This window comes from Ruegeria sp. SATB045 (genome assembly GCF_059613525.1).
This window is the reverse complement of the sequence record NZ_JBXWSR010000012.1, coordinates 346,030-461,372: the sequence shown is the minus strand read 5'-3', so window position 1 is coordinate 461,372 and position 115,343 is coordinate 346,030. Positions and strand designations below refer to the sequence as shown.

The 115,343-nt window shown below is 56.8% G+C and carries 96 protein-coding genes and 2 pseudogenes (2 of these 98 only partly in view); 47 read left to right on the top strand and 51 right to left on the bottom strand.

Annotated elements, in window-relative coordinates; translation table 11 throughout:
• The 3 genes in view from AC2FNR_RS03970 to AC2FNR_RS03960 are tightly spaced (at most 24 nt apart) and all read right to left on the bottom strand, a layout consistent with a single transcriptional unit that may run on beyond the window.
• Nucleotides 1–37, bottom strand: the start of a protein-coding gene (locus AC2FNR_RS03970; RefSeq protein ID WP_209197651.1) for a Dabb family protein. 275 nt of this gene lie to the left of the window's left edge; the window shows 37 of its 312 coding nt (coding positions 1–37); it begins with the start codon at nucleotides 35–37; its stop codon lies beyond the left edge, outside the window.
• Between the two features lie 24 nt (nucleotides 38–61).
• Nucleotides 62–826, bottom strand: a complete 765-nt coding sequence (locus AC2FNR_RS03965) for an enoyl-CoA hydratase/isomerase family protein (RefSeq protein ID WP_496848115.1) — start codon at nucleotides 824–826, stop codon at nucleotides 62–64.
• Complete coding sequence (locus tag AC2FNR_RS03960) at nucleotides 826–2,406, bottom strand: acyl CoA:acetate/3-ketoacid CoA transferase (protein WP_170756544.1); 1,581 nt, start codon at nucleotides 2,404–2,406, stop codon at nucleotides 826–828. The genes AC2FNR_RS03965 and AC2FNR_RS03960 overlap by 1 nt, the downstream gene beginning before the upstream one ends.
• A gap of 146 nt (nucleotides 2,407–2,552) precedes the next feature.
• On the opposite strand from AC2FNR_RS03960, the gene AC2FNR_RS03955 reads away from it, so the two are divergent.
• Nucleotides 2,553–3,371, top strand: a complete 819-nt coding sequence (locus tag AC2FNR_RS03955; protein ID WP_496848114.1) for an aldo/keto reductase — start codon at nucleotides 2,553–2,555, stop codon at nucleotides 3,369–3,371.
• 54 nt (nucleotides 3,372–3,425) lie between these two features.
• Here the strand turns inward: AC2FNR_RS03955 and AC2FNR_RS03950 are convergent, their stop codons facing one another.
• From AC2FNR_RS03950 to AC2FNR_RS03915, 8 genes are all read right to left on the bottom strand, one after another.
• Nucleotides 3,426–5,024 carry a GMC family oxidoreductase gene (locus AC2FNR_RS03950; protein ID WP_496848113.1) on the bottom strand — a complete coding sequence of 533 codons (1,599 nt, stop codon included), beginning with the start codon at nucleotides 5,022–5,024 and terminating at the stop codon, nucleotides 3,426–3,428.
• Nucleotides 5,024–6,526 (bottom strand): aldehyde dehydrogenase family protein, encoded by a 1,503-nt coding sequence (locus AC2FNR_RS03945; RefSeq protein ID WP_480869885.1) that lies wholly within the window; start codon nucleotides 6,524–6,526, stop codon nucleotides 5,024–5,026. Before AC2FNR_RS03945 ends, AC2FNR_RS03950 begins: the two co-directional genes overlap by 1 nt.
• A 23-nt stretch (nucleotides 6,527–6,549) precedes the next feature.
• Nucleotides 6,550–7,107, bottom strand: coding sequence for a hypothetical protein (locus AC2FNR_RS03940; RefSeq protein WP_170755804.1), 558 nt, complete (start codon nucleotides 7,105–7,107; stop codon nucleotides 6,550–6,552).
• A 24-nt stretch (nucleotides 7,108–7,131) separates the two neighbouring features.
• On the bottom strand, nucleotides 7,132–8,166 hold the full coding sequence (locus tag AC2FNR_RS03935; RefSeq protein WP_496848112.1) for a zinc-dependent alcohol dehydrogenase: 1,035 nt from the start codon (nucleotides 8,164–8,166) through the stop codon (nucleotides 7,132–7,134).
• Nucleotides 8,163–9,104 carry an ABC transporter permease gene (locus AC2FNR_RS03930; RefSeq protein ID WP_480482284.1) on the bottom strand — a complete coding sequence of 314 codons (942 nt, stop codon included), beginning with the start codon at nucleotides 9,102–9,104 and terminating at the stop codon, nucleotides 8,163–8,165. The genes AC2FNR_RS03935 and AC2FNR_RS03930 overlap by 4 nt, the downstream gene beginning before the upstream one ends.
• A 10-nt stretch (nucleotides 9,105–9,114) precedes the next feature.
• Entirely contained in the window at nucleotides 9,115–10,623 is a 1,509-nt protein-coding gene (locus AC2FNR_RS03925) for a sugar ABC transporter ATP-binding protein (RefSeq protein ID WP_496848111.1), read from the bottom strand.
• Between the two features lie 10 nt (nucleotides 10,624–10,633).
• Nucleotides 10,634–11,599 (bottom strand): ABC transporter permease, encoded by a 966-nt coding sequence (locus AC2FNR_RS03920; RefSeq protein WP_496848110.1) that lies wholly within the window; start codon nucleotides 11,597–11,599, stop codon nucleotides 10,634–10,636.
• Between the two features lie 88 nt (nucleotides 11,600–11,687).
• Nucleotides 11,688–12,794 (bottom strand): sugar ABC transporter substrate-binding protein, encoded by a 1,107-nt coding sequence (locus AC2FNR_RS03915; protein WP_170356329.1) that lies wholly within the window; start codon nucleotides 12,792–12,794, stop codon nucleotides 11,688–11,690.
• Nucleotides 12,795–12,933: 139 nt separating this feature from the next.
• On the opposite strand from AC2FNR_RS03915, the gene AC2FNR_RS03910 reads away from it, so the two are divergent.
• Nucleotides 12,934–13,686: a TetR/AcrR family transcriptional regulator gene (locus AC2FNR_RS03910; protein ID WP_496848109.1), complete on the top strand. Its 753-nt coding sequence runs from the start codon at nucleotides 12,934–12,936 to the stop codon at nucleotides 13,684–13,686.
• Between the two features lie 273 nt (nucleotides 13,687–13,959).
• Nucleotides 13,960–15,852 carry a DEAD/DEAH box helicase gene (locus AC2FNR_RS03905; protein WP_496848107.1) on the top strand — a complete coding sequence of 631 codons (1,893 nt, stop codon included), beginning with the start codon at nucleotides 13,960–13,962 and terminating at the stop codon, nucleotides 15,850–15,852.
• Between the two features lie 57 nt (nucleotides 15,853–15,909).
• Here the strand turns inward: AC2FNR_RS03905 and AC2FNR_RS03900 are convergent, their stop codons facing one another.
• From AC2FNR_RS03900 to AC2FNR_RS03875, 6 genes and pseudogenes are all read right to left on the bottom strand, one after another.
• Nucleotides 15,910–17,190, bottom strand: coding sequence for a TRAP transporter large permease (locus AC2FNR_RS03900; RefSeq protein WP_480482293.1), 1,281 nt, complete (start codon nucleotides 17,188–17,190; stop codon nucleotides 15,910–15,912).
• On the bottom strand, nucleotides 17,181–17,723 hold the full coding sequence (locus AC2FNR_RS03895) for a TRAP transporter small permease (protein WP_480482295.1): 543 nt from the start codon (nucleotides 17,721–17,723) through the stop codon (nucleotides 17,181–17,183). Before AC2FNR_RS03895 ends, AC2FNR_RS03900 begins: the two co-directional genes overlap by 10 nt.
• A 57-nt stretch (nucleotides 17,724–17,780) precedes the next feature.
• Nucleotides 17,781–18,755, bottom strand: coding sequence for a sialic acid TRAP transporter substrate-binding protein SiaP (locus AC2FNR_RS03890; protein ID WP_496848104.1), 975 nt, complete (start codon nucleotides 18,753–18,755; stop codon nucleotides 17,781–17,783).
• Nucleotides 18,756–18,822: 67 nt separating this feature from the next.
• Nucleotides 18,823–20,036, bottom strand: a pseudogene (locus tag AC2FNR_RS03885) (enolase C-terminal domain-like protein).
• A gap of 71 nt (nucleotides 20,037–20,107) precedes the next feature.
• Complete coding sequence (locus AC2FNR_RS03880) at nucleotides 20,108–20,953, bottom strand: fumarylacetoacetate hydrolase family protein (RefSeq protein WP_496848103.1); 846 nt, start codon at nucleotides 20,951–20,953, stop codon at nucleotides 20,108–20,110.
• A 16-nt stretch (nucleotides 20,954–20,969) separates the two neighbouring features.
• Nucleotides 20,970–21,719 (bottom strand): SDR family oxidoreductase, encoded by a 750-nt coding sequence (locus AC2FNR_RS03875; RefSeq protein ID WP_496848101.1) that lies wholly within the window; start codon nucleotides 21,717–21,719, stop codon nucleotides 20,970–20,972.
• Between the two features lie 273 nt (nucleotides 21,720–21,992).
• Between AC2FNR_RS03875 and AC2FNR_RS03870 the strand changes: the two genes are divergently transcribed.
• From AC2FNR_RS03870 to AC2FNR_RS03860, 3 genes are all read left to right on the top strand, one after another.
• Nucleotides 21,993–22,766 carry an IclR family transcriptional regulator gene (locus tag AC2FNR_RS03870; protein WP_496848100.1) on the top strand — a complete coding sequence of 258 codons (774 nt, stop codon included), beginning with the start codon at nucleotides 21,993–21,995 and terminating at the stop codon, nucleotides 22,764–22,766.
• Between the two features lie 205 nt (nucleotides 22,767–22,971).
• Nucleotides 22,972–26,052: a response regulator gene (locus AC2FNR_RS03865; RefSeq protein ID WP_496848099.1), complete on the top strand. Its 3,081-nt coding sequence runs from the start codon at nucleotides 22,972–22,974 to the stop codon at nucleotides 26,050–26,052.
• A complete protein-coding gene (locus tag AC2FNR_RS03860; RefSeq protein WP_496848098.1) occupies nucleotides 26,049–27,662 on the top strand; it encodes an adenylate/guanylate cyclase domain-containing protein in 1,614 nt (537 codons plus the stop codon). The genes AC2FNR_RS03865 and AC2FNR_RS03860 overlap by 4 nt, the downstream gene beginning before the upstream one ends.
• 11 nt (nucleotides 27,663–27,673) lie before the next feature.
• On the opposite strand, the gene AC2FNR_RS03855 is transcribed toward AC2FNR_RS03860, so the two are convergent.
• Entirely contained in the window at nucleotides 27,674–28,042 is a 369-nt protein-coding gene (locus AC2FNR_RS03855) for a response regulator (RefSeq protein WP_170355278.1), read from the bottom strand.
• 491 nt (nucleotides 28,043–28,533) lie between these two features.
• On the opposite strand from AC2FNR_RS03855, the gene AC2FNR_RS03850 reads away from it, so the two are divergent.
• Genes AC2FNR_RS03850 through AC2FNR_RS03840 form a run of 3 tightly spaced genes read left to right on the top strand, consistent with a single transcriptional unit; the run spans nucleotide 28,534 to nucleotide 36,503 of the window.
• Nucleotides 28,534–30,018: a hypothetical protein gene (locus AC2FNR_RS03850; protein WP_480870131.1), complete on the top strand. Its 1,485-nt coding sequence runs from the start codon at nucleotides 28,534–28,536 to the stop codon at nucleotides 30,016–30,018.
• Nucleotides 30,019–30,039: 21 nt separating this feature from the next.
• The gene (locus AC2FNR_RS03845; protein WP_496848096.1) at nucleotides 30,040–32,709 is read left to right on the top strand and encodes a hypothetical protein; all 2,670 of its coding nucleotides are present in this window, start codon (nucleotides 30,040–30,042) and stop codon (nucleotides 32,707–32,709) included.
• 14 nt (nucleotides 32,710–32,723) lie between these two features.
• Nucleotides 32,724–36,503 carry a hypothetical protein gene (locus tag AC2FNR_RS03840; RefSeq protein ID WP_496848094.1) on the top strand — a complete coding sequence of 1,260 codons (3,780 nt, stop codon included), beginning with the start codon at nucleotides 32,724–32,726 and terminating at the stop codon, nucleotides 36,501–36,503.
• A gap of 84 nt (nucleotides 36,504–36,587) precedes the next feature.
• On the opposite strand, the gene AC2FNR_RS03835 is transcribed toward AC2FNR_RS03840, so the two are convergent.
• Together AC2FNR_RS03835 and AC2FNR_RS03830 are read right to left on the bottom strand one after the other, a co-directional pair.
• Nucleotides 36,588–37,283 (bottom strand): superoxide dismutase, encoded by a 696-nt coding sequence (locus AC2FNR_RS03835; protein ID WP_480482311.1) that lies wholly within the window; start codon nucleotides 37,281–37,283, stop codon nucleotides 36,588–36,590.
• Nucleotides 37,284–37,444: 161 nt separating this feature from the next.
• A complete protein-coding gene (locus AC2FNR_RS03830; protein ID WP_496848092.1) occupies nucleotides 37,445–38,374 on the bottom strand; it encodes a LysR family transcriptional regulator in 930 nt (309 codons plus the stop codon).
• Nucleotides 38,375–38,622: 248 nt separating this feature from the next.
• On the opposite strand from AC2FNR_RS03830, the gene AC2FNR_RS03825 reads away from it, so the two are divergent.
• The 4 genes from AC2FNR_RS03825 (at nucleotide 38,623) to AC2FNR_RS03810 (ending at nucleotide 47,073) form a co-directional block, all read left to right on the top strand.
• Nucleotides 38,623–43,014, top strand: coding sequence for a CHRD domain-containing protein (locus AC2FNR_RS03825; RefSeq protein WP_496848091.1), 4,392 nt, complete (start codon nucleotides 38,623–38,625; stop codon nucleotides 43,012–43,014).
• A 67-nt stretch (nucleotides 43,015–43,081) separates the two neighbouring features.
• Nucleotides 43,082–44,833: a type I secretion system permease/ATPase gene (locus AC2FNR_RS03820; protein ID WP_496848089.1), complete on the top strand. Its 1,752-nt coding sequence runs from the start codon at nucleotides 43,082–43,084 to the stop codon at nucleotides 44,831–44,833.
• Complete coding sequence (locus tag AC2FNR_RS03815; protein WP_353391834.1) at nucleotides 44,826–46,124, top strand: HlyD family type I secretion periplasmic adaptor subunit; 1,299 nt, start codon at nucleotides 44,826–44,828, stop codon at nucleotides 46,122–46,124. Before AC2FNR_RS03820 ends, AC2FNR_RS03815 begins: the two co-directional genes overlap by 8 nt.
• A 49-nt stretch (nucleotides 46,125–46,173) precedes the next feature.
• Entirely contained in the window at nucleotides 46,174–47,073 is a 900-nt protein-coding gene (locus tag AC2FNR_RS03810; protein ID WP_496848087.1) for a LysR family transcriptional regulator, read from the top strand.
• Between the two features lie 400 nt (nucleotides 47,074–47,473).
• Here AC2FNR_RS03810 and cynS read toward each other — a convergent pair whose 3' ends face one another.
• The 4 genes from cynS to AC2FNR_RS03790 are packed head-to-tail and all read right to left on the bottom strand — an operon-like array spanning nucleotide 47,474 to nucleotide 51,124.
• Nucleotides 47,474–47,944 carry a cyanase gene (gene cynS / locus AC2FNR_RS03805; protein WP_234899485.1) on the bottom strand — a complete coding sequence of 157 codons (471 nt, stop codon included), beginning with the start codon at nucleotides 47,942–47,944 and terminating at the stop codon, nucleotides 47,474–47,476.
• Nucleotides 47,945–47,983: 39 nt separating this feature from the next.
• Complete coding sequence (locus tag AC2FNR_RS03800) at nucleotides 47,984–48,883, bottom strand: ABC transporter ATP-binding protein (protein ID WP_496848085.1); 900 nt, start codon at nucleotides 48,881–48,883, stop codon at nucleotides 47,984–47,986.
• Between the two features lie 12 nt (nucleotides 48,884–48,895).
• The gene (gene ntrB / locus AC2FNR_RS03795; protein WP_496848084.1) at nucleotides 48,896–49,732 is read right to left on the bottom strand and encodes a nitrate ABC transporter permease; all 837 of its coding nucleotides are present in this window, start codon (nucleotides 49,730–49,732) and stop codon (nucleotides 48,896–48,898) included.
• Nucleotides 49,733–51,124: a CmpA/NrtA family ABC transporter substrate-binding protein gene (locus AC2FNR_RS03790; protein ID WP_496848083.1), complete on the bottom strand. Its 1,392-nt coding sequence runs from the start codon at nucleotides 51,122–51,124 to the stop codon at nucleotides 49,733–49,735. It lies immediately after the preceding gene.
• A 214-nt stretch (nucleotides 51,125–51,338) separates the two neighbouring features.
• Here AC2FNR_RS03790 and AC2FNR_RS03785 point away from each other — a divergent pair, with 214 nt between their 5' ends.
• Nucleotides 51,339–53,174, top strand: a complete 1,836-nt coding sequence (locus tag AC2FNR_RS03785) for a sigma 54-interacting transcriptional regulator (protein WP_496848082.1) — start codon at nucleotides 51,339–51,341, stop codon at nucleotides 53,172–53,174.
• Nucleotides 53,175–53,245: 71 nt separating this feature from the next.
• On the opposite strand, the pseudogene AC2FNR_RS03780 reads toward AC2FNR_RS03785, so the two are convergent.
• The 12 genes and pseudogenes from AC2FNR_RS03780 to AC2FNR_RS03725 all read right to left on the bottom strand — a co-directional run.
• Nucleotides 53,246–53,541 (bottom strand): annotated as a pseudogene (locus tag AC2FNR_RS03780) (transposase family protein); the annotation flags it as partial.
• 33 nt (nucleotides 53,542–53,574) lie between these two features.
• Nucleotides 53,575–55,053, bottom strand: coding sequence for a class I adenylate-forming enzyme family protein (locus AC2FNR_RS03775; protein WP_496848080.1), 1,479 nt, complete (start codon nucleotides 55,051–55,053; stop codon nucleotides 53,575–53,577).
• Between the two features lie 116 nt (nucleotides 55,054–55,169).
• Nucleotides 55,170–55,865, bottom strand: a complete 696-nt coding sequence (locus AC2FNR_RS03770) for a CoA transferase (protein WP_496848078.1) — start codon at nucleotides 55,863–55,865, stop codon at nucleotides 55,170–55,172.
• Complete coding sequence (locus AC2FNR_RS03765) at nucleotides 55,834–56,082, bottom strand: CoA transferase (RefSeq protein ID WP_496848077.1); 249 nt, start codon at nucleotides 56,080–56,082, stop codon at nucleotides 55,834–55,836. Before AC2FNR_RS03765 ends, AC2FNR_RS03770 begins: the two co-directional genes overlap by 32 nt.
• The gene (locus AC2FNR_RS03760) at nucleotides 56,079–56,780 is read right to left on the bottom strand and encodes an SDR family NAD(P)-dependent oxidoreductase (RefSeq protein WP_496848075.1); all 702 of its coding nucleotides are present in this window, start codon (nucleotides 56,778–56,780) and stop codon (nucleotides 56,079–56,081) included. Before AC2FNR_RS03760 ends, AC2FNR_RS03765 begins: the two co-directional genes overlap by 4 nt.
• A 113-nt stretch (nucleotides 56,781–56,893) precedes the next feature.
• Nucleotides 56,894–57,898 (bottom strand): NAD(P)H-dependent flavin oxidoreductase, encoded by a 1,005-nt coding sequence (locus AC2FNR_RS03755; protein ID WP_496848074.1) that lies wholly within the window; start codon nucleotides 57,896–57,898, stop codon nucleotides 56,894–56,896.
• A gap of 2 nt (nucleotides 57,899–57,900) precedes the next feature.
• Nucleotides 57,901–58,689, bottom strand: coding sequence for an oxepin-CoA hydrolase, alternative type (locus AC2FNR_RS03750; RefSeq protein ID WP_170754374.1), 789 nt, complete (start codon nucleotides 58,687–58,689; stop codon nucleotides 57,901–57,903).
• Nucleotides 58,686–59,111, bottom strand: coding sequence for a PaaI family thioesterase (locus AC2FNR_RS03745; RefSeq protein WP_496848072.1), 426 nt, complete (start codon nucleotides 59,109–59,111; stop codon nucleotides 58,686–58,688). The genes AC2FNR_RS03750 and AC2FNR_RS03745 overlap by 4 nt, the downstream gene beginning before the upstream one ends.
• Nucleotides 59,112–59,113: 2 nt before the next feature.
• Nucleotides 59,114–60,235, bottom strand: coding sequence for an acyl-CoA dehydrogenase family protein (locus AC2FNR_RS03740; protein ID WP_496848070.1), 1,122 nt, complete (start codon nucleotides 60,233–60,235; stop codon nucleotides 59,114–59,116).
• A 13-nt stretch (nucleotides 60,236–60,248) separates the two neighbouring features.
• A complete protein-coding gene (locus AC2FNR_RS03735) occupies nucleotides 60,249–61,445 on the bottom strand; it encodes an acyl-CoA dehydrogenase family protein (protein WP_496848069.1) in 1,197 nt (398 codons plus the stop codon).
• Between the two features lie 13 nt (nucleotides 61,446–61,458).
• On the bottom strand, nucleotides 61,459–62,637 hold the full coding sequence (locus tag AC2FNR_RS03730; protein ID WP_496848067.1) for an acetyl-CoA C-acyltransferase: 1,179 nt from the start codon (nucleotides 62,635–62,637) through the stop codon (nucleotides 61,459–61,461).
• A 3-nt stretch (nucleotides 62,638–62,640) separates the two neighbouring features.
• The gene (locus tag AC2FNR_RS03725) at nucleotides 62,641–64,743 is read right to left on the bottom strand and encodes a 3-hydroxyacyl-CoA dehydrogenase NAD-binding domain-containing protein (protein WP_496848065.1); all 2,103 of its coding nucleotides are present in this window, start codon (nucleotides 64,741–64,743) and stop codon (nucleotides 62,641–62,643) included.
• A gap of 329 nt (nucleotides 64,744–65,072) precedes the next feature.
• On the opposite strand from AC2FNR_RS03725, the gene AC2FNR_RS03720 reads away from it, so the two are divergent.
• A complete protein-coding gene (locus tag AC2FNR_RS03720; RefSeq protein ID WP_496848064.1) occupies nucleotides 65,073–65,960 on the top strand; it encodes a LysR family transcriptional regulator in 888 nt (295 codons plus the stop codon).
• A gap of 7 nt (nucleotides 65,961–65,967) precedes the next feature.
• Here AC2FNR_RS03720 and AC2FNR_RS03715 read toward each other — a convergent pair whose 3' ends face one another.
• Complete coding sequence (locus AC2FNR_RS03715) at nucleotides 65,968–66,984, bottom strand: AraC family transcriptional regulator (protein ID WP_496848063.1); 1,017 nt, start codon at nucleotides 66,982–66,984, stop codon at nucleotides 65,968–65,970.
• A 95-nt stretch (nucleotides 66,985–67,079) separates the two neighbouring features.
• On the opposite strand from AC2FNR_RS03715, the gene AC2FNR_RS03710 reads away from it, so the two are divergent.
• The 6 genes from AC2FNR_RS03710 to AC2FNR_RS03685 all read left to right on the top strand — a co-directional run bounded on the left by AC2FNR_RS03710 (nucleotide 67,080) and on the right by AC2FNR_RS03685 (nucleotide 72,107).
• Entirely contained in the window at nucleotides 67,080–67,529 is a 450-nt protein-coding gene (locus AC2FNR_RS03710) for a hypothetical protein (protein ID WP_496848062.1), read from the top strand.
• 11 nt (nucleotides 67,530–67,540) lie between these two features.
• Nucleotides 67,541–67,960, top strand: coding sequence for a hypothetical protein (locus tag AC2FNR_RS03705; protein WP_496848061.1), 420 nt, complete (start codon nucleotides 67,541–67,543; stop codon nucleotides 67,958–67,960).
• 36 nt (nucleotides 67,961–67,996) lie between these two features.
• Nucleotides 67,997–69,457, top strand: coding sequence for a coniferyl aldehyde dehydrogenase (locus AC2FNR_RS03700; protein ID WP_496848060.1), 1,461 nt, complete (start codon nucleotides 67,997–67,999; stop codon nucleotides 69,455–69,457).
• 48 nt (nucleotides 69,458–69,505) lie between these two features.
• Nucleotides 69,506–71,440: an acyl-CoA synthetase gene (locus AC2FNR_RS03695; RefSeq protein WP_496848058.1), complete on the top strand. Its 1,935-nt coding sequence runs from the start codon at nucleotides 69,506–69,508 to the stop codon at nucleotides 71,438–71,440.
• Between the two features lie 225 nt (nucleotides 71,441–71,665).
• On the top strand, nucleotides 71,666–71,872 hold the full coding sequence (locus tag AC2FNR_RS03690; protein ID WP_170355252.1) for a hypothetical protein: 207 nt from the start codon (nucleotides 71,666–71,668) through the stop codon (nucleotides 71,870–71,872).
• Nucleotides 71,873–71,984: 112 nt separating this feature from the next.
• Nucleotides 71,985–72,107, top strand: coding sequence for a hypothetical protein (locus tag AC2FNR_RS03685; protein WP_496848057.1), 123 nt, complete (start codon nucleotides 71,985–71,987; stop codon nucleotides 72,105–72,107).
• Between the two features lie 607 nt (nucleotides 72,108–72,714).
• Here the strand turns inward: AC2FNR_RS03685 and AC2FNR_RS03680 are convergent.
• Both AC2FNR_RS03680 and AC2FNR_RS03675 read right to left on the bottom strand, forming a co-directional pair.
• Nucleotides 72,715–73,545: a ParB/RepB/Spo0J family partition protein gene (locus tag AC2FNR_RS03680; RefSeq protein WP_496848055.1), complete on the bottom strand. Its 831-nt coding sequence runs from the start codon at nucleotides 73,543–73,545 to the stop codon at nucleotides 72,715–72,717.
• A gap of 229 nt (nucleotides 73,546–73,774) precedes the next feature.
• Nucleotides 73,775–75,160 carry an AAA family ATPase gene (locus AC2FNR_RS03675; protein ID WP_170754356.1) on the bottom strand — a complete coding sequence of 462 codons (1,386 nt, stop codon included), beginning with the start codon at nucleotides 75,158–75,160 and terminating at the stop codon, nucleotides 73,775–73,777.
• 580 nt (nucleotides 75,161–75,740) lie between these two features.
• On the opposite strand from AC2FNR_RS03675, the gene AC2FNR_RS03670 reads away from it, so the two are divergent.
• The 7 genes from AC2FNR_RS03670 (at nucleotide 75,741) to AC2FNR_RS03640 (ending at nucleotide 85,407) form a co-directional block, all read left to right on the top strand.
• Nucleotides 75,741–77,018 (top strand): replication initiation protein, encoded by a 1,278-nt coding sequence (locus AC2FNR_RS03670; protein ID WP_496848053.1) that lies wholly within the window; start codon nucleotides 75,741–75,743, stop codon nucleotides 77,016–77,018.
• Between the two features lie 1,068 nt (nucleotides 77,019–78,086).
• On the top strand, nucleotides 78,087–79,241 hold the full coding sequence (locus AC2FNR_RS03665) for a LacI family DNA-binding transcriptional regulator (RefSeq protein WP_496848052.1): 1,155 nt from the start codon (nucleotides 78,087–78,089) through the stop codon (nucleotides 79,239–79,241).
• Nucleotides 79,238–80,593 (top strand): ABC transporter substrate-binding protein, encoded by a 1,356-nt coding sequence (locus AC2FNR_RS03660; RefSeq protein ID WP_480868507.1) that lies wholly within the window; start codon nucleotides 79,238–79,240, stop codon nucleotides 80,591–80,593. Before AC2FNR_RS03665 ends, AC2FNR_RS03660 begins: the two co-directional genes overlap by 4 nt.
• 65 nt (nucleotides 80,594–80,658) lie before the next feature.
• Nucleotides 80,659–81,891, top strand: a complete 1,233-nt coding sequence (locus tag AC2FNR_RS03655; protein ID WP_496848051.1) for a carbohydrate ABC transporter permease — start codon at nucleotides 80,659–80,661, stop codon at nucleotides 81,889–81,891.
• Complete coding sequence (locus AC2FNR_RS03650; protein WP_496848049.1) at nucleotides 81,891–83,099, top strand: carbohydrate ABC transporter permease; 1,209 nt, start codon at nucleotides 81,891–81,893, stop codon at nucleotides 83,097–83,099. The genes AC2FNR_RS03655 and AC2FNR_RS03650 overlap by 1 nt, the downstream gene beginning before the upstream one ends.
• Nucleotides 83,100–83,104: 5 nt before the next feature.
• Complete coding sequence (locus AC2FNR_RS03645) at nucleotides 83,105–84,352, top strand: MGH1-like glycoside hydrolase domain-containing protein (RefSeq protein ID WP_496848047.1); 1,248 nt, start codon at nucleotides 83,105–83,107, stop codon at nucleotides 84,350–84,352.
• Nucleotides 84,352–85,407 carry an ABC transporter ATP-binding protein gene (locus AC2FNR_RS03640; RefSeq protein WP_496848046.1) on the top strand — a complete coding sequence of 352 codons (1,056 nt, stop codon included), beginning with the start codon at nucleotides 84,352–84,354 and terminating at the stop codon, nucleotides 85,405–85,407. Before AC2FNR_RS03645 ends, AC2FNR_RS03640 begins: the two co-directional genes overlap by 1 nt.
• A gap of 193 nt (nucleotides 85,408–85,600) precedes the next feature.
• Here AC2FNR_RS03640 and AC2FNR_RS03635 read toward each other — a convergent pair whose 3' ends face one another.
• Genes AC2FNR_RS03635 through pobA form a run of 6 tightly spaced genes read right to left on the bottom strand, consistent with a single transcriptional unit; the run spans nucleotide 85,601 to nucleotide 90,434 of the window.
• Complete coding sequence (locus AC2FNR_RS03635) at nucleotides 85,601–86,662, bottom strand: 3-carboxy-cis,cis-muconate cycloisomerase (RefSeq protein WP_496848044.1); 1,062 nt, start codon at nucleotides 86,660–86,662, stop codon at nucleotides 85,601–85,603.
• Between the two features lie 36 nt (nucleotides 86,663–86,698).
• Nucleotides 86,699–87,550 carry a 3-oxoadipate:acetyl-CoA acetyltransferase gene (locus AC2FNR_RS03630; protein WP_496848043.1) on the bottom strand — a complete coding sequence of 284 codons (852 nt, stop codon included), beginning with the start codon at nucleotides 87,548–87,550 and terminating at the stop codon, nucleotides 86,699–86,701.
• A complete protein-coding gene (pcaG, locus tag AC2FNR_RS03625) occupies nucleotides 87,543–88,142 on the bottom strand; it encodes a protocatechuate 3,4-dioxygenase subunit alpha (RefSeq protein ID WP_496848041.1) in 600 nt (199 codons plus the stop codon). The genes AC2FNR_RS03630 and pcaG overlap by 8 nt, the downstream gene beginning before the upstream one ends.
• 2 nt (nucleotides 88,143–88,144) lie before the next feature.
• A complete protein-coding gene (gene pcaH, locus AC2FNR_RS03620; RefSeq protein WP_170754336.1) occupies nucleotides 88,145–88,861 on the bottom strand; it encodes a protocatechuate 3,4-dioxygenase subunit beta in 717 nt (238 codons plus the stop codon).
• Nucleotides 88,858–89,238 carry a 4-carboxymuconolactone decarboxylase gene (gene pcaC / locus AC2FNR_RS03615; RefSeq protein WP_408015514.1) on the bottom strand — a complete coding sequence of 127 codons (381 nt, stop codon included), beginning with the start codon at nucleotides 89,236–89,238 and terminating at the stop codon, nucleotides 88,858–88,860. Before pcaC ends, pcaH begins: the two co-directional genes overlap by 4 nt.
• Nucleotides 89,239–89,264: 26 nt before the next feature.
• The gene (gene pobA, locus AC2FNR_RS03610) at nucleotides 89,265–90,434 is read right to left on the bottom strand and encodes a 4-hydroxybenzoate 3-monooxygenase (RefSeq protein WP_496848038.1); all 1,170 of its coding nucleotides are present in this window, start codon (nucleotides 90,432–90,434) and stop codon (nucleotides 89,265–89,267) included.
• Between the two features lie 247 nt (nucleotides 90,435–90,681).
• On the opposite strand from pobA, the gene AC2FNR_RS03605 reads away from it, so the two are divergent.
• The 18 genes from AC2FNR_RS03605 (at nucleotide 90,682) to AC2FNR_RS03520 (ending at nucleotide 109,238) form a co-directional block, all read left to right on the top strand.
• Nucleotides 90,682–91,710, top strand: coding sequence for a TRAP transporter substrate-binding protein (locus AC2FNR_RS03605; protein WP_496848036.1), 1,029 nt, complete (start codon nucleotides 90,682–90,684; stop codon nucleotides 91,708–91,710).
• Nucleotides 91,711–91,792: 82 nt separating this feature from the next.
• Nucleotides 91,793–92,353: a TRAP transporter small permease gene (locus AC2FNR_RS03600; RefSeq protein WP_170771681.1), complete on the top strand. Its 561-nt coding sequence runs from the start codon at nucleotides 91,793–91,795 to the stop codon at nucleotides 92,351–92,353.
• Nucleotides 92,350–93,846 carry a TRAP transporter large permease gene (locus AC2FNR_RS03595; protein ID WP_496848035.1) on the top strand — a complete coding sequence of 499 codons (1,497 nt, stop codon included), beginning with the start codon at nucleotides 92,350–92,352 and terminating at the stop codon, nucleotides 93,844–93,846. Before AC2FNR_RS03600 ends, AC2FNR_RS03595 begins: the two co-directional genes overlap by 4 nt.
• A gap of 227 nt (nucleotides 93,847–94,073) precedes the next feature.
• Nucleotides 94,074–95,612 (top strand): benzoate-CoA ligase family protein, encoded by a 1,539-nt coding sequence (locus AC2FNR_RS03590; protein WP_496848034.1) that lies wholly within the window; start codon nucleotides 94,074–94,076, stop codon nucleotides 95,610–95,612.
• On the top strand, nucleotides 95,609–96,427 hold the full coding sequence (locus AC2FNR_RS03585) for an alpha/beta fold hydrolase (protein WP_496848033.1): 819 nt from the start codon (nucleotides 95,609–95,611) through the stop codon (nucleotides 96,425–96,427). Before AC2FNR_RS03590 ends, AC2FNR_RS03585 begins: the two co-directional genes overlap by 4 nt.
• Nucleotides 96,424–96,876, top strand: a complete 453-nt coding sequence (locus tag AC2FNR_RS03580) for a DUF309 domain-containing protein (RefSeq protein WP_496848032.1) — start codon at nucleotides 96,424–96,426, stop codon at nucleotides 96,874–96,876. Before AC2FNR_RS03585 ends, AC2FNR_RS03580 begins: the two co-directional genes overlap by 4 nt.
• Before the next feature lie 80 nt (nucleotides 96,877–96,956).
• Nucleotides 96,957–98,615: a 2,3-epoxybenzoyl-CoA dihydrolase gene (gene boxC / locus AC2FNR_RS03575; RefSeq protein WP_496848031.1), complete on the top strand. Its 1,659-nt coding sequence runs from the start codon at nucleotides 96,957–96,959 to the stop codon at nucleotides 98,613–98,615.
• A 33-nt stretch (nucleotides 98,616–98,648) separates the two neighbouring features.
• The gene (gene boxB, locus AC2FNR_RS03570) at nucleotides 98,649–100,100 is read left to right on the top strand and encodes a benzoyl-CoA 2,3-epoxidase subunit BoxB (protein WP_496848030.1); all 1,452 of its coding nucleotides are present in this window, start codon (nucleotides 98,649–98,651) and stop codon (nucleotides 100,098–100,100) included.
• An 80-nt stretch (nucleotides 100,101–100,180) separates the two neighbouring features.
• The gene (locus AC2FNR_RS03565) at nucleotides 100,181–100,348 is read left to right on the top strand and encodes a hypothetical protein (RefSeq protein WP_170783010.1); all 168 of its coding nucleotides are present in this window, start codon (nucleotides 100,181–100,183) and stop codon (nucleotides 100,346–100,348) included.
• Complete coding sequence (gene boxA / locus AC2FNR_RS03560; protein ID WP_496848029.1) at nucleotides 100,345–101,535, top strand: benzoyl-CoA 2,3-epoxidase subunit BoxA; 1,191 nt, start codon at nucleotides 100,345–100,347, stop codon at nucleotides 101,533–101,535. The genes AC2FNR_RS03565 and boxA overlap by 4 nt, the downstream gene beginning before the upstream one ends.
• Nucleotides 101,535–101,981 carry an acyl-CoA thioesterase gene (locus tag AC2FNR_RS03555; RefSeq protein WP_480868473.1) on the top strand — a complete coding sequence of 149 codons (447 nt, stop codon included), beginning with the start codon at nucleotides 101,535–101,537 and terminating at the stop codon, nucleotides 101,979–101,981. Before boxA ends, AC2FNR_RS03555 begins: the two co-directional genes overlap by 1 nt.
• A 64-nt stretch (nucleotides 101,982–102,045) precedes the next feature.
• Nucleotides 102,046–102,966 carry a helix-turn-helix transcriptional regulator gene (locus AC2FNR_RS03550; RefSeq protein WP_496848027.1) on the top strand — a complete coding sequence of 307 codons (921 nt, stop codon included), beginning with the start codon at nucleotides 102,046–102,048 and terminating at the stop codon, nucleotides 102,964–102,966.
• Between the two features lie 51 nt (nucleotides 102,967–103,017).
• Nucleotides 103,018–104,523 (top strand): enoyl-CoA hydratase-related protein, encoded by a 1,506-nt coding sequence (locus tag AC2FNR_RS03545; RefSeq protein WP_496848026.1) that lies wholly within the window; start codon nucleotides 103,018–103,020, stop codon nucleotides 104,521–104,523.
• Between the two features lie 403 nt (nucleotides 104,524–104,926).
• Nucleotides 104,927–105,832: a LysR substrate-binding domain-containing protein gene (locus AC2FNR_RS03540; RefSeq protein ID WP_496848025.1), complete on the top strand. Its 906-nt coding sequence runs from the start codon at nucleotides 104,927–104,929 to the stop codon at nucleotides 105,830–105,832.
• Nucleotides 105,833–105,920: 88 nt separating this feature from the next.
• Nucleotides 105,921–107,102, top strand: coding sequence for a CaiB/BaiF CoA transferase family protein (locus tag AC2FNR_RS03535; protein ID WP_496848023.1), 1,182 nt, complete (start codon nucleotides 105,921–105,923; stop codon nucleotides 107,100–107,102).
• Complete coding sequence (locus AC2FNR_RS03530; protein ID WP_170724620.1) at nucleotides 107,099–107,809, top strand: glutathione S-transferase family protein; 711 nt, start codon at nucleotides 107,099–107,101, stop codon at nucleotides 107,807–107,809. The genes AC2FNR_RS03535 and AC2FNR_RS03530 overlap by 4 nt, the downstream gene beginning before the upstream one ends.
• A gap of 28 nt (nucleotides 107,810–107,837) precedes the next feature.
• Nucleotides 107,838–108,251 (top strand): GFA family protein, encoded by a 414-nt coding sequence (locus tag AC2FNR_RS03525; RefSeq protein ID WP_170754302.1) that lies wholly within the window; start codon nucleotides 107,838–107,840, stop codon nucleotides 108,249–108,251.
• A gap of 78 nt (nucleotides 108,252–108,329) precedes the next feature.
• Complete coding sequence (locus AC2FNR_RS03520) at nucleotides 108,330–109,238, top strand: carbon-nitrogen hydrolase family protein (RefSeq protein WP_170754300.1); 909 nt, start codon at nucleotides 108,330–108,332, stop codon at nucleotides 109,236–109,238.
• Between the two features lie 9 nt (nucleotides 109,239–109,247).
• Here the strand turns inward: AC2FNR_RS03520 and AC2FNR_RS03515 are convergent, their stop codons facing one another.
• Together AC2FNR_RS03515 and AC2FNR_RS03510 are read right to left on the bottom strand one after the other, a co-directional pair.
• Nucleotides 109,248–110,876, bottom strand: coding sequence for an FAD-binding oxidoreductase (locus AC2FNR_RS03515; RefSeq protein WP_496848020.1), 1,629 nt, complete (start codon nucleotides 110,874–110,876; stop codon nucleotides 109,248–109,250).
• 80 nt (nucleotides 110,877–110,956) lie between these two features.
• Complete coding sequence (locus AC2FNR_RS03510; protein WP_496848018.1) at nucleotides 110,957–111,577, bottom strand: glutathione S-transferase family protein; 621 nt, start codon at nucleotides 111,575–111,577, stop codon at nucleotides 110,957–110,959.
• A 112-nt stretch (nucleotides 111,578–111,689) separates the two neighbouring features.
• Between AC2FNR_RS03510 and AC2FNR_RS03505 the strand changes: the two genes are divergently transcribed.
• Complete coding sequence (locus AC2FNR_RS03505; protein ID WP_496848017.1) at nucleotides 111,690–112,589, top strand: LysR family transcriptional regulator; 900 nt, start codon at nucleotides 111,690–111,692, stop codon at nucleotides 112,587–112,589.
• 30 nt (nucleotides 112,590–112,619) lie between these two features.
• Here the strand turns inward: AC2FNR_RS03505 and AC2FNR_RS03500 are convergent, their stop codons facing one another.
• The 4 genes in view from AC2FNR_RS03500 to AC2FNR_RS03485 are tightly spaced (at most 36 nt apart) and all read right to left on the bottom strand, a layout consistent with a single transcriptional unit that may run on beyond the window.
• Nucleotides 112,620–113,441 (bottom strand): inositol monophosphatase family protein, encoded by an 822-nt coding sequence (locus tag AC2FNR_RS03500; protein ID WP_496848015.1) that lies wholly within the window; start codon nucleotides 113,439–113,441, stop codon nucleotides 112,620–112,622.
• Nucleotides 113,438–114,418 (bottom strand): zinc-dependent alcohol dehydrogenase, encoded by a 981-nt coding sequence (locus AC2FNR_RS03495; protein ID WP_496848014.1) that lies wholly within the window; start codon nucleotides 114,416–114,418, stop codon nucleotides 113,438–113,440. The genes AC2FNR_RS03500 and AC2FNR_RS03495 overlap by 4 nt, the downstream gene beginning before the upstream one ends.
• 24 nt (nucleotides 114,419–114,442) lie before the next feature.
• The gene (locus AC2FNR_RS03490) at nucleotides 114,443–115,264 is read right to left on the bottom strand and encodes a RibD family protein (protein WP_496848013.1); all 822 of its coding nucleotides are present in this window, start codon (nucleotides 115,262–115,264) and stop codon (nucleotides 114,443–114,445) included.
• A gap of 36 nt (nucleotides 115,265–115,300) precedes the next feature.
• On the bottom strand, nucleotides 115,301–115,343 hold the 3' end of the coding sequence (locus AC2FNR_RS03485; RefSeq protein ID WP_496848012.1) for a class I SAM-dependent methyltransferase. It continues 737 nt past the right edge of the window; the window shows 43 of its 780 coding nt (coding positions 738–780); its start codon lies off the right edge, out of view; its stop codon occupies nucleotides 115,301–115,303.

Genomic DNA, 115,343 nt, shown 5'->3' with positions numbered 1-115,343 from the left:
CGTCCTTAAAGCGCAGGTGAACAAGGTGACGTATCATATTTAGGCCCTCATGATTTGATGCTTACCAGAAATCAGGTTTTTTGCGATCCTTGAACGCGGCCAAACCGGTTTTCAACTCGGGTTGGACGGCGGCGATCCGACCTGCCAGCGCTTCGAAAACACGCTCACGTTCCTCGCCCTCAGCGGCGTTGATCAGCATTTTGACAAGCTCTGTCGCCACCGGCCCACGATGGCGCATCCGGTTGGCCAGCTCATCCGCAGCGGAAAGGCCCTGCCCTTTTTCGACGACCTGATCCACAATCCCCGCAGTCAACGCATCATGGGCCGAGAACTGCTCGCCGAACAGCGCCATGCGCCGGACAAGCTGGGCACCGAACCGCCGGACCGCCCGCTGAGTGCCAGACCAGCCGGGAATGATCCCCAGCCCCGGCTCGGGCTGTCCGATCCGAATGTGATCCTCGGCAATGCGGTAATCGGCGCACGCCGCAAGTTCCAGACCACCGCCCAAAACATGCCCGTTCAACACCGCAATCACAGGCTGTCGCAGCCGCGTCAGGGCATCCAGCGCCTGATGCCCATCGCGGAGCCAATGGCGGCCGAATGCGTCTGCCGATTGACTGGACCACGCGTCGATATCGCCCCCTGCGCAAAACGCCTTTCCCGCACCGGTCAGGATCACAACATGCGCGTCCTGGGTGTGTTCGATCTGACGGCACAGCGCCATGAGCGCATCCATCATCGCCTCATCCATGGCGTTCAGGCGCTCGGGGCGGTTAAGGGTCAACCGCGCGATGCCGTCCCGAATATCCAGAAGGAAATGCTCCATTAGCCCGCCGCGAGTTGCAGCCCCATCAGGGCCGGGTCAAACAGGGCCGCGTCCATCCGGACAAGGTCATCTGAAACTAACAAGGGCGTCGCCGCCTGATCCAGAATATCGCGTTGCAGGTCCAGCCCGGGCGCGATCTCGGTCACCATAAGGCCCTTTTCGGTCAGTTTGATCACGCAGCGCTCGGTCACGTATGTCACGTCCTGCCCCTGCATCTGTGCCCGCTTACCTGAAAATGAGATTTGATCGACCTCATCCACAAACTTGGCCACTTTCCCCTCTTTCAGAATTTTCAGCTGACCATCCTCAATGGTCATCTTGGCTCCTGCGTTGAAGTTGCCAGAAAAAACGATCTTGCGCGCCCGCGCTGTGATATCCACGAACCCTCCTGCTCCGGCGGTCCGGTGCGGAATGGCTGACAGACGCGAGACGTTGACCGAGCCGTGTTTGTCCACCTCGAGGAAAGACAGCAGCGAGGCATCAAACCCGCCCGCCTGGAAATAACAGAACTGATGTGGCGACGGCACGAAGGCCTCGGCATTGGCGGAACAGCCAAATTTGAAATCCAACAATGGAACCCCGCCAACCGCGCCTTGCTCGATCATCCACGTGACCGAGCCATGCAAACCCTCTTCGACCAGAATACGCGGAACGTTGGCCGAGATGCCGAACCCGATATTTACAGCCCAACCATCCTTCAACTCTTTCGCCACACGGCGCGCTATGACTTTCCCGACGTTGAAGTCGGCCGTTCGAAAGCTTTCGATCGGGCGGGTCAATTCGCCCGAAATTGCCGGGTCATATTCCGTAGCCGTGGTCTGTAACTGGTCGGGCGCTTCGACAATCGCGTCGATCAAAATACCGGGTACGTGCACGTCATGTGGTCGGATACTTCCTGCCGCCGCGATGCGTTTGGCCTGAGCAATCACCACGCCACCGTTGTTGCGCGCCGCCAAGGCCATCTCCATCGCGCCCAGATAGGCCCCCTCGTGTTCGAAACTCAGGTTGCCTTTTTCATCGGCTGTGGTTGCCCGAATAATCGCCACATTCGGCGCCATTGATTTGAAATACAGCCAGTCTTCACCTTCGAACTCCATCCGTTTCACGATGGGCTCGGCACGGGCAGCGGCATTCATTGCGCAGCCTTCGATCTCGGGGTCGACAAAGGTTTCCATACCAACTTTGGTCAGGACACCCGGACGTTTGGCGGCAGCCTCGCGCAGCATATCAAAGATAATACCCGACGGTACGTTATACGCGCGCACCTGTTCGCCCGTGATCATCTGCCAGACAAGCGGCGGTTCCGCATTGCTCGGCCCCGATGGGTAAGACCCGCCAATTATCCGACTTAGCAGACCCGGTTTGGCAATATGATCTACCCCCTTCGTGCCAAAAAAGTCACCTGCAGCTATGGGATGAATGGTCGTCAGATTTGTTGGCGCACCCTCTTCATCAAAGCGCTCGCCAAGGCCTTTCAGAACTGCATCCGGACAACACAAACCACTTGAAGAATTCACCGCGACTGTCGCACCATCGGGTACAAGATTTGCCGCTTCGCGTGCCGTCATCTGCTTGCTCATGCGATCCTCACGAAAGTAACTAATTGGTTATAAGTTATGCCTTCAGGTGCACCGAAAAGCAACAAAAATAACCAAAACAAGGGAATTGACCGAACCTCAAGTAACTAATAAGTTACTTATTGAGTTTGTTCTTTGGGAGGATCACCGTGAACATCTATTTTCAAAACACTTATCAGCGTACCTTCGGCACATTCCCCCTGACCGGAGCAGAACTTCGCGACTCGATGGCGATTGCAGCCGAGATCGGGTATCGGTCCTTTGACACCGCTCAAATGTATGAAAATGAGAAGGAAACCGGTGACGCGCTGGCCGAAATTGGCCTGAAACGAGATGAAATGTGCGTCACGACCAAAGTGCATCCGGACAATTTCAGTGACGACGCGTTCCTGCCATCCGTGGAAGAAAGCCTTAAGAAGCTTCGCCTTGATTACGTGGACGTCCTGTTGTTGCACTGGCCACCTATAGGGGGGGATATCGCGCCATCTTTGAAATTGCTTGAACAGGCTCATGCAAAGGGTCTGGCAAAGAACATCGGCGTCTCAAACTATACCGCGCAAATGATGCGAGACGCAGTCAAGATCATCGAAACACCGATCGTGTCCAATCAGGTCGAGTTTCACCCGCTGCTGAACCAAGATGTGCTTCTGGCAGCCGCCTCTGAAACAGGCATCCCTTTGTCGTCCTACTGCTCGGTGGCGCGCGGAGAGGTGTTCAAGCACCCGATTTTTGCCGAGATCGGTCTAGGCTACGGAAAAACCGCCGGACAGGTCGTGTTGCGTTGGATTTTGCAAAAAGGTGTTCCGATCAACACCATGTCTACAAAACGCGCTAACATTCAGGCCAATTTTGACGTGATGGATTTCATCTTGTCCAACGTTGATATGGATCGGATCGACGCCATGACCCAGGCAGGTTATCGGATCGTCACCGAAGACTTGGTGCCTTGGGCCCCCGATTGGGACTAAAGAAAAAAGCGGCGCCCATTCAAGGCGCCGCCAGTTCGGGGAGGTAAATCGATTTCAGTGATTGCCCCGGATCATGTCCGCCGCTTTTTCGGCCATCATGATCGTCGGTGCGTTCGTGTTAGACCCAATCAGGCTGGGCATGGCTGAACTGTCGCAGATCCGCATGCCGTCAATCCCGCGCACCCGCATTTGCGGGTCAACGACAGCCATCTCATCCACACCCATTTTACAGGTACATGTCGGGTGATAAGATGTCCGTCCATATTGGCGGGCATAGGCCTCGTATTCGGCCTGTGTTTTCACGTTGTCACCGGGGAAGTGAATTTTGCGGATGTAGTTTTGCAGACTTTTCTGCCGGAAAATCTCGACACTGTATTTCACCCCTTCGACCGAGATTTTCAGATCATCCGGGTGACCCAGGAAATTGGGATCGACCAGCGGCATATCCTCGACCTTGTTTGACCGCAGGCGCACTGTACCACGGGCCTTGGGACGCACAGTGTATGAGTTCAGCGTAATACCCGAGCTGCCTTTGGGCACGCTGGGCACCCCGGCCTCGGCACCGGCACCTGCAAGGAAATGAAATTGCAAATCCGGCACGGGGGCCGTGTCGTCGCCATACCAGAACGCCCCGCCTTCAACCACGTTCGAGGTCACAGGCCCCGAGCCGAACAAGTAATACTGTATTCCGGCCCAGGCCGCCCAATGAGGTTTGTTGTACTTGTCCAGACTATAGTGCCCGTTCAGTTCGGCCACGATATCGATGCCGAAATGGTCGTTCAGGTTCTCACCCACACCGGGCAAGTCTTGCTTCACCTCGATCCCGTGCTCGCGCAGATGCGCGGCGGGGCCGACACCCGACAGCAACATCAGCTTGGGTGTTCCGATCGCGCCCGAAGTGACCAGCACCTCCTGATCCGCCGATGCGGTTTCAACCTGTCCACCCTGATCAAATTCCACTCCGGTCGCCCGGCCATTTTCGATGACAATCCGATGCACCTGACACCCAGTTTTGACCGTCAGGTTCCCGCGCGACATCGCCGGTTTCAGATATCCCACAGCAGCCGAGCAGCGTTTCGCGTTCCAGGTGGTCGTCTGGTAAACGCCTGCACCTTCCTGAACCGCCCCGTTGAAGTCGGGGTTATACGGGATGCCCGCCTCTTGGCACGAGCGCACAAAGGCGCGGGTCATCTCTTGCGGGTCCGGGATGTTGGACACACCCAAAAGCCCTTCGGTCCCGTGCCAGTCTCCGGACAGGATTGCATTGCGTTCGGACCGAATGAAGTACTTCTGGATGTCCTTGAAGGCCCAGCCTTCGCACCCTTCCTCATTAGCCCAACGGTCATAATCGACCGGGTTGCCGCGCGTGAACACCTCGGCATTGATCGAGCTTCCACCACCGATCACCCGGCCCTGAGCATAGGGGATCTCACGGTTATTGGCGTTGACTTGCGGGACGGTGTTAAAACCCCACGTATGCGGCCCGTCCGTCATCTTGGCAAAGCCCACAGGCATGTGGATCAACGGGTGATTGTCCTTTCCGCCCGCCTCAAGCAGCAGCACCCTGACGGCGCCGTCTTCGGTCAGGCGATTGGCCAAAACACAGCCCGCTGATCCGCCACCAACGATGATATAGTCAAATCCGTTTGCCATTACTCTACCCAATGCGACCGTTTGCCGATCTCGACATGGATCGACTTGATCTGCGTATATTCCTCGACGCCGTGCATCCCGGCCTCGCGGCCCCAACCGGACGCCTTGAACCCGCCAATCGGCAGTTCAGGCCCCCCAGCTAAAGTTGTGTTGACCCAGAACCGTCCGGCCTGAACGCGGCGAGAGATGGTCAGCGCCTTGTCGATATTCTTGGTCCAAACACTTGCCGCCAGACCGTATTCAGTATCGTTGGCAATCGAGATCGCTTCGTCAATCGTATCAAACGGGATCACAACCAGAACCGGGCCGAAAATCTCTTCGCGCGCTATGGCCATGTCGTTGGTCACATCAGTGAATACCACCGGGTCGATATATTGCCCGCCCGAGATTTCGGGCGTTCCGCCCCCGATCAGCAGGGTCGCGCCCTCTTCCTGACCCTTGGCGATGTAGGACAGGATGGTGCGGTTCTGCGCGTTTGTCGTGATCGCGCCCGCCTGGGTGCGTTCGTCCAACGGATCGCCCACGCGGACCTTGCGCAGCTTGTCCGCGACCATGCCTGCAAACTTTTCTGCAATCGAGCGTTCGACCAAAAGGCGCGCACCGGAAACGCAACACTGGCCGGTGTTGAACGCGATGCCGAAGGCCACACCATCGGCTGCATCTTCAAGGTCCGCATCAGCAAAGACAATCTGCGGATTCTTACCGCCCAGTTCCAACCCCAGCTTTTTGAAATTGCTCTGCCCCGCCGCCGCAACGACCGAGCGGCCAACAGCGGTCGAGCCGGTAAAGGACAGCATATCCACATCCATGTGTTCCGCCAGCTTCTGGCCGATCACGCTGCCTGATCCGGTGACCACATTGAACACACCATCCGGCAATCCTGCTTCCGACAGGATCTCGGCCAGCAATAAAGTCGTGGCACTGGTCACCTCGGAAGGTTTGGCAACAATCGTGCAGCCCGAAGCGAGGATATAAGGCACCCGCTCGCACAGGATCAGGAAAGGGAAGTTCCAAGGCGTGATCAGGCCGACAACGCCAACCGGCTCACGGGTGACAATCCCCAACGCGCCATCGCCGCTGTTGTTGAAACTCTCCCCATGCAAAGCTAGCGCCAGACCGGCAGCGAATTCGAACATACCAACGCAACCGCCAATCTCGCCCCGCGCCTGCGCGATGGGCTTGCCGTTCTCCAACGTTTCCCAATAGGCGATCTTATCGGTGCGCTGGCGGATCAGATCGGCCGCTTTCAATAAAACAGCCGCGCGGTTAGACCCGGACAACCCGCACCAGCGGCGATCATCGAACGCCGTGCGCGCCGATGCGACGATCTCGTTCAGATCATCCTCGGTACAGCGCGGGATGCGCGTGACCGGCACGCCATGACCCGGCGAGGACCGCTCGAACACGTCGCGATCACCGGCGGGAACCCATTTGCCGTCCATGAAGAACCCAAATTCACGGGGCTCGGAAGGCGGTGTAAGTATCTGTGCGTTTTGGTCCATAGTCGGGGCTCCGAGAAAAAGCGTCAGGCTGAGGCGTCCAGGCCATCGCGGAAATCGTTCCACCCACCATCCACCGAGGACGGCGCATCATGCCATTGGTGCAGAATTTCACCGGTCGCAGGGTCTTTATCCGGAATCGGCAGCATCATGATCCGTTTGGCGGCCGCCTGGAACATTTCCGGAGTCAAAAAAGCCTCTTGAATATTGTCCCAGTCGCGGCCCCCGGCGTAACCGCCACACATCATGATGTCGTCGGATCGGCCGACCATCTCATGACTGACACCCGCAGGCATGACGATAACATCGCCAGCCTCGATCCGTACCCGAGTCCAACCTTCGACAGATAGGTTAAACTCCATCCAGCCCCGCGCGCATCCCAGACATTCATGAGATGTCGAATGGAAATGCGGGTACTCGTAAACGCCCGGATATTCCCAGTTGTTGCCCCAGCCATTTGCGCGGAACCGGGCCTTGACGGCATCCACGCCGCCACCTGGGATCGCTCCTCGATGGATCAGCAGGGGAAAACGGCTGTTTGGGATCATGCCTTCTGGTTTGGATGTATAGACTTCGACGGTCATGCTGAGCTCCTCCCTCTCTGGCGTTTACGTCATCGTTATTTGGGTTTTCAGATCAGTCGGACGATCCTGGAAACTGTCAAATGCTTCCTGAATGCAATCCAGCGGATAAATCGCTTGGGTAAAGCGTTCAGTTTTTATCCGACCGTGGGTCAACAGGGTCAGCGCGTCATGCATATCCTGCCCCATCCCAGCGACAGAACCTTTGATCGAATTCTCTTGCAGGATGGTTTGCAGGATATCGACAGGCAGGGTCTCTCCTGCACCAGTCAGTCCAAAGGCCGCGATATGACCCCCTTTTCGAGCCAGTTTGGTGGCCTGTTGATAAAGAGCAGGCAGGCCAACGCTTTCGATCACCACATCAGCACCGCGACCATCCGTATGATCCCTGACCACCTGTTCCAGTTGGTCTGGATCGGTGACACCAACATCCGCCCCGACCTCGAGCGCCATGTTCACACGCGCCTTGGACAAATCCGCAACGATGATCGGCGCCGCCCCGATCGTGCGCAAGAGTTGTACGTGCAGGTTACCGATGGGGCCCGCGCCCAGTACCACGACCGACTGGCCAAATGTGATGTTGGCTTTACGCGCACAGCGCACAACACAGGCCAAAGGTTCGGTCAACGCCAACACTTCGGCAGCTGTGTCCTGCGGAGCTGGAATAACAAGGCGCGCGGGGACGCAGATGTATTCGGCAAAGGCGCCATCCATGGTGATACCCATCTGCTGCATCTCGGGGCAGTTCAGGATTTCATTACGGCGGCACCAATAGCAGGTGCCGCAACCGATATTCATATCGACCACAACCGGCGCACCAACCGTCAGGCCGGCTACGCCTTCGCCCAACTCGGCGATTGTGCCCGTAAATTCATGACCGGGTATCAGGGGCAGGCTGTCGGCCGCGTAGTGGCCGTTAAAGATATGCATGTCGGTCCCGCAAATCCCGACCCGTATGATGCGAACCAGAACTTCACCCCGGCCTGGGTTGGGGCGTGCGACGTCAGTGACCTCGAACCGACCGGGTTCGGTCAGCACCGCCGCTCGCATGGTCGGGGTCATTTCACAACCCTCAGCTTGGTTCGGTCGATGGTCAGTGCGATGGCCACAATCAGAATAAGGCCAAACACCATCTGCTGTTGTGTCGCGTCGACCTCAAAATATAGCATCGAGGACCGGATCACAGCCACAATCAGAGTGCCAATCAGGGTATTGATCACTCCGCCCACACCACCGGTCAGCGGTGTCCCACCCACCAAAACCGCGACGATGGCAGGCAGCAGGAACCCGTTTGCCAGAGTGGGAGAGCCTCCGGACAATTTCACTGCAAACAGCAAGCCCGCAATCGCCGCCAGTCCACCGGACAGAGCGAACGCCATGATCTTGATGCGATTTACATTCAGGCCCGAGGCCACGGCGGCAGGTTCCCCCGCCCCCACAGCCTTGAGCGCACGGCCAAAGGTGGTGCGTGATTGCAGGAACCATGCACCCAGAACCAACGCGGCGGCGATGAACAATTCGCTGGGGATGCCCGCCAGCGATCCGGTCATCCAACCAAAGGTCGAATCCCGAAGTGTGGCGTCCATGAACAGCGCGCGCTGCCCTGACATGTATTGTGCGGCGGAAAAGGCGATGCCGCCAACCGCAAGGGTCGAGATAAAGGACGGCACAAACAAGCGCGTCGTGACAAAGCCCGAAACCCCGCCCAGCACAACACCGGCTAGAATGCAGATCAACGCGGCACCAATGCCAAAGGTTGGCAGGGCAATCGTGGCCACGACTGTGGTCATGTTGGCAACCGACTGCGCAGACAAATCTATCCCGCCGATATAGATTGCGAACGTCATGCCAAGCGCCATGATGAACAGCGGCACGATATCCGCCGCCATCGAAATCAAGTTGGAAGGGCGCAAAAAGTTGGAATCTGCAGCCCCGACGACCAGAACCAGAACCAACAGAGTGATCCAGGGCAAATGCGGTTTGATGCGTTCAAAACTCATGTGTTCGCCCTCAGATCATGTGATGGACAAGGTCATACAGCGACGGTTTGTCCCCTGGGCTGCAATCGAAACGTTTCTGGGCGATACCGTCCTTCAGGACGATAATCGTGTGGCTGAGGCCAATGGCCTCTTCCAAAGTGTCAGCGACCAGAATGATGCCGACGCCGTCATCCGACATCTCGCGTACCATGTCATAGACATCTTCTTTGGCGCCGATATCCAGACCGCGCGTCGGGTGATCCAGCAGGATGATATCGGACCCGGCCGAGCGCCACTTGGCCAGCACAACCTTTTGCTGGTTGCCGCCCGACAACCCGCCACAATCCTTGTAGACATCTGGTGTCTTGATCGCCAAACGATCGATCCATTGTCGAGCCAGCGTTTTTTCCTCACCAATCCGCAACACGCCCGAATTGGCATAGTTTCCCATCTGGCTGAGCGTCATGTTTTCGTAAACGCTCATGCCTGCGACGATCCCTTCAACCTTGCGTTCGCGAGGGATGTAACCAACGCCGTTGGCGACCCCGACTTGCGCGTTGAATTTGCTGACGGGAACGCCCTTGATGCTTACGGCACCGGTAGATGGAGTTTCGAGCCCAAAGATCGTGCGCAAGATCGCCTCGCGTCCCGAGCCTTCGGTACCGACCAGACACAAAACCTCGCCGGGGCGCAGATCGAATGAAATGTCCGAGTACTTTCCCGTTGCAGTCACGTTCTGGAAGGCAACCAGCGGCTGTGCCTCAACCTGATAAGGTTTTTGCTTCTGCTCGCGGTAATATTCCTTGTCGACATCGCGCCCGACCATCTTGTGTTGGATCGCATCAACATTCGCATCGTCGTGGGCGACGACGTCTACAACTTCGCCGTCTTTCATCACATAGATACGGTCGGACAGGTCCAGAACCTCGTCCATTCGGTGGCTGACAAAGATGAACGACGCCCGTTTTGTCAGCTCACGCACAAGCGAAAACAACAACTCGACCTCTTCCTTTGCCAAAACTGAGGTTGGTTCATCCAGCAGGATGACCAGATCGCCGTCGATCCGTTCTTCAAGGGTCAGCACCTTGGCCAGTTCCACCAGCTGGCGCTGCGCAAAGGATAGTTTCGACGTTGTCATCGCCGGATCGATGTCCAGTTTGACCTTAGACAGTTGCTTGCGCGCGGCCTCGGCCATGGCTTTCCAGTTGATAACGCCGTAGCTCACGAATTGCTGCTCGAACCCCAGAAAGATGTTCTCCATCACGGTCAGGTTGGTTATCAGCGATTGTTCCTGAAACACCATGCCGATACCGTGATCCATCGCCTGACGCGGGTTCTGGAACCGAACCTTAGTGCCGTCGATGGTGATGTCGCCGCCGTCGGGTTGGTATGCCCCATAGATGACCTTCATCAGGGTGGATTTGCCCGCACCGTTTTCGCCAACGAGGCCCACGATCTCGCCGCGCCCGATCTTGAAGTCCACGGATTTCAGAGCGTGGACGCCGGGGAATTTCTTGTCGACATTGATCAGTTCGTACATCTGCCCGCCCCTATTTCACGAAGGTTACGGATTTGCGGTCGGTCGATAGAACCACCGCGGCGATGACCAATATGCCCAGAACACCGTCTTGCACGTAGCCGGGCAATCCGATCACAACCATGCCGTTGTTAATGACATTCACGATCAACACACCGATCAGCGTATTCCAGACACCGCCGATCCCGCCCCACAGAGCAGTACCACCCACCACAACCGAGGTGATCGACACGAACATGAAATTCGACCCTGTCGCTGTCTCGGCAATACCGATCCGCCCCACGGCCAACAACGCGCCGACCGCATAAAAGACACCGGCCAGTGCAAACCCCATGATCCGCACGCGGTTGACGTTTAGACCTGAAGCATGAGCCAGTTCCTCGCCCCCGCCAACAGCATAGAAGTTACGGCCCAGTGTCGTACGGGACTGGATGAACCAAGCGATCAGTAGAAACAGAAGTGCGACATAGCACATGATGGGAAATCCGAACCAACGCTCGGTCAGCAGCGAACGGAACAGGTCGTCCTCCACTCGGATGCGGTCGCCCCCTGTCAGCAGCAGCGCGAAACCAGTGCCGACGAAACCCATTGCCAGAGACGCCATAAACGACGGTATCTTCAGCAAGACATGCACAAGTCCGTTCACCAACCCGATTACCCCGCCGACAAGCAAGGCCAGAGGGATGGCAAGCCACGCCCAGGACGCCAACGAGCCACCCAAAGCAATGAAAGCAAAAGCAAACACCACGGCACAAACCGAAACCGTGCCTTCCATCGACAAGTCGATCGATCCCATGATGATGATGAATGTCACGCCAATAGCAACCATCAGCGCCGGCGCCGAAGAAATTCCGATCCGCGCAAAGTTGCGCAGTGAAAAAAAGCGCGGCTCCATCGCCGTAAAGAACAGGACCAAAACCAAAAGGACGATCAGGGGCGCCCATTTGATCAGAACATCCCGTGTCAGCACATTGCTCACGTGCTTCCTCCCACTGAGTGAACTGGTGGTGGTCGATCAAGTCGGACCCGAATGTACGAGCCGGCTCTGAGACCGGCTCGCAATCACATTATTTGTATTGAATTTGGCCGTTCGACGTGGACCAGAAGTCTTTCCAGTCATAGGTCGGGACACTGTCCAGATACTCGGCCTTGAACGCTTGGGCGTCTTCTGGGCGGACCATGATGGTCGGGCCATAGAATTCGCGGTGTTCGTTTGGTTCGTCAGAGGGCTTGAAGTGACCCGTGGCCGCGTAATACGCCAATGCCGCCGTGATACCGCCACCCCAGTGCGGGTTGGTGAAGACGGTGGCCAGGATCTTGCCCTCGCCCACCAGCTCAACCGCCTGCGGGTTACCATCATATGATACGATGGGCATATCTTCGATGCCTTCCGCGCGCAGGGCCTCGAGCACACCGTAAGCAATGGTGTCATTGGCGCAGTGAACACCCTTGATGTCATCCCCATACCGGGTGAGGAACGCGCTCATGACCTGATTGGCTTTCTGCGTATCCCAGTCGGCGGGCTCTGCCGCCAGCAACTCGGCATTCGGGTAGTCTTTCAACGCGTTCTTCAGACCGGCCAGCCGCTCGATCGCTGGGTTATTCGAGGCGATACCGCCCAGATGAACAACGCCACCGGAACCGCCCATGGCATCCAATAGAATGCGCGCGGTTTGCTCGGCTGGGCCTTCGTCGGACCAGCTCATGTGGCTGACATAGTTGTCGCCGAAATCCCAGGGGTGCAGGTCGTCGGTCTTGTTCCACAGGGTCGAAACATAGGCCCCTGCTTCGACACAGGATTCCACAACCGGACGCGCATTCGGAGCATCGTTGGTGTCGATGGCCAACGCGAGTTCGCCATTTGTCTTGGACAAAAGCGCTTTTACATCCGCCAGCGATTTCTCAGATGAGCCTTCGTTGATCAGGTGCGTCAGGAAATCCTTGGGTTTACCCAGACTTTCGACAAAAGCCTCGCCGCCGGACACGATCTCATTCCAATATGGGTTCGTGCGATTGCGATAAGACCAAGCAACAGTTGGGTCCGTGATGGCAGCACGCGCCATTCCACCCAACATGCTAGAGATTGCTGCACCGCCAACACCATACGCTGATGCCAGCAACAGGTTACGACGGGTTATCGTCTCCTGCGCGATATAGTTTTTGATGAACGACATATTTTCCTCCCATTACGATCTGCACCTTGGGTCCGCGATTGATGACCCGGTTCGGACGCGCGGCATTGATCGCGGCTATGCACGCCTTTAATGCACTAACTAGTTACTTCTTTACGAAATGATGTGTCAAGCGTTAAGAATGATGGAAAACAGGGGGCAATCGCTCATTCAAAACAGATGTGGCTACACCTCTGCGGCTCATCAGAGTAATAGAAAGGTTCATCAGAAGGGTTTAGCCGTGGCCGAAATACCGAAAACAAAAAAGAAAAGAGACGCCGAGGCGACCAAGTCCAGAATCCTAATGGCCGCAAAGAGTGAGTTTGCCAAACGGGGTCTGGGTGGCGCACGCGTTGATGAAATCGCTGAACTGGCCGAAGCCAACAAACGCATGCTGTACCACTACTTTGGCAGTAAGGAAGACCTGTTTCGAACCGTACTGGAGGAAGCCTATCTGGATATCCGCAAGGCCGAGCGGGAATTGAACCTCGAAGATTTGTCCCCGACTGATGCACTGGAAACCCTGGTGCGGTTCACTTGGCAGTATTATCTTGATAATCCTGAATTTATTACACTGGTTAACAGCGAAAACCTGCATGGCGCGCGACACATAAAGTCGCTTGATAACCTGCCAGAAACCATGCGCGGTCTGGTTGGAATGGTGGACGAAATCCTGGTCAAGGGACAGGCTACAGGTGAATTCAGAAGCGGCATCGACGCTGCTCAGTTGAATATCACGATCGCCGCGATCGGCTATTATTACCTGACAAACCGGCATACGGGCTCGTTTCTGTTCGGGCGCGATCTTATGGAAGAAAAGGCGCTGGACGAACGTTTGGCCTTCAACATTGAAACTGTTTTAAGATTGGTCCGAGCTGACTCACAGGAGAATTGAGAACCGCTTTTGACTAGTCGCTTTCGGCCTTAAATCTTTTGCAGTGCGGCCTTGAAGAAACAGGTTCTTGCCAATCACTTTGAAGGGTAACCAACCTTCTGTGACTGCGAAAACCCACCTGTTGCGCAAACAGGCTCCGAGGTTCGCAAGCGGTCGGGCCGCACGTTTTCCGCTCTATACATCCTCAGCTTCTGTCGGTATGAGCAGCGCTTCGATTATGATCCGTGTGTTGGACGCTCTGAGGGTGACAGCATCACCCAGGAAAGCTGAACCATGAAACAAACGCTCGAAACTGCGCTGAAGCGCAAGGGATACGACACTCTGACCCCCGTCCAACAGGCCGTCACCGCGCCCGAACTGCAGATGCGGGATATGTTGGTATCGGCACAGACCGGATCGGGTAAAACCATCGGATTCGGTTTGGCGATTGCCCCAACCATTCTGGGCGATGCACAGGCGTTTGACACAGCGGATACGCCCCTGGCATTGGTCATCGCACCGACCCGAGAACTTGCAATGCAGGTTAAGCGAGAGCTGGGGTGGCTTTACGCAGATGCCGGTGCCTACATCACATCCTGCGTTGGCGGCATGGATATGCGGGATGAACGCCGGGCCCTGTCTCGAGGCGCGCATATCGTTGTGGCGACACCGGGGCGCTTGCGGGACCACATCATGCGCGGCTCGATAGATCTAACGAACGTCCGCGCCGTAGTTCTGGACGAAGCCGACGAGATGCTGGACCTCGGGTTCCGTGAAGATCTGGAGTTCATTCTCGAGCAAACCCCAATCGACCGTCAGACCCTTTTGTTCTCCGCGACCGTGCCGCGCGCCATCGTTAGCCTGGCAACACGATACCAACAAGACGCTCAGCGTGTCAGCACCGTCAGCGAGCGTACACAACACGCCGATATCGAATACAAAGCCATGAGCGTCGCCCCACGCGACGGCGAAAACGCCATCATTAACGTGCTGCGGTATCACGAAGCCCCCAACGCAATCGTCTTTTGCAACACGCGTGCCATGGTCAGCCGTCTGACCGCCAGATTGTCGAACCGCGGATTCCCCGTAGTCGCGCTGTCAGGCGAGTTGACACAGAGTGAGCGGTCCAATGCCCTGCAAGCCATGCGGGACGGACGCGCCCGTGTTTGTGTCGCCACAGATGTTGCCGCGCGCGGGATTGATCTGCCGAACTTGGATCTGGTGATCCATGCTGAACTGCCAAACAGTCATGAAACCCTATTGCATCGCTCTGGCCGGACCGGGCGCGCGGGCCGCAAAGGCGTCAGCGCACTGATCGTGCCCCCGGCTTCATTTAAAAAGGCTCAGCGTCTGCTCAAATTCGCCAAGCTGACGGCTGAATGGGGCGCCGCACCCTCCGCCGAAGAGGTGAATGCACAAGACCTGCAGAGAATGTTCAACTCAGATGACTGGCAATTGGACATCTCCGACTCTGAACGTAACTCCGTGGATGAATTGCTGTCGAAGTTCTCACCAGAACAACTTGCCGCGGCTTATGTCCGTCAATACGCGCGACAACATTCTGCGCCCGAGGAACTAAACGAAGTCAAAGAACCTGGACCCAAACCAAGTGCTCCGTTCGGCCCGAGCGTCTGGTTTGCAGTGTCCGAGGGACGCAACGAAAACGCGTCTCCAAGATACCTGCTGCCGATGATCTGCAAAGCGGGCAACATTACCAAATCGGACGTCGGAGCGATCCGCATCGCTGAGACCGAGACATATATCGAAATCCGCGAAAGCAGCGTTGCGGGTTTTCTGGAGGCCATCGGTCCCGAGATGACGATTGAGAGTACAAAGGCAATCGTTCAACTGGACGCCGCCCCCGATTTCCACGCAGCAGGCAAACCCAGCTTCAAGCGAGGCGAAAAGAGCAAGAAGGAATTTGCCAAAACCGGCAAAAAGCCCCCGCGCAGTGTCGAGCCTAAACCAGCCAAGGCGTGGAAGAAGCCCGAGCGAAAGTCCCCTGACACGCCGAAAACCGACGCTAAACCCAAGCGCGACTCTGGCAAGGCTGGCGATCAGGCGGCCAAACCTCCGCGTCGCCCAAAAGGCCCGCCGCCACCAAAGGGCAAACCGAGCAGCAAGAAAAATCGCGCGCGCTCTGCAGCGGAAAAAGGCGGCAATGCGATGCCAAGGCGGTCCAAGTAAAGTTCGAGCCGGCGATCAACGGCCGGCTCGAAACTTGCTCAAACGCCTGAACGCTCCTTACGAGCCGTACAAAAGGTTCGGTAACCACAGAACCAGCGAAGGTACGAAGGTCAGTAACAGCAAGACCGCCAACAACGGCACCAGAAACGGTAACGTGGCGCGGACGCATTGTTCGAATGGCACCTTCGAGACGCGCGACAGCACGAACAACACCATGCCCACCGGCGGGGTCAGCAGACCCAGCATCAGGTTCAAGATTACGATGATGCCCAGATGCACCGGATCAATCCCGAACTGTGCCGCCACCGGCATCAGCACCGGCACGAGGATGGAAATCGCCGCGATGGTCTCCATGAACAGGCCCACGACCAGCACAACCGCCATGATCAACAGCAGCACAACGGCCTTGCTGTCGGTAAATGACAGCACAAATTCTGCGAAATGCGCGGCGACCTGATTGGCGGTCAGGATCCATGCGAACACCGAGGCCGCGCCAACGATCATCATGATCGCAGCCGTCGTCTCAATGGTTTCAAGCGAGATCACCGCCAGCTTACGCGGAGTCAGGGTGCGATAGACGATGGTGCCCAGAAACAGCGCATAGGCGGCAGCCCCGATAGCGGCCTCTGTCGGAGTGAACGCCCCCGAGACGATGCCGCCCACAATGATGACCGGGGTCATCAGCGGCAGGAACGCGGCCCGAAACCGGGTGGCGATGACCGAGGGGCTAAAGCTGACATCACGCGGGTAGTTGCGTGTGCGTGACATCCACCAGATCATCGCCGATAACGCCGCTGCCATCAACAACCCCGGAACAATCCCGGCCACAAACAGCTTGCCAATCGACACCGACGCCATGACGCCAAAGATCACCAGCGGCAAGGACGGCGGGATGATCGGCCCGATAGTCGACGAAGCGGCAGTGACCCCGACGCTGAAATCATCATCATAGCCTGCCTCACGCATGGCCTTGATCTCGATCGCACCCAGTCCGCCAGCGTCGGCCACGGCAGCGCCAGACATGCCCGCAAAGATGATGCTGGCGCCCACATTCACGTGGCCCAGACCGCCATGCATCCAGCCGACGATGGCGCGCGCAAATCCGAAGATCCGCGCGGTGATCCCGGCCGAGTTCATCAATGCGCCCGCGAGGATAAAGAAAGGAATGGCAAGCAGCGGGAAGCTGTCCATGCCATTGACCATGTTATGCATCAACAGAACCGGTGGCAGGCCAGAATACAGAATGTAAGCAAACGAGGACAGCGCGAGCGAGAAAGCGATCGGCACCCGCAGCAGCATCAGGCCGAACAGCGATACGAACAGAATAGTCAGACCCATTTGTCTTCGCCTTTTGCAATCTGCTTCAAACGCGAGACAATCTGCCAACCGACGACGCACAGGTTTGCCCCGGCTAAGGCCATGACGCATGCGTGCAGGTAGTATTTCGGGAAAGGCAATGAGACCATTTGCTGGAACGATGTCCTTTGGATCAGCTCCCACGCGGACCACATGATCACGGCAAACAAAACGAAGGTTGCCGCCAGCGCAAAGATATGGACCCAACGCAGGCGGAACCCATAGTATTTGTCGACAAATTCCAAAACGATGTGGCTGCCGACAACCTGACACCGGATCGCCCCGGCAAAGCCCAGAAGGATCAGCAGATATCGCGCGGCCTCTTCCGTCCACGCGACTGAATCGTTCAGCACATAGCGCGTGAAAAACTGCAAAAAGACCACGCCAAACAGCAACCCGAACAGGGCCAGTAGACCGTAGTCTCCGATTGTGATGCGGAAATTCTGGAAATGAGCGTCGTCTTCGGCGGCCAGTGCGTCAAAGTCGATCTCGGGCGGGGTTTCGGTCTGGGTCATTCGGGGCCACCTTGTGCGGTCAGAATGCGCCCGGCGCGAGGCCGGGCATAGTCTAGATTAGTCCTGGATTGCCTGAAGACGTTCGAACGTCTCAGCATCCCAAGGCACGTCATTGCCCGTCAACAGCGGCGCGACGGCGGCCATGAAAGGTGCGCGATCCACCTCGTTCACGGTAACACCCTGTTCACGGAACCAATCAGCCAGTTCAGCCTCTGACTGAACAATTTCATCCGATGTGCTCGAGGCCGCTTCGGCCAATGCGTCAAGCAGCGCCTGCCCGTCATCGCCCATCTTGCCCAGCGTCACAGGTGACACCACAACCGCAAGCGAGTTGGTGATATGTCCGGTCAGGTTGATGTTCGACTGCACCTCGTAGAACTTTTTGAACTGGATGGTGGGCAGCGGGTTTTCCTGTGCGTCTACAACACCTTGCTGTAGGGCCAGATAAACTTCGGCAAAGGCCATGGGTGTCGGGTTTGCGCCGGTGGCTTTGGGGAACATCTGATAGGCAGGGGCATTCGGAGTACGGATTTTCAACCCGTCCATATCTGCGGGTGCCAGGATCGGCTTGTTCGAGGTCACGTGACGCGCGCCGTAATAGGTCATCGCCGCAACGGTATTGCCCGAAATGTTTTTGTATTCTGCCGCCATTTCATTGAACAGATCCGAGTTCACATAGGCTTTCCAGTGATCATAGGACCGCATGGTGAACGGATAGTCCGAGATGCTGATCGGGCCATAGGACTGACCCAGAAAAGCCACGCCGGTATAGATCGCGTCAACCGTACCCAGCGAAAGCGCCTCGTTCAGCGCGGTCTCTTTGCCCAATTGCGAAGCCGGGAAGACCTCCATCTTGTAGCGCCCGTCGGTCTTTTCTTCCAACAGCTCGGCCGCACGTACAGCTGCTGCGTGATAAGGCGTCGAAGCCTCATAGACGTGGCCAAACCGCAGGGTCTCTTGTGCCAGGCCAGCCGTTGCGCAAAGCGCAAAAATACAGGCGGCCCCAAAGGCCGTTTTTCCAAAGTTAAACATTTAGGGTAGTTCCTCCAGGTTGATTTAAGATGCCCGCCGGTTTCTTCAGCCCGGTCAGGCGGTTGTTTCATTCCGCCGCCAGTTCCTCTGAAAAGCGGAAGTCTTCGATGGTTTCGGGTTTTATTTCGATCGAGAACCCTGGCTTTTCCGGCGCCATATAGGCCCCGTTCCTCACCACACAGGGATCGACGAAATGCTCGTGCAGGTGATCGACATATTCGATCCGCTTGCTGTCTTTCTCACCCGAGATCGCGATGTAGTCGATCATGGACATATGCTGGACGTATTCACACAGACCCACGCCCCCGGCATGGGGCCAGACGGGCAAGTTGTATTTCTCGGCCATCAGCATGACGGCTAGAACCTCGTTCAGCCCGCCCATCCGGCAGCTGTCGATCTGAACAATGTCGACGCGCCTTCCTTGATGAACTGTTTGAAGATGATGCGGTTCTGGCACATCTCGCCCGTCGCCACCTTGACCGGCGCGACCCCTTCGCGGATCGCCTTGTGGCCAGATACATCATCGGGGCTGGTGGGTTCTTCGATGAAGTACGGGCGCGCAAAGGACAGGGCCTTGACCCAGTCGATGGCCTGATCCACTTCCCATACCTGATTGGCATCGATCATGATGTTCATGTCTTCGCCCAGAACCTCTCGCGCGATGGTCAGGCGGCGGATATCGTCGTCAAGGTCGCGGCCCACCTTGAATTTGGTGTGAGTAAAACCTGCGTCCTTGGCCTCCTGACACAGGCGGCGCAGCTTGTCGTCAGGATAGCCCAGCCAACCAGCCGAAGTCGTGTAGCAGGGATAGCCTTCAGCTTTCAACTTGGCGATGCGGTCGGCCTTGCCCGGCGCGGCAGCGCGCAGCATGGCCAGCGCTTCGTCCGAGGTGATCGCATCGGTCAGATAGCGAAAATCGATCAGGCGCACGATCTCTTCGGGGGACATGTCGCCCACCAATTGCCACACGGGTTTCCCGGCCTCTTTCCCCCACAAATCCCACGCGGCATTCACCACCGCGCCAGTCGCCAGATGGATCGCACCCTTGTCCGGCCCGATCCAGCGCAGCTGACTGTCCCCGGTGATATGACGCCAGAAGCGGCCCATATCTTCGGTGATCCAATCCAATTCCAAACCCTTGACCAACGCGCCAAGCGCTTTTATCGCGGCCACGCAGATCTCATTGCCGCGCCCAATGGTGAACGTGAGGCCGTGGCCCTCATGCGCACCATCCGTTTCCAGCACCACATACGCGGTGGAATAGTCGGGATCGGGGTTCATCGCATCCGATCCGTCCAGACTGTCCGAGGTCGGAAAGCGCAAGTCTTCAGTTCGGATGCCGGTGATGCGGGTCATGCGCTGGCCTTTACATCCTGCCGCTGCACGCCCAGTCCCTCGATCCCCAGCTCCATCTTGTCGCCGGGTTTCAGATAGGTCTGCGGGTCTTGCCCCATGCCCACGCCCGGAGGCGTCCCGGTCGAGATCACATCCCCCGGCTGCAGCGACATGAATTGCGACAGATGCGAGATCACCGTGGCAACGCCGAAATGCATCGTCTTGGTCGAGCCGTCCTGATAGCGATGCCCGTTGACCTCAAGATACATCGGCAGGTTTTGCGGGTCCGCGACCTCATCGCGGGTCACCAGCCAGGGTCCAATGGGGCCAAACGTGTCCGCCGACTTGCCCTTGACCCATTGCCCCGAGCGGTGCAGCTGAAAGTCACGCTCGGACAGATCGTTGACCACGCAATAGCCCGCCACATGGTCCAGCGCGTCCTCTTCCGAGACGTATTTGGCCTCTTTTCCGATCACCACGCCCAGCTCAACCTCCCAATCGGTCTTGACCGAGTTGCGGGGGATCTCGACCGTGTCATTGGGGCCGATAATGGCAGATGTGGCCTTGAAGAAAATCACCGGCTCGGCGGGCAAGTCCATGCCCGATTCCGCCGCGTGATCGGCATAGTTGAGGCCAATGCAAATGAACTTGCCAACCTGGCCCACACACGCGCCGATGCGCGGGTCGCCCTCGACCAGCGGCAGGGTTGCAGGGTCAATCGCGCGCAGATGCGCGAGGCTGTCATCACTCAGCGCGGCGCCTGCGATGTCACCGACTTCGCCCGACAAATCACGGATCGCGCCGTTTCCGTCCAGCAGCCCCGGCTTTTCTTGACCCATGGGTCCGTAGCGCAGCAGTTTCATCTAAGTTTCTCCTTGCTCACACAGTCCAGCCGCCGTCGATGGCGAAAGTCTGCCCTGTAGTAAATCCGCTTTCATCGCTGGCCAGATAGGTCGCCAGTGCTGCAATCTCGTCTGCATGGCCAATCCGGCCCATAGGTTGCCGCGCGACGAAATCCTTCAACGCCTGATCGTAATCACCCATCGCGCGCAGGCGATCGTGCAAGCTGGGGCTGTCTACGGTGCCGGGGCAAATCGCGTTGCAACGAATGCCGTCTGTAATGAAGTCCGCCGCGATTGATTTGGTCAGCCCGATCACTGCGGCTTTGGACGCACAGTAGGAAAACCTGTTTGGCACCCCTTTGATCGAAGACGCCACCGACGACATGTTGACGATTGAACCACCGCCCCTGGCAACCATTCCGGGGATAACCAGCTTGGCCAACCGGAACATCGCCTTGACGTTCAGATCAAAACTGAAATCCCATTGCGCGTCGTCGCATTCCAGAATGTTTCCGGAGCCCACAAATCCAGCACAGTTGAACAGAATATCCACTTCACCCGCAGATGCGATTGCTTCGGCCACCGCGACAGCATCCGTTACATCCAGATTGACCACCGAGACGCGTTCGACAGCCGCAAGTTCGGCCAGCGTATCCTCATTTATGTCGCAAGCAATAACTTCAGCGCCTTCGGCCACGTATTGTTCAACACTTGCGCGGCCGATCCCCTGCCCCGCCGCAGTAACAAGCGCTTTTTTTCCGGCCAGGCGGCCTTTTCTTGGCTTCATTTTCCTCGGTCCCAAAATTTTAGTCATGCAACAAGGCACATTCCCCAAAACGCGCAATTGCTTAGCCAACTCTTAGCCATATGGCTTCTAACCTCATTGGGTCAGCAATATTTCGCAATCTCAGGCTTGGCAGGCGCCGGGCCTCCTAAAACTCCGACGCGCTTGATTCCTCCACCTCTGTTCATATTTAAATCAGGTATTTACTAATAAATCAACATTGACATTTTGCAGTCGGCAAAACGATGCTTTATGCATTCGCCCTAGGAGGAAGACGTGGTGGAACAAACCGAAAAGTATCGTGCGCCAGCACTCGAAAAAGGCATTGATATTATTGAGCTTTTGTCGCTCCACGGGGATGGACTGACACAAGGTGATATCGCCCGCGCTCTAGATCGGTCGCAAAGCGAAATCTACCGAATGCTGTCCACCCTGGTCCGGCGCGGTTACGTCATTCGTTCCAAAGACGACGACCTGTATTCGTTGAGCCTAAAGATGTTTGCGCTGTCGCAACGCCACCCACCGGTCGAGCGGTTGTTGGAAGTTGCCACACCCAAAATGCGCGTGACGACACGACGCGCCTGGCAGTCCTGCCACCTGAGTATGGAAAGCAATGGTGACATCGTTGTGGTGGCCTCGGTTGCGGCACCAGGTGACTGGGTGTTTTCGTTGCGCGTGGGTACCGTTATGGGGTTGGGCAACACCGGGACAGGTCGGGTCATGGCCGCCTTTCGCACCGATCAACAGATTGAGGCTCTTCTGGACATCCACCGGCTGGCGCGAGGCGAACCACAAATTGACCGGGGCGAGTTCATGGAACATGTCGCCCGCATCAGAGAAGTTGGCTACGAAAGGATGCCATCCGCAACTGCAGTCGGTGTTACCAATCTAGCCTATCCTGTTTTCGATCATGAAGGCACCGCTATTTGCGCCATTAACTGCCCGTATGTCGAACGCATCGATCAGTTGGACGTACCTTCGATAGACGAGGTGCATCAGCAATTCCTCGACTTGTCTAAAGAGCTTTCGACCTATTACTCGGGCCGTTGAATAGTAACGCATACCGCCAAATTCCCCTGCCGCCGGTCCTACGCCGCCAAGCCACAGCGACAGCCTCGGACGTTCCGCCCGCATCAGAACAAAACGAAATCAACCTTGTTTTGCTTTCCGACTTCCGTTCAACTGTTTTCGAGTTTGGAAACCTGAAGAACAGTGTTTCGGTGATGCGCTGATCTCGCCAAATGGAGAGCGCGACATGAATCAGTCCAAAAGCCGTCATGAACATCAATCAGACGCTGCCAGACAAGCCATGTTGGAAGAGATTGCGTCCATAGTTGAAAGAACACCTGATCCCGATCAACTTCTTTTTCAAGTCGCACTCAAGCTGAAGACCTTGTTGGTCATGGACGAATGCGCGTTCGCTTTGCTCAGTCCGGGTGGGGATTTCTATTTGGAAGGCACTACCGAACAAGCCAACAAGGATTGGGTTGTCTGGAGCTCTGAGCAAATCCCAATCGCCGAAGACTTTATCGGCAACGCGCTGACTTCCGGCAACCGACAAGTACACTTTGCTTCACCAGAGCGAGATAGCGCACATGACAGCAAGACCTCCGTCGCCACGATGGTGTTACCTGTCAAATCTCTTGGACGAGTTATTGGCGCCATCATGCTTCAAGGCGAGCGGGCGACCGAATTCAGTGAGACCGACACGAACGTCGCACACAGCGCCGCGATCCTTTGTGCAACGGCGTTTCTTGACCGACAATTACGTGTTTCGCCACCAGATCAACAACTGGACGGACTCGTCGATGCCATAAACACAATTCCAGAAGGTTTCGCTCTGTACGATTCCGAAGACCGGTTGGTGCTTGCGAACAAGACCTATCGAAAGATGCTGTATCCAGGGCATGAAGATCTGGTCAAACCAGGTATGAGCTTTGAACAGGTTGTTCGAAAAGCTCTTTCGCTCAACGTGATTGCTGATGCGGTCGGGCGCGAAGAAGAATGGCTGGTGCAACGCTTGAAACGCCACGCCAATCCCGAAGGCACCCAGATGCAAAGCCGAACATCCGGGGGGTGGATAAAAATAAGCGAACGCAAAACCCGCGACAACGCCACAGTCGCGATTTACAGCGACGTGTCCGATCTGAAAAAAGTCGAAGCACGCAACGCCGAGCTGGCACAGATACCCGAGGAAAACCCCAACCCGGTGATGTGCATCGGTAGCGATGGTACTTTGATATACGCCAACAGAGCCAGCAAGCCGATGTTGGACGCGCTGAGCTTGAAAGTGGGAACGAAGGTTGGCTCGGATTGGATGCAGCGTGTTGAAATGGGCCTGCGAGAAAATGAACGGCAGGACTTTGAATACCAAGCAGGCGGCATGGTCTATACCTTGCTGCTCTGGCCGGTTCCCGACGCTGAACACGTCAATCTGTATGGCCGGGATGTCACGCAACTGAAGCAAGCCGAAAACCGGATGCGAGAATTGGCGCGTATCCCGGAAGAAAATCCAAATCCTGTACTGCGCATCAGCAGTCAGGGTCAGTTAATCTATGCAAACAAAGCAAGCGCCCCTTTGATCAACGCATTGCAACTAAAAGTCGGGGATCGCGTAGGGACCGGCTGGCGCAAACGCGTCAGCAAGGGTTTGCAATATGATGAACGACAAGATTTCGAGTATGAAGCGGGCGGCCTCATCTATTCCCTTCTGCTGTGGCCCATTGCGGAAGGCGGGTACGCAAACATTTATGGCCGTGACATAACCACCCAAAAGCAAGCGGAACGTGAGTTGCGTGTGGCCCGAGACATCGCGGAAACTGCCAACAAGACCAAAAGCACCTTTCTTGCAAATATGAGCCACGAGCTTCGCACGCCGCTGAACGCGATTATCGGCTATAGCGAATTGATGCTGGAAGAAGCCATAGACCAGAATGACGAAGCAAACCTGAGCGATCTTCGTAAGATTCAGTCGGCTGGCAAACACTTGCTCGCATTGATCAACGACATCCTTGATTTGTCCAAAATCGAAGCTGGGAAGATGGAATTCAATCTCGAATCCTTCGACGTCGCCCAGATGGTCAATGATGTCGGCACAACTATGCAACCGCTGGCCGAAAAAAACCGAAATACGCTGAAAATTCAATGCTCCGAAGGCATAGGTGACATGGTTTGCGACCTGACCAAGATACGTCAGGCGCTTCTCAATCTGTTGTCCAATGCCTGCAAATTCACCGAGAACGGAGACGTCGTGCTGTCGGTTACACCGTCGAGCGAGGCTGATTTAATTGAGTTTTCAGTTATTGACCACGGGATCGGAATAACGCCCGAGCAAGTCGACCGGGTTTTTGAGGCATTCACCCAAGCGGACTCTTCTACGACACGAAACTATGGCGGGACTGGTTTGGGCTTGTCGATTACCAAGGTGTTCTGTGAACAGTTGGGGGGCGACGTTCATTGCACTAGCGCTTTGGGCGAAGGCTCCACTTTTACAATTAGACTGCCGCGCATCTGCCAAGATCCGTCAGTTGATCGGCTAAAGGTCTCGGACTTCTCCCAAAACGATCCGAACATTGATCCGAACGCTCCGCTTATCTTGCTGGTGGATGATGACCCTACTGTACATGACCTATTAGGTCGGCGACTGCATCGGGAAGGATACCGGGTTTTGGCTTCGACTAGGGGTGAGGATGCTCTGGAGCTCGCTCGGACAGTGCGGCCAGATGCGATAACCCTGGATGTGTTCATGCCTGAGGTCGACGGCTGGGCGGTTCTTTCCAAACTGAAGGATGATCCCGAACTGGCTAATATCCCGGTCATCATGCTTACCTTTGCAGAAGACCGTCAACGGGGCTTGTCTTTGGGTGCCAGTGAATACCTCGCCAAGCCGATTGATACCATCGAACTTCTGAGCGCCCTAAAGGACCATTGCCCCAGTCAGCCGACGCCGAGCGTTCTGGTTGTCGAGGACGAAGCAGCGACCCGCGAATTCATCTCCCGCGTTCTTGAGAAGGAAGGCTGGAAGATAGATCAGGCTGTCAACGGGCTGGATGCGTTACATCAGCTTTCGAAAGCAGTGCCCGATGTAATATTGCTTGACCTCATGATGCCCGAAATGGACGGTTTCGAATTCCTTGCGAGGATGAGGAAGAATGATCAGTGGAAAGAGATACCCGTTGTTATCGTGACGGCTAAGACTCTGTCGAACGAAGATCGGAAACGTTTGAATGGTTCCGTTCAGACGCTGATCCGCAAGGACGGGGATGAAATCGAAACAATCTTGAATCAGTTGAATGAAATTCTGCCAAGCTCAGATTCACGGAAACATCGGCCGTGACCGACCTACCGGACACCAAAGCCCAACAAGCGCAAGCATTGTGGTTAGCGAATTTACGTCAGACGCTGATATCTCCGGTCAGCGTGATTGTCGGGCTTTGCGATATACTTGAGAACGAAGCTAGACGGATGGTCCCCGAGGATGCCGTATCCGACCTGAGCCGTATTTCCAGAGCGGCAACCGAATTGAACGCATTTGTCGATCAGCTGCTTCGTCCCGAAATGGCGATAAAGCTGACAATCAGCGGTGATGAAGGAATAAAACGACTGCGTCACGACTTGCGAACACCCATGAACGCAATCAAGGGCTATAGCGAAATGCTTCTGGAGGATTTGGAAGCACTGAACGCAGGTCAATTGAAACCCGACATTCTGGGCCTGCTTCAGCACACCGACGCTTTGCTGCAACATATCGACAGGCTGTCGGCTTTGTCCGACCATCAACCGAACGGGGGGTTTGGCCTTCCGGAAGCGTCCGACGACGCCGCCGAAATGTTCACAAAACTCACCCAGAGCATGCAGTCTACCCAACAAATTGCGGATACCGCCGGGCTGATCGGGCGCATCCTCGTTGTGGATGATCTTGAGGCAAACAGAAATCTTTTGGCTCGTCGGTTGGAACGGGACGGCCATGAAGTCAAAACCGCGGACGGAGGGCGAACAGCCCTGAAGATGATGGCGCAACACGCGTTCGATCTGGTTTTGCTTGATCTAATGATGCCCGATATTGACGGCTTCAATGTCTTGGCCCGATTAAAGGATGATGACGCTTACCGCGAGATTCCGGTCATAATGATCTCGGCCCTGGACCAACTCGAAAGCGTCGCGCGCTGCATCGAGGCCGGAGCCGAGGACTATTTGCCCAAACCGTTCAACCCCGTCCTACTGAAAGCCCGGATCAGCGCCGCCCTCGAAAAACGGCGTTGGAGGGACCGCGAACGCGAGTACCTTCGGCAAGTGGAATCGGAAAAACAAAAATATATGGAACTTCTCCACAGCATCCTGCCGCAGAAAATCGTGGCACGCATGAATGACGGTGAAACAATGATCGCCGATCGCCACAGTGAAGCAACTGTTCTGTTTTCGGACTTTGTTGGATTCACCGAGTTGTCGTCCAAACTGCCGCCTGCCCATGTGGTTCACAACCTCAACCGCGTTTTCTCAGACTTTGACGAAATCGCGTCAGAACTCGGCGTAGAGAAGATCAAAACAATCGGGGATGCGTATATGGCGGCCGCTGGCGTTCCGGATCATCGGGGTGACCATGCCGAAGTGGTCGTAGAAATGGCACTTCGCATGTTGGCAGTGGTCGAATTTCTGAACCATGAATTGGATCACCCCATGGATGTCAGAATTGGCATCCACAGCGGACCCGTGGTCGCTGGCATAATTGGATCACACCGATTTCTCTACGACGTTTGGGGCGACACAGTGAATATGGCTAGCCGTATGGAATCAACCGGTGCGCCAAACCGGGTTCAAGTTTCCGAAACAACAGCCAAACAGATCGAACACCGATTTGACCTTTCCGAACCTGCCGATATTCGTGTCAAAGGCAAAGGTCAGGTTCGTACGTTTTTCGTTATGCGGCGCAAACCTGCAGCGGGATAATTGTGCAGCCACTAGGACGCGGGCAACAGGTTTTCCATCTTTTCCAGTAAGCGGCTAAGTTCAACGGGCTTAGTATCGAAATCATCACAACCCGCGTCCAACGCTTTTTCCCTGTCGCTGGCCATTGCGTGAGCAGTCAACGCGACAACCGGGATCGAAGCTGTGTCTGAGTTGGCCTTGATGCGCCGTGTTGCCTCCCAGCCATCAATCTCAGGTAAGCTCATATCCATCAATATGATGTCCGGAGACTGGCTGCCCGCCATGGCAACGCCCTCTAACCCGTCTTTTGCAACCACGACCGCAAACCCTTTACGGGTCAATCTGCGCGATAGCATATCGCGGTTCATTTCATTGTCTTCCACCAGCAGAACTTTAACCAAAATCCACCCCCCAATGCGCATCCGCGCGTTTTACATTTCAATCGGCTTAAATCGGGACAAAACGATGGTCGCAGCCCACCCTACCTCCGGCACAGCGTTCCCCGAAACGATCAGCTTATAATCTCGACAATATAGATGCATGCAACGACAATCTGGCCCGAATAGCCGTCATTGGGTCCGGTGCGATGGTTATTCGAAAAATCAAATAGCAACAGCTTGGAACAAGTATTGCGGTAGCCCGCGACCCCGTACGACACGGGCAACCCAAATTGATCACCTAGTCGCCACACCGAAAAATTATAAGCATACAAGCCAGATAGGTTTTTTGTCCTGCTGTTTGGAAACAACGTAAATCTCGTCGACGTAGGGGTGCGACGACAGATTCAGTCCGGATGCTTTGGGATTTTCGTGAACTGAAGGGCGCTGATGAAATCAGCAATTAAGTTGAATTTTGAAGTGATCTTTTGTCAAATCGTTACGTGGGGGAAGCCATGGCGATTGACAAGAAGAAAACAAAAGAACTCAAGGGGCATTTTGCGGCTGCTCGAAAGCGGGAACTGAACTTTGCGATCTGTCTGGGCAAGACGACTGAAAACCTAGTCTTCCTGGTCGATCGCATTTTGGCGCCCGACGCATTGACCAAACGCGCAAAAAGCGAAGGTGAAACACAAAAACTTTCCTCTGGCACAATGTGGTGCGACGGAAACACGCTTAACCTCCATTGCCAAAGTGACGTGGTCGCGCAACTGGCCAAGAAAACCAAAGAGTTCCTTAAACTGGCCGAGGCTCCGATGCGGGTTGAAGTCTTCGGTCCAGAAGACAAACCTGAAAAACCAGTGTTCAATACCGAGCCTGCTGCAGATGACGCCGACGATGATACTGCGCCGGACCCTGACGCAATTGAATGGAAGACGTTAAAGGACAATCTGGCCCCTGACGTAGCCGCGTTTCTGAAAGCCGGTGAAGGAGACGTGTCCAAAATTCGCACGGCCTGGGGTTATGCCCTGAGGATAGGCGATGAGGAAAATGACTATCCAGGGGCAATCAAGGTCGCAAAAAGGCTCAGGACCGCGCTGCAGGCCCCGGTTACCTCGGATGATGGACAAGACGCAAAACCTGTCGATCTCAACAAGAAGCGCTGGCAAATCGGATCCGAAAAATTCGCACCTGTTTTCAAGTCCGCTTTAAATGCGGGCCTTCTTGATCCCGACAAGGCCAACCCAATCTGGGACAAGGCCGAAGCAGCGGCGAAGGCAGGCAAATATTCCGATGCACTCAAGATCCTAAAAATCCTTTCCGATAAGATCACTGCCGCCAAAAAGGCAGGCATAAACACTGCCAAGCCGGAAACAACGAATGGGCCCGATCCAACATCCGAATTGCAGCGGGTTGCCAAATTATTGAAGTCGGCACTGGACGAAGGCACTCAAGGGCTTGAGAAAGCACTGCACACATTCGCGGCCTCCAAGGCCATGGTCGCGGGTGGCGATACAGCGGCGGCTCTTATCCAGCTTGAACAGGTCGAAAACGCCATCGCACAGGCAAAACGACCGGATGAACCTTCTGCAAAGCTGGCGCCTGAAACAGAAGGTAAAAAGGTCGCGGCCCGCATTCGCAACATCTGGGACGAAGCGCACCGGGATGTATCTGGCCAGATCGATAAATTGAGGCAAGAACTGTCTGCCTTTGACGACCCAAATTGCCAGACCCTGTCGGAAAGCGGTCTGACCGGTTTTTCTGAAAATCTGTTCGTGCAATTGAACGCAGCCTTCATCGAACTGGACCGCGCAAACGAAACGCGCCTGCCAGATGCGTTGGATACAGCAGAAAAAGCCTTTGACGACATGGCCAGCTTTTTGTCGAGCAATCCGGCAATCAAGTTGATCGACACGAATGATCTTGGGGTCTCCATGTCTTTGGGCGCGGTTCTGGGTGATGCGGTTACTAAGATGAAACACGTCCTGAGGGCAGGTTGATTTTCAAAACGGGGGGCGCGCATGCGCGGCGAAAAAGACGAAGATTGGCATGAGGCCAGAGCAAAGGATTTCGCGGCCAAACTGATGGCGGCATTGCGGCTGAAAGCCGTTGTAGTTCCAAACGCCGCCAATGTTGAGGAGCAAATCGCCGCGGCCTCGGAGGCGCTTTATTCCCTTGCGGATGACGGAACCGATTTCGAAAAATTCAAACGCGGGAATTTCACTTTCACAGACAAAGAGATTGACACATTCGACTTGACGACGAATGAGGTCAAACTGCTGAAAGCCTGGCGTCACCCAATAGATTTTCGCGCACGTCAACAAGACGAAAAACAGCTCAAGAAGAAAATCAAGGCGCTCAATACTTCTATTGATCTTAAACTGAAAACCATCAGCGCGGATCTTGCGGAAGAAGACGATCGGTTCAAAAGACGAGGCCAGCGGGTACTGAAACGTTCGGCGAAATTGGCAAAAAAATTGTCAGAAGCGGGTCGGTATAGCGATGCACAGGCCGTGTTGAATGGGCTTCTGTATCTTGAGACCTTGGAAAAGCTGGCATTGTCCAACGAAAAACCCGCAGCCGCTCCAGACGGAGAGCTTCAGGGCAATTCAGATGTGAAAGTCAATGTCGCCCAAGCCGTTGACGAGCGAAAATCAACCGAGGAATTGGCTGAAGAGGCGAAGGAAGATCAGCTTCAACACACAGCGCGCGACGCGCTGGCGACACTGAACTATCTCAAGGACATGCGCGCTGCCGCAGGACAGCTGAGCCGCAGGTATGCAAACGACAAGGCGCAAACCAAAACCAAGGCTTATAAAGCCCTGGTCGATTTTCAGAGCGCAACGAAGAGCTACAATCTGAAATGGAAAGACTCTGATGATGTCCTGAGCCACTTCGGCAACGATCCGTCGAAACTTAAACCCTGGCAAGATAAGGCGGCCAAGCATATCCACACCGGAGAAATCATCCTGAAAGCCGTTTTCCGAAAAAGCGCAGAATCGCATGAAAGCGCTGTCGGAAATTACCTCAGAGTGAAAGATCACGAGGTTCAGCAAAAAGAGGCCGACGCAACCGGACACGGCAATATCAAAACAGCGCGCGGGGTCTCGGGCTTGCCTCAGGATATCATGAAACCGTTGGCCGCCAAGCTCGAGGTGTTACAGATGCTGGCTGCTTCAGAGGAATTGGGTCAGGCCGACTTCCTTCTACTTCGAGATTTTGAAAACCAAATCTCCGAGGATCTTGATGTTCTGAAGAAGCATTCCGATAACTACAAGGCTTACGAGAAATGCGCAAAACGCTACGAAGCCCTTCTCGAACATCGGGTGATTAAGTATTCAGATTTTCATAAAGAATATTTCCAGGATGAACTGGACCTGCAAAACCGTAACATCAAGGATCCGGAAAAGCTGGCTGAAGCCTTGAAACGATTGCAGGAGCACGAAGATTTGCTGAAGGCTCGTATCAAATCCCTCGAATCCTATCGAACAGACTACAAAGACTTCAAAGATAAGTTCGACAAAGCCAAGAAGGATAAGACCAAGGCGTTCATCGCTCAGTTCAAGAAGACCCTCAAAGTGTTTTGCGAGAAGCTTTCGCAAAAGAACGGCGAAAACACCATCCGCGGCTTAAAGATTGACTCCGAGACGCAAAAATCCCTGGAACAGGCCGCCGACCGCGAAGACTATGCAGGTTTGTACGACAGGTTGTTCGACGGAATTTGGGGAGAAGTCGACATCGGCAAAAACAGCTCTGTTAAGAAAGCTGACCGCAAGTTGGATAAACTGACCAACCGTATGGACTGGAAGATCGACAGTCTGGCTCGAACCGAAAAAGCACTTTCCGGGCTGCCATCTGGGGAGCTGAGCGTGGCAGAGCTGAAGAGCAAATTGAATCGCCAAGACGCCAGCGCTCTGGCTAGAACTATCTTGGACGTAAACAACTCAGGCGACCTTAACGACAGGCTCAACAAGTCAGAAGCAAACTTTAAAGAAGCACAAAAGACCCTGAAAAACTTCGTCAGCAAGGAAAAGAAAAAGCTGAAAGGGGCTGCACGCGACAGTTTCGAAAGCAATGAGGTCCTACTCAAGGCGTTGAAAACGCGTGCTAAAACCGCCGCGACCCCTGAAGATTTCGATGAATTAACGATTGAGGCTGAACGTCTGTTATCAGAAGCACGTGATTTCGCAGAAGCAAATGTGCCATTGAAGATGTCAAAAGATCAGAGCTCGAATGAAAAGTTCGCTTTGATTTTGCAACGTCTCCGTGACAGCCTTTCTCCATTTTACGACGGGCTTGAGGCTTTTCACACAGAACATGTCCCGGCGGTCGCGAAGAAAGCCCGGAAGGTCAAAGATGAAGACCCGACCGCCAAAGCCTTTGTCAGTCTTTACGACGCTAATAAAAAGAATATTGGCACCGTGGCCGAGCAGATCGAAGAACGGATGGACCTCGATGACAAATGTGGCGACCTGATAAAACGGTCCATGGGTCTGGGCATGCCTGAACTGATCGCCCTGCGCGAAGAAGCGTTTACCGTGATCCGAAGAAATCGACGGTTCCTGGAAGAAACAATGATCGGCGGTCTGATCAAGACAAACCCGTTCGACAACGGCCGCCCTGTGCGCCGCCTGCTACATTTTCTGGAAAAGACCGAAGCCGACTTACTCGCCGAAGTTAAACAGACCTAAGCCAGGAGAGCGAAATGTCATTTGAAGCAGAACGTGTCTGGATGACGAAGGTCTTTGGCGACGGCGGCCAGTTGACTCAGAATCTTCAAGACGAAATCGACAATCTCATCGCGCGTGAAAAGGCCATTGATGCGCTCAATTCCAGTGAGGATTTCGGAGAAACAAAACAGGCGCTGCGCGACGGTCTGCGTGAGTTGGGTCTTGTCGTCGAAAAAAAGAACCACAACCTTAACGAGGCGATGGCTCTTTCCAATCCAGTGTTGGGGGCTGCCTGGAACGCGGCAGACGTAAAATTCCCGAAGACCATTAAAGTACTGGCGCAAGTGGACGGAGACAAAATCCCTGTCGAAATCGAGGACAGCGAATGGGACAGTTTTGCGGATCGCGCGGGCGAGTTTGTAGGCCTAAAGAAAGGTGAGGAGACATTCGAATTCAGGTCCGAAGCGGCGGCCACCGCGATCCGCGAAATCTTTGACATGTTGCGGCCGCTGGTTGAAAAGTCGAACGAATTGGCGGCGATGGTCGACAAAAAAGGTGAACGCCTGTTCAGCGACCGAGATATCGAAAAAGAATTGTGGACACCGTTGGTTCGTGAAGGGGTTATTCCGTCAAACCTTGTGCCTGACAGTTTCTCGGAAGGTATGCAGGTGTTCAAGAATGCGGCCGCCGTCTACACCGAATTGATGGCCCGCGAAGAAGGTAAGGAGATGAAGGTGGCGGGGGTCGACAAGGCGCTCCGCCGTGGCAAGCTGCTGATGACGGCCGCCAATCTTGGGGCCAGTCAGGCGCTTCACTACGCCAATATCTCGATCACCGAAGCCAGTCGCGAGGATTTGGCGAAGTTCATCAACTTCAAGGAAGAAAACATTGCGCTGGATGAAGACCTCGACGTCGACGAGATGCCCGACGAGTACAATGACCTCGTGATAGAAGGTAAAACCGTCGCCGAGATCAAAGCATTGCCGAAAGCGGACAGACCCGAGATCACCGAAGCCGACCTGACCAAGGCCAAATACCTCAAGGACAATCCAAACGAGGAACTTTCCTATAAGGACTGGTTGGATAAGGAAGAAGCTTCGCTGTCCGAGCAAATCGAAGAAGAAGAAGACCCCGAAAAAATCGAACAGCTTCGCAATGAAAAGGACGGGGTTCGATACGAGAAAAACCGCCTCAAGTTCGGTGGTTTAACAATTAACGACGAGAAAACTCTGGATGAACTCGCTGCAGACGACAAGAAAGTCACCCAATTACAACTGACGCGCGCCGAATTCGAAGCGCAAAAGAAAGATGGTGTTAAGGACTACGACAAATGGCTGGACGCGCAGATCAAAAGTGCGGAAGGCGAGGAAAAAGAGAAATACGAAGCCGCGAAGCTGACACAGCAATACGGAAAGTTCGTCGCTCAGGACGCCGCACGCAAATGCGGAGCCGCAGCAGCCATTGGAGCGGTTGAGGCCGCTCAGGCCTATAGGGCGAAACAGGAAAAACGGCGCGATATTGGTATTCAACTGGCAGGTGCCTTTGCTGACTCGGTCGCGGCAGGCATCACTAGCGCAACCGAAGCAGAAGACCTGACCACGAACGCAGATACCCAGAACCGTCAACACAAAACCAAATTCGGGATATTGGCAGGCAAAGCGGGTTTGAAAGCGGTGTCCAAACTCACTCAGGTCGCCGAGGGCAGGAAAACCCTGAAAGACCCCCGCGAGCTTGTGGTCGGAGCCATCGCCGATATCTGCGACGCTGCGGGCGAGTCGATGTCAGCATCGGGAACCAAGGGCGACGACGGTGGCTGGGGCGACACCGGAAATGACAGCCGGGATGAGGCATCCTCCTGGGGCATGCTGGCCAAGGGAATGGGTCTTTCGGTTACAATGATCGACAAGATGGTAGCCGCCGCGCAGAAAGGCGACTGGGACGATTTCGCCAAGCAAGTGCTTCTATTCACGACCTCTGGCCCGTTTACCGGAACAGCCGGGTTGATCGGTGACGCGGTCCGTGAAGACAAGGATGCCGATGACATCGAGGCCGGCTGGGGTGGCCACGGCAGCGATGCAGATTTTGCCGTCACCGCCAGAATTGAAGAAGAACATGCTGAAGGCCAATCCGAATTCGGGATGAGCAAATACATGGCCACAGTCAACGACCAGCGCGACATTATGGAGGAAACAAGAGAACTTTCGAAACAGATGGCCGATGAGAGCTTTCGCAAGGACAAGGTCAAAGTTCAGAAGGCGTATCAAAAAATTAGGGACACGGCCAAAAGGCTGAACATCCCCGAGGATCAAAAGGACCTCAAGCTGTTCATGTCACTGGATCCGGGCAAGCTTGACCCCGAAACGGTCGCAGTCGAGGTTTACAAAATGCTGACTGTTTGCGAACGCGCTACACATAATGATGTCCGCGCCGTCGCAGATATGAACTTGTCGAAAGAAGATGAAAATAAAATATTGGGTCAGATGGAGCTTTTGGGCGATCGTGTCGATAAGCTGCAGGATGATCCGGACGGGGACAACCCAGAAACCGAGGACGAAATCCGCGGTCTCTATGACGACATTTCGAAAACTCTACTCAAGGACCCGGGGTTCCGCGCCGTTATCGAAGCCGACATGGAGGAAGAAGACGCCTGGCTTGAAGACCTCAAAAAGCAGGCCGATTTGAAGCGTTTGGATAAATTTAATGCGGACCCCAAACTCTATCAGGAAGAGTATGAAAAGGCGATGTCAGCGGTCGAACAGCTGACACTTGAGGTGAAAAAGACCGAACAACGCATCAAGATTGCCGATCAGGCCAGTAAAGGGGCGACAGGTATTATGCTGGCTGCGGTACCCGCGGCCGGATTGATTGGTAAAATTCGAACTCTGGTCATGGATAGCGTTAAGCTGCACCGACGACGCAAATCCCTGTCTAAGTGGTCCCGCGAAATGAACGCGATCGCCGGAAGCTACAGCCCCTATGAACCTGCTGTGGTTGGGGAACGCGATGCGCTGATCAAAGGCACCATACACGACGCTGCCGAAGTTGCTGCTGATATTGCTGGTGTCGGTGCAGAGGCTGCGCGTCTGGCCGATCAAACTCACGTCGGCGCGGCAGCTATGACCAGCATCGAAAAGATCGGAAAATTCCTGAACAAATTCTGGTTCGAGAAATACTCGCGGGATCGGATCAAAGAGGGATGGGAGTTGTTCCTGCTGGCCAGGGCAGAACCCAAAAACCGGAGGCTGGCCCGCCAGGCGATCAAGGTTAACACGACGCTGGGCAAGTGTGTGCTGGCTTATGGTGCTTGTATAGACGGTGACGCACAGGCGCGCCGGGCGTTGCAAAGCTGCGGGCTGACCCCCGAGGTGTTCGAGGATTCCGATGACGTATGTCAGGGTGTCGTCGAATATCTTCGCGCGGCATTGCAGGACAAGGAATTTGAGACCATCGGCTCAAACGCGGATGTTAGCTGGTTACCATGCGATATCGAAATGAATATCGAGTCCTGGTCAATGATCAAAGCCAGCGCGGTCAAATTGAAACCAGGATTAGACCCGAAATATTTCAAGACTGCCGAGATCAACGCGCTTTTGTTGGACTTCGAGATTCCAAAAAAAGGCGCATCGAAACAGGAACTGCGCGACGCGGCACGGATTGGAAGCAACCTGTCCAAGGCACTGGACAAATTCCGGCCGCTGGATACGCAAAAAAACCTTCACTCGCCGATGATCGTAGTCACACAGGAACTGAAACATAACGTAGATGTGGCGAACGATCGCATCATCGCGCGCGTTGCCAGAATCCCTGACGATTGACAGACAGCGGGAGATGCAGAACGCTGAAACAGACCGTTCGACTGTTTCAGCGTTTGAACTTCTGGGCTTTTAATATGATGACAATCAGGCGTTTGACAAACGCGCGTCCACATATTCCCAATTGACAATGCCATCGACCACAGCTGCAACGTATTCTTTGCGGCGGTTGCGATAGTCAACGTAATAAGCGTGTTCCCAGACATCGACGCCCAAAAGAGGGAACATGTCGTGCACCAGCGGGTTCTCACCATTCGGTGTCGAAAGGACAACCAATTTTCCCGACGTGTCGACAGCCAGCCAACCCCAGCCGGACCCGAATTGTTTACTGGATACGTTGATGAACTGCTCGCGGAAGGCTTCGAAACTGCCGAAGTCACCTTCGATCTTCTTCTTCAGAGCTCCGGGTACTCCGGTGCCGCCGGGAACCAGCATTTTCCAGAACTCCGAGTGGTTCCAATGCTGACCGGCATTGTTCAAAACAGTCTGGTACTTGCCACGATCCGCTGCTGCAGTCTTGATGATGCTTTCAAGAGATTGACCTTCAAGGCTTGTCCCCGGGATCAGCTTGTTCAGGTTGCGCGCATAACCAGCAGCGTGTTTGCTGTGGTGCAACTCCATGGTTTCCGCACCAATAACAGGCTCCAGAGCGTAGTAGCTGTAGTCAAGGGACGGCAGCGAATAGGCTTCACCAGCGCTTACCGATTTTGCCAAGGCAGGCGTTGCTGCAACAAGCAAGCCCGAGCCAGCGGACGCAAGAAAACCACGACGAGAGAGAGTCATTTTTCATTCCTTTCCATTGTCTGTCGATGGACCCGACAGATGACCCTAAAACACCTACGCGGGGGTTTTATTCGGAAAAGTGGATGTACAAATCGCCGCAGTGCCCGACGGCAAACAGGGTCGCATTTAGAAAGGACATTCGTTCGGATCTACCTGTCTGATTATTCCAACTCGACAATATCTTTGCAGACTTGAGTCAGAAATTCGGTTGTGGTTTGCACATACGGATAAGGCGCGATGTCACTATGGGTTAGTATCCATAAATCCAATGATTGTGTCAGAAAGCCTGGCAGGGCCTCGATCAGATCCGAATGACCCGCCGCCATGAATTTAGGCAGCGCGGCAAATCCCAACCCACTTCTCACGGCCATCAGTTGGGCATTCACATTGTCTGTTCTGGCAGCAACATTGCACTTACCAATGATTTTACGAAACTCGGTTTCCTGTACAGTTTGACTTAGCGCACCCGTGGCCACGATGACGTTGTGACCCAGAAAATCCTCTAGTGACCTGATCGGTTCCAAATCGCACAAATATTCCCGCGATGCGTATATGCCGAATTTTACAACACCCAACTTCTCGCTGTTGACACGGTACGCTTCGGGTTCACCCAACCGCACGGCAATATCAGCCTCGCGGTTATGCAAGTTGGTTTTTTTGTTCGACAACAAAAGGTCGATCTTGATGTGCGGGTTCAGCGAATGGAATTCAATGAGTTTAGGCGCTAGCACCGAGGCCCCGAACCCCTCTGGTGCGGTGACGGAAACACGGCTGCCCTTAAAGCCAAGATGACCACGGGCCACCTCACCCATATGGCAAAGCTCAGTTTCGATCCGTTGCGCGATTTGCAGGATATCATCACCGATGGGAGTTAGCGTAACACCGCTGGACCCGCGCTCGAACAATGGCAAAGAAAGCGACTTTTCCAGCTCACGTAACTTACGCCCCACTGTGGCCGGGCTTTCCGAAAGTTGCGTCGAGGCCGTAGCGATGCTGCCCGAGCGCGCAACACACACCAGAAACCGCAACAAATCCCAATCCTGGACAGGAATTTTCTGGAAAGCATCTGATAGCTGGCCGTTGTCGCTCATGGGGTCATACCTTTGGTCATTCCCTATTTTTTCACATTTCCACAGGAAAAAAACCGTCTTCAACTTTACTTGTGACTTCGTGAGGGGAAAAAATTATTCTATTGAAAGCAGTGAGTTAATAAATAGTTCAGGATCACAACCCAATTGATGATCCCCCCTTCATTTTTGAACAGTTGAGACGGTTTCTTCCAAGCGCAGGTTACCCGGCGTGAGCGCAACAGCGTTTACTTATTAGCTTGGAGTGCAAAATGAACCCCGAAGAAATAATGAACCCGATTATCGAAGGCGACGATAACGACAATCAACTGATGGGAACACCCGAAGACGATATTATCAACGGCCTGGGTGGTGATGATCAGATTGAAGGTCTCGGCGGCAACGATACGCTGATCGGCGGTCTTGGCAATGACATGCTGGACGGCGGCGAAGGTATCGACACTGCAGCCTTTAATGACATCGACGTCCCAGTCGAAGTTGATCTGCCCGCAGGTGAGGCAACACGCGAGACCGGTTTCTCGGTCACGGTCGATGAAGCACCTTTCGTTAACTTTGCCGATCCCGAAGACAGCCTGGTTGACGAAGCGCTGGCCGGAAACCTGTACTATAACATCCACACCGCCGACTTCCCAGCTGGTGAGATCCGTGGTCAGTTGCTGGTCGACGAAAACAACCTGGATCAGGATGGCAACGGTACGCTGACTCTGACCGCGGTACTGGATGCGGCGCAAGAACCTGGCCCGCTGTCCGACTCTCTGGCAACCGGCACGGCGACTGTCACAGTAACCGTCGTTGACGGCGTTGCGACCTATTCGTCGGAACTGTCGGTAACTGGTCTGGCCGTATCTGACCTGCTGACTCCGATCCCAGGCGTCGTATCTGCCATCCACCTGCACAACGCTCCCGCTGGCCAGAATGGTCCGGTCGTGCGTGACACGCTGGTTGATGCTGGCGCCGAGCTGGCAAGCGCGGAAGAAGTTTCGGAAAACCCGTCGGGCGTTCTGTCTGTTGAAGACGTAACCGATGCCGTGACCGAAACCGACACTCTGACCAGCATCGAAAACATCATCGGTTCCGACGATCCTGACAACCTGATCGGTGACGAGAATGACAACGTTCTGACCGGTGGTCTGGGCGACGACATTCTGGATGGTGGCGAAGGTATCGACACTGCTGCGTTTAACGACATCGACGTTCCTGTCAGTGTTGACCTGCTTGAAGGAACAGCGACACGCGAAACCGGCTTCTCGGTCTCGATTGAAGACGCACCTTTCGTGAACTTTGCTGATCCGAACGACAGCCTGGTTGACGAAGCGCTTGCCGAAGAGCTGTACTACAACATCCACACCGAGGACTTCCCCGGTGGTGAGATCCGTGGTCAGTTGCTGGTTGCTCAAAACAACCTGGACGAAGACGGCAACGGTACAGTCGTTCTGACCGCGCGGTTGGACGCAGCACAAGAACCCGGCCCACTGTCGGATTCCGAAGCAACCGGACTGGCGACCGTGACCGTCACTGTTATTGACGGCGTGGCAACCTACTCGTCCGAACTTTCGGTAACCGGCCTGGCCGTATCCGACCTGCTGACCCCGATCCCAGGCGTGGTTTCCGCGATCCACCTGCACAACGCACCTGCCGGTCAGAATGGCCCGGTTGTGCGTGACTCGCTGGTTGACGCAGGTGGCTTCCTGGCAAGCGCCGACGAAGTCTCCTTTAACCCCTCGGGTGTGACCAACATCGAAGAAGTGACCGAAGCGGTCTCTGAAACCGATACCCTGACCAGCATCGAAAACGTCATCGGTTCGAATGACGGTGACGAGATCATTGGCGACGAAAATGACAACGTTCTTGATGGTCTGGACGGTGACGACATCCTGCGGGGTGGTGCCGGAAACGACACTCTGAACGGTGGGCTTGGCGATGACCTTCTGGACGGCGGCGCAGGAAACGACATCCTGAACGGCGGCGAAGGTGACGACACCCTGCTGGGTGGCGGCGGAACCGACGTCATCGACGGCGGCGAAGGCTTCGACACCAACGACTTCTCCAACATCAACCTGGGTGCCGAAGATCCGACGATCGCAGGTGTTCGTGTCACGTTGGCAGCAGATGGCAGCGGTACGGCCGAATACAACGGCGGTGGTGGAAATGGCCCTCTGATCCAGGAAACCTTCACCAACATCGAGAACATCACCGGTTCGTCCAACGATGACGAGATTGTTGCGACAGGTGCTGCACCGAACACGATCGACGGTGGTGCGGGTGATGACTTCATCGCTGGCGGCGGCGGTCTGGATGATCTGAGCGGTGGTGAAGGTATCGACACCAACAGCTTCCAGGGTATCGGAGCCGAAGTGATTGCAGACCTGGCAACAGGAAGCGCATCTTACGCGCCGAATGAAAACGTCACGATCTTCGAAAACTTCGACGGGTTCGAAAACCTGGATGGGTCTGCCAATGACGACCAGCTGTTTGGTGACAGTGGCGCCAACACCCTGACCGGCAACGACGGCAACGACCTTTTGGTTGGCCGTGGTGGCAACGACATCCTGGAAGGCGGCGAAGGCAATGACGTCCTGCAAGGCGGCGGCGGTAACGACATCACCGATGGTGGTGAAGGTATCGACACTGCAGATTTCCAGGACATCGGATCTTCGGTCACAGCCAACCTGGCGAACGGTACTGCAACCTACGCAGCACCCAACGGCAGTGCGGTTGCGGACCAGCTGATCAGCATCGAAAACCTGACAGGCTCTGAAAATGACGACTTCCTGACTGGTGACGATGGTGACAACCTGTTGGCAGGCGCTGCTGGTGACGACGTCATCAATGGTGGTGCAGGCAACGATGTCATCCGTGGTGACGCGGTTGGTGACGGCGAAGCGATTACCGTTACGGTAACCAACACTCTGGGCGAAGGCGGAACCTTCCTGACCCCCGTGTGGTTCGGTTTCCACAATGGCGAGAGCTTTGACCTGTTTACCGAAGGTGAAGCGGCCAGCCAGGGTCTGGAACGTCTGGCAGAAGATGGCAGCGTCGAAGGCATTGCGGCTGAATTCAACCAGCAGGTTGGTGACAACGGTGTGGATGCGACCATTCTGGGTGGCCTCGGTGCGCCGGGACCGGTTGATCCGGGTGAAACGGCCAGCTTCACGCTGAACGTCAACACGGCTCAGGTTGGGCAGGGCTTCTTTACCTGGGCAACCATGGTTATCCCGTCAAACGACGCCTTCCTGGCCGTGCCGGATGACGCCTTGGCTGATCCGATCTTCGACGAAGAGGGCAACTTCCTGGGGCCGCTTGTCATTGAACGCTTCGGCAACGACGTTCTGGACGCTGGCACCGAGGTCAACAATGAAGAAGGCGCCGCCTTCCTCAACCAGACCGCGCGTGATCAGGGTATCGTCGAGAACGGTGTCGTGGGTCAGCACCCGGGCTTCAACGGCTCGGAAGGCAACCCCGATGGCGAGCCTGTCAACATTCTGGGTGGCACAACTGCTGCCAATACGATTGTTGACCCGATCGAAGGTGACTTCACCCGCAACAACGGCCAAGAGCAGCTGCTGCGCATCGTGATCGACATTGCCGAAGGTGGCGATGACGAACTGTTCGGTGGCGCAGGTGACGACATCATCGACGGTGGTCGTGGCGACGACATCCTGGATGGCGGTGCCGACAACGACACCCTGATCGGTGGGTCCGGTCGCGACACGTTCACGTTCCGTCGCGGAACGGGCTTCGACGTCGTGGCTGACTTCTCGACCAGTGTTGAAGACGGTGACTTCCTGGACGTGTCGGACTTCGGTGTCACGCAGCTCGAAGAGCTCAACATCACGGCCGATGGTGAAAACACCATTATCGACCTTGGCAATGGTGATCAGGTCACGCTCGAAGGGGTTGCCCCGAACGAGCTGGTCGCTGAGAACTTTGTCTTCGCCGAAGAAGTGGTTGTTGCACCCACCAACGGAGACGACGATCTGGTTGGCGGCGTCGGTGACGACGAAATCGAAGCCGGTAACGGTGACGATGTTGTCGAAGCCGGTGCAGGCAACGATGTTGTCGACGGTGGCAATGGCGATGACGATCTGGACGGCGAAGCCGGAAACGATCAGCTTATCGGCAGCAACGGTGACGACGATCTAGTCGGTGGTCTGGGTGACGACAACCTGGATGGCGGCAACGGTGATGACCTTCTGGAAGGCGGCGATGGCGCCGACATTCTGGACGGTGGTCGCGGTGACGACATCCTGGACGGTGGTCTGGGCAACGACATGATCGAAGGCGGCCGCGGCAACGACATCATTGATGGCGGTGCGGGCGACGACGAGATCTGCGGCGGTACCGGTGATGACATCATCAACGGCGGCACCGGCAACGACCGTCTGGAAGGCAACCGCGGTGCGGATACCTTCGTCTTCGAAGCCGGACTGGGTGACGATGTCATTGCTGACTTCGAAGCCTTTGCCAACGGCGACACTCTGGACCTGACCTCGGCAGCGTTCGATTTCGATGAATTCGCGGATCTGGCCGCGGTTGCGTCGCAGGACGGTGATGACGTTGTCATCGACCTGGGTGCCGAAGGCAGCATCACGCTGCTTGGCGTCCAGCTGGCCGATCTGAACGAAGACAACGTTCTGGTCTAACCCAAACTCGGCGGCGGCCTAGACGGTCGCCGCCGTTCCATTCCTTTATGTCAGAAAGAGGGCCACCATGTCCCATAGTCCCCTCAAACATACCGAGCTTGAGCAAGCGTTTCGTGCTGCTCGCCCGGGCCTTTTTGCCACCGGCGCCATCAGTATGGTGATCAACCTGACGATGTTGACCGGTCCTTTGTTTATGATCCTGGTCTACGACCGGGCACTGCCCAGCCAAAGCTACCAGACCCTGTTCGGTCTGAGCGTGCTGATGTTGGGGCTGTATCTTGTGTTCGGCGTGTTGTCCCTGGTCCGGTCGCGTATCCTGATCCGCATCGGCAACCGGCTGGGCAACACTCTGGAGAAGCGCGTTTTCCAGGCGCAGATCGAGCGGTCAGTCAAAGAAGGTGGTGCCAAAGGGCGCGATGCCGTAGGTGACCTTGGTACGTTGCGTGATTTCATGGGCGGTTCGACCCCGGCCGTTATATTCGACGCGCCGTGGACACCGATCTACCTTGGATTTGCCTATCTTCTGCATCCCTGGCTGGGCTATGCCGGTTTGGCTGGCGTCGCGTTCCTGCTGGTTGTCGCCATGGTGAACAACGTTCTGACTCAGCGCGGTGTTGCACGGGCAAATCAATTCCTTACCCGCAGCAACCGCGTGCTGAATGACGTGTCACGTAACCATGAAGTGGCACATGCCATGCGGATGCGCGATGATCTTTATGACCACTGGAACGGCCTGAACGGCCAGGCTCAAGTCAAACAAAGCCAGATCAGCGACATGGCGGCAACCTTGTCTTCGATCTCTCGTACTGTTCGTCTGGTCCTTCAGTCCGCAGTTCTGGGTCTGGGTGCGTATCTGGCGATTTCGGGTGATCTAAGTGCCGGTTCGATCATTGCCGCATCCGTTCTGGTCGGTCGCGCATTGGCCCCGGCCGAACAAGCGATCGGGAGCTGGCGTCAATATGTGCTGGCCACTGCCGCGCGCAAGCGACTGAATTCTCTTCTCGAGGATTACCCGCCGTCCCAGCCTTCGGTTCAATTGCCTCAACCCCGCGGTGTTCTGGAACTGAAAAACGTCTTTGCTACAACCCCTGACGGTGCGTCTACCGTGTTGCGGAACGTATCGCTTGCGCTGGACCCGGGTGAAGTTCTGGCCGTCATCGGCCCCAGCGGATCAGGTAAGTCCACCCTCGCTCGCGTGATTGTCGGTACTTTGGAACCGAACCGAGGCAGCGTGCGGCTGGACGGCGCGGACATGAGCTATTGGAACGCGCTTCAACTGCGGGACTCGGTCGGTTACATGCCTCAAACTGTGGAACTGTTTGATGGAACGGTACGCGAGAATATCGCCCGTTTTCAGGCAGACGCATCTGACGAAGATGTCGTTGCAGCAGCGCAGGCGGCCAACGCTCACGACCTGATCCTGAAACTGCCCAATGCGTATGACACACCACTGGGTGAAAGCGGCAGCGCATTGTCCGGAGGCGAGCGTCAGCGGATCGGATTGGCCCGGGTTCTGTATAAGAACCCATCGCTGATCGTGCTGGATGAGCCGAATTCCAATTTGGACGCGGCAGGTTCTGCGGCCTTGGCCATGACAATCGATCGCCTCAAAAGTGAGGGCCGTACCGTTGTCATGATTGCTCATCGTTTGGGCGCCCTGAATCAGGCTGACAAGGTACTTGTCATGGATAACGGCATGGTTTCGGCCTACGGCCCGCGGGATGAAATCCTTCGGACGTACTCCGAAAACCGCAACAAGAAATCAACCGAAAGCGCCGAGAATGCGGCACCAAAACGTGAGGGCAAGACCAATGCGTAACGCAAAGACAGCTCCGGCAGACAAGATTGGCAACTGGGTTCTTTTGGGTGTGGCAACCATGAGCCTGATGTTGGGCGGGTTGGGCTACTGGTCGATGGCAACCCGGATCGACGGCGCCATTGTCGCCCCTGGCATGGTCGCGCTGGAGACAGATCGCCAAACGGTGCAGCATCTGGAAGGTGGCATCATTTACGAAATCCACGTGTCAGAAGACGACGCAGTCAAGCAAGGTCAGGTTCTTGTCAGCCTCGATACTACGCGTGAACAGGCGGAACTGAATGCGCTCAGCAGCCAGATCGCGTCCCTGACTGTCCGCAAAGCGCGTTTGCAGGCCGAGTTGAACGCGCAGGACTTCATGTCTTCCGCTGCAGAGTTCGCCCAAACCGCAGACTACAAGGAGATTTTTGAAAGCGAAGCACAGCTGTTCGAAAGCCGCTCGATGGCTAAGCACGCGAACATAGCCCAGCTGGAGACACAAAAAGAGGCCCTTTTGGCGCAGGTCGCGGGTTTGCGTAGCCAGATTAAGTCTCAAGAAGCCAACAAATCGCTGACCCAGGAAGAACTCGAGACTGTTTCGGTTTTGAACGAAAAAGGCCTGGCGAACGTAACTCGTCTGCTTCAGGTCCGCAGGGCGGCATTGGATATCGAGGCCAGCCTGTCCACGAACACGGCTCAGATCGACAGTGTCATGGCACAGATAGCCGAGGTGGAAAGTGCTTTGGTCAGTAACGCAGCAACCTCGCGAGAAGAAGTGTCGACTGAATTGTCCGATGTCTCGCAGCGGTTGCGTGAAGCGTTGGAGCGTAAAACAACGGCTGAGGATCGTATTGCCCGCAGCCAGATTCTTGCTCCGCTGGATGGCCGGGTTCTCAACCTTGGTTTTCACACAAAAGGTGGGGTTGTCGCTCCGGGTCAGGCGCTTATGGATATTGTACCTGTGGCCGAGCAGCCCATCCTGATGGCCAACATTCCCGTAACAGAAATTGACCGCGTCGTGCCAGGTCAAGAAGCCCGCGTTCGGCTGACCGCCTTCAACTTCAACCAAACTCCGGAATTAAATGGATCGGTAAAGTGGGTCTCGGCTGATACGCTTTCGGATCCCGCGACGGGCGCGGTCTACTACAGCGCTGAAGTGGAAATTCAGGAAGACGAGTTTTCCAAGATTCAAAACAAGGATCTGGTTCCCGGCATGCCCGTTGAAGTACTGGTTTCAACCGGAGAACGCCTGGTCATCTCATACCTGTCACGGCCCATTCGTGACGCTATGACCAAGACATTCCGCGACGAATAAAAGCCCTGCCCTGCCCGTTTGTGGCGGGGCATGTTTACAGGCCAAAACAATGCGTATTTCACTAGAGGCTCTTGAGTCCTTTGCGATCTTGTGTCGGGTTAAATCCTATTCAAAAACCGCAAAAGAATTAGGGCGGTCCCAGCCAGCAATAAGCAATAGAATACGCTCGCTGGAAGCGTTGGTCGGGTTTGACCTGTTCGAAAACGGAGACGCCAGCTTAACCCTGACAGACAACGGTCGCGAATTGTTGGATTGCAGCCAAGAGATCCTCCGAAATGTCCATCGCATTCGCCGTATCTGCGATCCAGCGCGTATTCAGCCGGTTCAAATTTCCTTCGTGTCGACCGTCGAATCTTTCTTGAACCCTTACAAGATATTCAACTCAGGAACAGATGGCAGCCTGTCGTCCTTGTTTATCGAATTGCTGAATTCCGAAGACATCGAAGGCAAAATCAGGAATTTGAAGGGAAACATCGCGTATACGGTGATTCAGGAGGACAATGCACCGCTTCTCAAGAAGAGCTGGCCGTTTACCATGCGGTGGATTTCAAACAAGGATTTTTCACTGAAAGAAAATATGAAGGGCTTTCAACTGCCGATAGTCGAGCTTTCGGATAACGCAAGATTTTCCAAGGTCTTCTATTCCAAACTCGAATCTTTGGGTGTTGAGTATAAGCCAGTGTTTCGGGCAGAAGGGATCAGTACATATTTGAATGCCATTTCGGCCGGTGTCGGGATCGGATGTATTGGTGACTTATTTGTGGTTCATAAAATGAAGTCACGAAACCTGAGCTTTCTGGACGCACAGATCGGACATCTTGGGACATTTTACTTGAGCAGATTCAACGATGACGGCCTGTCCGCCGACGCGTTAAGAGCAGTGGGCATTTTCGACAAAGCTGTAAGCAACCAAAAATCCATACGAGATGAGTACTATTCGACGGCTTAAATGGCGCAAGTATCACGGGTTCCCGACACAATCCTGGTTTCACCGAACGGCGAAACCGACGGCAGGCAGAATTCATTTCGACTTGATCGCTGGCTCTGTTGCTATCTGACAGATCGAGCGTAACTCTTGTGCCGCGTGTTCGCAAAAGTCAGGTGCGGCAGACTGCGGCGTTCCAATCCTAAAATGTGCGTTCCCGAAATAGGTTGTCGTGAACACGGTGCTCTCTTACTTGAACCAAGGTGCTTTATATCAGGACTGGGAAAAGAGCGCTCCTCAGATCGCTCTTTTCATCGCGCCGATTTCTGACTCGAGATACGTTCAGCCTAACGGACGTAACACATCCGTATCCTAAGTCGTTAAGGCAGACCCCGAGCCAGCTTGTCCAAAAAGCTCATCCCTATTACCAGGAATTATAGGATAGATATTTGCCGGACATCTCGACCTTGACGCGATCACCTTTTTCATTCGGCACGCGCGTCACCTGCATGTCGAAATCAATTGCCGACATGATGCCAGTTCCGAATTTTTCTTCGATCAACGCTTTCAGTGTTGGGCCATAAACGCCGACTATTTCGTAAAAGCGATAGATGCACGGATCAGTTGGCACGCTTTGTTCCCAGACCTTGGTTGGCGGCTCAGTCAAAACGCTGGCGGCCTCTTGCGGCAGGGCCATAAGCGCGACCAACGCATCGGCCTTGTCGGCGGGGAAGGCGTTCATGCCCATGCAGGCAGAATGGGTCCAGACCGGCGACATGTCGATTTTCTCAGCGATACCTTCCCAGGTCAGCCCAGCCTGCTTCTTGGCCGACAGGATCATCATGGTGACATCTTCTTTGGTCATCATAGTGGGGATTTCGATTGTGTCTTTCATTGGGTTTCCTCCTGTTTGGAATGTCTGTTCCTGGCGCTTTCAATCATTGACCGCGCGCAGTTGCGGATTGCTCTGGTCCTCGGTCTTTTCGGTCAGGTCGATAGTCACTGTTTCGGGTCGCTGCGCGGCGCCATCGCTGGCCTGACCGGCCAATTCCTTGGAACGTTGTCCGAGGAACTGAACCAGATGGTTGCGGATCGCATAATAGTTGGGGTGATCGACAATCTCAGTCCGAGTACGAGGCCGGGGAATGGTGATCTCAACTGACTCCGCCACCCGAGCGAAGGGGCCATTGGTCATCAGCAGGATGCGGTCAGCCAGCAGGATTGCCTCATCTATGTCATGAGTGATCATGAACACGGTCTGCTCGGTCTCGCTCCAGACCTTCAGCAATTCGTCCTGAATGGTGCCGCGGGTCAGCGCATCCAGCGCGCCGAATGGCTCATCCAACAACAACAGCTTGGGCTGATTTGCAAAGGCCCGCGCGATCGACACGCGCTGACGCATCCCACCCGAAAGCTGACTGGGTTTACGATGAACCACATCGCCTTCAAGTCCGACCTTGGCCAGAAAAGCACAGGCGTGTTCCTCGACCTTGGCAGCAGGCCAGTCGGGATAGCGCGCCTTCACGCCAAAAGTCACGTTTTTCAACGCCGACAACCATGGCAGCAGAGAGTAGTTCTGGAACACCACGCCGCGATCCAGCGAGGGGCCCGACACCTCGAACCCATCCATCTTGACCACGCCCGAGCTGGGTTCGGCCAGCCCGGCAAGGATGTTCATGATCGTAGACTTGCCGCAGCCGGAATGGCCCAGAATACAGACGAACTCTCCTTTTTCGATGCCAAAGCTGGCGTTTTCGAACACGGTCAGGGTGCCCCCCTGACCGTCGGGGAATTGCTGGGTCAGCAATTCAATACTGAGAAACGGTTGGCTCATTTGAAACGCTCCTTACTCGGCATAGGCCACAGCGCGCTGCAGGTAGGCAAAGGCCGAATCCAGTAGCATGCCAACGACGCCGATCATGAGGATGGAAAAGATCACCGAGGTGAGGTCGAGATTGTTCCACTCGTTCCACACATAGTAGCCAATGCCGGTTCCCCCCACGAGCATCTCGGCCGCGACGATCACCAGCCATGCAATGCCGATGGATATGCGCATCCCGGTGATGATCGTGGGCGCAGCTGCGGGCAGGATGACCGTAAATGCAGTGCGAAACGGCCCAAGTTCGTGCGTGCGTGCGACATTGACCCAGTCCTGACGGACCCCGGCCACACCAAAGGCGGTGTTGATCAGCATCGGCCAGATCGAGCAGATGAAGATCACGAAAATCGCGCTTGCCTCACTGTCCTGAATGATGAACAGCGCCAAGGGCATCCAAGCCAGCGGCGAGATAGGCCGCAACACCTGAATGAACGGGTTGAATGCCTTGTAGGCGACCTGACTCATCCCGATCAGGAACCCTAAGGGGATCGCCACGAGTGCAGCCATCAGGTAGCCGGTCAACACGCGATAGATCGAATAGCCGATCTGAATGCCGATCCCCTTGTCGTTTGGACCTGCGTCATAGAACGGGTTCGACAGCTGTTCCCACGCCTTGGCGATAACTTGACTCGGGGGCGGTACACCCGCCTTGGGGGCACCGCCGCCAGTCAGCCGCTCGTATTCCGTGAGCTCTCCGGCGGCTTTTTGAGCAGGGATGGCGGCCTCCCAAATCAAAAGGCCGACCACCAGCATCAGCACCGACAGCAGCGCCGCGCGCTGGTTCAGGGTTAGATTGTCCAACATTTACGAGGCTTTCCCGATTGCAAAGCTTTTGACATAGCCTTCGGGGTCTTTCGGATCGAAGGTCTTGCCCATGATGGTGTGGGATTTGTAGGTCACGTCCGGCGCGTCGTACCCCAGATCGGTCATGATCTTCTTGGCGTCGGCCGCCAGATAAACCTGCTCGGCCACGCCCTTATAGTCGACGTCGCCTTCAATATAACCCCAGCGTTTCATCTGGGTCAGGATCCACACACCCATCGAATGCCAGGGGAACGGGTCAAAGTCGATCCGGTCAGGTACGCGCTGCACTTCACCCAAACCGTCCGCATAGGTGCCGGTCAGAACCTGCTCGATCACGGGAACTGGTTGGTTCAGGTAGTTGGTCGGCGCGATGGCTTCCGAGATGTCCTTGCGGTTGTCCGGGTTCGACGCGAACTGAGTGGCGTCGATGATCGACTTGAGCAAGGCGCCATAGGTGTTGGGCAATTCGGTGGCAAAGCTTTGCGGCGCGGCAAAGGCGCAGCACGGGTGACCTTCCCAGATGTCCTTGGTCAGAGTGTGGATGAAACCAATCCCTTCCCAAACAGCGCGCTGGTTGAACGGGTCGGGCGAGAGATAGCCGTCGAGGTTCCCTGCGCGCAGGTTGGCAACCATCTCTGGCGGCGGCACCACGCGGATTTGGATATCGACATCGGGGTCCAGCCCGAACTCGGCCACGTAATAGCGCAGCAGGAAGTTGTGCATCGAGTATTCGAACGGCACACCGAAGGTGAACCCCTTCCACTGGGCCGGGTCGCGCTTGTCCAGATGCTCGTTCGACAGCACGATGGCCTGCCCATTGATGTTTTCAACGGCGGGCATGATGTAAGGCGTCGCGACCGATCCCGCGCCCATGGTCATCGCCAGCGGCATCGGGGTCAGCATGTGACTGGCGTCATATTCGCCTGACAGGGACTTATCACGCGCCACGGCCCAGCCAGCCGTCTTGATAACCTGCGCGTTCAGACCGTAGCGTTCGTAGAATCCCATCGGCTGCGCCATGATGATCGGTGTCGCGCAGGTGATAGGGACAAACCCAATATTCAGGTCGGTCTTTTCGGGTGTTCCCAGATTGTCCAGAATGGCTGCTTTGGCCTGATCCAGCGGAAAGACCGAAGCCAGCGCCGCAGCCGCCGTACCGCCCCCCAACATTCCCATAAATGACCGGCGATTGATGTCACTTTGACCAAAGATCGACCGCACAATTGCACTTTCGACCACACGCTCGGTGATCTGCTCAGCAGACATGAGTTCGGGTTCGGCGTGATCTTTGTCATGTCCGTGACCGGATAGGCATCCATCGCAGCCACAATCCGCACCATGGCGCAAATCGGTCTTTTCTGAGAACGGGTTTCCGAGGCTCTTGATCGTCATGATTTTCCCCTGTTTCGCTAGATTTGCGGCCATGGTGGCAGGGGTTCCGATCGCGAAACAGAGGGCGCTCAAAATTTGTGCGCCCTGAAAAATATATATTTGTCAGTTGGTTAATATGGCTTCCCCCAGATGAAAATTACGAGATTTCGTAAATTACGAAATCTCGTATTCTCGGACCGCACTGCGGCATTACTTTGGTAGCATGACGCTCGATTTGCTTTCCTCCGATTCCCTGCTGCAAGCCTTGCCCGAAGCAGCTTTGGTTCTGGACACGTCGGCTGACCGAATTGTCGACTGGAATCGTCACGCCACCGATTTGCTGGGCGGCACAGTTCCGCTGCCATTTTCCTACTACTTGGGCGATGCGCTGCCTCAGTTTATCGTCTTCATGGAAGAGGTCGACCACCGGACCGAGGGCTGGACACGCGATGTGCCGCTGACAACAGCGTTTAAGGAGCCATTGCGCTGCGAATTGCGCGCCCGAATGATGCCAGGAAAACCGGGTTGGGTGATGATGACGATTTCCAATTTGGACATGCTGGATCGCAGGGCCGAACAAGCGGCCACGGCAGAGACCTTTCGAGGCGGCCTTGTCGAATGGCAGCGCACCCAAGGCTTCTTTGCCGAACTTGAACGTCAGAACCAACTTATCCTGAACGCTGCCGGTGAAGGGATCTATGGTGTCAATGCCGAGGGCAAAACCACATTCGTCAATCGCGCCGCGCAGGAAATGTTGGGATGGACGACCGAAGACCTGCTGGGAAAAGACATCCATTCCATGATTCACCATCACCACCTGAACGGTGAAATCTATCCCGCACGACAGTGTCCGATTTACCGTTCGTTCCGGTTTGAACAAGTGCACCGCATAGAGGACGAGGTGTTCTGGCGCAAGGACGGCAAGCCAATCCGGGTCGAATATGTTTCGACCCCTATTTATGATCAACAAGTTTTGGCGGGGGCTGTGGTCATCTTTCGTGACATTACTGAACGAAAAGAAAACGAACGAAAGCTGCGCGAAGCGTTAGACGAGGTTGCCGCCCTGCGCGACCGGCTGGAACAAGAGAACGCGTATCTGCAAGAAGCCATCACGTCCGAGCGTGCCCATCACGATATCATCGGAATATCTCCGGCGATCCGGCAAATCGTGACTCGCATTGATCTGGTAGCCGGAACAGACGCAACCGTTTTGATCTCGGGCGAAACGGGAACCGGCAAATCTTTAGTCGCGACCGAAATTCACAAGGCCAGCGCACGCGCCCGACGTCCGCTGATCCATTTCAAGTGCAGCTCTGTCGCGCCGGAGCAGGTCGAAGCGGAACTGTTCGGCCAAGTTCGCGGCGCCCCCAACGGGGCCACTCGGGACAAGCCCGGCAAGCTGGAGCTGGCCCATGGAGGGACCCTGTTTTTAGACGATGTCGAGGAACTACCACTCGAAATACAGGGAAAATTCCTGGCAGCGCTGCAAAATGGAAAAGTTCAGCGTCTAGGCGACACCCGGGAAAAGCCCATCGATATCCGGGTTATCGCCGCGACGGCATTGACCGAAGCACAGGCGCGTCGGGCGGACCGCATCCGCGAAGACCTATTTCTATTTCTCAGTGTTTTTCCAATCACCTGCCCACCACTGCGCGACCGTCCCGAGGATATAGCTCCACTATCGCTGCACTTGTTGAAAATTGCCTGCCGAAGACTGAACCGCCCGGTCCCGAAACTGACCGAACACGGTGTGCAAAAACTGTTAGGCTATAACTGGCCAGGAAATGTAAGGGAGCTCCACAACGTGATGGAGCGTGCCGCCATCGTATCGCAGGATGCAAAAATGGTGATCGAACTTGCCGGCCAGACCTTCGAAACCGCGTTGAACCCCACTGTACGTACCGAAGCGCAGATGCAGGACCTGATCCGCGAAAATCTAGTTTCTGCACTACGCGAAACTCGTGGACAGGTTTCCGGAGCAAACGGAGCAGCCGCACTTTTGGGAATGAAGCCAACTACTCTGACTTCGCGCTTAAAAACCATGAGCATTACAGACAACGAATGGGAGTAACTAACTAGTGTCAGGACGGCGTTGCCAACTTTTTTGCGCGTGATTGAGAGGAGTGGGGCCGGTTCCTGCCAGACGTTCATTTCGGCAATATAACCTCCCAGAGGCCGAAAGCTTCGGTTCTGGCGTGACGGAATGAGACGATGGAGAGTTGATAGCGGCGAGGTCTAAAATTGGTGTTGGACTGGTCGTGGGTGGCAAGAAACCTTGGCGCCTGTTTTGGCGACTTGAAGCGCCCCCTGAGCTTTTCACACTTTCGAGTGGGTCTGTGTGATCCTTCGATCCGGTTGTCCAACCCTTTGTGTGCTCGGTGAGCCCCGCCCGGTGCAAGATCGCGGATCGGCTTGAAATAGCTTCGCAACTTGTCCCCAGTCTGAGCTACCGGTACGCCCGGGAAGCAGGATCAGTCCAGCGCATAGGCCGGGTCGGTCAGCAGTTTGTTCTTCTGAATCTTGCCGGTTGCGGCCTGCGGCAAAGCCGCGACAATCCCAATCCGCGAGGGCACCTTGTAGGCCGCCATACGGTCGCGCACCCAGGCGCGTAGTTCCTGTTCGGTCACGGGCGCGCGGGCGACGACAAAGGCCAGAACCTCTTCGTTGCGGTCCACTTTGCGCCCCACCACCGCGCTGAGCGTGACGGCGGGATGGGCGGTCAGCACCGCCTCGACCTCGGGTGGGTAGACGTTGAACCCCGAACGGATGATCAGCTCTTTCGACCGTCCCGCGATATGCAACGCCCCATCGGCATCCTGCCGCGCCAGATCGCCCGACCGCAGGAACCCATCCGCCGTCATCGCCTGTTCGGTGGCTTTGGGATTGCGGAAATAACCCTTCATCACGTTTGGGCCGCGCAGCTGCAATTCGCCAACTCCCTGATCGTCGGGTGCATGAATGCGGACCTCGACCCCCGGAACAGGCAGACCGATGGAACTGTCGTTGCGCACATAATCCAGTCGGGTCGCGGCAACGCCGGGCGAGGCTTCGGTCAGCCCATAGCCATTGTGCAGCGGCTGGCCGAACAGGGCCTCGACCTCATGCTTGAGGCTCAGGTCCAGCGGCGCACCTCCGGCATAGATAAAGCGCAGCCTGTTGGGGGTAATCCGGGCCGGATCATGCCCCAGCTCAGCCATCAGGGCGGCGAAAATCTGTGGCACAGCGGGCAGGATGGTCACACCCGACCGGATCGCATCCAACACCGGCGCGACTTCAAACCGCGGCATTGCAATCAGGCCCGAGCCCTTGGCCAGTGCCGCCAGAAAGACCGAGGTCAGACCAAAGATATGGGTTCCGGGCACCACCGCCAGCGTCACGTCCTGCGGCGTGATCCGCCGCATATCGCCCGAGACCTGAGACATGAAACACAGGTTGCCATGGGTCAGCATCACGCCCTTGGGCTCACCCACCGTGCCGCTGGTATAAATCAGAACCGCCGTCTGATCCGAACCCGCCTGCACCGGCTCGATTGGCACCTCGCGCAGAGGCGACAACATGAACGCGCCGCAATCCAGCGTGGCCACCTGAGTGGCCCCCATTCGCCGGGCATGGCCCGCCGAGGCCGGAGAGGCTTCGGGTGTGAACACCGTGCAGCGTGCCTCGGACAGGTCGATCAAGCGATCAACCTCGGCCGCGGTCAGCCGCGCGTTGACCAGAACCGTCCACGCGTCCAGCCGGCTCAGCGCCATAACGGCGACCAGAAAGGTCACGCTGTTTTCGGCCAGCACCAGGACCCGATCGCCGCCCCGCACCCCATGCCGGGTCAAACCCGCAGCGGCGTCCTTGATCATCGCCTGCAACGCGCCATAGGTAAACGCAGTGCCGTCATGATCGACAATCGCAACCGCGTCCGGTGCGCCGTTCAACAGGATGTCATGAATGCGCTTCACGAGGCTTTCCTTTTTGCCGCAATGTTCCGTGCAGGTTATTCAGCCTTTGCACGTTCCGCCATGCTAAAACCCAACTCTTGCAGGACCGCTTCGGTATGTTCGCCCAGGGCCGGAGCCTACGTGATCGGACGCGGCACATGGTTGGAGAACTTTGCCCCATCACGCGCCTGACGGACGGGGCCAAGACCTTGCTGATCGACCACTTCGACCACCTCATTGTGCAACACCTGAGGATCGTCGAACAGCTGATGTCGGCGCAACACGGGCGCGCAGGGCACATCATGCCATTCGAGCGAGGCAAGCAGTTCGGCCGTCGCACAGGTCGAAACGACCTCTTCGATCAGTTCCAGCCGTTCCTGACGGATGATTTCGCGCTGGCTGGGGGTGGCAAATCGTGGGTCTTTGATCAGGTCAGGGCGGTCCATCGCCTTGCACAGACCCACCCATTCCTTGTCCGAGATTGCCCCGACCGTGACAAAGCCGTCCGAGATGGGAAAGATCATGTCATGGGGGGTGTTGGAAGCGTCCTCTTCCTTGCCGACAACGGCCACAGGCGCCATGCCGTCGACCCAGTTGAAATTCAGCATCGCATCCAGCATCGAGACTTCCACATGCTGCCCCTGCCCCGTCACCGACCGGCTGTAGAGCGCCGCCGAAACAGCCTGCGCTGCACAAACAGCGGTGATCTTGTCCACCACGACTGAACGGATCATCTTGGGCCGACCGGTCAAAGGATCAGATTGCATATCGGCCAGCCCCGACAGGGCCTGCACCACCGGATCATAGACCCGCTTTTTGTAGTCCCAGCGCAACCGACCGCTTACCCCGATTGCACGATACAAAGGCCGGGGTGAACCCCGCCACCTTGCCCCGGGCGCGCATGATATCGCCTGTGGGGGGTTCCACCTTGATCACATCCGCCTCCTGATCGCCAAGGATACCGATTGAACACGGCCCCGAGATCACAGTGGTCACGTCGACAATCTTGATACCGGCAAAGGGGCCGGTCTTCTGCATCTCATCGGTCATGTGTGGTTCGCTTTCATAGCTGCCTGAAAGGCGGGTCTGCCTGTCAGTCTTTGGAAATAGTCGTCGAATTCGGCCGGACGCTCGACCCCCATGCGATCGGCAAGCCGCAGGCAGGTGACAAGCAAGATATCGGCCAGAGTGAATGTCTCACCCAGCAGATAAGGCGCGCCGGTCATGACCTGTCGCGCGGCTTTCTGCGCCATCCGCAGAAAATATGCGCGCGCCACATCGACTGCGACCGGGGCCTGACCGTAGATCTCGTGCAGATCCTGATGGCGGCGGATCGTCCCCTTGCCGCGCGGCACCATGCGAGAGGCGGCCTCGCGCATGGTCAGGAAACCGCCGAAACAGGCCAGTTCCCAAATTTTGCGGAACATGGTGGATTTGGTTTCCAGAAACGGAAAGGGCGAGTTCGATCCGGCATTGTAAAGTGCCACCTCGATCGGGCCCATCTCGGCCTCGACCTTGTCGAAAAAGCCCACAACCTGATCTTCGTCTCGCGCATCCAGCGAAAAGGCGTGCAACTCATGCCCTTCGGCGGCCAGCTCGGCCACCAGCGCGGCGGATTTCTCTGCATCCCGTCGCGCGATGACCACGCGATACCCGGCCCGGGCAAACCGGCGCGCAAACGCCGCCCCGATCCCGTCCCCCGCCCCGATTGCCAAGGCGACCGGCTTTTGATTTTCCGCTGAAGGCATCGCCTTCCTCCGTGAGTCCTGTCTTGAACTTGACTATAGTTAAATTCAAAATCAGGTAGTAACGCCCAAATTCATATTCTTACTATTCACATGTGAATGCTGGATGCGCGTGCTCAGGCAACCGCACCCAGATGCGACAACGCGCCAAGGGCTTCGGCCTCAAGCCGGTCAACGATGGCTGCAAAAGGCTCGACCCGGTCGACAAATCCCAACGCATGGCCCGCCGACAAAATCCCACGCGACACGTCCCCCGTTTCATAGGCCTTCCGACCGATCTTGCCCGCGACATGTTCCATCAGGCCGCCGATACCGATGTCGGGATTGTCACGCTCCAGCTGCGACACGATAGCGGTGGTTTCGTTACGCAGACTGCGCACGGTGTTGCGCACCGATTGCATGGTCAGGGCCGTATCCAGTTCGGACGCGTCGATCAGCGCCTGCTTGTAACCGGGATGGGCCTGCAACTCTTCGGCCACCAGAAAACGCGTGCCCATGACCACACCCGAGGCGCCCATCGCCAGCGCCGCAGTCACCTGTTTGCCGTGGCCGAACCCACCGCCCACCAGCCACGGGATCGTCAGGCGTTCGCCCGCCAGACCGGCATTGACCATGCTGCCGACCATATCCAGGCCCGGATGCCCGCCGCATTCCGCCCCCACGATCGAGACCATGTCGACGCCCACCTGTTCCGCCTTAACCGCATAGCGCAGCGACGGCACCTTGTGCAGGGTGACAATCCCCGCATCCTTGAGGATCGGCATGAATGCCTCGGGGCTGCGCCCGGATGTTTCGACAAACCGCACGCCTTCGTCGGCGATCAGGCGAAAGATGTCTTCGGTCTTTTCACCTGGCACCAGCTTCGGGATCATCGAAACGTTGACCCCAAACGGCGCGCCTTCGCACATGTCGAGGCATCGGCGGATCTCCGAGCGCAGATCGCCGGTCTCGGGGAACGAGGCGGCTGTGATGAACGAGAGGATCCCCGCCTTGCCCGCCGCAGAGACATAGTCGGCATTGGCCAGCCATTGCAGGCCACCGGCGACCACGGGCAGTCTGGTGCCGTAGGTGCGGGTCACTGGGGTATCAAACATTTTTGGTCGGGTGGCAGTCTGGGCCAATTTCAATCTCCTTCGCGGAAAATCGGGGCTTTTTTGTTCAGAAACGCGGTGATGCCGGTCAGGGCCTCATCCCCGCCAAGAGCCTGCGCCATGGCGTCCCGCTCGCGTGTCAGGTGGCTTTCGAAATCCGAGGACTCGGCGGCATTCAGCAACTGCTTGATCTCGGCCAGTGCCTGCGGGGGAAACTGATACAAGCGATCGGCCAGCGCGCAGGCGCGCGCCAGCGCTTCGCCCGCGGGGGTGGTTTCGGTGATCACGCCCAGATCCAACAGTCGGCTGGCCCCGAGCGGCTCGGCCATCATCGCCATACGCGCCAGCGTGGCACGGGGCAGAGCCCGGCTGAGCGCATAGGTGACGGCCCCGTCGGGCACCAGCCCGGCGCGAACATAAGCCAGTGTGAACTTCGCCTGCTCAGCCGCCACGATCATGTCGCAGGCCATTGCAATGGAAACACCCGCCCCCGCTGCGCCGCCTTCAACCGCGGCGACAACGGGCTTTGGACTGGTACGCAGGCTGCGAATAACATCGCCTAGCTTGTCGATCTTGTCCTGCCGTTGTTCATAGGTCAGGGCGCGACGTTCCTGCAGCGCGTTCAGGTCACCCCCGGCGCAAAAGAAATCACCCTCACCGGCCAGAACGATTGCCGCGACGCCATCATCAGCGGCGGCCTCCTGCACCCCGGAAATCACCCCGTCATAATAGGCAGGCGTCAGCGCGTTGCGCATAGCGGCGTTACAGTTCCAGATGATCAGCGCATGGCCCCGCCGCTCGGTTTTGACATTATCAGTCATTTGCCTCCTCCGGCCCGCTGGTCGGGCAATAGTTTGAACACACCGGTCGAAGTCGCGATCAGCGCGTCCGCCTCGTCGCGCAATTCGCAATCGACGAACTTGCTCTTACGGCCGCCACCCGTCACCCGCCCCACAGCGCGCAACCGCCCCGAGGCCACTGCGGACACGTAGTTGATCGTCAGCGTCATGGTCAGAGCAGGCATCACCGAGTCTGGGTCTTCGGACAGGCTGGCCGTTAACCCTCCAACCGTGTCCAGCATCGTTGCCATTATGCCCCCATGAATGGTCCCGCGTGGGTTCCGGTGCAGATCACCCATCTCCAACCCGCAAAAGGCCTGTTGGGTTTCGCGGTTAAACCCCACTGAATACCCCAGCGTTTGCGCCAGTTTCAGCGGCCAGCGTTTCAATTCGGTATCCGCCATGATTATTCCGCGCCGAACGCGGTGAACCGCATCAGGTGATGGTCCACGTCGCCGAACTGATGGTCGATCATGGTCAGCCGACGCGCATAGTGTGACAGAGCATATTCGTCCGTCATCCCGATCCCTCCATGCATCTGAATACACTCTTCCGCGACCAGGGCTGCCACCCGTCCCGCCAGGTTCTTGGAGGCGCTGACATGGCGCTCCCGCTCGGGGCGGGGCCCGTCCAGATGACCGGCGGCCAGAATGACGCCCGAGCGGACCTGCTCGATCTCGATCAGCATATCGGCCATTCGGTGCTGGAGGGCCTGAAACTTGCCAATCGGAACACCGAATTGCTTGCGCTCTTTCAGATAAGCAACCGTCAGATCGCGGGCGGCCTCCATCGCACCAAGCGCCTCGGCGCTCAGCGCGGTCAGGGCGCGGGCCACCGCAGCTTCGATTGCCGCAAAACCCGCACCTGCTTGCCCCAGACGCGCGGCGGGGTCCAAACGCACCTGCTGCAGCGTCACGGTCGCGCCCGAAGTGCCGTCCAGATTGGGATGATCGACCACTGTTAGACCCTCAGCGTCAATCGGGACCAGAAACAGGGATGTCCCGGCCTCGTCCCAGACATCGCCGCTTTCGCGGGCGCTGACGATCAGATGTCCGGCCTGCGCGCCAAACAGCACATTGGTCTTGGTCCCGGTCAGCACCCGTTCGTCGCCCTGCGCCTGCGCGGTGGTCGCGACATGGTTCAGGTCGTAGCGCGCGTCCGTCTCACCATGGGCCAGAGCGATGATCTGCTCGCCCGTGATGATCTCTGCCACCAGTTCGTCACGGCCCATCCCCGCCAATATGCTGCCCGACAGAAGGGCGGACAGCAGCGGCTCGATCACACCTGCGCGGCCCAGTTCCTCGAACACCACGGACAGGTCAAACCCGTGGCCCCCAAAACCGCCCTGCTCTTCAGTGAACAAGGCCCCCAGAACGCCCAGTTCGGCCAGTGCGCTGAAAACCGTTTCATCATAGGCCCGCTCCAAGGCGATCACCGCGCGACGATGGTCGTGCGTATAGCTGTCCCCCAGAAACCGCTGCAGCGTGTCGCGCAGCATGACCCGTTCTTCGGTATGATTGAAATCCATCTGACGGGCTCCGTTACAGTTCCAGGATCGACTTGGTGATGATCGTGCGCTGCACCTCGTTCGAGCCACCAAAGATCGACAATTTGCGCATGTTCAGATAGTTCGGCCCCGCCCCGGCGGCGTGTTCCGGGCCAAGTTCTTCGGCGTTGTGGCCGCCGTTCAGGAAATCGCTCTGAAATGGCTGCGCGTCAGGTCCGATGGCGCGGCGCAGCAACGAGGTCAGCTCTTGCCGGATCACCGTCCCCTTGATCTTGAGCATCGAGCTTTCGGCCCCCGGTGCCTTGCCGCTGGCCGCCTCTGACACCATCCGCAGATTGGTCATGGCCATCGCCATCAGGTCGATTTCAACCTGCGCCATACGCGCCGCGAACAACGGCGTCTCGGCCAGCGGCCGCCCGCCTGACTGCACCTGACCGGCCACTTTTTTCAACGTCGCCAGCGCGGCATTCGAAAACCCGACGCCTGCGATATTGGTGCGTTCATGGGTCAGCAGGTATTTGGCATAGGTCCAGCCCTTGTTTTCCTCGCCCACAAGGTTCTCGACGGGCACGCGGACATCGTCGAAGAACACCTCATTCACCTCGGCCTCGCCGTCGATCAGAACAATCGGACGGACAGTGACGCCCGGCGTGTTCATGTCGATCAGCAGAAAGGAAATCCCTTCTTGCTTTATGGCATCGGGGTCGGTGCGCACCAGACAGAAAATCCAGTTGGCGTGCTGGCCCAGCGTGGTCCAGGTCTTTTGTCCGTTGACCACATAGTGATCGTCCTCCCGCACAGCCCGTGTCTTGACCGCCGCCAGATCCGACCCCGCTCCCGGTTCGGAATAGCCCTGGCACCACCAATCCTGACCATCCAGAATACGCGACAAGAAACGCTGACGCTGCGCCTCGGACCCAAAGGCCAGCAGCACCGGGGCCAGCATACTCAGACCAAAAGGCAGGTTGCGCGGCGCATGGGCCAGACAACATTCCTCTTCAAAGATATGCCGCTGCACGGCGTTCCATTCACATCCGCCACAGGCACGTGGCCAGTTTGGCGCCAGCCACCCCCGCGCGTTCAACAAGCTGTGCCACAGTTCAATGTCAGCTTTGCTAAGGCGTTTGCCCAGACGTACCTTTTCGGACAGGTCTTTGGGCAGGGTATCTTTCAGCCAGGCGCGGATTTCGGCGCGAAAAGCCTCGTCTTTGGTGCTGTAAGTCAGATCCATTGCAGCGCCTTTGTTAGAAGATCTCGAACAGGCCCGCGGCACCCATGCCGCCGCCGATGCACATGGTCACAATGCCCAGCTTTGCGCCACGGCGCTTGCCCTCGATCAGCAGGTGGCCCGTCATGCGCGCCCCGGTCATGCCAAAGGGGTGCCCGATCGAGATCGAACCACCATTGACGTTGCAGATCGCCGGATCAATCTCCAACCGGTCCCGGCAATACAGTGCCTGGCTTGCGAAGGCTTCGTTCAACTCCCAAAGGTCGATATCCGAGACCTTGAGCCCATGACGCTCCAGCAGGCGCGGTACCGCAAAGACCGGGCCGATGCCCATCTCGTCTGGCTCACATCCCGCAACCACAAACCCCTTGAACGCGCCCAGAGGCTCCACCCCTTCGCGGGCTGCAACATCGCTGTCCATCAGGACCAGCGCCGCCGCCCCATCCGACAGCTGGCTTGCATTGCCTGCGGTGACAAACTGCCCGTCGCCGCGCACCGGGGCCAGGCTGGACAGGCCCTCAAGCGTGGTGTTGGGGCGGTTGCAGTCATCCATCGCAAAGGTCACATCTTTGCGGGTCACCTCGCCGGTTTCCTTGTCCTTGAACGCCTGCGTGACGGTGATCGGAACGATCTCGTCATCCAGCTTGCCGGCGGCCTGCGCCGCAGCTGTGCGTTTCTGACTTTCTAGCGCCAGTTCGTCCTGCGCCTCGCGGCTGATACCATAGCGTTTGGCGACCACATCCGCCGTTTCGATCATCGCCATGTAGACGTCGGGCTTATGCGCCTCCAGCCACGCCTCGCGCGATTGCGGCGGGCGGGTCGGAGGCATCTGGCTGATGCTTTCAACACCGGCACCAATCGCGGCCGGGGCCCCCTCCATCAGGATGGCATGAGCGGCCATGGCCACCGTTTGCAGGCCCGAGGAACAGAACCTGTTCACGGTGCTGGCCGAGGTCGTCACTGGCAACCCTGCGCGCAGCACGGACTGTCGCCCGATATTGGCCCCGGTCCAGCCTTCGGGATAGCCACAGCCCATGAATACGTCTTCAACCATGGCCCCGTCGATACCGGCGCGTTTGACCGCATGTTCGATGACATGGCCGCCCATGGTCGCGCCGTGCGTTTCGTTGAACGCCCCGCGATAAGACTTGGCAAGCCCGGTGCGGGCGGTGGATACGATGACAGCTTGTTTCATCGGCTACTCTCCTTGGGTGTTCAGGCTAGCGAAGGAACGATCCTCTTGCGCCAGACGTTCCAGTAATGGGGCCGCCTGCCAGAACTGCGGGTCGTCTTCGGCAAAGCGGTTAATATCAGACAGGATTTTGGAAATACCAACGGTGTCGGCATACTGCATTGGCCCACCGCGCCAGCGTGGAAAGCCGTAGCCGTTTAGCAAGGTCACATCCACGTCCAGCGGCCGCAGCGTGATGCCTTCTTCGACAATCCGCGCGGCCTCATTCACCATCGCTGCCATATAGCGGTCCACGATCTCTGACGCGTCGATCGCACGTGGATCAATGCCCTTTTCCGCGCGCTCTTCGGCGATGATCTCCTCGACCTCGGGGTCGGGGCGGCCATTGGGCGCTGCATCGTCATAGATGTAAAACCCCCGGCCCGTCTTGCGGCCAAAGCGGCCCATCTCGCACGGGCGGTCGGCGAATTCGGGATAGACCTCTCCGGGGTTGCGCGTGGGGGCCAGACGTTTGCGGTTGGCCCAGCCGATATCCAGCCCGGCCAAATCGCCCACGGCAAAAGGCCCCATCGCCAGACCAAACCCGGTCAGCGCCGCGTCGACGTCAAACGGGCTGGCCCCGGCCAGAACCGTCGGGTTGTTCGCCTTTTGATGCTGCGACAGAATACGGTTGCCGATGAACCCGTCACAGACCCCCGCGCGCACCGCGATCTTGCCCAGCTTTTTGGCCAGCGCAAAGCCCGTCGCCGTCACATCCGGGGCCGTGGCATCACCCACCACAACTTCGAGCAATCGCATCACATGGGCGGGTGAGAAGAAATGCAACCCGATCACATCAGCAGGCCGGCCTGTCATCTGCGCAATCGCGTTCAGATCCAGATATGAGGTGTTCGATGCCAAAATCGCGCCCTGACGGCAGACCTGATCTAGCGTGCCAAAAATCTCTTTCTTGACCTCCATGCTTTCAAACACGGCTTCGACCACCAGATCAGCCTGCGCCAGATCCGTATAGTCGGTCGAGGCGCGGAAGCTGCCTGACAGGATCGCGTCATAGGCCTGCTGGCTGAGCTTGCCACGCTTCACGGCCCCCATCAGCAGCTTTAAAACGGTTGAGGTTGCCCGATCAACGGACTCGGCGTCGCGTTCGATCAGTGTCACGTCAAGGCCGGACAAAAGAGAGCATACAGTGATGCCCGCCCCCATCGTGCCGCCACCAACAACCCCGACAGTGGCAATGTCCCTGGGGCTGACCCCTTTGATTTCCGGTAGCTTGCCCACCTGCCGTTCGGCAAAGAATGCATGGGTCAAGGCCGCGCGCTGATCGCTTTGCACAAGATCCAGAAACAGCGCCCGTTCTTTCGCCAGACCTTCATCGAAGGGCAACAGCACGGCGGCCTCAAGCGCCTCAAGGCATTTTAATGGCGCAACCGATCCGCGCGCCGATTTTCGCACCTTGTCGGACAGGGCCACAAACCGGTTCGCATTCATCTGATCGCAGTCATTTGCGCTGGTGGGTCTGGGGCTTTTCCCGTCGCGGATCAAAGCCTGCGCAAAAGCCAGCACCTCAGCCCGCAAATCGGCCAGGGGCACCACCTTGTCGACCAGCCCGATCTCAATCGCCTTTTGCGCCCTGATCGGCCGACCACCGGTAATCATGCCAGCCGCCTCATCCATCGGCACCAAACGCGGCAGGCGTTGCGTGCCGCCCGCGCCCGGCAAAAGCCCCAGATTAACCTCGGGCAAACCCAACTGGCCCGAGTCGGCCGTCACGCGGTAATGTGTGCCCATCGCCACTTCGAGGCCGCCACCAAGGGCAGTGCCGTGAATCGCCGACACAACAGGGATCGGACAGGACTCAATCTGATTGATCAGATCTGGCAAAACCGGCTCTAGCATCGGGCCGCCGAATTCCCGGATATCGGCGCCGGCAAAGAAACTGCGGCCCTCGCAGATCAGAACAATCGCCCGGGCCTTACCCTCTGAAATCACTTGTAAAAAGGCGTCCTGCAGCCCGGACCGAACCGCATGCGACAAGGCATTCACGGGCGGATTGTCGGATTGAATGACGGCAACCTCGCCGTTGTATTCCAGGCTAATGGGGCGCGTCATACTGTCATGATTCCTTGCTGTGCTCGTTTCGCTTGCGCGATCATTTGGGAGGAATTGGTCGTCCGCCACAACCCGGCCTGTGTAGCGTCGGGTGTCGGCTGCATCCGCAATACCATTGGTGGTCCTCCCGTTTCCACCTATGGTTGCTCAACCCGCTGACGGATCATCTACACCATGATGCATATTCTTTTTTGACGGGAAATTGCCGCTTAAGTATAGCATTCATTCAAAAATGAATAGTGTATTGAGCTGTTGCGCCCCTGCACTCTCTGACATCTTGCAGTGGTTTTTTGCAGTTTCAAACGGGCGCAATAGCGATCGGAGCACCGATGAATGAACCGCTGGACTGGAACGGCGTCCGCGATTTTCTGGCAACTGTCGAGGTCGGCAGTCTGACACAGGCCGCAATCGGTCTGCGGATCAGTCAGCCTACGCTCAGTCGCCGCATCGCAGCGCTGGAAGAACAGCTGGGCGCACAGCTTCTGGTGCGCGGCCCGCGGCATTTCAAAGTGACCGAGGCGGGCAAGCGCCTGCAGGCTATCGCTCAGCAGATGCAGTTGACCTCCAAGAAAATCGAAAGCAACGCCTGGGAAGGCAAAGACACTCTGGGGGGCACCGTGCGGATTTCCGCAACCGAGGCCGTCACAAATGCATGGCTTATCGATCAACTGCCCGAGTTTGTTACAGCCTACCCCGAAATTTCCATTGAAATGGTCACTGACAATCGTTTGACCGACCTTCTCAACCGGAATTCGGATGTGGCGATCCGGCTTGTACGCCCGACCCAGAAAGAACTGATAGCCAAGAAAGTCGGCGTGATGAAAGTCGGCTATTACGCGTCGGTGACCTATGTCGAAAAGTTCGGTGCCCCACAGACCATTGCCGATCTGTCCGATCATCGCACCATCGCAATCGAAGGGTCGCGCAGGTTCGCTTCCGAAGTCGACGCCGTCACCCGCCATGGCAATACGGCGCTGCGTCTGCGCAATGTTCTGGGGGTGATGCGGGCCGTTCGCGCCCATTTGGGCATTGGCCCGATCTACAGCCTTCACGCCGCGCGCCATCATGACCTTGTGCACGTTCTAGAGAAAGAACCTCTGATCGAAATGGAGATCTGGCTGACCGCGCACCCCGAATTGCACGAAAACCCCAGTATTCGCGCAGTGTATGACTATCTGGCACTGTGCTTCGCCAACCAGAAGGCACAGTTCAGCTGACACCCACTCAAATATTCCGCCCTGCTTTGCCCGGCGTGTATCCGTACTCCTTTGTGAACGCGCGCACGAAACTTGACGGTTCGGCATAGCCCGCGCGCCAAGCGACCTTGGATACGCTCAGGTTGGTGGTCGTCAGCAACTCATGCGCGATAGCCAGCCGGACCCGGACAAGAATGGTACGAAAACTTGACCCTTCCTCGGCCAGCCGCCTGGCGAGCGTCCGGTCGCTGGTCTTTAGGGTCTGAGCCACCGATTTGATCGTCGGCGCGTTCGAGATATCCGACAGAATCGCATCCTGAACCTGCGCCGTCCAGGTGTTCTGCGTGCCGCTGCCCTGAAGCGCCTCGCATTGCTTGAGGCACATGGCCAGCTTCTCGGGGTCATGTTGCGGCAGGGGCAAATCCAGCAGCGACCGAGGGATCACCACCGCATTCATTCGGTTGCTGCATTCGACAACCAGCCCAAGTTCCCGGTTCAATACGGTGGCAAAACCTGCGTCATATTCCATGGTGCGAAACGTCGTCGCCGCCCCAAGACTTTCAGGCAATAAGACAGAGGCAAAGTTGAACAGAACGGTCAGGTGCCGCTCCAGTAGGAATTTTCGCAGGTTTTGCGGCAACGGCGATGTATCGAAGGTGATCAGCGCCTCGTCGCCCTGCTCGACCAGGTCCATCCGTGCGATCATGAATGACAGGCGCGCATAGTCCATCGCAGTGGCGAGGCTGGCACGGAACGTCGGGCTGGACAACAGGGCATAACCCCAGATCCCCAGTGTTTCGGGTCGGATGCGGCGGCCAATTCCGATGCCAAGACCGGGCTCGTAGGGTTTGTGACGCAGGAAATTCCGGATCGCCGTCAATTCCTGCCCGATCGTCACCTTTGTCGCGGAATCGTACAATTCGAACAGGGTCAGACCCGTTTCCTCCAGGCAATTTTCGGCACAAACGCCGAACCCGGGCGCGGCCTCACACAAAATACGGATACTGCCCGGCAATCGTGTCTGGTCAGGTTTAATCATCCTCATTGGCTACTGCGTTTGGCGGAAAATGTCAAAAAACTGGCAGGACGTGACATCGACATATCCCCCGCCCACTGGTCGTTTTAGGGTGGGAGGACATCATGAGATCACTTATCGCCATTCAGGACGGTCAAATATCGCTTAAGCAGATCAAACAGCTTGAGGCGTCGTTGCGGGATCTCTACCGGCAACATGTTGGCGCCCACAAGCTGACCGTGATCTGGAACGTGGCCGATGCCCAGCACACGATCACGGATCGGAAATGGTCACGATCATCATCCTGTTCCATTGCGGTGCCAGACGGATTTTCGAATGACAAGCGCGAAACCTTTCTGCTTGAACTGGATCGCAACTGGCGCACGATCACCGGGCAGCACCCGGATCAGACCTCGTTCGTGGCGTTTGACGAGACGCGGTTCCAAGAAGTGCTGAGCGGCAATCTTGAAAGGCTCTCGCCCTTGGGACGGTTTCTGTTTCTGACCAGGATGACCTTTCGGCTGATGCGCTCGAAACAGCGCTACGGGGTGCTGATCACCCGTTTCAACCAGTAAGGAGCGCACTGATGCCGCTATATACCATCGCTACCCGCAAGCCCTTGCCCGAACAGATGCGCTTTGACATCGCCCAGACCATCACCGATGTGCATTGCGGGCTGACCGGCGCACCCCCGGAATTTGTGAATGTCATCTTCATGACAGGTTACCGCATGCGCCGGGGGGCGTTTCTGGGCCTGAACGGCAATGTACGGATTGGCGGAAATCGCGGCGATGATCTCTATGAACAATTGAACCGAAATCTGCACACGCAGGTCGCGCAGGTTGCCAAGCTGGACCCAGCAACGGTGCTGGTCAAGCTGATCGGGGTGGAATTCAATTGGGTCGTCGAAGGTGCCATGACCATGCCTGCCCCCGGCGAAGAAGGCGACTGGCTGGAACGCAAGAAAGCCATCCATGCCGCCATGGGCATAACTGACGCCGCCTGACGCCCTGCCCCCCATTTGACCGAAAGGATACACAAAATGTCCGCACCTCATCTGACCCCCTTTCGTGCCGAAGCCCCGGATCTTGAGAGCCTGCTGCTGGCGCAAAAACAGGCCGCGCTGGCAGATCCGTTGCCGGACCGCGCCACACGTGTCCGGTGGCTGGACAAGCTGCACAACGCCTTGCTGGACAACCGCGCGCGGATCATCGCAGCGGCGAACAAGGATTTCTCGAACCGGGCGGCGGCGGAAACGCAACTGGCCGAGATCATGCCCTTGCTGGACGGGATCGCCTATTACCGCAAACGACTGCGCAAGCTGATGCGCCCGCAAAAGCGGCATGCGCCCATGACCATCCGGCCCGGACGGGTCGAGGTACGCTACCAGCCCGTTGGTGTTGTTGGCATCGTGGTGCCCTGGAACTTTCCGTTTTTCCTTGGGGTCTCACCGTTGATTGGGGCGCTGGCGGCGGGCAACCGGGCGATGATCAAAGCGTCTGAATTTGCCCCGGCCTCGGGCGATCTGCTGCGCCAGATAATAGCCGAGACATTTGGCACAACCGAAGTCACCGTGATCACCGGCGATGCCCAGGTCGCCACCGCCTTTACCCAATTGCCGTTCGATCATCTGGTGTTCACCGGATCAACCCAGGTCGGCAAGATCGTCATGCGCGCGGCGGCCGAAAACCTGACCCCGGTCACGCTGGAGCTGGGGGGCAAATCCCCGGCCATCATCCATCAGGATTTTCCAATGGATGAGGCCGCGCGGCGGATCGGGTTCGGCAAAGGGTTCAATGCGGGGCAAATCTGCGTCTCTCCCGATTATGCCCTGTGCCCGCGTGACAAGGTCAACGCCTTTGCCAGCGCCTTTTCCGACGCGATGACCAAAGCCTATCCAAAGCTGCGCGACAACAAGGACTATACCGCCATCATTTCGGACCGGCAGAAGGTCCGGCTTGAGGGGTATCTGAAGGACGCCGCCGACAAAGGGGCCGAGATCATCGAGATCAACCCCAAAGCCGAGAGCTTTGACGACACCCGCAAGATGCCGGTGACGCTGGTTCTGAACGCCTCGGATGACATGCTGGTCATGCAGGAGGAGATCTTTGGCCCGATCCTGCCCGTCATCCCCTATAACCAGCTTGACGACGCAATCGCCTATGTCAACGCCCGCCCGCGCCCGCTGGCGCTGTATTACTTTGACTGGGACACGGCCCGCGCCGATCAGGTTCTGGACCGCACCCATTCGGGCGGCGCCTGTATCAATGACACCGTCTCGCATGTGGGGGTCGATGACATTCCGTTTGGCGGTATCGGGCCATCGGGCATGGGGCACTATCACGGAGAGGAAGGGTTCAGAACCTTTTCCAAAGCCAAGGGCATCGTGCGCAAGTGCAAGTTCAACTCTACCTCATTGGTGGGGCCGCCCTGGGGCAACCCGAATTTCCGGGGCCTGATGAAGATGCAGTCCTGGCGGTTCCGCAGACGCAAGATCGACTGAGCCGCCACACTTCGCCTTTTCCCAGGATCACCACACCAGATGAACGTCATGACCCACCTCAAAGACGGTATCACCGCCCATACGGATATCCAAGCGTTCGAGGCCACCCCGCTTGCCGACCGGGATATCCCGGGCACAACCTACGAGGCGCTGCGGCAGGGAACGTCGCTCAACCCCGACTATCCCGCGCTCAGCTTTTTCGTGACGGTGAAGGCCTATGACCGGCCCCGCACGCTCAGCCATCGAGAGTTGTTTGCCAAAGTGACCCAGACCGCCAACGCGCTGCGACGGCTGGGGATCGGGCGCGAGAATGTGGTGGCCTATGTGCTGCCCAACCTGCCCGAGACCCATTTCACCATCTGGGGTGGATCGGCAGCGGGGCAGGTTCTGGCCATCAACCCGCTGCTTGAGGCCGACCAAATTGCCGACTTGCTGCGTGCGGCAAATGCCAAGATTTTGGTGACGCTTGAGAAAACGCCAAAGACGGACATCTGGCAAAAATGTCAGGCGGCGGCAGCATCGGTGCCCAGCCTGCGCCAGATCGTGACCTGCTCCGTCTTTGACTGGATGGATGGCGCAGTGGGCACGGCGTTGCGGCTGGTCAGCAAAACCCGCAAATCGTCGCTGAATGTCGGTGGACGCACGCTTCCGGTGACGCGGTTTGCCACCATGATCCGGGGCGCGCGGGCCGATGCGCTGGAGTTCGATCCGCCCAAACCGTCGGATATATCGACTATGCTGTGTACCGGCGGCACCACCGGCCTGCCCAAGATCGCGCGGCGCAGCCATGCCTCCGAGGTGTTTGACGTCTGGTCCATCAGCCAGTTCAACCCAAACACGTTCGAACCGGGGTCAGCCGCGCTGTGCGGGCTGCCGCTGTTTCATTCCAACGCCATTCTGGTGACCGGCCTGCTGGTTCTGCTGAAAGGCGGCCATATCGTTCTGGCCACCCCGCATGGCTATCGCGGCCAGGGCGTGATCCCAAATTTCTGGAAGATCGCCGAGCGATACAAAATCGTGACCTTCTCGGGTGTGCCGACAGTCTATTCCGCATTGCTGGATGTGCCGATTGACGGGGCCGATCTGTCTTCGATCAAATTCGCCGCCTGCGGCGCAGCACCCATGCCCGTTGAGCTGTTCAACCGCTTCGTCAGCACCACCGGCATTCCCATTGTCGAAGGGTACGGCATGACCGAAGGCGCGGTGGCCTCTTCTCTGAACCCCCGCGACCCCGATGGCGGCACCCGGATCGGGTCCATCGGCCTGCGCCTGCCCTATCAAAAGATGCGCTGTGCCGTGCTGAACGCCAATGACGAATTTGACCGCTGGGCTGATACGGACGAGGTCGGCGTGATCATGATCGCGGGGCGCAACGTGTTCGAAGGCTACATGATCGACAGTCAGAACCGGGGCATCTTTTTCGATATCGACGGCGAGCGCTGGTTCAACTCGGGTGATCTGGCGCGGCAGGATGCGGATGGCTATTTCTGGATGACCGGCCGCAAGAAAGAGCTGATCATTCGCGGTGGCCACAACATCGACCCTAAGATGATCGAAGAGGCGATGCACGCCCATCCCGATATCGTTCTGGCGGCTGCCATCGGCCGCCCCGACGAAAAGGCCGGCGAGCTGCCCGTGCTGTATTATCAATCCAAAACGGGCCGCGACGTACCTCCGCAGGATCTGGCCGCATACGCGCAGGATAATATCCCGGAACGGGCCGCGCTGCCCAAGGCGTTCGTCCGTCTGGATGAACTGCCGCTGACGGCCATCGGAAAAATCCACAAACCCACGCTCAACATGCTCGAGATCGAGCTCACCATCCGCGCCGAGGCCGAGGCGGTGGAGGCCACGATCGACAGCCTTGAAGTCGCACCCGACAGCCAGCGCGGGATCGTCGCGCGGCTAAAAGCGGGCACCAGTCAGGATGACCTGGCCCGTAGGCTGGGCAATTACGCATTCAAGGTCGAATTCATAGCCTGACGGGCGGGGAGGCCCGGAACAACAGGCGCCATCGGGAGGGAAAAACGTAACTAGCGATTCAGATGATCTTGTCGCTTGCGCAGGCCTTTATCATGTTTTGATTGATCCTGAGTCTGACAATCGTCGATTTTGCCCGAGTGTTTCTTGCCGGCAGAACGCTAATGACCAGCGTGTTCTGTTAAGTCACCGGGCAGTTCATCAAGGCTTTTTTTGTCACGCTGACCTTTGACCTGCACCCATACTGGCCGCAGGGACCATGCTGCTGGCAATTCACCCGGGCGGGTCAGCTCGCGCGTCATCTCGGAACTGACCCGTGAGGAACTGGCGCTGGCGGTGTCGCTGACCATGCATCCGATCGCCCGGCCTGCCGTCATCCTGTTCCGCCGTATCGACACGTTGGACCTGAGCCCAATCGCGCAGACCGCCAAGTAAAGCGGCCTTGATGAAACATTGCACTCAACGTTAGCCCACATTGTCGTGACCGCATGGAAGGCGGATGCCAGTCCGGCCAGCACTCATACCAAAGCTGCCAATGCTGCCGCCTATGAACAGCTGGATCAGCAATCGTCATTCTTTCGAGGACGTTTCCGACGGGTTCATCGGCGCCACTAAGCTTCCGATCACCTATGATGCCGAAGGCAATGTGGTGTGGGTTCTGCAAAGCTAAGCGTTTCTGGAGATTTGTTGCAAATCATGTCGCTGACGTTAGTCCTCAAAGAAGTCTTCGACACATTTTTTTAACAGAGCATTGCCTTTAATGCCCATTTTTTAAAGTTTTTGCGCACTGCTTTGAGGTCATATTACAAGTGTATGGCGATGTTAGGCTCTTTAACCCTAGCTGTCTTTTGGTTCACCACAATTAGCAACCTTGTCTTGTTAACTTTTTCTGTCTTCTGAAATGCGCGCAGTAATCAATAGCTCTGCTTTCTACCTCGGCAGGTACACTTCATGGTCCGTAGTACGGCTGTTGCTTGTGACTCAGACAACAGACATGGATCGTAGAATTCCGAGCAACTCCGATCAAACCGCAGGACCATTTAGCTTCCGGTCTTGGTATTTCCGGCATTGCTATTCGAAAACTTTTTTCTCGGAAGACGGCCAGCGTACCTGCAAATCTCTTCGCCACTTAAACGTTGACACTTCACGCCCAGCTTTGCAGAGCAGCTAAGATCTGATCATTTCATACCAGTTGAAGTAGCTGCGCTCTTTTCTCTCTCAACGAAGACAGAGCACAGCCAACCTTCGAACCCGAGGCTTACAGAATGGAACGTGACCTAGGTCAGACTGCTAGCAATCTTTTCAAGCAACGCCTGAGCTTCCTCGACTGAAACGTCTTCAATCTGAATACGGATACGCACTTCGTTGGCCGACAATTCGCCGACCACGTTGCCTCCACCGGACAACGCGACAGAAGTCAGTTTTTGCACTTGCTGAGGTCTACCTCCCCGAGACTTGTTTTTGCCGGGTTGGTTCAATGATTTTAGTGCTGCGGTTAGAACAGCCCATTCTGACTTCGCATCACTCGGCTCAGAAGCGACTAGGGCATTCCGAAGCTCCAGCTGAGCACCCGAACGCAAAGCAGCCGCAAGAGATAATCCTATTTTCTCTGTTAAATCAATGGGATATCTCAAAACGTCCCCCAATGCCTCATGCACGAGCGCAAAACTTCTGACTTTCGAGCGCTTGGCCTTAGAAGCTGCTGCAAACAAAACATCCACCGCCTCCTCGGTCGAGGAAAAAACCCCCTGCCCCGCAGCTAATACGGCAATGCGACCTCGTTCGTATGGGCTAAGATTTGCTCTCAGTTCATTCTCTTCGACCATCGAAACGTAGGCTCCCTGCCCAGTTCCAGCTTGGCGCACAAATGCCGGGATTTTGGCAAACCGCTGATCCGTTTGAGATAGACGACGGAAGGCCACCAGTCGTCGAAAGCCGGAAATCAGCCCATAGCCTTCGCCGCTTTGCGTCACCTCAATTGGCGTTCTCAATCCGTTTTCCCGAAGCGATTCTAGCAACTCGGCCATCGCCTCTTCGTCCTCGACCATACGGTCGCGACGAATGAAGTCAGGATCAATCGCTTCGATGGGCAGCTTTTCAGCGACCAATCCGGCGTCCTGTGCTGCGCGCCATTTGGACGCGTCGCCTTGATCTTTCGCCAAAGCAGCCCGATCAGTGACGGACGTCATACCGTTTAGCATGGCAGCTTCTGCAGCAACTTGCGCTATTGGGGGCGTGACGCCCGAACCCTCAAATGGGTTCAACGATGGTTTCGCGGCGAAACCTTCCTCGATCTCCTTGAGCTCCTTAGTGTCCGGCACCGAAAGTCTTCTGCGTTTAGCCATTGCTCTCACCTCCCATATTTGCGTCGCGCCACCAGCAACCGATCAGGACTTCTTTGAATTCTGCGTATGTGCGATCAAACGTTTCCCGCCCTCTGACGTAGGTTTCCCGGTTGAAGTCTCTGTAATCCGCTTCATAGATGCCGTTAACTTGCTCGCCCGCCTGCCCGACAAGCGCAGTAAAATCCTGCCGGTAAGCATTCATAAAGTCACCAAAATAAGCTTGGATGACATTCGCCATGTCTGTTTGCTGGCTGGCGTCAAACCTGGTTATGATGGCCCGAACAACGTCCCACTCAAATTTCAGTTCCGGTAGGCCTGCGGCCCTCAAGGCTGCATTCTCTCCGTCCTCTATACTGGCGAAAGTCGTGTAGAGCATATCGAAGAATCTGCCCGTTGAATCAAATTCAAGGAACGAGGCCCCCAACGGCACCAAAAGAATGTCAGCGGCTGCAAGAGCGTTGATTGTAAGGTACCCAAGTGCAGGAGGGGTATCGAGAAAGACAATATCGTAGTCATTCAGAACCCCCTCATCCTCTAAGAAATTTGTCAACCCATCCCACAACGGCCAACTCCGAAGTCCCATTCGCCACACAGGTATCTGAAACTCGGCCCAGTAGAGGTTCAACTGCGCTCCTATAAGGTCAATGTTTGGCCAATGTGTTTTTTGAATTACGTCTTTTGGCGAGGTTTTCATCGCCTCTTCTAGAGTTTCATCCAAGGCTATTTCTGGCTGTCCTGCAGCGCTTCGCACACGATTCTCTTCCTGTACCGCACGCGCGTAATCTTTTGCTATCAAAGGGAAAACTGTTTGCCACTCATCTGCCACGCGTCCGCCCAAGATAGAGGTCATGGATCCTTGACTGTCCAAGTCAACAACCAGCACCTTGTAGCCGTCTAAGGCAGCGGACATTGCCAAATGCGCGGCGGTAGACGTTTTACCAACGCCTCCTTTGAAATTTGCGACAGCCACAACTTTCGCAGGCAATCCTTCCGGACGATAAGGCAGGTATTCTTTCGTACTAACTCCGCCTGCCGCAAAGTGTTTTCTGAGACTTATAACTTCTTCAAGAGTAAACCATTTGGAGCCGGCCTCACCTTCTCCTTGCGGAAGTTCCGGATTGGCCTTCAATACACGTCTTAAATGAGCAGGAGCTACCGGAATTAGGTACTTTGTTATTTCCCAAATAGAAAAACGGCGAAGGCGTTTTTCTCCGTCTGGAGCGTAACCTCTTAGTGCCAGATCTTCCCTCCCCTTAGCGCAAAATGTTGCCGCCTTGGCAAACCGCGTGGTTCCAATAGGGTCTGGAAGTTTCCCTGCCGCTTGCTCTGGATCTAGGTTAAAGTAGGGGGGCAGGGGAGGTTGCGTCGGTTTGCTCATTGTGTGTGCCTCACAGTATGTTCGCTATTAGAGCGTATATCGCCGAACTTAGCGAACATTTTACGTAGGCGCTATCCTGTGAGTCGGGGTTTTCCACAAAAAACATGGATAGAGCGCCTTGGAGGTCTGTTCTGGATAAAAAACGAATAGAACAACGCAACAAATCGTTTATTTAATTTTAGATATTTAGAATCTTTGCCATTAGAAAACCTTTGTAAAACAATAATATACTGCGTATTGGGTACCTAGTTACGGTTGTTAAGGGACCAATCTTCGGTATCAAAGGTACCCGTATGCAGGTCGATTGGTAACAGAATTCGGTGGGAAAGGGCCCGATTCGCAGGATATGCGGAAACCCGCCTTTTAGGCTCTGAGAAAAGCAAAAAAATGTATCGGCGCTGGCTCGTGGTTACGGAGGTGTGGTCAATATACAGAGGTTTCTGTGGATAAGTTCGGATGCAATGTCTTTGGGTACCCGTCTGCAGGATAAGGGTCATCCCGTATTTAGGCACCCAAAATTGTTTGCTCCGAAGGTACCTTTCGTGTCAAATGTCACAATAAAGAGCAGTCAGGCAGAATCATGCCAGAAACGAAATTGAACCTCGACCGTCTCTCGGGTGCGTTGCGCCGTGAAGCAGTCAAAAAGAACGTCGCTGCTATACACATCAGCGGTAAGTTGACGCTATTGCAGCGTAAGTTGTCGAATGTACTTTTGCTCAACGCCTATGATGCATTGACGTCTGCGACAACCCATACAATTGATGCGCGAACACTAGCGATGATGGTTGGGTACAACTCAAACGATTTTGATACATTGCGATCAAGCCTTCGAGCTTTGGCTGAAACTGTAGCCGAGTGGGACATGCTTGATGAAAAGGGCCGTCAAGAGTGGGGAGTTTCGTCTCTTTTAAGTTTTGCAAGGCTGAAGGGCGGTGTCTGTGAATATGCCTATTCACCAGCCCTGGCTCAAAAACTCTACGACCCCAAGATTTACGCTTTGATTAACGTGCAAATTCAGAAGAACTTCAGTTCTGGTCATGGACTGGCGCTTTATGAAAACTGTTACAGGTTTGTCAGAACCGGTTCGACTGGATGGTGGTCGTTGGATGTTTTTAGGAAGTTGATGGGCGTTGATGGAAGCGACTACTACAGTAGTTTCAAGCATCTGAACGCAAAGATTATCAAGCCGGCTGTGGCAGAGGTAAACAAGAGCTCGGATATTCTGGTTGAGGCGGATTTTCAAAAGAAAGGTCGTACAGTCACCGATATTAGGTTCAGGATTAAAGGTAACCCCCAAAAGGCAATGTTCCAAATTGACGACAGTGATGGGGTTCGAAATTTGCCGGTTTATAAGAAGTTGCTAAAGCAAGGCGTGTCTGACCGGTTAGCTCGTCAGTGGATCGCGGAGCACGGTGAAGACTACGTACAGCAGAAACTCGAATATGTAAGCGGGCAGGGGAGTGTGAAATCTGCGTTGGGGTATCTTTCAGCGGCTCTACGGGACGATTACCAATCAAACTCACCTGAGAACGACGTTGAACCTTCGCCCGAAGCCAAAGAGGCTGCTCGGCTGCGGCGCCTGGAAAAGTATGAGGAGGATCAGGCATACGCAAAAAGAGCTGCCGAGCGTTCGGAACGTTCACGTATGTTCGCTATTGTTGAGAAGTTGGTTTCGCGGCGAAACCCTACGCAAAGAGATGCTGATAAGCGTCTGTTCATGGCAGGGTTGGAAAATGAACTTGATCGAGAGCACTTCCGGACACATGGTTGGCGGTCCGGGTTGAATGCCTCTAAGATTTTTGAGTTTTGGGAAGATCTTGAGCCTGAAGCGTTCATGCCGGTTTCGAAAGATGCGTAATAGGATCTTTGGTATCTCAATAGTGTTTTGCAGTACTATATTGAGCAATTCGACGCTCGCACGGCATTAGAGCCACAATTTGTTCATCACCCGCATATCCTTAGAAAGGAAGTTTCTCCTACCTTTGAGAATATATGTAATTGCACAACGTTGGCTGATCAAAATTCCAATTGTAGCTTACTGGGAAGAATTGGGATGCGCGACGAAAACTTTTCGTTTGGTGTGTTGAAAGGTAATACGCAAAAAGGTAGGATAATGAGCGCATAGCGCGAAGCGACTATTACTGACTTGCTGGTTTAAAAGAGACCTATGACTCCAAAACAAACCCGTTTTCGCTGGTATTGTTGCCAAGCTTTGAGCCACGGAACTGTCCTGGCGAATTCGCCAAAGTACCGAGCAACCAATCAGTTTGCCGTGTTGTGGACAATTGAGATACCGCAGCAGGCCATGACTTCTTCCAGATCCTGGCAAGAAATTCCGTACCGGATATAGAAAACTACCGCAAAAAGGATCACGCCCTTTTGGATTCTGCGTACCTTTGAAGAAATCCAAGAACTGGCCTTCGGCTGGTTTTACCGAAAGTCATTCATCTGCGGTATCTGACGCCGTCAATAGCCAAAAGTCTGTAACAGATTCTGGTGATACTTATCGAAGTCCTACTGGGTATTTCGGATCTTGCCGTGAAGGTAGGCATTTCTGTCGGGTAGCTTCAAAGAAGATACTTTAACAAAGCAAGCGCGAAGCTACTGGATATTTGTAAAGTGTCCCACTTTCTAAAACATGTTTGATAGTGGCACTACCACCTTGTTCGCGCGTTTGAATAATGCCTGAACTGGGCAGAGAATTAGTGTGGCCTCAAGTCTTCAAAGGCCGTATTGGTTTTAGCGCTAACAAGCACACTACTTTTGATGGTTCGTTAGTGGATGTGATTGCTTACAAGTGTACTGGTCTCTCGTGCGCTGCAAGAATTGCCAAGACAATCCTCAAAACTTCCAAAAAATAGACAGTTTGCACTTTTTTTAACTTTTTTGTTGCCGAAACCGGTTTCGGTGCATTGAAATAGCCTTAATGACTACGAATCTTTCATATCCGCTAATCAACCATTCCAGCCAGATGACTGTGTCCGGCCGAGTTAAGCTGGACGAGTTGGCCGCACATCTTGGCTTGTCCAAGAGCACGGTTTCACGGGCGCTCAACGGGTACTCCGATATTTCTCCGGTTACGCGTGCGCGGGTTGAAAAGGCCGCGCGGGCCTTGGGGTATCGACCGCTCAGTCACGCGCAGGCGATCCGAACCGGGCAGGTTCGGGCTATTGCGATGGTGCTGAACAGCGAAGAGCCGGATCAGCACAATCCCTTCCTGCAGGACTTTCTGGCCGGAGCCTGCCAAGCGGCGAGCAGTCTCGACTGGACCATGACCATCTCTACGGCCACATCCGAGAAAGACACGCTGAAAGTGCTCAGCCGACTTTACCAGGAGCGCAAGGCAGACGGATTCATTCTACCACGAACAGCAGTGAAGGATGCGCGCATCGGTTTGCTGCGTAGCCTCGACGTTCCGCATATCCTTTATGGGCGCACCGGCTATGGGCAGCCGAACAAGTGGGGCGAAACCTCGTGGTTCGACATTGCGGGGGAAAGTGCAATGCGCAACGCCGTTTTGCGGCTGAACGAATTTGGGCATTCGCGTATCGGCTTTGTTGGAAGCGACCCCAAGTTCAACTACGCACATCTGCGCCGTGACGGCTATGCCGAGGGTATGCAGGCTGCTGGCCTGCCTTTGGACACGGATTTAATCCGTGAGGGCGCACGCACGCGCGAAGACGGTGCGTCGCAGGGGCGGGCGCTGATGGCGCTGGAATGTCCTCCGACAGCGATTGTGTTTGCGACCGATCTGGCTGCTCTGGGGTTCTGCGCGGATGCGCAGGATCAGGGTTTCGAAATTGGGCGCGATATTTCGGTGATTGGCTATGACGGCGTACCGGAATGCCAATACGCCCGCCCGGCGCTGACAACCTTCTCGGTGGATTCGCGCAAGGCAGGGCAACGGTTGGCAACCTTGTTGATTCAGCAAATCCAAGGGGCGGACCCCTCGACATTACAGGAACTGGTTGATGCCACCCTTGTTACGGGTGGTTCGGACGGCCCGCCAAGACTGACGCCAGAAGAACTGGCGCAGAAACGACAATATCTAACAAACCAAAAACGGGGAGATCTAACATGAGACTGAAATCCAAAGCGTCCCGGCTGTTGCTTGGAACGTCGCTCGCCTTTGCGTTGACCGCGTTGTCGGCGCAAGCGGACACGATCCGGTTCTGGACCACAGAGGAACAGCCCGAGCGTTTGGCCAAGCAACAAGAGATGGCCGATCAGTTCAAAGTCGAAACCGGCACCACAGTCGAGGTAATCCCGGTCACCGAAAGCGATCTGGGAACGCGCGCTACTGCCGCATTTGCCGCTGGGGACCTGCCGGACGTGGTCTATCACACTTTGCAATACGCTCTGCCTTGGGCCGAGGCTGGTATTCTGGACACCGAAGCCGCGACCGAGGTGATCGAAGAACTGGGTGCTGGCACATTCGCTCCGGGTGCTTTGGCGATGGCTGCGTTCAATGGCGAAACCGCGTCGGTGCCGGTGGATGGCTGGACGCAGATGATTGTCTATCGCAAGGACTTGTTTGACGAGGCCGGACTTGAGGCGCCCAGTTCCTATGCAAATGTCTTGGCCGCGCTGGACAAGCTGCACAACCCGCCCGAGATGTATGGATTTGTTGCCGCAACCAAGGTGGACGAGAACTTCATGAGCCAGGTGCTGGAGCACGTGTTTCTTGCCAATGGCGTCAGCCCGGTCGGCCCGGATGGGTTCCAGCCTCTGGACGAAGCGAAGACAACCGAGGTCTTGGACTTCTACAAGGCGATTTCAAAAGCGTCGCCTCCGGGTGAGTTGTTCTGGAAGCAATCGCGCGAGCTGTATTTTGATGGCAAAGCCGCGATGATCATCTGGTCGCCCTTCATTCTGGACGAGTTGGCCGGTCTGCGCGACAGCGCGCCGCCAACAATCAACGATGATCCGACCTCGCGCGATTTGGCGTCGAAAACAGGGATTGTCACCAATTTCTCAGGCCCCTCCAACCCGGATGGGGCAGCTTGGGGCGATGTTCGGTATTTTGGGATCACCAATGACGCCGACACGGACGCGGCGATGGAGTTTGTGAAATTCGCTATGGATGACGGGTACACCCAAACCTTGTCAATCGCGCCCGAGGGTAAGTTCCCGGTTCGTCGCGGTAACGCCGAAAACCCGACCGCTTTTGCCGAAGCCTGGGCAGAATTGCCTGTAGGCGTCGACCGCAAGGCGCCGCTGGGTGATCTTTATGATCAGGCGATGATAGATGAGATTGTCGGCGGATTGGATGTGGCGCAGCGTTGGGGAGTGGCCGAAGGGCAGCTCTCGCTGGCCTCCAAGATGATCAACAGTCAGGCCATCAACCGGGTTGTGCGCCAGTATATCGATGATGAAATCGACGCCGCGGCTGCCGTGGCCGCGATGAATGATGAGCTTGCCAAGGTCCAGTAAACTCCTGCTTGACCGGCAATTGTAGCGGCGTGCGCGCCGCTACACCTAAACCTCTGAGGTCCCTTATGTCTTCGGCCACCCCACCGACCGGAACCGGGGCGCTAGCCAAACGCGAGGCGCGTCTGGCCTGGGCGTTGCTTTCCCCGACCGTAATCAGCGTATCGCTTGTCGTGATCCTGCCCTTGCTGGCGATCTTCTGGATCAGTTTCAAGCCGTTCACCTTGTCCGATCTGCGGCCGCCCGCACCCGTTGTGCGCGAGAGCTTGCGCGGATCAGGTGATGATTTGCGGATTGAATACCGCGTGCGAAACTCCAGTCAGGATATTGCTGTCACCGGTGTAACCTTAACCGACGTTTTGCCGGATGGCGTGACCGCGGGCGAGGTCTTGGCCCCTTGCGTGCTGGACGGGCAGGATTTGTTCTGTGATTTCGGCACTCTCGAAGGTGGCTATCGCGAACGTGTTCGCATCCCGGTCACAGTGGAGGGCGACCCGGATACTTTCGAAGATCTGATCGAAGGGTCCGAACCCAGCATAACTGGAAGTGGCCCAAGCGTTCTGACCAATTTCGAGTTCAGCCTCGAAAACTTCGCCCGCGTTTTTGACGGGGATGAGTTCTGGGGCGTTTTGTGGGTCACGCTGTTCTACACGGTGTTCGGCACGATCGGGGCGCTGGTGATGGGATTGTTCGCAGCCCTGTTGCTGAACAAAAGTTTCAAAGGGCAGGGGATCATACGGGGTCTTTACCTGTTCCCCTACGTGGCCCCGGTCATTGCCGTGGCCTTTACTTGGGTTACGCTGTTTGATCCGTTCTCAGGCTCTGCCAATGCGCTGCTTGTGCAAATGGGGCTGAGCAGTGAGCCGATCAATTTCTTCGGCGAACGTCCTCTGGCCCTGATCATGGTGACAGTGTTCGAGATCTGGCGCTATTTTCCGTTGTCCTTCCTGTTCATTCTGGCGCGAATGCAATCCATCGACTCTAGCATGTATGAAGCAGCAGATATGGATGGGGCGTCACCGTTTCAGAAGTTTTGGCTGCTGAGCATCCCGCAACTGCTGGGCATCCTGTCGGTGCTGTTCCTACTGCGCTTTATCTGGACGTTCAACAAGTTCGACGACATTTTCCTGCTGACCGGCGGCAACGCGGGTACCCGTACGCTGACCGTGAACGTCTATGAACAGGCCTTTGCGATTTCCAATATCGGGGCAGGGGCGGCGGTGGCCGTGGTGATCCTGATGTGCCTGATCGCCTTCAGCTTTGTCTTCTTCCGTTTCATCAGCCGAGAGGAGGGCCTGTGATGCGCAAAGGCTATTTGACTGGTCCAGCCTTGGGCGCGCTCTGGCTGGTTGTGATTGCGACCACCGTCGCCATTACCATGTCCTTCTCGACAGGGGCGGCGTTTCGACCGCAGGTTTTGCTCTGCCTTCTTTGGGGCGCTGTAGCCGGGTTGATCTATGTGCGTTACCCCGAACGACACGCTATGGCGCGGCTTGGTCTGTCGACCATGCTAGGACTGTCTGCCCTGACGCGCTTTGGTCCCGTTCTGATCGGCTCTGAAACGTCCCTGCAGGCGTTGTTGGTGACCGTTTTTGCCATGGCTGTCGTAACGCATCTGTCGCTTACCGCGATATTGCGGGACACGCCGTTTGGGGAACTCACACGGCACGAATTCGAGGATGCCGTGATCCGGTTCTGCACTGGCTTTGGCTATATCTTTTTCACCGCCATTGTTGTCATCCCTTTCTACGTCATGGTCATGACCAGCTTGAAATCGCAACAGGCGCTTTTGCAGAACCCGTTGGATTTCTCGGTCGACCTGTCGCAGGGCAGTGCGTTGTTCCGCAGCTATACCGAGCTGTTCCGCGACTTCAATTTCGGCACCTACCTGTGGACATCCTTCTATGTCTCGGTCCTGACGGTGTTCATCACGCTGGCCTTCAGCGTACCCGGTGCCTACGCAGTGGCGCGGTTCCGGTTCAAAGGCCAAAAGGCCTTCTCGCGCTCAATCCTGCTGATCTACATGGTGCCGATGATCGTGTTGGCGCTACCGATCTACATCGCGTTCTCGCTGACGGGTCTGCGCAACTCGATCCTGGGCATCGTTATGATCTACCCGGTCACGACGATTCCGGTCGCCCTATACATGCTGCAAGGCTACTTCCGCGGCCTGCCGACCGAAGTCGAAGAGGCGGGTCTGATGGACGGCCTGTCGCGGCTGGCAGTGATCTGGAAGATCACCTTGCCGCTTAGCCTGCCGGCACTGGCTTCGGTCTCGCTTTACGTCTTCATGATCGCCTGGAACGAGTTCCTGCTGGCCTTCATGCTGCTGGATGACCCGTCGAAATTCACCCTGACCCGAGGTGTCACGATGCTGAATTCCTCGGAGATTCCACGCCAACACCTGATGGCCGGTGCGGTGATTGCCACCGTTCCGATCATGGCCCTGTTTCTGGGGCTTGAACGTTTCATGACCAAGGGCCTGACGGCAGGCTCGGTCAAAGGATGACTGACATGAACTACTATACGACCCCAAGTGAATCAGCCCGCAACATTCTGATCGCCAATGATCGGGGTGGCTATACCATCCCCACCAGCGGCCTTTACCCCTATCAGTGGAACTGGGACAGCGCGATTGCCGCGCTGGGTTTTGCCGAGTTCGACATCACGCGCGCCTGGACCGAACTTGAAACGCTGTTCTCGGGCCAATGGGCGGATGGCATGGTTCCGCATATCCTGTTTCACAAGCCCGATCCGGGTTACTTTCCAGGACCGGATGTTTGGGGCGGCACCGGGCCTATCCCGTCTTCAGGCATAATCCAACCACCACTTGCCGCCACAATGGCCCGGCGGGTTTTGGACATAGACCCGGCCATTGGGGCAGAGAGGATGCGCGCGCTATTTCCCAAAATGCTGGCCTGGCATCGCTGGATCATGGCATGGCGGCTGGACGAGCACGGTGCAGTTTGTACGACGCATCCGTGGGAGGCCGGGCGGGACAACGCCCCTGATTGGGACAATACGATGGCGGCGATTGATGCCTCGGATGTGGGTGAATATCAGCGCCGTGACACCAGCCACGTGAACAGCGCGGACAGACCGACGAAATACGATTACGACCGTTACATCAAACTGGTGAACATCGGGCGCGAGGTCGGCTGGGATCAGGAGAAACTGCTGGCATTGAATCCGTTCCGTGTGGCCGATCCAACCATGAGTTTCACAACCTTGCGCGCCGCCCGCGATCTGTTGGCTATCAGCAACGGTCTGGGGTTAAAGGCGGAAGGGCTCAGTGAGGATGTGGACATGCTGGAAACCGGCGCGCGTTCGCTTTGGAATGACGCGCTTGGTGCGTTTGATTCGCGCGATGCGCATACCGGTGAATGGGCGGACAGCGTCTCGAACGCCAGCTACTTGTGTTGGTATGCGGGCATTGACTCTGACCGGATGCTTGAGCGGGTCAAGACGGTTCTGACTACTGTCCCACACCCCATTCCAAGCTATGACCCGCAAATGCCCAAGTTTGACGAACGCCGCTACTGGCGCGGCCCGACATGGGCATTCATGAACATGCTGACAGGTTTCGGACTGGCCGAGATGGGCCATGGGGTTGAAGCCGAAGCCTTGCGTCTGAAAACAGCCCGGCTGATCGCAGGCCATGGATTTGCCGAGTATTTCGACCCTCTTACCGGAGGCCCGGCAGGAGGCAATTCTTTCACTTGGACGGCTGCGGTTTGGCTGCATTGGGCGGGGAAGAACTGATGGGGAGTATCCAGCTTAAAGCCGTCGAGAAATGGTTCGGCGAAGTTCAGGTGATCAAGGGCATCGACCTGGAAATCCAAGACGGTGAGTTTGTCGTTTTCGTGGGGCCGTCTGGTTGCGGCAAGTCCACATTGTTGCGGATGATCGGTGGGCTCGAGGATATCTCGCGCGGATCGCTTCTGATCAATGGCGATGACGTAACCGACCATCCGCCCTCCAAGAGGGGGCTGACGATGGTGTTTCAGTCCTATGCGCTATACCCTCACCTTACCGTGGCCGAAAACATGGGTTTTTCGTTGAAAGTTGCGGGCGTGTCGAAACCTGAAATAGCTGAACGTGTGGGAAAGGCTGCCGAGGTTCTCAAATTGGATCCTTATCTGGAGCGCCGCCCCAAGGATCTTTCCGGCGGCCAACGACAGCGTGTCGCGATCGGCCGGTCGATCGTGCGCGACCCCACTGCGTTCCTGTTCGACGAGCCCTTGTCCAACCTTGATGCCGCTCTGCGGGTCGAAATGCGCTATGAGATCGCGAAACTGCACCAAAGTCTGAACCGAACCATGATCTATGTAACCCATGATCAGGTCGAAGCGATGACTCTGGCGGATCGCATCGTGGTGCTGGAATTCGGCAAGATCGCGCAGGTGGGCACTCCGCGCGAGTTGTACGAACGCCCCGCCAACCTTTTTGTCGCGCAGTTCATTGGCAGCCCAAAGATGAACGTGTTGCCTTGCTCTGTGGCGGGGGACCGGTTTCGTCTGGAAAACGGCGGGATTGGCCTATTCGACAGAACAGGTGACGCGACCCGGTTGGGTATCCGTCCTGAACATATCAGCGTTGTTGAATCTGGTGCGGGGAATAGTGATGGCGTGGTCGAGGTTGTCGAATACCTTGGGGCCGACATGTTTGTTATCGTCGACTGCGGATTTGACGAGAAGGTGACTGTTCGCCTTGGCGGGGATACGCAGATAGAGGCCGGAATGCAGGTTGGCCTTCTTTTCGCGCCTGAGAAACTGCAGTTCTTCGATGCGTCAGGGCAGGCGATCAGCGCAAATTAAAAGGGGGATAACCTTTCAAGGTTTAGTCTGGTCGTTGCCAATGTTTTGCACAGGCCATCGCTTCCAAAGCATAGTTTCATGAGCTTGTCGAAAAAATGGAGTGGCGCGGTCGCAACTTTGCTAGGTCCCCCCCAAATAGTTCTGATGGTTGAATCCAAGCGGTGCAGGGATCAATTCAACAAGCAGAGCGGCGTCAGGCGGGCGCGACACCAATAGAAACGATCTGAGAGCACAGTGTGCTCGCCGCAGTGAGTGACCGCGCCGTGGTCTGCGCCATAATCGGTAAGATCATCCATTCCAACGCCCAAGCGCTGCCAGATCGTTCCTGTTCATGCACCAATGCGTGATGCATCCCGGACACCTGTGTGGCGTTAAACCGGGCCAGTGTGACCAGCAGTTCGGCCAGAATGGGGTTCTGTTTATGTGGCATGGCCGAAGATGTCCCGCCGCCGGACAGCGTGATCTCGTCCACGCCCTGTTGGGCCATCAGGCAAATATCCTGCCCGATTTTCCCAAGCGAGCCTGAGATCCGCGACAACAGATTGGCATAATCAACCAAACCGTTGCGGTCGGTCTGCCAACCATGATCCACGTCATGCAACCCCAAAGAGGTGGCAATATGGGTCGCCAAATCCCGCCGCGCGGTCCCAATCGTCTGGCCATCGCCAACAGGGCCGCCTAGCTGAACGCGCTCGATCTTAGGGCGAATGTCTTCGATACTATGGTGAAAGGCATGTAAAGGGCTGCGCCAGGTTCCGATCCGGTGGCCGACGGTGACGGGCAGGGCTGCTTGCATCCGCGTGCGCCCCATGATTTTGCGTTCACTAAACTGTTCACTCAGATCGCCCAACATGTCCGACAGCTGCGACAGGCGCGTTTGCAGCAGGTTGCTGGTCTCGCGCAGGGTCAACGCCAAGGCCGTGTCCATCACGTCTTGGGATGTTGTTCCGGTGTGAATGGCCGGGGCCAATGGGCCTGCATCCGATCTAAGGGCCTGAACCAGAGCCGGTACAGGCAGCCCATCCGCCATGGTGCCAGCGCGCAAGGTATCCATTCCGGGCACGGCCTGTTCAATCCATGCGGCAGCAGCGTCCGCTTGCTCGGCGGGGATTCTTCCGATTGCACCCAACCCGCGCGAATAGGCGGCCTCGAAGGCCAGCATATGGGTAAGTGACCGCTCCGCCGACCAGATCTCTTGTGTCTCGGCATCTCCGAACAGGCCCAAAAACCATGGGTGCGAGAACAGATCGGTCATAGTCTACGTCCTTATTTTGGGTCGTCCGGCCTAACGTTAGGCCGCAGCCGGGCGCAGGCCCAGAATGGCGCGCGCCTGGTCTACACTCGCAACTGGGCGGTCGTGGGCGTGGCACAGATCGACGGCTCTCTGCACCAGCGCTGCATTGGACGGGGCAAGCGTGTCGCGATCCAGACGCACGTTGTCCTCCAGCCCCGTGCGCACATGCCCGCCCGCCGCGATGGACCATTCGTTCAGCTTGATCTGCCCAGCCCCGATCCCGGCGGCGCACCACGGGACGTCTCCGAACAGGCGGTGCACGGTTTTGACGTAGAAGTCGAATACATCTCGATCCACGGGCATGGCATTGCGGACCCCCATGACGAATTGGACATAGGGCGTATCGGGCAATTGCCCCTCGCGGTGCATCCGGGCCGCTTGCAGGATATGCGACAGGTCAAAAGCCTCGATCTCGGGTTTGACGCCGTAGGTTACCATCTCACTGGCCAACCAGTTCACCAGATCGGGCGGGTTTTCATAAACGCGCGTCGGAAAGTTGTTCGATCCCACCGAAAGCGAGGCCATATCCGGGGACAGCGGCAACATGCCCCCGCGCGCTTTGCCCGCGCCGGACCGCCCCCCGGTTGAAAGCTGCACAATCATGCCGGGGCAGTGCGTTTCGATTCCCTCCTTCAGCGCTGCGAACAGGTCGGGGTCCGAGGTGGGTTTGCCCTCAGCGTCCCGCACATGGCAATGAGCGATAGAGGCTCCGGCCTCGAAAGCTTCATAAGTGCTTTCGATCTGCTCCGGCACGCTGATGGGAACGGCCGGGTTATCGGCCTTGGTGGGCACCGATCCGGTGATCGCCACACAGATGATGCAGGGGGTTTGTGAGACAGGATCAGACATCGAAAAACACCGTTTCTGAAGGGCCTTGCAATTGAATATCGAACCGGTAGCCGCCTTCCACCTGTTCCGCGATAAGAGTTTGCCTGCGCACGGGCTGCTCAATCAGGTTCAGCACCGGATCCGACGCATTTGCCGCCATTTCATCGGGGAAATAAAGCCGCGTGTTGAGGCCTAGATTGATCCCACGTGCAACGAGCCACAAGTTGATATGTGGTGCCATTACTGCGCCGGTTTGGTCTTTAGCAGCGCCCGGTTTGATCGTGTCGAACGCCCATTCACCCGTGTCGAAATCTGGTATAACACGGCCCCAGCCACGAAAGCCCGGATCAACAGAGCCCTGATCGGGATAAACGCCATTTGCATCCGCCTGCCATGTTTCGATCAGTACATCCTTGACCGGCGCGCCGGTTCCGTCGCGTACCATACCGCGCACAGTGATCTTCGTCCCTGACGCGTCTGGCCCCGCGATGTCACGGCCTAACTCGTGCCGGTAGATATCGAACCCGGCGTCTCCGGGGGCCAGCCCGATATGCACATAGGGCCCCGCAGTCTGTGAGGGCGTTTCCTTGAGATAGTCCAGCTTTTGCACCATGGTCAGTTCCCCTCGGGCCGGTTTTCGAAATAGGTCGACCGCTGCCCGCGCAGCACGATGTCGAACTTGTAAGCAAGACAATCGAAAGGGACGGAGGCGTTGATATCCAGCGCGGCCACCAGTTGGTCAATCGCGCGCGGGTTGGGGATCGTGTTGATGATCGGACATTTGGCAATCAGCGGGTCGCCTTCAAAGTAAAGCTGCGTGATCAGGCGCTGCGCAAAGCTGGTCCCGAAGACTGACACGTGAATATGCGCAGGCCGCCAACTGCTGACCCAGTTGCGCCAAGGGTAAGCGCCGGGTTTGACGGTGCGAAACTGGTAGTAACCCAGATCATCGGTCAGCGTTCGCCCACAGCCGCCGAAATTCGGGTCGATAGCGGCCAGATAGGTATCTTTCTTGTGTCGATACCGCCCTCCGGCATTGGCTTGCCATATCTCGACCAGAGTATTGGGCACCGGGCGGGCGTTTTCATCCAGCACCCGTCCGTGCAGCAGGATACGCTCGCCCACCGGATCGCCGGTTGTAGCGAAATTGCGCAGCAGGTCATTGTCCAGCGGGTCGATGTCACCATGGCCAAAGGTCGGGCCGGACAGCTCGCTAGTGGTTCCTTCCAGAGACAAAAGCGGCTGTCTCGGAGACCGCGTCACGCTGGTCTTGTAGTTGGGGTCCAAGGCTTGCGGATGCCAGGCCCTGTCGCGTGGGAAAAGCTGGGTCATTCCGCCATGTCCTCCATCTCGGAAAAGGTTTGTTTGGCAAGGGCAATGGCCCGATTGGCGCAGGGAACGCCGGCATAGACGGCGGCGTGCAGGAAAGCCTGAAGGATATCGTCTTTCGAAGCCCCGGTATTGGCGCAGGCGCGCACATGCATGGGGATCTCGTCAAAGTTCCGCGTCGCGGCCAGGAGTGCCAGCGTAATCATAGATCGTTCGCGCGGGGTGATCGTGTCGTCCGCCCAAAGCGTGCCCCACGCAGTTTCGGTGATCATGTCCTGAAACGGCGCGTCAAAGGCGGTTTTGCGCGCCTCGGCGCGATCCACATGGGCGTCGCCCAGAACTTTGCGGCGCACGGACATGCCGGTTGCATGGCGATCCATCACAGTCCCCTTTTCGTCGGTCATCTTCAATACGGCAGCCCCACATAGTTCTCGGCCATCGCCTTTTGCGCGGCTTCGTTGGTGCGCAGAAAGTCAATCTCGGCCCGTTGCATCTTGAGGTCGAATTCGGACTGGTCGGGAAAGCGGTGCAGTAGGGTTGAAAACCACCAGCTGAACCGCTCGGCCTTCCAGACCCGCGCCAGAGCGTTTTGCGAATACGCGTCGATCCCGGCCTCGGACCCGTCGCGGTAATAGTCCTTCAAGCCCTGAAACAGGTAATGCACATCCGAGGTCGCCGTATTCAGCCCCTTGGCCCCGGTCGGGGGCACGATATGCGCGGCATCCCCGCATAAAAACAACCGCCCCCACCGCATCGGCTCGGTCACAAAGGAGCGCAGCGGCGCGATGGATTTTTCGATCGACGGGCCAGTCACTAGGCGGTCGGCATATTCCTGTGGAATGCGGCGTTTCAGCTCAGCCCAAAAGGCGGCATCGGTCCAATCTTCCGGATGATCGGACAGGGAGCACTGGATGTAATAGCGACTCAGCGCCTCGTTGCGCATGGAGCACAGCGCAAAGCCGCGATGGGACGAGGCGTAGATCAGTTCGTGATGCACGGGCGGGGTTTCGGACAGAATGCCCAGCCAGCCAAAAGGATAGATCTTTTCGTATTCGCGCCGGGTCGACAGCGGGATGGTTTGGCGGCTGACCCCGTGAAATCCGTCGCAGCCCGCGACGAAATCCGCATCGATACGCTGATCTTGCCCATCAGTGGTGAAGGTCACATAGGGGGCGTCGGTTTCAGCGTCATGAATGGTGACGTTTTCGGTGTTGAAGATCATCGCGCCACCTGCGGCCTCGCGCGCGTCATAGAGGTCACGGGTCACTTCGGTCTGGCCGTAAACCAGAACCGGGGTGCCGGTATGGTGTTGGAAGTCGACACGGAAGCAATCCTCTTCGACCGCGATCAATGTGCCGCTATGTTCAATTGCCTCAGCATGCAGGCGCGCGCTGACGCCTGCCTGATCCATCAGGTCGACAAAGCCTTTCTCCAACACGCCCGCACGGATGCGTCCCAGCACATAGTCCTTTGTTCGACGTTCCAGAACGATGCTGTCGATTCCCTGCGTTGCCAGAAGCTGTGACAACAGCAAACCTGACGGCCCTCCGCCGATCACAAGAACTTGTGTCCGCATCTGATCCTCCTGTCCCCGCTGCGCAGGATTGCATTGCAGACGGGGTTTCGCAACGCATGGATGCCAGCATACCGTTGCGATTAAAGCATAAGGGGGCCATACATGACCCTATGCGATGGCCGGATACGGGCTGTGCAGGTTCAAAGGCTTTGACCTTGCGACGAAAACAGCGACAAAAAAGTTGCGATATTATGCATGTTATGCATTAAACTGCATCATGGCGCATCGCGCAGAGGAGGAGGAACCAATGAAGATCAAACGCACGCTCATCGGGGCGTTGGGGGCTTTGACCCTTGGCATGGGAACGGCGGCAAATGCGGCCGAGTATGAATTCAACCTGCAAAGCTTCTTGCCTGCGCAGGCGACGATTCCATCGAAAATCATCGACGTCTGGGCCGACAAGATCGAAGAGGATTCGGGCGGACGCATCGAAATCACCCGCTATCCCTCGATGCAACTGGGCGGCAAGCCGCCGGAACTTCTGGATCAGGTGATCGACGGCGTGATTGACATGACCTGGAACGTCATCGGTTATACGCCGGGCCGCTTCCCGTCGACCGAAGTGTTCGAATTGCCCTTCCTGGTGAATGACGCCAAGCCCGCTTCGGCCGCGTTCTGGACCTTGCTGGAAGAAGACATCGCTGCGCGTGAGTTCTCGGACGTGAAGGTTCTGGGTGGCTGGGTCCACGGCCCCGGCATGATCCACGCCAACAAAGAGGTTCTGACGCCAGACGATTTCAACGGCATGAAAATCCGCGGCGCCTCGCGTCAGGTCAACGCCTTGCTCAGCACATTGGGCGCGACCCCGGTGGGAATGCCTGTGCCCGCGGTGCCCGAGGCGCTGTCCAAAGGTGTGATCGACGGCACGACCATTCCGTGGGAAGTGACCAAGGCGCTGAAAGTGCCGGAACTGGTGGAGAACCACACCGAATTCACCGGGCCGATGATGTATACCGTGACCTTCGTTCTTGCCATGAACAAGGATAAATACGCCGCACTGCCGGACGATCTGAAGGCCGTCATCGACGACAACTCGGGTTTGGAATTTTCCATGTTCGCAGGCGAAGTCCAGCAGGCCTATGATGAGCCCGCACGTGAAATCGCGCTGGATCGCGGGAATAACGTGGTGACTCTGGACGCTGAACAATCCGCCGCCTGGGCCGAGGCCGCACAGCCTGTCTATGACACCTGGCTGTCCGAGATGAACGAAAAGGGCATTGACGGTCAGGCCCTGATCGATCGGGCCAAAGCGTTGATGAACGAGTACGGCAGCTAAGCCGGACCTTCCGCGCGGCTTATTCCGAACGCCGCGCGGCAATTATTCCAAAATCTGCATCGGCACCGTTGGTGGAGGGGACATGCACCAAACGATAGAAAAGCTGGCGCGCGGCATGGCATTGCTGGGCGGGGCGGTTCTGACGGCTTTGATCTTGTTGATCTGTATCTCGGTTCTGGGCCGGTCCCTCAATACATTGCTGCATGGGTGGCTCGGGCAGGTTGCACCGGGCTTTTCCGAATGGGCGCTAGGGTTGGGCGTCGGGCCCATCAATGGCGATTTTGAGATTGTCGAGGCGGGTGTGGCCTTTGCTATCTTTGCTTTTCTGCCGCTCTGCCAGCTGAATTCGGGTCATGCGGTCGTGGATATTTTCACCTCGAAACTATCGCCTCGGGTTGACCGTATCTTGCGGATGTTGGCCGAGGTGGTCTTTGCCGCCGTTTTGGTACTGATAGCGGTGCAGTTGTTTGGGGGCATGATGGCGAAGCTGCGGTTTGGTGAGAATACGTTTATCCTGCAATTCCCCGTCTGGTGGGGTTACGCCGCCAGCTTTTGCGCAGCCGTCGTGGCGGCGGTCGTTGGTCTTTATATGGCGGGCATCCGCATCCGCGAATGCGCGACAGGAAAGGAACTCCTGCCGTGAGCGATCTGGTCATAGGGTTGCTGTCCTTTCCCGCTCTGCTTTCGTTGATTTTCGCCCGCGTGCCGATTGGGTTGGCCATGTTCGTCACCGGTCTGGTCGGGATTGTGACTGTCACCGGCAACCTGAATATCCCGTTGGGCCGGCTGAAATCCGAGACCTACACGACCTTCTCCAGCTATTCCCTGTCGATTGTGCCGATGTTCCTGCTGATGGGGTATTTTGCCACGCTGGGCGGGATGTCGACGGCGCTGTTCAAAGCGGCAGAGGGCTTTTTGGGCCATCGCCGGGGCGGTGTCGCCATGGCCGCGATCGGAGCTTGCGCAGGGTTCGGGGCGATCTGCGGATCGTCGCTGGCGACGGCGGCCACGATGGGGCGCGTGGCACTGCCTGAGTTACGTCGGTATGGCTATGCCGGTGGCTTCTCGACCGCCACGTTGGCCGCAGGGGGGACGTTGGGCATTCTGATCCCGCCTTCGGTTGTGTTGGTGATCTACGCGATCCTGACCGAACAGAATATCGCCAAGCTGTTTCTAGCTGCATTCATCCCCGGCGTTCTGGCGGCATTGGGTTATGTGATTGCCGTCTCGGTCTATGTGCGCCTTTACCCAGACAGCGCCGGAACCCGTCCTGCCGTGCCCTACCGTGAACGGTTTCGGCTGTTGCTGGATGTCTGGCCCGTGCTGGTTGTCTTTGGCGGCGTTGTCGGCGGCATTTATGCGGGGTGGTTCACGCCCACAGAAGGCGCTGCTGTGGGGGCGGCTGGAACCGGACTCATCGCGCTAGCTAATGGCGGGCTGACATGGTCGACGCTGAAAGACAGTTTCACTACCACGGCCAAATCCACGGCGATGATCTTCTTCATCATTCTGGGCGCGGGGTTCTATAACGGGTTTCTGGCGCTGACGAATGTGCCGCAGGAACTGGCGAATTTCGTGCTGAGTCAGGGCTTCAGCCCCTGGGCAATTCTGGCTCTGATCCTTGTGTTTTATCTGGTTCTTGGTTGTGTGATGGACAGCCTCAGCATGATCCTGTTGACGATTCCCATCTTCTACCCGGTTATATCCGTGCTGGATTTCGGCTTGGTCGACTTGATCGCGATGCAACATGATGCAGCCCGTACTGCGCTGGCCGGAGCTGCCGACATCGCCCCCGACATCCGCGCTGAAGTCGAAGCCCTGATTGCCTCGGGGGCTGAGATCAGTCGCGATTTGCAGAAAGAGATCGGTATCCGAGTCACACAAGGCATGGCCGACCGCATCGCCGAAGAACGCACAGCCATTTGGTTCGGTATCCTCGTGTTGATCGTGGTTGAGGTCGGGTTGATCACGCCTCCAGTCGGGATGAATCTGTTTGTGATCAACACGATGGACCGTGAAACCCGCATGACCGAGACCTACAAGGCCGTGCTGTTCTTTGTCGGATCTGACATCCTGCGTGTTGTCCTTTTGGTGCTGTTCCCGGCGATCACTCTATTCCTGATCCCATTTGGCTGACCTGTGCTGAGTTGTGCAAGAAAATGCACAAACGCAAAAAACACTGTTGCAAACATGCCCGAGAGATGTGCATTATAACGCATATTTCAGGCGTCGGGGCGAAATTTTCTGAAACCCCGGTTCGAATGATCCCCCAACGAGACGACCCATAGGGGAGATGGGCGGCACATCAGGGTGATTGTTTTTCCGGCAAGCAGCCGCTGGCCCGTCGAGGGGAGGAGGAACCCGTGTCAGAAAACCAGAATGCAGCCCTTTGGTTTGTGGATCGTCACCTGCGCGAAGGGCGCGGCGACAAAGTGGCCTTTCACGAGGCCGACGGACAGCAACGCACGCTGACCTATCGCGCCCTGGCCAAGGAAAGCGCGCGGTTTGCGGGCGCGCTGACGCGCCATGAAGTGCGCCGCGAAGAACGTGTGGCGATGGTTGTGCTGGACCAGATCGAATTTCCGATCCTGTTCTGGGGCGCGATCAAGGCCGGAGCCATTCCGGTGCCGATCAACACATTGCTGTCCGCGCCGGTATATGCCGCGACCCTGAACGATAGCCGCGCGACGGTTCTGATCGTATCGGCCGAGATGTGGGCCACGGTCGCACCTGCGATCCAAGGCAATACAAATCTGCGGCAGGTTATCGTTATAGGCGACGCGCCCGATGGCACCACCAGCCTTGAGGCGTTCATGGATGGGGCCACGCCAGTGGAAACCGTCACCTCGGACAGTGATGAGGCCGCGTTCTGGCTCTATTCCTCGGGCTCGACGGGTCTGCCGAAAGGTGTGCGCCATGTGCAGTCCAGCCTTCGGGCCACCGCCGATACATTCGGGGCGCAGGTGCTGGGTATCCGGGAAGAAGACGTGGTGTTCTCGGTCGCCAAGCTGTTCTTTGCCTATGGGTTGGGCAACGGGCTGACCTTTCCGCTGTCGGTTGGGGCAACGACGATCCTTCTGGGTGGCCGCCCAACGCCGGATGTGGCGTTTCAGATCATCGCCGCGCACAAGCCGACGCTATTTTGCGGTGTGCCCACCTTCTTTGCCGCGATGAACGCACGGTTCGAGGCGGGCGATCTACAAAGCGAACCAAATCTGCGCCTGTGTACTTCGGCTGGCGAGGCGCTACCGCGCGAGGTGGGTGAGGCGTGGGAGAAGAATATGGGTGCGCAGATCGTGGATGGCGTGGGCTCGACCGAGATGCTGCACATTTTCCTGTCGAACCGCCCCGGTGACATAGTCTACGGAACTTCTGGCATGGCGGTGCCCGGCTATGACGTGCGTCTGGTCGACGAAGCCGATCACGAGGTTGGCGATGGCGAGGTGGGCGAGCTGCTGGTGCGGGGTCCTTCCTCTGCCGAAAGCTATTGGAACCGGCGCGAGAAATCGCGTGCGACTTTCGAGGGGCATTGGACCCGGACTGGCGACAAGTATGAGCGCACAGCCGAGGGTCGCTATATCTATTGCGGGCGCACGGATGACATGTTCAAGGTGTCCGGTATCTGGGTCAGCCCGTTCGAGATTGAACAGACGCTGATTGAACACCCCGCGATCCTTGAGGCCGCGATTGTGGCCCATGCCGACGAGCAAGGCTTGGACAAGCCCCGCGCCTTTGTCGTTCTGAAAGATGGTCAAAGCGCGGATGCGATCGGGGATCTGAAGGACTTTGTCCAAGACCGGATTGGCAAGTGGAAATATCCGCGCTGGGTCGAGGTGGTGGACGATCTGCCCAAAACCGCAACCGGCAAAATCCAACGTTTCAAACTGAGGGAAACCGCATGATCTGGCAGGATGGCGGCTCAGGCCGCATGGATGTGAACGGCACGGAACTGAAATACGGCACCTGGGGCCCTGCGCCACAGGATGCGCCCACCATCGTGATGCTGCACGAAGGGCTGGGGTGTTTAGCGATGTGGCGGGATTTCCCGGCCGACGTGTCTGCGGCGACCGGCTTTGGTGTTCTGGCCTATTCCCGTGCTGGCTATGGCCAATCCGATCCAGCAGAATTGCCGCGCCCGCTGGACTACATGACCGTCGAAGCGCAGCAGGTTCTGGGTCCCGTTCTGGATCAGGCTGGCATTCAGCGGGCGGTTCTGCTGGGCCATTCCGACGGTGCGACGATTGCGGCGATCTATGCAGGCTCGGTCTCGGACCAGCGGGTGCGGGGGCTAATCCTGATGGCGCCGCATTTCTTTACCGAAGAGATGGGGTTGGCTTCGATTGCCGCCGCGCGGGAAGCGTTTGATACCGGCGACCTAGCAGGGCGGCTGGCGTCTTATCACCGCGACCCGGCGGCGATGTTTAATGGCTGGTGTGATGCGTGGCTGGACCCCGGTTTCCGCAACTGGAACGTGGCGGATGTCATCGACTACCTGCGCATTCCGACGCTTGCGATTCAGGGGCGTGATGATCAGTACGGCACACTGGCGCAGATTGCAGAGGTTGAAACCCGCAGCTATGCCCCGGTCGAAACGGCCATATTGGAGAATTGTCGGCACGCCCCTCAGTTTGATCAACCCACAGCAACCCTGACAGCAATCGCAGAGTTCACCGCCCGGCTTGAGCGGTTGGAACAGGCAATGCCTGAAATGGCATGATCAGCGACTGTTGGCCACCACACGCTTACGTACCGGGTCAGACAGCCCGTCACCCCGAAGGTCTGTTTGACCCGCTGAAAACCGGCCTGTCGGATGTTGCGCCCATTGATCTGGTGGGTACATCTGCCTGGACCAGCGGTTTGGCCTTTCTGAATGAGGGGTACTATTGGGAGGCGCATGAGGTGCTCGAGGCCGTCTGGCTGGCCTGCCCACCCAATTCGCCAGAACGTTTGATGGTGCAGGCGGTTATCCAATACGCAAACGCCTGTCTGAAAGGTCGGATGGGGCAGCCTCGCGCGATGGCGCGGCTAATGATCTTGTCCGACGATCTGGCTCGCGAGGCGGTGGATCGGGCAGGAAGGGCTGTTCTGGGTTTGAATGGTGGGATGTGCAAAATAATGCACAACAAAGTAGAAGAAGAGGGCAGAACTGGCAAAAAATGCATCTAAAAGATGCGTTATTTTGCACTCATTCCTTTACTCGATACATGCAGCGCACTATCCTGCATGACTGAACGTAGGAGTTGCACATGACCAAGGTCATCAATTTTCAGACCCATCCATCGCAGTATCGCCATTGGCGGGTGGAATATGATGGGCCGGTTGCGAACCTGATTATGGATGTCGACGAAGATCAGGGGCTGTTCGAGGGGTATCAACTCAAGCTGAACTCTTACGATCTGGGCGTCGATATCGAACTGGCCGATATCGTGCAACGGATGCGCTTTGAACATCCCGAGGTGAAAGTGGTCGTCATGCAATCCGGTAAGGACCGGGTGTTCTGCGCGGGTGCAAATATCCGGATGCTCGGGGGGGCTGCCCACAGCCACAAGGTGAACTTCTGCAAATTCACCAATGAGACGCGCAACACCTACGAAGCCGCCGAAAAGGACAGCGGCCAGAAATATATTGCCGCCGTCAAAGGCGCCTGCGCCGGGGGTGGCTACGAGCTAGCGCTGGCCTGCAACCACATCATGCTGACCGATGACAGCACATCCTCGGTCGCGCTGCCCGAGGTGCCTCTGTTGGCGGTTCTACCCGGAACTGGTGGGCTGACGCGGGTGACGGACAAACGCAAGGTGCGGCGCGATCTGGCCGATGTGTTCTGCTCGACCGAAGAAGGGGTCAAGGGCAAGCGGGCGCTGGATTGGCGTCTGGTGGATGAGGTCGTGCCGAACTCCAAGTTCGACGCCACCGTGCAAGAACGTGCCCGCGAATTCGCAGCCGCGATGCCCAAGCCGGATGCCACAGGGGTTGCTTTGGGTCCGTTGGACAAGACGGTCGGCGAAGATGGATCGGTCACGTATAGCTTGATTGAGGTAGCTGTTGATCGGGATGCCCTCAAGGCGACCGTGACGATCAGCGGCCCGGATGCCGACGCGCCGCAGGACATGGCCGCGTTCACCGCGCACGGGGATCAGGCCTATCTGTTGCGGCTGGCGCGCGAACTGGACGACGCCATCCTGCACCTGCGCCTGAATGAGATGGAGTTGGGGCTTCTGGTCTTCCGCACCCAAGGCGACCCCGAGCTGTTCCAGGCGCATGAGGCGCTGTTGCTGGTCAACCGTGACCACTGGCTGGCCAACGAGGTGCTGCAGTATTGGAAGCGCCTACTGAAACGGATCGACGTCACATCACGGTCGATGTCAGCGCTGGTCGAACATGGCTCGTGCTTTACCGGTATTCTGGCCGAAATCCTGTGGGCGGTGGATCGCACATATATGATGGAAGACGAGTTCGAAGGCGACAATCGTCCCTTGGCGACGGTCACTCTGACTGATGCGAATTTTGGACCTTTGCCCATGGGCAATGACCTGACCCGGCTTGAAACCCGGTTCTACGGCACGCCCGATGCGGCGGGCCAGATGGAAGACCATAAAAACACCGCGCTGGATGCCGAAGCTGCCGACGAGCTGGGCCTTGTGACGATGATCCTGGATGACATCGACTGGGAAGACGAGATCCGCATCTTCGAGGAAGAGCGCGCCTCATTCAGCCCCGATGCAATGACCGGGATGGAGGCGAACCTGCGTTTCGCGGGCCCCGAAACCATGGAAACCCGCATCTTTGGCCGCCTGACCGCATGGCAGAACTGGATTTTCAACCGTCCCAATGCGGTGGGTCCCGATGGCGCGTTGCAACGGTACGGCACCGGGCTACGCGGCGAATATGACATGGAACGTGTGTGACAGGTTCCGCCCGAGCTTCATCAGGAGAAAGACATGCTAGACGTCATCAACGTAAGTTACGACACTCAGATCCCCAACAATGTCGGCCTGAGTCAGGACCGCAAGGTGCTGAAAGCGCTTGAGAAATGGCATCCCGGCTATATCGACTGGTGGAACAAGCTGATCCCACAGAACTTTCAGGAATCCATGGTCTATCTGCGCACTGCCGTCAGTGTTGACCCCAAAGGCTGGGCCAAGTTCGACTATGTGAAAATGCCGGAATACCGTTGGGGCGTTCTGTTGGCTCCGCAGGTCGAAGAGCGCATCATTCCAATGGGTGAGCATAAGGGTGAGAAAGCATGGCAGGAGGTGCCGGGCGAATACCGCAACATGCTCAAACGTCTGATTGTCATTCAAGGCGATACCGAGCCGGGCTCGGTCGAGCAGCAGCGGTTCTTGGGACTGACTGCGCCGTCGCTTTATGACATGCGCAACCTGTTTCAGGTCAACGTGGAAGAAGGCCGCCACCTGTGGGCGATGGTCTATCTGCTGCAGAAATACTTTGGCAAGGATGGCCGGGAAGAGGCGGATGACCTGCTGATCCGGTCCTCGGGCTCTGAAGAAGCGCCGCGGATGTTGGGCGCCTTTAACGAAGAAACGCCCGATTGGCTGTCTTTCTTCATGTTCACCTATTTCACTGACCGTGACGGCAAGATGCAGCTGGAAAGTCTTGCGCAATCTGGATTTGATCCGCTCAGCCGAACATGCCGCTTTATGCTGACCGAAGAGGCCCACCATATGTTTGTGGGCGAAACCGGTGTCAGCCGTATCGTGCAACGCACCTGCGAGGCGATGAACGAGGCCGGTTTGACCGACCCCTACGATATCGGCAAAGTGCGTGATCTGGGCGTGATCGACCTGCCGACGATCCAGAAAAAGCTGAACCTACACTATTCGCTGTCGCTGGACCTGTTCGGGCAGGAGGTCTCGACCAATGCCGCCAACGCCTTCAACGCGGGTATCAAGGGCCGGTATATGGAGAACCGTATCGACGACGACCACATGCTGCAAAGCGACACTTATGCAGTTAAATCCATTGTTGATGGGGCGATCGTGACGCAGGATGTACCTGCGCTGACCGCGATCAACATGCGGTTGCGCGACGACTATGTCCGCGATGCCTCGGGCGGTGTCGGGCGTTGGAACAAGATCATTCAGAAGGCCGGGATCGAATTCAACTTGGCCCTGCCAGACGAGGCGTTCCACCGCCAGATTGGCGTCTTTGCCGCGATCAAGGCCAATCCCGAAGGCGATATCATCTCTGAGGCGGAATGGGCCGCGAATGCCGACAAATGGCTGCCGTCCAAGGAAGATGGGGCCTATATCCAGTCGCTTATGGTGCCGTGCTATGAGCCCGGCAAATACGCAGGCTGGATCTCGGCCCCAAAGGTTGGGATCGATAACAAGCCTGGCGATTTCGAATATGTGAAACTGCACATGGCCTGATCTCGGGCCTGTTTGGCAGGGCAGTGGGGACCCCCTCTGCCGGCCGCATCTTGCCAGCCAACGCGGGAAGGAAATGGATGATGGCGGCGGAACGCTCCGCACTCAGCGCAGACAAGGCCGAGATACAGCCCAATCACTCGGTTATCCGGGGGCGTTGTCTTGGCTGTGACACCTGCACCGGCATCTGCGCAGCACTTATCGACGCCATGACCCTTCCCGCCCTTATCCAGCGACGGCATAAATCATGAACAAACCCATCAAACAGCACCTGATCGACCCGGAAATCTGTATCCGTTGTTACACCTGCGAGATGACCTGCCCCGAACAGGCCATCGAACATGACGACAACAACGTGGTTGTGAATGCGGATCTGTGCAACTTCTGCATGGATTGCATCCCGGTCTGCCCGACCGGTTCGATCGACGAATGGCGCGTCGTGACCGAGCCTTACAGCCTTGAGCAGCAATATGAGTGGGAGGAGTTGCCGGAACAAGAGGATCTGGTCTCGGATGACGCCGACACCGGGATTGAGGCGCTGGATGATGCGATGGCCGCGTTGCTGGCCGATGCCCATAAGGGTGCGGGGGGCAAATCCAAGGCCCCAGCCACGGCGTCGAAACCCACGATCAATCTGTACAACTTGGGCAAACCTGTTCAAGCCGTTGTGCAGGGCAACTACCGCCTGACCGAGGCGTCCTCGGACAGTGACGTACGCCATATCATTCTTGATTTTCAGGGCCACCCGATGCCGGTTCTGGAAGGTCAGTCGATCGGGATCATCCCGCCCGGCACCACCGGCGAAGGGCAGCCGCACCTGCCGCGGCTTTACTCCGTGTCCAGCCCGCGCGATGGCGAACGACCCGGTTTCAACAACGTCTCACTGACCGTCAAACGCGAAGAGGGCGGGGTTTGCTCGAACTATATCTGTGATCTGAAAAAGGGTGATGCGGTCAATGTTACCGGCCCGTTCGGGTCGACCTTTCTGCTGCCTGATGATCCCGACGCGCGCATCCTGATGATCTGCACCGGCACCGGCTCGGCCCCGATGCGCGCCTTTACCATGCGCCGTCAGCGCAAGGTGGGCACGATCCACGGTGGCATGACGATGTTCTTCGGGGCGAGAACGCCTGACAGCTTGCCCTATTTCGGGCCGTTGCAGAAAGTGCCCAAGACGCTGTTGGATCAGCATCTGGTATTCAGCCGGCAAGAGGGGCAGGACAAGGAATATGTTCAGGACAGGATGCTGGCCAAACGAGACATCGTCGCCGACTTGCTGCAAGACACCAACAGCTATGTTTATATCTGCGGCCTGCGGGATATGGAGGACGGGGTCGAGCAAGCTCTGACCGAAATCTCGGCGGGCGTTGGACAGGACTGGACCGCGCTGCGGGATCAGATGCGCGACGCGGGTCGATACCACGTGGAGACCTATTGATGTTGGTCCGGCCGGCCTCGGCCTATCGGCATGATATCCGGGTGACGTGGGGCGATTGCGACCCGGCGCGCATCGCCTATACCGGGCGCCTGCCATGGTTCGCACTGGATGCGATCAACGCCTGGTGGGAAGAGCATCTGGGTCAGGGCTGGTATCAGCTGGAACTGGACCGCAATGTCGGCACGCCCTTCGTCCGGCTTGAGATGGACTTCAAATCGCCGGTCACGCCCCGGCACACGCTGGCCTGTCACGTATGGCCCAGTCGGTTGGGCACATCCTCCATCACGTTTCGCGTCGATGGCGAACAGGATGGCCAACTGTGCTTTTCGGCCCAGACCGTCAGCGTCTTCATCGTGGCAGACGCGTTTGAAAAACGCCAACCTCCGCAGGATATCCAAGACCTGTTGGCTCCGTTTTTGTGTGACGCGGAGCAGACCGGGACATAACCGTTTTCCTTTTTGGTCCGGCGAACGTATTGTGCATTATTATACACATTCGGAATTGCGAAACATGGCGGAAATTACAACCTTCAGCGGGGTGTCGACCCAGATCGACACAGATTCCGAGATCGAACGCAGCATCTCGGCGCTGATGGTGCAGGTGGGCGAACGGGTCCGCAGCGCGCGTGAACGCAAGGGCATTTCTCGTCGGGTTCTGTCCGAAAGCTCGGGCGTGTCACAGCGCTATCTGGCGCAGCTTGAATCCGGGACGGGGAATATTTCGATCGGGTTGCTGCAACGTGTGGCGCATTCGTTGGATCACCGGATCGAGTGGTTCGTGGGTGCCGAAGATCCGTGGAACTCCACCAGCCTGCGCGTGGCCGAATTGTTCTCTGCCGCCGATAGCGAAACACGTGATCAGGTGTTGCAGGCGCTCTCGCCGGGCAGCGATCAGGGTGGAAGGGCACAGCGCGTCTGTCTGATTGGCTTGCGTGGTGCGGGGAAATCGACGCTTGGTAAACTTGCGGCTGAACAACTGGATGCGCCGTTTTTGGAGCTGAACAAAGAAATCGCCCTGCATGGCGGAATGCCGATTGACGAGATCCTCGCCCTTTACGGGCAGGAAGGCTATCGCAAGCTTGAGGCCGGGTCTTTGGATCGGGTCATCGAAAACTATGACCGCGTGATCCTGGCCGTGGCCGGTGGCATCGTGTCCGAGCCCGAGACGCTCAACAAGTTGCTGTCCAGTTTCCATACGATTTGGCTGAAGGCCTCGCCGCAGGAGCATATGGACCGGGTGCGCGCGCAGGGTGATGAGCGGCCCATGGCGGGCAATGCCGACGCGATGGAGCAGCTGACCTCGATCCTGGCCAGCCGCGAGGTTCTTTATGCGCGGGCGCGGTTCATGCTGGACACGTCGGGGCGGGCGCTGGACCAGTCGCTGGATGAATTGGTGACGATGATCCGGACGCAAAAGCTGTTGGATGCGTGACCTAGGTCTATATCCGCACATAAGTGAACTATAACGCAGAAGGAGCCGATGATGGCCGTGGATGTCTGGCGTCAGGGGGCCGTCGGGTTTGTCAGGCTGAACAACCCGCTTGTGAATGCCATCGGTCTCAGCGTTCGCCAGGGCCTGTGGGATGCGTTGGCTTGGGTTCAGGCACAGAAAGGTCTGTCGCGGGTGGTACTACATGGATCGCAGCGCGCATTTGCTGCGGGTGCGGATGCGCGAGAGTTTGACGCGCCACCGGTTGCGCCGCATTTGCCGGAAATTTTGAATGGGATTGAGGCCTCGGACGTGCCGTGGGTTGCGGCGATCACGGGGGGTGCGTTGGGCGGTGAGTGTGAGCTGGCGCTGGCCTGCCGCTATCGGATCGCGGCGCCGGGTGTCCGGATTGGCCTTCCCGAGGTGACGCTGGGCGTGGTGCCCGGCGCGGGCGGCACGCAACGCTTGCCCCGCCTGATCGGGATTGCGGCTGCGGTCGAGTTGATTGCAACCGGCAAGCCCGTTCCGGCTGAACAGGCCGAAGCCTTGGGGCTGGTGGACGGTATCGCAGAGGACCCGGTGGATGTTGCGCTGCATCTGGACGTAGGCACGCTGGAGCTGTCTGTGCCGCCCGGATTGCGGGACCGGCCCGCCGCAGATGATACGGCGATTGTGGCCGCGCGCGCCGATGTCTCGCAGCGGATGCCCCACCAGATCGCGCCGCCAAAGGCGATTGATCTGGTGGCCCTGTCGACCACGGCCACTTTGTCGGAAGCAATGGCCCAAGAACGCGCGACGTTTTTGGACCTGCGGCAAGGCGCACAAGCCCGCGCCCTTCGCCATATCTTCTTTGCCGAACGTGCTGTGCGGGGGCAGGACACCCCCAGCACTAGCCATATCGCAAATCGCATGCTCGCGCGGTACCACGAAGCGGCGGATACGGTGCTGATGGATGGCTCGACCCCGTGGGAGGTGGATGAGGCCATGGTCGAATTCGGCTATACCATGGGCCCTTACGAGGCGCAGGACCTGACCGGTGTGGACATCGCTCTTGCCAATCGCCGCGAAAACGCCCCGCGCGACCCGAACCGCCGAAATATTCCCATCGCGGACCGGATGCTCGAGCTGGGCAAGCTGGGCAAAAAGGTCGGAGCAGGCTGGTATCGATATCCCGGCGGGGGTGGGAAGGTTGACGACCCGATCGTGGCCGACCTGGCATTGGAGGAGGCACATTTCGCAGGGATCACCCGCTGTGACTATTCTGAGGAGGAGATCAGGGACAGGCTGCTATGTGCGATGATCAACGAAGCGGTTGGTCTGCTTGACGAAGGAATTGCCTTATCGGCTCGAAGTATTGATCTTGTTACTGTAAGAAGCTGTGGCTTCCCACGGTGGCGTGGTGGGTTGATGTTTTATGCGGATACGATCGGGGCTGAAACTATCTTGGCGCGTCTGGATACCTATGCGAACGAAGACAGTTTGGTTTGGGCACCCAGCCCTTCCCTGCGATATTGCGTGGAAAACAACGTCTGCCTGTCTGACCGGTTTCCGACCAAGTGACACTTGGAGACCCACAGTTAAACTTATCTGTTTAGAAAAGATCAGACGTTCGGGATTGTTGGAAGAAGAGTTCTCATAAACTGAGGAAGAGATGTCAAAACAGCGGCTTGAGCCCGGAGTGGGCTTTCTGACTTCGCCAGTTCTGAGAGAAATAGGCCCGTCTTTGAGGTCGATCCCCAGACGCCGGAGTTCACCACTTGTGCCGATGTTCTGTGCATTCGCATAGGAACATGGTTAAACGCCCGGAAAGGTAATATGACGCGAGTGAATAGGCGTCACGGAGTTATCAACCAAACAGCGTTTTCTGGTTTGCTGAAAACTGTATGAGATAGCCATGTACTGTGCGAAAGGGATTTGATCTGCTCTGGCTGTTCATCTCCCGAACGATGGCTAAGATGGCGCCATGTCCAAGGTCAGACCGCGCATTCCACATGATTATTTTCCGCCTTTTGGTGGGTTGAAATCCTTCTACGAAGTTGCTTTGACCGGCAGCGCCGTCAAGGCAGCGGAACGCTTGCAAGTTTCGGCGTCGTCTATCAGCCACCAGGTCAAGTCGCTTGAATCCGAACTGGGGGTCCGGTTGGTTGAAAACCGCAAGGGACGTCTGTTTCTGACCGCCGATGGCGCACAGTTTTTTGATCAGATCAAAGGGCCGATGTCCGAGATACTGCGCGCGACCGAGGCCATCCGTTCGATGCCGGGGCGCAAGCGGATATCTTTGACTCTGACGCCGTCTTTTGCAGCCGGCTGGCTGTTGCCGAGGCTTTCCGATCTTGAACGTAGCCACCCCGATCTTGAGGTCAATTTGGTCACCACAACACGTGTGGTTGATCTAGAACGGGAAAATGTTGATCTGGCAATCCGGCGGGGAATGGGCGAGTGGCCTCAAACGGTTGTAACTCCGCTTATGCGCGAAGTCATCGTGCCCGTGATGTCGCCTGCGTTTGCTCAGACGATTGGAGGTATGGCGCTGGCGGAAGTTTTGAAAACCCAGCGGGTTTTGGCAAATACGACCGTGGATGCAGAATGGGATCACTGGTGCCAGGCGCGGGGGTTTCAACCTCCGGCGGCCAATCAGCGGTATAGTCTTGAAACCTATGAATTGACGATTCAGGCGGCACAGGACGGTTTGGGTATTGCGTTGGGCCGCAGACCGCTGGTGGATTCTTTGCTTTCGGCTGGCGTTCTGTGCGCGCCTTTTGATCTGCCCGACGCCGACAATATCGGCTATTATGTCGCGCGGCCCGATGGTGCCATGCGGTCCGATGTCAAGCGGTTCCATGACTGGTTGCTGACGCAAAGGAATTGAATTTTTTTCAACTCTTGCTGAGGTTTTTGCAGTACAAACCTGTTCCTTCGCAACCTAGCTTCAAACTAAGGTTTGCAGGAGTTTGGCGATGGCCCAGCACAGTGACATTCAGCGCAACGGCCCCCTGTCGGGCATCAGGGTCATTGATCTGACCGCCGTTGTGTCCGGCCCCATGAGCACGATGATCCTTGCCGATCAGGGAGCCGATGTAATCAAGATCGAACGCGCCGACGGCGACTTTACCCGTCACGTGGCGACTCGCCGGGGAGGACATTCGGCCTCTTACCTGAACAATAACCGCAACAAACGCTCGGTGGTGGCCGATCTGAAAAATCCCGATGATATCGCCATGATCAAGACGCTGGTGCAGGACGCCGACGTGTTTATCCAGAATTTCCGCCCCGGTGTCGTGGATCGTCTTGGGCTTAGCTATGAAGTGCTGAGTGTGCTCAACCCCCGGCTGGTCTATATGTCCATTTCTGGGTTCGGGTTCGACGGACCTTTGGCCAATAAGCCTGTCTATGACCCGCTGATACAGGCGTTATCGGCGCTGACCACGGTTCAGGCCGGATCGGACGAGGAGCGTCCGCGTCTGGTCCGCACGATCCTGCCCGACAAGCTGACGGCGGTACAGGCCAGTCAGGCGGTGACCGCCGCGCTGTTTGCCCGCGAACGCACAGGAAAGGGCCAGAAGGTCACGCTGTCGATGCTGGACACAGTGGCGGCTTTCCTCTGGGCCTCGGACATGAACGGCCACACCTTTGTGGGCGATGAGATGGAGGTTGAGGCCAGCCAGTCTTTCCATGATCTGATCTATGAGGTGAAAGGCGGATACCTCAGTATTTCGATCATGCAGAACAAGCATTGGGAGGCTCTGGCCCATGCCACAGGTCGCCCTGATATCATCGACGACGAACGCTTTAAAACGACCGAGTTGCGCGACATCAACCGGGACGCGCGGCTGGACTTGACGCAAGAGATGGTGCGTGACCTTGACCGTGACACGTTGTTGACTGCACTGGAAGAGGCGGGTGTCCCCTGTGCCCCTGTCCTGACACGACGCGAGATGCGCCAACATCCGCAGCTCGAGGCCAATGGTATGTTCGTCGAATATGACCACCCGACTGCCGGTCGCCTGCGGCAGACCCGGCCGGCTACCGTGTTTCATGGTACTCCGGCGACCGACTTGCGCCCCGCGCCGGAACTGGGCGAACACACTGCCGAGGTCCGCGCGAGCCTGACCCCAAACCCTCTGGCGGATGCATCATGATTGACTTCTATTACTCTCCCACACCGAACGGTTGGAAAGTCGCGATCATGCTGGCCGAAACTGGTTTGGATCATCGCACCATTCTTATGAACCTGCGCGGTGGCGACCAGTTCCAACCCGACTTTCTGGCGATCAGCCCAAACGCCAGGATGCCGGCCATTCTGGACCATGACGCAGACGGTGGCCCGCTGAGTGTTTTCGAAAGCGGCGCCATCATGTTGTACCTGGCAGATCGCAGCGGCCAATTCGGCCCCGAAACCCCACGCGAGCGGATCGCCTTTACCGAATGGCTGTTCTGGCAGGCAGCCAATCAGGGTCCGATGGGCGGTCAACTGAGCCACTTTGTGAACTATGCGCCGAAGGACCAGCCCTATTCCCACAAGCGATACAAGGGCGAGTTCGAACGGTCTCTGGCGGTCCTAGAGAACCGGCTTGAGGGGCGCGAGTATATGTTCGACCGCTATACGATCGTAGATATGATGTGTTTTCCGTGGGCGTTCATCGCGAAACCTTTGGGCGTTTCACTGGATGCTTTTCCAAACGTTGCCGCCTGGCGTCAACGGATCAAGGCACGCCCTGCCGTTCGTGATGCGATCAACCTGCACAAAAACGCTCAGTTCACGGGCAAAGCCACGGCGCAGCAGAACGAAACCCTGTTCAATCAATCGGCCGCCCACCTGATGCCAACAAAAGAGAAATCCCAATAAAACCAGAACCATCAGCAAGGAGACACCAATGCCCAAGATCGAAGGAAGCTGCCTGTGCGGACAGGTCACCTATAGTTCCAGCGCCGATGAGCCTGCCATGATGGTCGTCTGCCATTGTCCGGATTGCCAGCGGCAAAGCGGCTCGGCCTATTCGACCAATGTGCTGGTGCCGACCGCGTCGATCGCATTCGAGGGTGACAGCCGCAGGACCTATGTGATGAACGGGGCATCCGGGCAGCCGGTGACCCGTAATTTCTGCGGCAATTGCGGCTCGCCCCTGTCGACCGAGATGCCAGCCTTTGGTGACCTTGCGGCGGTAAAGGCCGGGACGTTGCAGGACAGTTCATGGGTCAAGCCCTCGATCCAGATCTGGTGCAATTCTGCGCAACCCTGGGGCCCGGTTTCGGATGATATGGACAAAGCGCCGGCCAATCCGGGTTAAACGTCTGATTTGACACCCTGGCCCGTGCCTGATGAGATCATGCGCGGGTCATAGTTAAAACGAGCAGGACATTGCCTTATGAAAGTTGCCGCTGTTCAGGCCGCTCCGGTCTTTCTTGATCCACAGGCCAGCACGGACAAGCTGATCGCCCTGCTGCGGGATACCGCATCCAGTGGGGCCGAATTGGTTGTCTTCCCCGAGGTTTTTTTGTCCGGCTATCCCGTATGGCTGCGCGCCCCGAGCGTGGCCCATAATGACGAGCTGCTGAAGATCGGGCATGTGGCCTATCTGAAGTCCGCGATTACGACCGACGGCCCCGAGATTGCTGCGATCTGTGCCGAGGCAACTGACCTTGGCGTTGCCGTCATGACCGGGATCGTTGAACGGGCTGGTTCGGGCGGTTCGGTTTATGCCTCGTTGGTGACAATCCTGCCCGACAAGGGTGTCGTGAATGTGCATCGCAAGCTCAAGCCGACGTTTCACGAAAGGCTGCTATGGGCCGATGGGGATGGGCATGGTCTGGCTGTTCAGGATTGGAAAGGCATCCGGGTCGGCGGTTTGAATTGCTATGAAAACTGGCAGCCTCTGGCCCGGCAAGCGCTGTACCAGCAGGGAGAACAGTTGCATATCGCAACATGGCCAGGTGATCTGGACGTAACCGACCACATCACACAATTCATCGCGATGGAGGGGCGGGTTTATGTTGTTTCGGTTTCGGGTCTGCTGCGCAGCAGTGACATTCCTGACAGCTTCCCCTTGCGAAAACACGTAACCGAGGGGCGCGATGTCATCAACGACGGCGGTAGCATGATCGCGGCACCCGGTGGCAAATTGATTGCTGGTCCAGTCACGGGCGAAGAGATCACGCTCTATGCTGAGATCGATGTGGATCAGGTTATCGCCGCACATCTGAAACTGGATCCGGCAGGGCACTACAGCCGTCGCGACATCCTTAGCCTCAACCATAGCAAACAGCGGTTGGACTAACGGCAGCGGTCAGGCAGAGCCGAAGGTTTCATAGTGGATTTGGCTTCCGTCTATTCCGGCAGCTTCTAAACCTGACTTCAGATCAGTCACGAATCCGGCGGGACCGCAAAGCATGTAAAGCGCATCCGCACCGGTATCGAGCGCCAGAACCTCTGCGGCCGTGACGCGGCCTTCTGCGTCGAAATCGCGGCCAACCAGATCGCCGCTGTCGGGTTGGCTGAAAAACACGCGTTTCCGTGCGCCGCGGGTCGCCGAGATCAGGCGGTCTGTTTCTTGGGACAGTGCATGGTGACGACCGTTGCGTGCGCCATGCACGAACCATACCTGGCGTCCGGTATTCTGTTGCGCCAACCGATGCAGCATGGCCATCATTGGTGTCAAACCAACACCCACGCTGACCAGAACCAAAGGGCGTGTTGAATCAGGTATCAGAAAATCACCAGCCGGAGGGCGGGCTTCGATCGTGTCTCCTATTTTGATGCTGTCGTGTAGGAATTGCGATGCAGTCCCACCTGGCTCGCGCTTTACAGTGATCCGGTAAGTGTCTTCACCGGGTTTGCCCGACAGGGAATAAGACCGACGTATCTTTACATCATGCGCAGGTATTTCGAGGGCGATCGGCAAATGCTGCCCGGCTTGAAAGGGTGACAGAGTATCGCCCTCGGCCGGAGCGAGGTGGAACGATGTGATCCCCTCGGCCTCGGATTTCTTGTCGACTACGGTCAGGTTTTGCGACGGGGCAGGGTCCGCTGACCAACGTAACGAAAGTGCCTCGGTCCGTTCAATCACCGCGTCGATCGTAACGTCGATCATGCGCAAAATGTTTGGATCACGCGCTTCTTCGGGCGCCCAGTCGATCTTGGCGCGCCCGGTCAGATGCAAAAGTCCACCGGTTGCGAAATCGACAAACAACAATCCGACACGGGGGTCCTGCAGCAGATTTCCAATCGTGTTGAAAAAGTTGTTCCCGGAATAATCCGGTATGCGCAACCGGGTTGGGCTGATCACGCGCACGAACCCTGGCTCACCGCCTCTATGCGAAGCGTCGTACCCATCCGAGGCCGCCTTTTGCGGGGCGTGATGACCGGAACCCAGGAAAAGCGTGTCAGCGGCACGGATGCGAGCGATTTGGCCGGGGCTGAGATGGTCGGATTCTTGGGCTTCTGTGGGCACGGTTCGCGGGGCGCGCCACCAGTCGCGTTCATTGATGTACTGCGGGCAGTTTCCGAATGTTTGGCGAATGTCTATGATCAGCCCTTGGTCTGAACGTCGGGTCCGGCCGCTAAGACGGTTGCGGCGCCTTGTGGCCAGTTCGATCCCGACGACCCCAATATCGGTCCCTTCCTGCAGGCTGTGTACCAGAGGATCCAGCGGGTCAACTTGTGTATCCAACGTCAGGCGTTCCGGATCAGGAGACCCGATGAAACCATCAGGCCCTTCGATGATTGTTGCCCAGACCTGACCGTCCGAGTCACCTGAGGCGACGACGAGAAACGGTTGCGTCTGATAGAACGTACGGTGCTGTTCGGGCATGAAATCGCGTATATAGCGTGTTCCGATGGTGGCAATATTATCCGCGCCCGCGCGTTTTTGTGCGGCCAGTTCACCGGCATGGAATGGGGTATCTGCGTCGACCATCGGTTCACTCCTTCTTTATTTCCCAACACTGGGAACCCTTGCCCGAAGCTCTTTACACTCAAGTTTCGGGCAGGTTTGGTTCAGGCCACGAGGCCCGCAGCGGTGGAGGGCATCGGTTCAAAGCCATCCTGGGCCTCGAAACGCGCGATCCAGGCCCGTACGTTTGGGTAAGGGTCAAGCGAGACATTCCCCTCGGGCGCATGGGCGGTGTAGGAATAGCCAGCTACATCTGCAATGGTCGGGCGGTCGCCAACCAGCCAATCACGCCCCTCAAGGCCATTTTCTAGCTTTTTCATTGCCTGGGCTGCGGTGGCCGCGGCAAAATCGGCATCCAACGGAGCACCAAAGACTGTAATCAAACGTGCGGCACATGACCCAAACGCAATTTCACCTGCGGCAAGGGTCAACCATTTCTGGACAGCAGCTTCTCCGACTGGATCGCTGGGCATCCAGTCAGACGCATATTTCCGGGCAAGATAGACCAGAATTGCGTTCGAATCCGATACGACGACATCGCCATCTTGCAAGACCGGTACTTGACCGTTTGGGTTCATGTCCAGAAATTCGGGTGTCTTGTGCTCTCCGGCGGCCAGATCAACAAAGATGGCCTCGTGCGCAATTCCTGCGAGCTGGGCGAAGACCAAAGCACGATGCGCGTGACCTGATTTCGGGAAATGGTGGATACGAACTGCGTTGGACATCTGTTGGCTCCTGTCATTCATAAGCTGTGTCTGACGGACAGATAACTCTTGCGAAGTTGGATGATAATTGTCAGATTTTGCGAATAATTAGGCCCTGAAAGGGCGCAATAAAATGGACAAGATTGATCGAATGCGCGCATTCGCGCTGGTGGCAAAAAATGCCTCTTTCACGTTGGCGGCGCAGCGGATGGGGCGTTCATCTCGACTGGTCAGCAAATATGTTGCTGATCTGGAAGAGGCATTGGGCGTGCAGCTTTTGAACCGTACGACACGCAGCGTATCCCTGACAGATGCGGGTGCGACGTATCTGGCAATGTGCGAACCGCTGCTGGATGGGTTTGACGAACTTGAGGAAACAGTCCGAAACGCCCAGAAATCACTGCGCGGCGTAATCCGGATTTCTGCGCCGACCGGCTTTGGCTCGGTGCGGCTTGCGCCGTCACTTGCGGCCTTTGCAACACAGCACCCCGAGGTCGAGATTTACCTGAACCTGTCCGACCGCAGGGTGTCGATCATTGATGAGGGTCTGGACCTCGCTATCCGGATAGGTCCGATGCGCGACAGTTCACTGAAAGTGCGTCAACTGGGGCAAATGCCTTTAATCGTATGCGCATCCCCCGCGTATCTGGACCGCGCAGGCACGCCGACAGACCCACGCGCCCTGGCAACACATGACTGCATTCTTGACGGGAACATGTCCGAGCCCGGGCTGTGGCGGTTCGATATCAAAGGCGAAGATGTGGCGGTTCCGGTAAGCGGACGGTTGCGCGCCAATGCCCCCGCAGCTTCGGCGCGTCTTGCGATGGATGGTGTGGCGATCGCACGATGTCCTGCTTACACAGTAGCTGAGGCTCTCAGGTCGGGTGCTTTGATCGAACTGTTTTCTACTTACCGTGTGGCACCTTATGTCGTCGCCGCTCTTTTCCCGCAAAATCGCCGTATGACGACCCGCGTCCGGCACCTGATCGACCACCTTGCAAACGACGACCTCATCACAAACGCAGGCGCGTGATCAGGCGGGGGGGATTGGTCTAAGATCACCTCAGACAATGAATTTGCGGAACGTATTTGCCAAGGCTGCGTTGCTTGCCAGAAAAGAGCCTGACGAAAAGATGTCTTGATCCGGCCAAAGCGGCTGCACGACCCCTTTGGCTTCCTGTACCAACAGAATTCCTGCAGCTGTGTCCCACGGACCCAGGTTCCGCTCCCAATACCCTTCAAGCCGCCCGGCGGCGACATAGGCAAGATCAAGGGCCGCAGCGCCGTTTCTGCGAATACCGGCACACTCTGGCATAAGTCGTTCAAGGTCCTGAAGGGCAGGTTTCAGATAGGTCACACGCCCCCCGGCAGGGACGCCAGTGGCAAACAAAGCTGCGGTCAGATCACCTTCGCCGCTGACCGATATCTGTCGCCCGTTCAAAAATGCGCCGCAGCTGCGTTCGGCTGTGAACATTTCGGCTTTCTGGGGATCGTAGATCAACGCAGCTAGTACATCGTCGCCATCACATAACGCTATGGATATGGCCCAATGGGGAATACCTTTCAGGAAATTCGTCGTCCCGTCCAACGGATCCACCACCCATCGCAAAGCAGTCCCGATGCCCGCGCGCGTTCCAGTCTCTTCACCGAGCCAACCATACTTGGGATAGGTCGCGGTCAGGTGCAGATTGATTTCCGCTTCTGCCGTGCGATCTGCGTCGGATACGAAGTCGCCTTTGGATTTTTGTGAAATGTTTAGCGTGTCGCGGGTCTTGAAGGCTTGTTGCAACCCGGCCCCGGCGCGAAGCGCGGCCCGTGCCATCGCTTGCATGTGTTCAGACGCCTTGGGCGACAGCCAAGGAGTAACTTCCTGCGGCAACGTCATCTGTTGGAATACCGTATTCTATGGCAGAGGGTCGATGGATCTTCCAGAATAGACCCGTAATTCTCTGGAAGATCTGCGAATTCAGTTTCACCCGAAATCAATGCGTCCAGAACTGGGTCTGCCAACAGGTCAATCGCCTTGGTTAGCCGCATTTTGTAGTCCCAGCGCGCTCCCATATGTGCGGGGATACGACCGACTTGGCTGCTGATGATCCGCAACCGCCTTTGATGGAATCGGGCACCAAGCGGCACGGTCGTGAGGTGATCACCATACCAACTGGCCTCGATAATCGTTGCTTCGACACCGGCAGCGTTTATTGCTGTCGCCAATCCGCTTGAGTTGGCTGAGGTGTGGATGACCATGTCTGCGTCTTCGGGCACGTTTTCGGGGGTGGCAAATGCACAACCCAACTGTCCGGCAAGCGCGGCCTTGTCCGGGTTGATGTCCACTATGCAAACCTCGGTTCCGGGCGTTCTGGCGCACAGGTATCCTGTCAGCGCGCCGACAACACCGCCGCCAACAATGGTCACTTTGCTGCCTGCGCAAACGCCCGCGTCCCACATTATGTTCAATGCCGTTTCCATATTGGCTGCCAACACGGCGCGCGCAGGAGGGACTGCTGGGTTGATGGAAATGGCTGCATGTGAGGGTATGCTGAACCGTGTCTGGTGGGGATATAGCGCGAATACAGTCTCACCCTCGCGCGGTCCGGATTGAACGGTGCCAACAGCCGAGTAGCCATATTTGACGGGGAAGGTGAAATTGCCTTGCTGAAACGGCGCACGCATGGTGTCATGTTCGTTGCGCGGTACCTGACCGTTAAACACAAGCCGTTCGGTGCCCCGGCTGATGCCCGAGAACTGGGTGGACACTTGTATATGGTCCGGGCCATCAAGGATGTCCGTTTCGCGTATTTCAGTGCTAGCGGCTTTGGTAATCCATAAAGCCCGTGTTGGCGGTTCTGGGTTGGCGGTCATTGTTCAAAGTTCAACCTATTCGCGTTAGGACGCATGAGCAGCGGTCCGGCAGGGCAAGGGGTAGGCGGCCACTTGTTCGTGTCGAGGTTTCAGTGTGCAGTCAAACAGCACGTCTGTACCCAAACCATAGACGTCCGTCTTGGGCCGAAGGGCCTGCGCCAGGCTAGGAACCGGTGATGTGGTCAGCCCTTGTGGTCCGGCCCCGATCAATAGGGGTGCAACCGCGACATGCAGCCGGGTCAGCAGCCCTGCTTCAAGAAACTGAGCAATCGTGATGCCGCCACCTTCGATCAAGACGCGGTTCAATCCGCGCTGACGCAACGCGCCCAGGATTTGTGCCGGCGAAATCCAATGGGTGCGGGGCAACTTGACCACTTCGATATGGTCAGGACGCGGTGCATCTACCGATTGGATGACTATGCACCGGGCGTTCATGTCCTGCATCAGACCGATATCGTTTGGCATCCTCCCGTTTGGGTCAATGATCACGCGGACCGGATTTTGACCTTTGACGAGGCGAACGGTGAGGCGTGGGTTGTCATGCAGTGCAGTTTTAACGCCGATCACAACCGCATCCGACAAAGCCCGTAGACGGTGTAAATGTATCAGCCCTTCGCGCCCTGAGATGTCTTTGGCATCGCCCGACACAGTTGCAATCCGTCCGTCCAGTGATTGCCCGATCTGCCCGATTACCTGACCCGAGGGGTTCGGCTGTGCTAACGCTCCGTAGACAGAGATAGCCCGCTTTTCGCCTTCCGTCCAATCCGGATCGCACAGACAACCATGACCCGCTCGAACGGCAAGAATGCGGTCCCAAACCCTGGGTGTTACGTCAACGTCGTGCATTGGTTTCTCCGCATTCTGTATAGAGTTGAGCGACTGTCATCGCGGTACCGATAAGTGATCAGTGTGCCCAATCATCCCA

Coding starts and splice junctions, on each gene's coding strand:
- AC2FNR_RS03965 (WP_496848115.1), bottom strand. CDS start 826: ATGGAGCATTTCCTTCTGGATATTCGGGACGGCATCGCGCGGTTGACC.
- AC2FNR_RS03960 (WP_170756544.1), bottom strand. CDS start 2,406: ATGAGCAAGCAGATGACGGCACGCGAAGCGGCAAATCTTGTACCCGAT.
- AC2FNR_RS03950 (WP_496848113.1), bottom strand. CDS start 5,024: ATGGCAAACGGATTTGACTATATCATCGTTGGTGGCGGATCAGCGGGC.
- AC2FNR_RS03945 (WP_480869885.1), bottom strand. CDS start 6,526: ATGGACCAAAACGCACAGATACTTACACCGCCTTCCGAGCCCCGTGAA.
- AC2FNR_RS03940 (WP_170755804.1), bottom strand. CDS start 7,107: ATGACCGTCGAAGTCTATACATCCAAACCAGAAGGCATGATCCCAAAC.
- AC2FNR_RS03935 (WP_496848112.1), bottom strand. CDS start 8,166: ATGACCCCGACCATGCGAGCGGCGGTGCTGACCGAACCCGGTCGGTTC.
- AC2FNR_RS03930 (WP_480482284.1), bottom strand. CDS start 9,104: ATGAGTTTTGAACGCATCAAACCGCATTTGCCCTGGATCACTCTGTTG.
- AC2FNR_RS03925 (WP_496848111.1), bottom strand. CDS start 10,623: ATGTACGAACTGATCAATGTCGACAAGAAATTCCCCGGCGTCCACGCT.
- AC2FNR_RS03915 (WP_170356329.1), bottom strand. CDS start 12,794: ATGTCGTTCATCAAAAACTATATCGCGCAGGAGACGATAACCCGTCGT.
- AC2FNR_RS03910 (WP_496848109.1), top strand. CDS start 12,934: ATGATGGAAAACAGGGGGCAATCGCTCATTCAAAACAGATGTGGCTAC.
- AC2FNR_RS03905 (WP_496848107.1), top strand. CDS start 13,960: ATGAAACAAACGCTCGAAACTGCGCTGAAGCGCAAGGGATACGACACT.
- AC2FNR_RS03900 (WP_480482293.1), bottom strand. CDS start 17,190: ATGGGTCTGACTATTCTGTTCGTATCGCTGTTCGGCCTGATGCTGCTG.
- AC2FNR_RS03895 (WP_480482295.1), bottom strand. CDS start 17,723: ATGACCCAGACCGAAACCCCGCCCGAGATCGACTTTGACGCACTGGCC.
- AC2FNR_RS03890 (WP_496848104.1), bottom strand. CDS start 18,755: ATGTTTAACTTTGGAAAAACGGCCTTTGGGGCCGCCTGTATTTTTGCG.
- AC2FNR_RS03880 (WP_496848103.1), bottom strand. CDS start 20,953: ATGAAACTGCTGCGCTACGGACCCATGGGTCAAGAAAAGCCGGGGCTG.
- AC2FNR_RS03875 (WP_496848101.1), bottom strand. CDS start 21,719: ATGAAGCCAAGAAAAGGCCGCCTGGCCGGAAAAAAAGCGCTTGTTACT.
- AC2FNR_RS03865 (WP_496848099.1), top strand. CDS start 22,972: ATGAATCAGTCCAAAAGCCGTCATGAACATCAATCAGACGCTGCCAGA.
- AC2FNR_RS03850 (WP_480870131.1), top strand. CDS start 28,534: ATGGCGATTGACAAGAAGAAAACAAAAGAACTCAAGGGGCATTTTGCG.
- AC2FNR_RS03845 (WP_496848096.1), top strand. CDS start 30,040: ATGCGCGGCGAAAAAGACGAAGATTGGCATGAGGCCAGAGCAAAGGAT.
- AC2FNR_RS03840 (WP_496848094.1), top strand. CDS start 32,724: ATGTCATTTGAAGCAGAACGTGTCTGGATGACGAAGGTCTTTGGCGAC.
- AC2FNR_RS03835 (WP_480482311.1), bottom strand. CDS start 37,283: ATGACTCTCTCTCGTCGTGGTTTTCTTGCGTCCGCTGGCTCGGGCTTG.
- AC2FNR_RS03830 (WP_496848092.1), bottom strand. CDS start 38,374: ATGAGCGACAACGGCCAGCTATCAGATGCTTTCCAGAAAATTCCTGTC.
- AC2FNR_RS03825 (WP_496848091.1), top strand. CDS start 38,623: ATGAACCCCGAAGAAATAATGAACCCGATTATCGAAGGCGACGATAAC.
- AC2FNR_RS03820 (WP_496848089.1), top strand. CDS start 43,082: ATGTCCCATAGTCCCCTCAAACATACCGAGCTTGAGCAAGCGTTTCGT.
- AC2FNR_RS03815 (WP_353391834.1), top strand. CDS start 44,826: ATGCGTAACGCAAAGACAGCTCCGGCAGACAAGATTGGCAACTGGGTT.
- AC2FNR_RS03810 (WP_496848087.1), top strand. CDS start 46,174: ATGCGTATTTCACTAGAGGCTCTTGAGTCCTTTGCGATCTTGTGTCGG.
- cynS (WP_234899485.1), bottom strand. CDS start 47,944: ATGAAAGACACAATCGAAATCCCCACTATGATGACCAAAGAAGATGTC.
- AC2FNR_RS03800 (WP_496848085.1), bottom strand. CDS start 48,883: ATGAGCCAACCGTTTCTCAGTATTGAATTGCTGACCCAGCAATTCCCC.
- ntrB (WP_496848084.1), bottom strand. CDS start 49,732: ATGTTGGACAATCTAACCCTGAACCAGCGCGCGGCGCTGCTGTCGGTG.
- AC2FNR_RS03790 (WP_496848083.1), bottom strand. CDS start 51,124: ATGACGATCAAGAGCCTCGGAAACCCGTTCTCAGAAAAGACCGATTTG.
- AC2FNR_RS03765 (WP_496848077.1), bottom strand. CDS start 56,082: ATGACCGATGAGATGCAGAAGACCGGCCCCTTTGCCGGTATCAAGATT.
- AC2FNR_RS03760 (WP_496848075.1), bottom strand. CDS start 56,780: ATGCCTTCAGCGGAAAATCAAAAGCCGGTCGCCTTGGCAATCGGGGCG.
- AC2FNR_RS03750 (WP_170754374.1), bottom strand. CDS start 58,689: ATGACTGATAATGTCAAAACCGAGCGGCGGGGCCATGCGCTGATCATC.
- AC2FNR_RS03745 (WP_496848072.1), bottom strand. CDS start 59,111: ATGGCGGATACCGAATTGAAACGCTGGCCGCTGAAACTGGCGCAAACG.
- AC2FNR_RS03740 (WP_496848070.1), bottom strand. CDS start 60,235: ATGGATTTCAATCATACCGAAGAACGGGTCATGCTGCGCGACACGCTG.
- AC2FNR_RS03735 (WP_496848069.1), bottom strand. CDS start 61,445: ATGGATCTGACTTACAGCACCAAAGACGAGGCTTTTCGCGCCGAAATC.
- AC2FNR_RS03730 (WP_496848067.1), bottom strand. CDS start 62,637: ATGAAACAAGCTGTCATCGTATCCACCGCCCGCACCGGGCTTGCCAAG.
- AC2FNR_RS03725 (WP_496848065.1), bottom strand. CDS start 64,743: ATGACGCGCCCCATTAGCCTGGAATACAACGGCGAGGTTGCCGTCATT.
- AC2FNR_RS03720 (WP_496848064.1), top strand. CDS start 65,073: ATGAATGAACCGCTGGACTGGAACGGCGTCCGCGATTTTCTGGCAACT.
- AC2FNR_RS03715 (WP_496848063.1), bottom strand. CDS start 66,984: ATGAGGATGATTAAACCTGACCAGACACGATTGCCGGGCAGTATCCGT.
- AC2FNR_RS03710 (WP_496848062.1), top strand. CDS start 67,080: ATGAGATCACTTATCGCCATTCAGGACGGTCAAATATCGCTTAAGCAG.
- AC2FNR_RS03705 (WP_496848061.1), top strand. CDS start 67,541: ATGCCGCTATATACCATCGCTACCCGCAAGCCCTTGCCCGAACAGATG.
- AC2FNR_RS03700 (WP_496848060.1), top strand. CDS start 67,997: ATGTCCGCACCTCATCTGACCCCCTTTCGTGCCGAAGCCCCGGATCTT.
- AC2FNR_RS03695 (WP_496848058.1), top strand. CDS start 69,506: ATGACCCACCTCAAAGACGGTATCACCGCCCATACGGATATCCAAGCG.
- AC2FNR_RS03685 (WP_496848057.1), top strand. CDS start 71,985: ATGAACAGCTGGATCAGCAATCGTCATTCTTTCGAGGACGTTTCCGAC.
- AC2FNR_RS03675 (WP_170754356.1), bottom strand. CDS start 75,160: ATGAGCAAACCGACGCAACCTCCCCTGCCCCCCTACTTTAACCTAGAT.
- AC2FNR_RS03670 (WP_496848053.1), top strand. CDS start 75,741: ATGCCAGAAACGAAATTGAACCTCGACCGTCTCTCGGGTGCGTTGCGC.
- AC2FNR_RS03665 (WP_496848052.1), top strand. CDS start 78,087: ATGACTACGAATCTTTCATATCCGCTAATCAACCATTCCAGCCAGATG.
- AC2FNR_RS03660 (WP_480868507.1), top strand. CDS start 79,238: ATGAGACTGAAATCCAAAGCGTCCCGGCTGTTGCTTGGAACGTCGCTC.
- AC2FNR_RS03655 (WP_496848051.1), top strand. CDS start 80,659: ATGTCTTCGGCCACCCCACCGACCGGAACCGGGGCGCTAGCCAAACGC.
- AC2FNR_RS03650 (WP_496848049.1), top strand. CDS start 81,891: ATGCGCAAAGGCTATTTGACTGGTCCAGCCTTGGGCGCGCTCTGGCTG.
- AC2FNR_RS03645 (WP_496848047.1), top strand. CDS start 83,105: ATGAACTACTATACGACCCCAAGTGAATCAGCCCGCAACATTCTGATC.
- AC2FNR_RS03640 (WP_496848046.1), top strand. CDS start 84,352: ATGGGGAGTATCCAGCTTAAAGCCGTCGAGAAATGGTTCGGCGAAGTT.
- AC2FNR_RS03635 (WP_496848044.1), bottom strand. CDS start 86,662: ATGACCGATCTGTTCTCGCACCCATGGTTTTTGGGCCTGTTCGGAGAT.
- AC2FNR_RS03630 (WP_496848043.1), bottom strand. CDS start 87,550: ATGTCTGATCCTGTCTCACAAACCCCCTGCATCATCTGTGTGGCGATC.
- pcaG (WP_496848041.1), bottom strand. CDS start 88,142: ATGGTGCAAAAGCTGGACTATCTCAAGGAAACGCCCTCACAGACTGCG.
- pcaH (WP_170754336.1), bottom strand. CDS start 88,861: ATGACCCAGCTTTTCCCACGCGACAGGGCCTGGCATCCGCAAGCCTTG.
- pcaC (WP_408015514.1), bottom strand. CDS start 89,238: ATGGATCGCCATGCAACCGGCATGTCCGTGCGCCGCAAAGTTCTGGGC.
- pobA (WP_496848038.1), bottom strand. CDS start 90,434: ATGCGGACACAAGTTCTTGTGATCGGCGGAGGGCCGTCAGGTTTGCTG.
- AC2FNR_RS03605 (WP_496848036.1), top strand. CDS start 90,682: ATGAAGATCAAACGCACGCTCATCGGGGCGTTGGGGGCTTTGACCCTT.
- AC2FNR_RS03600 (WP_170771681.1), top strand. CDS start 91,793: ATGCACCAAACGATAGAAAAGCTGGCGCGCGGCATGGCATTGCTGGGC.
- AC2FNR_RS03585 (WP_496848033.1), top strand. CDS start 95,609: ATGATCTGGCAGGATGGCGGCTCAGGCCGCATGGATGTGAACGGCACG.
- AC2FNR_RS03580 (WP_496848032.1), top strand. CDS start 96,424: ATGATCAGCGACTGTTGGCCACCACACGCTTACGTACCGGGTCAGACA.
- boxC (WP_496848031.1), top strand. CDS start 96,957: ATGACCAAGGTCATCAATTTTCAGACCCATCCATCGCAGTATCGCCAT.
- boxB (WP_496848030.1), top strand. CDS start 98,649: ATGCTAGACGTCATCAACGTAAGTTACGACACTCAGATCCCCAACAAT.
- AC2FNR_RS03565 (WP_170783010.1), top strand. CDS start 100,181: ATGGCGGCGGAACGCTCCGCACTCAGCGCAGACAAGGCCGAGATACAG.
- boxA (WP_496848029.1), top strand. CDS start 100,345: ATGAACAAACCCATCAAACAGCACCTGATCGACCCGGAAATCTGTATC.
- AC2FNR_RS03555 (WP_480868473.1), top strand. CDS start 101,535: ATGTTGGTCCGGCCGGCCTCGGCCTATCGGCATGATATCCGGGTGACG.
- AC2FNR_RS03550 (WP_496848027.1), top strand. CDS start 102,046: ATGGCGGAAATTACAACCTTCAGCGGGGTGTCGACCCAGATCGACACA.
- AC2FNR_RS03545 (WP_496848026.1), top strand. CDS start 103,018: ATGGCCGTGGATGTCTGGCGTCAGGGGGCCGTCGGGTTTGTCAGGCTG.
- AC2FNR_RS03540 (WP_496848025.1), top strand. CDS start 104,927: ATGTCCAAGGTCAGACCGCGCATTCCACATGATTATTTTCCGCCTTTT.
- AC2FNR_RS03535 (WP_496848023.1), top strand. CDS start 105,921: ATGGCCCAGCACAGTGACATTCAGCGCAACGGCCCCCTGTCGGGCATC.
- AC2FNR_RS03530 (WP_170724620.1), top strand. CDS start 107,099: ATGATTGACTTCTATTACTCTCCCACACCGAACGGTTGGAAAGTCGCG.
- AC2FNR_RS03525 (WP_170754302.1), top strand. CDS start 107,838: ATGCCCAAGATCGAAGGAAGCTGCCTGTGCGGACAGGTCACCTATAGT.
- AC2FNR_RS03520 (WP_170754300.1), top strand. CDS start 108,330: ATGAAAGTTGCCGCTGTTCAGGCCGCTCCGGTCTTTCTTGATCCACAG.
- AC2FNR_RS03515 (WP_496848020.1), bottom strand. CDS start 110,876: ATGGTCGACGCAGATACCCCATTCCATGCCGGTGAACTGGCCGCACAA.
- AC2FNR_RS03510 (WP_496848018.1), bottom strand. CDS start 111,577: ATGTCCAACGCAGTTCGTATCCACCATTTCCCGAAATCAGGTCACGCG.
- AC2FNR_RS03505 (WP_496848017.1), top strand. CDS start 111,690: ATGGACAAGATTGATCGAATGCGCGCATTCGCGCTGGTGGCAAAAAAT.
- AC2FNR_RS03500 (WP_496848015.1), bottom strand. CDS start 113,441: ATGACGTTGCCGCAGGAAGTTACTCCTTGGCTGTCGCCCAAGGCGTCT.
- AC2FNR_RS03495 (WP_496848014.1), bottom strand. CDS start 114,418: ATGACCGCCAACCCAGAACCGCCAACACGGGCTTTATGGATTACCAAA.
- AC2FNR_RS03490 (WP_496848013.1), bottom strand. CDS start 115,264: ATGCACGACGTTGACGTAACACCCAGGGTTTGGGACCGCATTCTTGCC.